At 70.6% G+C, this 108,794-nt stretch carries 114 protein-coding genes (1 of these 114 running past the window's edge); 54 read left to right on the top strand and 60 right to left on the bottom strand.

The features are described from left to right. The 5 genes in view from BLR02_RS09400 to BLR02_RS09380 are tightly spaced (at most 27 nt apart) and all read right to left on the bottom strand, a layout consistent with a single transcriptional unit that may run on beyond the window. A protein-coding gene (locus BLR02_RS09400) for a glycosyltransferase (protein WP_090662594.1) crosses the window boundary here: on the bottom strand, positions 1-1,806 show its 5' portion. It extends 852 nt beyond the left edge of the window; only the first 1,806 of its 2,658 coding nucleotides appear in the window; it begins with the start codon at positions 1,804-1,806; the stop codon falls past the left edge of the window. A 27-nt stretch (positions 1,807-1,833) separates the two neighbouring features. Then, positions 1,834-3,003, bottom strand: coding sequence for a glycosyltransferase family 4 protein (locus BLR02_RS09395; RefSeq protein WP_090662592.1), 1,170 nt, complete (start codon positions 3,001-3,003; stop codon positions 1,834-1,836). Continuing rightward, positions 3,000-3,563 (bottom strand): 16S rRNA (guanine(966)-N(2))-methyltransferase RsmD, encoded by a 564-nt coding sequence (rsmD, locus tag BLR02_RS09390; RefSeq protein ID WP_090564362.1) that lies wholly within the window; start codon positions 3,561-3,563, stop codon positions 3,000-3,002. Before rsmD ends, BLR02_RS09395 begins: the two co-directional genes overlap by 4 nt. Then, entirely contained in the window at positions 3,560-4,336 is a 777-nt protein-coding gene (locus tag BLR02_RS09385) for a pseudouridine synthase (RefSeq protein WP_408735513.1), read from the bottom strand. The genes rsmD and BLR02_RS09385 overlap by 4 nt, the downstream gene beginning before the upstream one ends. Before the next feature lie 17 nt (positions 4,337-4,353). Continuing rightward, positions 4,354-5,070 (bottom strand): gamma-glutamyl-gamma-aminobutyrate hydrolase family protein, encoded by a 717-nt coding sequence (locus BLR02_RS09380; RefSeq protein ID WP_090564366.1) that lies wholly within the window; start codon positions 5,068-5,070, stop codon positions 4,354-4,356. 45 nt (positions 5,071-5,115) lie between these two features. Between BLR02_RS09380 and BLR02_RS09375 the strand changes: the two genes are divergently transcribed. After that, positions 5,116-5,559, top strand: a complete 444-nt coding sequence (locus BLR02_RS09375; RefSeq protein WP_176849464.1) for a nucleoside deaminase — start codon at positions 5,116-5,118, stop codon at positions 5,557-5,559. A 1-nt stretch (position 5,560) separates the two neighbouring features. Here BLR02_RS09375 and BLR02_RS09370 read toward each other — a convergent pair whose 3' ends face one another. Further along, positions 5,561-5,740: a hypothetical protein gene (locus tag BLR02_RS09370; RefSeq protein ID WP_090564368.1), complete on the bottom strand. Its 180-nt coding sequence runs from the start codon at positions 5,738-5,740 to the stop codon at positions 5,561-5,563. A 226-nt stretch (positions 5,741-5,966) separates the two neighbouring features. Here BLR02_RS09370 and BLR02_RS09365 point away from each other — a divergent pair, with 226 nt between their 5' ends. Then, positions 5,967-6,938: a Bug family tripartite tricarboxylate transporter substrate binding protein gene (locus BLR02_RS09365; protein WP_090564370.1), complete on the top strand. Its 972-nt coding sequence runs from the start codon at positions 5,967-5,969 to the stop codon at positions 6,936-6,938. Here the strand turns inward: BLR02_RS09365 and BLR02_RS09360 are convergent. Genes BLR02_RS09360 through BLR02_RS09350 form a run of 3 tightly spaced genes read right to left on the bottom strand, consistent with a single transcriptional unit; the run spans position 6,935 to position 10,307 of the window. After that, positions 6,935-7,384: a DNA polymerase III subunit chi gene (locus tag BLR02_RS09360; protein WP_090564372.1), complete on the bottom strand. Its 450-nt coding sequence runs from the start codon at positions 7,382-7,384 to the stop codon at positions 6,935-6,937. The genes BLR02_RS09365 and BLR02_RS09360 overlap by 4 nt on opposite strands. A gap of 6 nt (positions 7,385-7,390) precedes the next feature. Beyond that, positions 7,391-8,794 (bottom strand): leucyl aminopeptidase family protein, encoded by a 1,404-nt coding sequence (locus tag BLR02_RS09355; protein WP_090662588.1) that lies wholly within the window; start codon positions 8,792-8,794, stop codon positions 7,391-7,393. Positions 8,795-8,804: 10 nt separating this feature from the next. After that, positions 8,805-10,307, bottom strand: a complete 1,503-nt coding sequence (locus BLR02_RS09350; RefSeq protein ID WP_090662586.1) for a leucyl aminopeptidase — start codon at positions 10,305-10,307, stop codon at positions 8,805-8,807. A 90-nt stretch (positions 10,308-10,397) separates the two neighbouring features. Here BLR02_RS09350 and cysQ point away from each other — a divergent pair, with 90 nt between their 5' ends. Next, complete coding sequence (cysQ, locus tag BLR02_RS09345) at positions 10,398-11,156, top strand: 3'(2'),5'-bisphosphate nucleotidase CysQ (RefSeq protein WP_090662584.1); 759 nt, start codon at positions 10,398-10,400, stop codon at positions 11,154-11,156. Next, positions 11,153-12,127 (top strand): L-threonylcarbamoyladenylate synthase, encoded by a 975-nt coding sequence (locus BLR02_RS09340; protein ID WP_090662583.1) that lies wholly within the window; start codon positions 11,153-11,155, stop codon positions 12,125-12,127. Before cysQ ends, BLR02_RS09340 begins: the two co-directional genes overlap by 4 nt. A gap of 16 nt (positions 12,128-12,143) precedes the next feature. Here BLR02_RS09340 and BLR02_RS09335 read toward each other — a convergent pair whose 3' ends face one another. The 3 genes from BLR02_RS09335 to BLR02_RS09325 form a co-directional block, all read right to left on the bottom strand. Continuing rightward, the gene (locus BLR02_RS09335; RefSeq protein ID WP_090662581.1) at positions 12,144-12,740 is read right to left on the bottom strand and encodes a c-type cytochrome; all 597 of its coding nucleotides are present in this window, start codon (positions 12,738-12,740) and stop codon (positions 12,144-12,146) included. Beyond that, a complete protein-coding gene (locus BLR02_RS09330; RefSeq protein WP_245704709.1) occupies positions 12,737-13,960 on the bottom strand; it encodes a PQQ-dependent sugar dehydrogenase in 1,224 nt (407 codons plus the stop codon). Before BLR02_RS09330 ends, BLR02_RS09335 begins: the two co-directional genes overlap by 4 nt. Positions 13,961-14,079: 119 nt before the next feature. After that, complete coding sequence (locus tag BLR02_RS09325; RefSeq protein ID WP_090662577.1) at positions 14,080-14,463, bottom strand: VOC family protein; 384 nt, start codon at positions 14,461-14,463, stop codon at positions 14,080-14,082. 79 nt (positions 14,464-14,542) lie between these two features. Between BLR02_RS09325 and BLR02_RS09320 the strand changes: the two genes are divergently transcribed. Both BLR02_RS09320 and BLR02_RS09315 read left to right on the top strand, forming a co-directional pair. Beyond that, entirely contained in the window at positions 14,543-15,274 is a 732-nt protein-coding gene (locus BLR02_RS09320) for a DUF7168 domain-containing protein (RefSeq protein ID WP_090564385.1), read from the top strand. Then, positions 15,271-15,705 carry a hypothetical protein gene (locus BLR02_RS09315; protein WP_090564387.1) on the top strand — a complete coding sequence of 145 codons (435 nt, stop codon included), beginning with the start codon at positions 15,271-15,273 and terminating at the stop codon, positions 15,703-15,705. Before BLR02_RS09320 ends, BLR02_RS09315 begins: the two co-directional genes overlap by 4 nt. A gap of 4 nt (positions 15,706-15,709) precedes the next feature. Here the strand turns inward: BLR02_RS09315 and BLR02_RS09310 are convergent, their stop codons facing one another. Both BLR02_RS09310 and htpX read right to left on the bottom strand, forming a co-directional pair. Next, positions 15,710-16,084 (bottom strand): c-type cytochrome, encoded by a 375-nt coding sequence (locus BLR02_RS09310; RefSeq protein WP_090564389.1) that lies wholly within the window; start codon positions 16,082-16,084, stop codon positions 15,710-15,712. Positions 16,085-16,190: 106 nt separating this feature from the next. Further along, on the bottom strand, positions 16,191-17,129 hold the full coding sequence (htpX, locus tag BLR02_RS09305; RefSeq protein WP_090564391.1) for a zinc metalloprotease HtpX: 939 nt from the start codon (positions 17,127-17,129) through the stop codon (positions 16,191-16,193). A 110-nt stretch (positions 17,130-17,239) separates the two neighbouring features. Between htpX and BLR02_RS30375 the strand changes: the two genes are divergently transcribed. Further along, positions 17,240-17,509 (top strand): succinate dehydrogenase assembly factor 4, encoded by a 270-nt coding sequence (locus tag BLR02_RS30375; RefSeq protein WP_245704708.1) that lies wholly within the window; start codon positions 17,240-17,242, stop codon positions 17,507-17,509. Between the two features lie 212 nt (positions 17,510-17,721). Here BLR02_RS30375 and acs read toward each other — a convergent pair whose 3' ends face one another. The 5 genes from acs to BLR02_RS09275 form a co-directional block, all read right to left on the bottom strand. Further along, the gene (gene acs / locus BLR02_RS09295; RefSeq protein ID WP_090662575.1) at positions 17,722-19,656 is read right to left on the bottom strand and encodes an acetate--CoA ligase; all 1,935 of its coding nucleotides are present in this window, start codon (positions 19,654-19,656) and stop codon (positions 17,722-17,724) included. Between the two features lie 108 nt (positions 19,657-19,764). Beyond that, a complete protein-coding gene (locus BLR02_RS09290; RefSeq protein WP_342670569.1) occupies positions 19,765-20,118 on the bottom strand; it encodes a Rieske (2Fe-2S) protein in 354 nt (117 codons plus the stop codon). Next, positions 20,115-20,603 carry a GFA family protein gene (locus tag BLR02_RS09285; RefSeq protein WP_090564395.1) on the bottom strand — a complete coding sequence of 163 codons (489 nt, stop codon included), beginning with the start codon at positions 20,601-20,603 and terminating at the stop codon, positions 20,115-20,117. Before BLR02_RS09285 ends, BLR02_RS09290 begins: the two co-directional genes overlap by 4 nt. Next, positions 20,593-21,024 (bottom strand): EVE domain-containing protein, encoded by a 432-nt coding sequence (locus BLR02_RS09280; protein WP_090564397.1) that lies wholly within the window; start codon positions 21,022-21,024, stop codon positions 20,593-20,595. Before BLR02_RS09280 ends, BLR02_RS09285 begins: the two co-directional genes overlap by 11 nt. 11 nt (positions 21,025-21,035) lie before the next feature. Beyond that, complete coding sequence (locus tag BLR02_RS09275) at positions 21,036-21,632, bottom strand: glutathione S-transferase N-terminal domain-containing protein (RefSeq protein ID WP_090564398.1); 597 nt, start codon at positions 21,630-21,632, stop codon at positions 21,036-21,038. Between the two features lie 131 nt (positions 21,633-21,763). On the opposite strand from BLR02_RS09275, the gene BLR02_RS09270 reads away from it, so the two are divergent. The 3 genes from BLR02_RS09270 (at position 21,764) to BLR02_RS09260 (ending at position 24,636) form a co-directional block, all read left to right on the top strand. After that, a complete protein-coding gene (locus BLR02_RS09270) occupies positions 21,764-22,075 on the top strand; it encodes an HU family DNA-binding protein (RefSeq protein ID WP_043336775.1) in 312 nt (103 codons plus the stop codon). Positions 22,076-22,169: 94 nt separating this feature from the next. Next, positions 22,170-22,850 (top strand): glutathione S-transferase family protein, encoded by a 681-nt coding sequence (locus BLR02_RS09265; RefSeq protein ID WP_090564400.1) that lies wholly within the window; start codon positions 22,170-22,172, stop codon positions 22,848-22,850. A gap of 478 nt (positions 22,851-23,328) precedes the next feature. Continuing rightward, complete coding sequence (locus BLR02_RS09260) at positions 23,329-24,636, top strand: PQQ-dependent sugar dehydrogenase (RefSeq protein ID WP_090662573.1); 1,308 nt, start codon at positions 23,329-23,331, stop codon at positions 24,634-24,636. A 22-nt stretch (positions 24,637-24,658) separates the two neighbouring features. Here BLR02_RS09260 and BLR02_RS09255 read toward each other — a convergent pair whose 3' ends face one another. Further along, positions 24,659-26,419, bottom strand: coding sequence for a sensor histidine kinase (locus tag BLR02_RS09255; protein ID WP_176849462.1), 1,761 nt, complete (start codon positions 26,417-26,419; stop codon positions 24,659-24,661). Between BLR02_RS09255 and BLR02_RS09250 the strand changes: the two genes are divergently transcribed. Together BLR02_RS09250 and BLR02_RS29390 are read left to right on the top strand one after the other, a co-directional pair. After that, positions 26,418-27,122 (top strand): DUF2459 domain-containing protein, encoded by a 705-nt coding sequence (locus BLR02_RS09250; protein ID WP_176849461.1) that lies wholly within the window; start codon positions 26,418-26,420, stop codon positions 27,120-27,122. The two genes, BLR02_RS09255 and BLR02_RS09250, sit on opposite strands and share 2 nt — an antisense overlap. Positions 27,123-27,342: 220 nt before the next feature. Next, a complete protein-coding gene (locus tag BLR02_RS29390; RefSeq protein WP_176849460.1) occupies positions 27,343-27,519 on the top strand; it encodes a hypothetical protein in 177 nt (58 codons plus the stop codon). Between the two features lie 3 nt (positions 27,520-27,522). Here the strand turns inward: BLR02_RS29390 and BLR02_RS09245 are convergent, their stop codons facing one another. Genes BLR02_RS09245 through BLR02_RS29385 form a run of 3 tightly spaced genes read right to left on the bottom strand, consistent with a single transcriptional unit; the run spans position 27,523 to position 30,921 of the window. Further along, positions 27,523-28,485, bottom strand: coding sequence for a tripartite tricarboxylate transporter substrate binding protein (locus BLR02_RS09245; RefSeq protein WP_090662569.1), 963 nt, complete (start codon positions 28,483-28,485; stop codon positions 27,523-27,525). Then, complete coding sequence (locus tag BLR02_RS09240) at positions 28,482-29,240, bottom strand: SDR family NAD(P)-dependent oxidoreductase (RefSeq protein ID WP_090564409.1); 759 nt, start codon at positions 29,238-29,240, stop codon at positions 28,482-28,484. Before BLR02_RS09240 ends, BLR02_RS09245 begins: the two co-directional genes overlap by 4 nt. A 25-nt stretch (positions 29,241-29,265) precedes the next feature. Further along, positions 29,266-30,921: a DUF6311 domain-containing protein gene (locus tag BLR02_RS29385; protein ID WP_176849459.1), complete on the bottom strand. Its 1,656-nt coding sequence runs from the start codon at positions 30,919-30,921 to the stop codon at positions 29,266-29,268. Between the two features lie 147 nt (positions 30,922-31,068). Between BLR02_RS29385 and BLR02_RS29380 the strand changes: the two genes are divergently transcribed. The 4 genes from BLR02_RS29380 to coaBC all read left to right on the top strand — a co-directional run bounded on the left by BLR02_RS29380 (position 31,069) and on the right by coaBC (position 34,200). Further along, positions 31,069-31,428, top strand: a complete 360-nt coding sequence (locus BLR02_RS29380) for a response regulator (protein ID WP_176849458.1) — start codon at positions 31,069-31,071, stop codon at positions 31,426-31,428. Positions 31,429-31,484: 56 nt separating this feature from the next. Continuing rightward, a complete protein-coding gene (locus BLR02_RS09230; RefSeq protein ID WP_090662567.1) occupies positions 31,485-32,027 on the top strand; it encodes a TauD/TfdA dioxygenase family protein in 543 nt (180 codons plus the stop codon). Positions 32,028-32,128: 101 nt separating this feature from the next. Beyond that, positions 32,129-33,007 (top strand): TauD/TfdA dioxygenase family protein, encoded by an 879-nt coding sequence (locus BLR02_RS09225; RefSeq protein ID WP_090564417.1) that lies wholly within the window; start codon positions 32,129-32,131, stop codon positions 33,005-33,007. Between the two features lie 2 nt (positions 33,008-33,009). Continuing rightward, positions 33,010-34,200 (top strand): bifunctional phosphopantothenoylcysteine decarboxylase/phosphopantothenate--cysteine ligase CoaBC, encoded by a 1,191-nt coding sequence (gene coaBC / locus BLR02_RS09220; protein ID WP_090662564.1) that lies wholly within the window; start codon positions 33,010-33,012, stop codon positions 34,198-34,200. Positions 34,201-34,452: 252 nt separating this feature from the next. Here coaBC and BLR02_RS09215 read toward each other — a convergent pair whose 3' ends face one another. Genes BLR02_RS09215 through BLR02_RS09205 form a run of 3 tightly spaced genes read right to left on the bottom strand, consistent with a single transcriptional unit; the run spans position 34,453 to position 37,522 of the window. After that, positions 34,453-34,746: a hypothetical protein gene (locus tag BLR02_RS09215; RefSeq protein ID WP_090662561.1), complete on the bottom strand. Its 294-nt coding sequence runs from the start codon at positions 34,744-34,746 to the stop codon at positions 34,453-34,455. A gap of 17 nt (positions 34,747-34,763) precedes the next feature. Continuing rightward, positions 34,764-35,204, bottom strand: a complete 441-nt coding sequence (locus tag BLR02_RS09210; protein WP_090564424.1) for a DUF488 domain-containing protein — start codon at positions 35,202-35,204, stop codon at positions 34,764-34,766. After that, positions 35,201-37,522, bottom strand: coding sequence for an NADP-dependent malic enzyme (locus tag BLR02_RS09205; protein ID WP_176849457.1), 2,322 nt, complete (start codon positions 37,520-37,522; stop codon positions 35,201-35,203). Before BLR02_RS09205 ends, BLR02_RS09210 begins: the two co-directional genes overlap by 4 nt. Positions 37,523-37,662: 140 nt before the next feature. On the opposite strand from BLR02_RS09205, the gene mutS reads away from it, so the two are divergent. The 3 genes from mutS to BLR02_RS09190 are packed head-to-tail and all read left to right on the top strand — an operon-like array spanning position 37,663 to position 43,501. Continuing rightward, positions 37,663-40,326, top strand: coding sequence for a DNA mismatch repair protein MutS (gene mutS / locus BLR02_RS09200; RefSeq protein ID WP_090662559.1), 2,664 nt, complete (start codon positions 37,663-37,665; stop codon positions 40,324-40,326). A 20-nt stretch (positions 40,327-40,346) separates the two neighbouring features. Beyond that, complete coding sequence (locus BLR02_RS09195; protein ID WP_090564430.1) at positions 40,347-43,163, top strand: [protein-PII] uridylyltransferase; 2,817 nt, start codon at positions 40,347-40,349, stop codon at positions 43,161-43,163. A 56-nt stretch (positions 43,164-43,219) separates the two neighbouring features. Next, positions 43,220-43,501 carry a hypothetical protein gene (locus BLR02_RS09190; RefSeq protein ID WP_090564432.1) on the top strand — a complete coding sequence of 94 codons (282 nt, stop codon included), beginning with the start codon at positions 43,220-43,222 and terminating at the stop codon, positions 43,499-43,501. An 88-nt stretch (positions 43,502-43,589) separates the two neighbouring features. On the opposite strand, the gene BLR02_RS09185 is transcribed toward BLR02_RS09190, so the two are convergent. From BLR02_RS09185 to BLR02_RS09175, 3 genes are all read right to left on the bottom strand, one after another. Continuing rightward, positions 43,590-45,371: a chloride channel protein gene (locus BLR02_RS09185; protein WP_245704707.1), complete on the bottom strand. Its 1,782-nt coding sequence runs from the start codon at positions 45,369-45,371 to the stop codon at positions 43,590-43,592. A gap of 209 nt (positions 45,372-45,580) precedes the next feature. Continuing rightward, on the bottom strand, positions 45,581-45,835 hold the full coding sequence (locus BLR02_RS09180; RefSeq protein WP_090662557.1) for a hypothetical protein: 255 nt from the start codon (positions 45,833-45,835) through the stop codon (positions 45,581-45,583). A 14-nt stretch (positions 45,836-45,849) separates the two neighbouring features. Continuing rightward, positions 45,850-46,611 (bottom strand): sulfite exporter TauE/SafE family protein, encoded by a 762-nt coding sequence (locus BLR02_RS09175; protein ID WP_090662556.1) that lies wholly within the window; start codon positions 46,609-46,611, stop codon positions 45,850-45,852. A gap of 82 nt (positions 46,612-46,693) precedes the next feature. On the opposite strand from BLR02_RS09175, the gene BLR02_RS09170 reads away from it, so the two are divergent. Then, positions 46,694-47,575, top strand: coding sequence for a LysR substrate-binding domain-containing protein (locus BLR02_RS09170; RefSeq protein WP_090662554.1), 882 nt, complete (start codon positions 46,694-46,696; stop codon positions 47,573-47,575). Between the two features lie 21 nt (positions 47,576-47,596). After that, complete coding sequence (gene murJ / locus BLR02_RS09165) at positions 47,597-49,144, top strand: murein biosynthesis integral membrane protein MurJ (protein WP_090662552.1); 1,548 nt, start codon at positions 47,597-47,599, stop codon at positions 49,142-49,144. Positions 49,145-49,190: 46 nt separating this feature from the next. Here the strand turns inward: murJ and BLR02_RS09160 are convergent, their stop codons facing one another. From BLR02_RS09160 to BLR02_RS09150, 3 genes are read right to left on the bottom strand one after another with little or no spacing between them, the layout of a single operon-like run. Beyond that, positions 49,191-51,797 (bottom strand): MMPL family transporter, encoded by a 2,607-nt coding sequence (locus tag BLR02_RS09160; protein WP_245704706.1) that lies wholly within the window; start codon positions 51,795-51,797, stop codon positions 49,191-49,193. Between the two features lie 2 nt (positions 51,798-51,799). Continuing rightward, positions 51,800-53,455 (bottom strand): copper resistance D family protein, encoded by a 1,656-nt coding sequence (locus BLR02_RS09155; RefSeq protein ID WP_090662550.1) that lies wholly within the window; start codon positions 53,453-53,455, stop codon positions 51,800-51,802. Then, the gene (locus BLR02_RS09150) at positions 53,456-53,845 is read right to left on the bottom strand and encodes a copper resistance CopC family protein (RefSeq protein WP_218127432.1); all 390 of its coding nucleotides are present in this window, start codon (positions 53,843-53,845) and stop codon (positions 53,456-53,458) included. A gap of 139 nt (positions 53,846-53,984) precedes the next feature. Between BLR02_RS09150 and ispH the strand changes: the two genes are divergently transcribed. From ispH to BLR02_RS09130, 4 genes are all read left to right on the top strand, one after another. Continuing rightward, the gene (ispH, locus tag BLR02_RS09145; protein WP_245704705.1) at positions 53,985-54,962 is read left to right on the top strand and encodes a 4-hydroxy-3-methylbut-2-enyl diphosphate reductase; all 978 of its coding nucleotides are present in this window, start codon (positions 53,985-53,987) and stop codon (positions 54,960-54,962) included. A 242-nt stretch (positions 54,963-55,204) separates the two neighbouring features. Continuing rightward, positions 55,205-56,377 (top strand): adenosyl-hopene transferase HpnH, encoded by a 1,173-nt coding sequence (gene hpnH, locus BLR02_RS09140; RefSeq protein WP_090662548.1) that lies wholly within the window; start codon positions 55,205-55,207, stop codon positions 56,375-56,377. An 85-nt stretch (positions 56,378-56,462) separates the two neighbouring features. Further along, positions 56,463-57,023 (top strand): NifU family protein, encoded by a 561-nt coding sequence (locus tag BLR02_RS09135; protein ID WP_090662546.1) that lies wholly within the window; start codon positions 56,463-56,465, stop codon positions 57,021-57,023. Positions 57,024-57,133: 110 nt separating this feature from the next. Then, entirely contained in the window at positions 57,134-57,727 is a 594-nt protein-coding gene (locus BLR02_RS09130; protein ID WP_090662544.1) for a malonic semialdehyde reductase, read from the top strand. Between the two features lie 119 nt (positions 57,728-57,846). Here BLR02_RS09130 and BLR02_RS09125 read toward each other — a convergent pair whose 3' ends face one another. After that, positions 57,847-58,569 (bottom strand): response regulator transcription factor, encoded by a 723-nt coding sequence (locus BLR02_RS09125; protein WP_090564455.1) that lies wholly within the window; start codon positions 58,567-58,569, stop codon positions 57,847-57,849. A 206-nt stretch (positions 58,570-58,775) separates the two neighbouring features. Between BLR02_RS09125 and BLR02_RS09120 the strand changes: the two genes are divergently transcribed. From BLR02_RS09120 to BLR02_RS09110, 3 genes are all read left to right on the top strand, one after another. Further along, positions 58,776-59,942 carry a GTP cyclohydrolase II gene (locus BLR02_RS09120; RefSeq protein ID WP_090662861.1) on the top strand — a complete coding sequence of 389 codons (1,167 nt, stop codon included), beginning with the start codon at positions 58,776-58,778 and terminating at the stop codon, positions 59,940-59,942. After that, entirely contained in the window at positions 59,939-60,448 is a 510-nt protein-coding gene (locus tag BLR02_RS09115; RefSeq protein WP_090662542.1) for a L,D-transpeptidase family protein, read from the top strand. The genes BLR02_RS09120 and BLR02_RS09115 overlap by 4 nt, the downstream gene beginning before the upstream one ends. Before the next feature lie 89 nt (positions 60,449-60,537). Beyond that, the gene (locus BLR02_RS09110; RefSeq protein ID WP_143018078.1) at positions 60,538-60,744 is read left to right on the top strand and encodes a hypothetical protein; all 207 of its coding nucleotides are present in this window, start codon (positions 60,538-60,540) and stop codon (positions 60,742-60,744) included. Positions 60,745-60,753: 9 nt separating this feature from the next. Here the strand turns inward: BLR02_RS09110 and BLR02_RS09105 are convergent, their stop codons facing one another. Next, complete coding sequence (locus tag BLR02_RS09105) at positions 60,754-61,419, bottom strand: YggS family pyridoxal phosphate-dependent enzyme (RefSeq protein WP_090564462.1); 666 nt, start codon at positions 61,417-61,419, stop codon at positions 60,754-60,756. Between the two features lie 3 nt (positions 61,420-61,422). Between BLR02_RS09105 and BLR02_RS09100 the strand changes: the two genes are divergently transcribed. The 3 genes from BLR02_RS09100 (at position 61,423) to BLR02_RS09090 (ending at position 64,330) form a co-directional block, all read left to right on the top strand. Further along, positions 61,423-62,004 carry a thiamine phosphate synthase gene (locus tag BLR02_RS09100; protein WP_090564464.1) on the top strand — a complete coding sequence of 194 codons (582 nt, stop codon included), beginning with the start codon at positions 61,423-61,425 and terminating at the stop codon, positions 62,002-62,004. 245 nt (positions 62,005-62,249) lie between these two features. After that, the gene (locus BLR02_RS09095; protein ID WP_090564466.1) at positions 62,250-63,680 is read left to right on the top strand and encodes a porin; all 1,431 of its coding nucleotides are present in this window, start codon (positions 62,250-62,252) and stop codon (positions 63,678-63,680) included. Between the two features lie 110 nt (positions 63,681-63,790). Continuing rightward, positions 63,791-64,330 carry a DUF3576 domain-containing protein gene (locus BLR02_RS09090; protein WP_090564468.1) on the top strand — a complete coding sequence of 180 codons (540 nt, stop codon included), beginning with the start codon at positions 63,791-63,793 and terminating at the stop codon, positions 64,328-64,330. Positions 64,331-64,358: 28 nt separating this feature from the next. Here BLR02_RS09090 and BLR02_RS09085 read toward each other — a convergent pair whose 3' ends face one another. Then, the gene (locus tag BLR02_RS09085) at positions 64,359-65,453 is read right to left on the bottom strand and encodes an alpha/beta hydrolase (RefSeq protein ID WP_090662540.1); all 1,095 of its coding nucleotides are present in this window, start codon (positions 65,451-65,453) and stop codon (positions 64,359-64,361) included. Between the two features lie 62 nt (positions 65,454-65,515). Beyond that, positions 65,516-66,148 carry a DJ-1/PfpI family protein gene (locus BLR02_RS09080; RefSeq protein ID WP_090662538.1) on the bottom strand — a complete coding sequence of 211 codons (633 nt, stop codon included), beginning with the start codon at positions 66,146-66,148 and terminating at the stop codon, positions 65,516-65,518. 48 nt (positions 66,149-66,196) lie between these two features. On the opposite strand from BLR02_RS09080, the gene BLR02_RS09075 reads away from it, so the two are divergent. The 8 genes from BLR02_RS09075 (at position 66,197) to holA (ending at position 74,305) form a co-directional block, all read left to right on the top strand. Then, complete coding sequence (locus BLR02_RS09075; RefSeq protein ID WP_090662536.1) at positions 66,197-66,805, top strand: helix-turn-helix domain-containing protein; 609 nt, start codon at positions 66,197-66,199, stop codon at positions 66,803-66,805. Positions 66,806-66,869: 64 nt separating this feature from the next. Next, a complete protein-coding gene (locus BLR02_RS09070) occupies positions 66,870-67,259 on the top strand; it encodes a RidA family protein (RefSeq protein ID WP_090662534.1) in 390 nt (129 codons plus the stop codon). After that, positions 67,256-67,831, top strand: coding sequence for an MOSC domain-containing protein (locus BLR02_RS09065; RefSeq protein WP_218127433.1), 576 nt, complete (start codon positions 67,256-67,258; stop codon positions 67,829-67,831). Before BLR02_RS09070 ends, BLR02_RS09065 begins: the two co-directional genes overlap by 4 nt. Beyond that, positions 67,828-68,775 (top strand): PDR/VanB family oxidoreductase, encoded by a 948-nt coding sequence (locus tag BLR02_RS09060; RefSeq protein WP_090662532.1) that lies wholly within the window; start codon positions 67,828-67,830, stop codon positions 68,773-68,775. Before BLR02_RS09065 ends, BLR02_RS09060 begins: the two co-directional genes overlap by 4 nt. Before the next feature lie 134 nt (positions 68,776-68,909). Next, the gene (locus BLR02_RS09055; protein ID WP_090564480.1) at positions 68,910-70,016 is read left to right on the top strand and encodes a TRAP transporter substrate-binding protein; all 1,107 of its coding nucleotides are present in this window, start codon (positions 68,910-68,912) and stop codon (positions 70,014-70,016) included. A gap of 110 nt (positions 70,017-70,126) precedes the next feature. After that, on the top strand, positions 70,127-72,742 hold the full coding sequence (gene leuS / locus BLR02_RS09050; RefSeq protein WP_090662530.1) for a leucine--tRNA ligase: 2,616 nt from the start codon (positions 70,127-70,129) through the stop codon (positions 72,740-72,742). After that, positions 72,720-73,286: an LPS assembly lipoprotein LptE gene (lptE, locus tag BLR02_RS09045; RefSeq protein WP_176849456.1), complete on the top strand. Its 567-nt coding sequence runs from the start codon at positions 72,720-72,722 to the stop codon at positions 73,284-73,286. Before leuS ends, lptE begins: the two co-directional genes overlap by 23 nt. After that, the gene (holA, locus tag BLR02_RS09040; protein WP_090662528.1) at positions 73,286-74,305 is read left to right on the top strand and encodes a DNA polymerase III subunit delta; all 1,020 of its coding nucleotides are present in this window, start codon (positions 73,286-73,288) and stop codon (positions 74,303-74,305) included. Before lptE ends, holA begins: the two co-directional genes overlap by 1 nt. Here holA and BLR02_RS09035 read toward each other — a convergent pair whose 3' ends face one another. From BLR02_RS09035 to BLR02_RS09005, 7 genes are read right to left on the bottom strand one after another with little or no spacing between them, the layout of a single operon-like run. Then, complete coding sequence (locus tag BLR02_RS09035; protein WP_090564488.1) at positions 74,306-75,151, bottom strand: ParB/RepB/Spo0J family partition protein; 846 nt, start codon at positions 75,149-75,151, stop codon at positions 74,306-74,308. After that, the gene (locus BLR02_RS09030) at positions 75,148-75,966 is read right to left on the bottom strand and encodes a ParA family protein (protein ID WP_245704704.1); all 819 of its coding nucleotides are present in this window, start codon (positions 75,964-75,966) and stop codon (positions 75,148-75,150) included. The genes BLR02_RS09035 and BLR02_RS09030 overlap by 4 nt, the downstream gene beginning before the upstream one ends. Next, positions 75,935-76,552 carry a 16S rRNA (guanine(527)-N(7))-methyltransferase RsmG gene (gene rsmG / locus BLR02_RS09025; protein WP_245704703.1) on the bottom strand — a complete coding sequence of 206 codons (618 nt, stop codon included), beginning with the start codon at positions 76,550-76,552 and terminating at the stop codon, positions 75,935-75,937. Before rsmG ends, BLR02_RS09030 begins: the two co-directional genes overlap by 32 nt. Further along, on the bottom strand, positions 76,549-78,420 hold the full coding sequence (gene mnmG / locus BLR02_RS09020) for a tRNA uridine-5-carboxymethylaminomethyl(34) synthesis enzyme MnmG (RefSeq protein ID WP_090662526.1): 1,872 nt from the start codon (positions 78,418-78,420) through the stop codon (positions 76,549-76,551). The genes rsmG and mnmG overlap by 4 nt, the downstream gene beginning before the upstream one ends. Before the next feature lie 22 nt (positions 78,421-78,442). After that, positions 78,443-79,057, bottom strand: a complete 615-nt coding sequence (locus BLR02_RS09015) for a hypothetical protein (RefSeq protein WP_090564491.1) — start codon at positions 79,055-79,057, stop codon at positions 78,443-78,445. A 1-nt stretch (position 79,058) separates the two neighbouring features. Further along, the gene (mnmE, locus tag BLR02_RS09010; RefSeq protein WP_176849455.1) at positions 79,059-80,366 is read right to left on the bottom strand and encodes a tRNA uridine-5-carboxymethylaminomethyl(34) synthesis GTPase MnmE; all 1,308 of its coding nucleotides are present in this window, start codon (positions 80,364-80,366) and stop codon (positions 79,059-79,061) included. Positions 80,367-80,376: 10 nt separating this feature from the next. Further along, positions 80,377-80,733 (bottom strand): (2Fe-2S) ferredoxin domain-containing protein, encoded by a 357-nt coding sequence (locus tag BLR02_RS09005; RefSeq protein ID WP_090662522.1) that lies wholly within the window; start codon positions 80,731-80,733, stop codon positions 80,377-80,379. A gap of 104 nt (positions 80,734-80,837) precedes the next feature. Here BLR02_RS09005 and BLR02_RS09000 point away from each other — a divergent pair, with 104 nt between their 5' ends. Genes BLR02_RS09000 through BLR02_RS08990 form a run of 3 tightly spaced genes read left to right on the top strand, consistent with a single transcriptional unit; the run spans position 80,838 to position 83,309 of the window. Continuing rightward, a complete protein-coding gene (locus BLR02_RS09000; RefSeq protein ID WP_090564497.1) occupies positions 80,838-81,377 on the top strand; it encodes a methylated-DNA--[protein]-cysteine S-methyltransferase in 540 nt (179 codons plus the stop codon). Next, positions 81,374-82,342: a quinone oxidoreductase family protein gene (locus BLR02_RS08995; protein ID WP_090564499.1), complete on the top strand. Its 969-nt coding sequence runs from the start codon at positions 81,374-81,376 to the stop codon at positions 82,340-82,342. Before BLR02_RS09000 ends, BLR02_RS08995 begins: the two co-directional genes overlap by 4 nt. Positions 82,343-82,400: 58 nt before the next feature. Further along, complete coding sequence (locus BLR02_RS08990) at positions 82,401-83,309, top strand: LysR family transcriptional regulator (RefSeq protein WP_090564501.1); 909 nt, start codon at positions 82,401-82,403, stop codon at positions 83,307-83,309. Here BLR02_RS08990 and BLR02_RS30840 read toward each other — a convergent pair. The 9 genes from BLR02_RS30840 to hemE form a co-directional block, all read right to left on the bottom strand. After that, positions 83,296-84,042 (bottom strand): GNAT family N-acetyltransferase, encoded by a 747-nt coding sequence (locus BLR02_RS30840; RefSeq protein ID WP_090662520.1) that lies wholly within the window; start codon positions 84,040-84,042, stop codon positions 83,296-83,298. The two genes, BLR02_RS08990 and BLR02_RS30840, sit on opposite strands and share 14 nt — an antisense overlap. Further along, the gene (locus BLR02_RS08980) at positions 84,042-85,016 is read right to left on the bottom strand and encodes a Bug family tripartite tricarboxylate transporter substrate binding protein (RefSeq protein WP_090564505.1); all 975 of its coding nucleotides are present in this window, start codon (positions 85,014-85,016) and stop codon (positions 84,042-84,044) included. Before BLR02_RS08980 ends, BLR02_RS30840 begins: the two co-directional genes overlap by 1 nt. A 243-nt stretch (positions 85,017-85,259) precedes the next feature. Next, entirely contained in the window at positions 85,260-85,829 is a 570-nt protein-coding gene (locus tag BLR02_RS08975) for an HD domain-containing protein (protein ID WP_090662518.1), read from the bottom strand. 83 nt (positions 85,830-85,912) lie between these two features. Further along, the gene (gene rho / locus BLR02_RS08970) at positions 85,913-87,187 is read right to left on the bottom strand and encodes a transcription termination factor Rho (RefSeq protein WP_090564617.1); all 1,275 of its coding nucleotides are present in this window, start codon (positions 87,185-87,187) and stop codon (positions 85,913-85,915) included. 280 nt (positions 87,188-87,467) lie between these two features. Continuing rightward, complete coding sequence (gene hemJ / locus BLR02_RS08965) at positions 87,468-87,920, bottom strand: protoporphyrinogen oxidase HemJ (RefSeq protein WP_090564509.1); 453 nt, start codon at positions 87,918-87,920, stop codon at positions 87,468-87,470. A 4-nt stretch (positions 87,921-87,924) separates the two neighbouring features. Next, positions 87,925-88,506, bottom strand: a complete 582-nt coding sequence (locus tag BLR02_RS08960; RefSeq protein ID WP_090662517.1) for an MORN repeat-containing protein — start codon at positions 88,504-88,506, stop codon at positions 87,925-87,927. A gap of 3 nt (positions 88,507-88,509) precedes the next feature. Beyond that, entirely contained in the window at positions 88,510-89,172 is a 663-nt protein-coding gene (locus tag BLR02_RS08955) for an HAD family hydrolase (RefSeq protein WP_090662516.1), read from the bottom strand. After that, positions 89,172-90,248 carry a ferrochelatase gene (hemH, locus tag BLR02_RS08950; protein ID WP_090662514.1) on the bottom strand — a complete coding sequence of 359 codons (1,077 nt, stop codon included), beginning with the start codon at positions 90,246-90,248 and terminating at the stop codon, positions 89,172-89,174. The genes BLR02_RS08955 and hemH overlap by 1 nt, the downstream gene beginning before the upstream one ends. Positions 90,249-90,313: 65 nt before the next feature. Beyond that, positions 90,314-91,372, bottom strand: coding sequence for a uroporphyrinogen decarboxylase (gene hemE / locus BLR02_RS08945; RefSeq protein ID WP_090662857.1), 1,059 nt, complete (start codon positions 91,370-91,372; stop codon positions 90,314-90,316). A 310-nt stretch (positions 91,373-91,682) separates the two neighbouring features. On the opposite strand from hemE, the gene BLR02_RS08940 reads away from it, so the two are divergent. The 3 genes from BLR02_RS08940 (at position 91,683) to BLR02_RS08930 (ending at position 93,819) form a co-directional block, all read left to right on the top strand. Then, the gene (locus BLR02_RS08940; protein ID WP_090564517.1) at positions 91,683-92,576 is read left to right on the top strand and encodes a pyruvate, water dikinase regulatory protein; all 894 of its coding nucleotides are present in this window, start codon (positions 91,683-91,685) and stop codon (positions 92,574-92,576) included. Next, positions 92,573-93,184, top strand: coding sequence for a Maf family protein (locus BLR02_RS08935; protein WP_090662512.1), 612 nt, complete (start codon positions 92,573-92,575; stop codon positions 93,182-93,184). The genes BLR02_RS08940 and BLR02_RS08935 overlap by 4 nt, the downstream gene beginning before the upstream one ends. A 101-nt stretch (positions 93,185-93,285) precedes the next feature. Further along, positions 93,286-93,819, top strand: coding sequence for a hypothetical protein (locus tag BLR02_RS08930; protein WP_090662510.1), 534 nt, complete (start codon positions 93,286-93,288; stop codon positions 93,817-93,819). A 1-nt stretch (position 93,820) separates the two neighbouring features. On the opposite strand, the gene BLR02_RS08925 is transcribed toward BLR02_RS08930, so the two are convergent. From BLR02_RS08925 to BLR02_RS08890, 7 genes are all read right to left on the bottom strand, one after another. After that, positions 93,821-94,246 (bottom strand): helix-turn-helix domain-containing protein, encoded by a 426-nt coding sequence (locus BLR02_RS08925; protein ID WP_090662508.1) that lies wholly within the window; start codon positions 94,244-94,246, stop codon positions 93,821-93,823. Beyond that, the gene (locus BLR02_RS08920; protein WP_245704702.1) at positions 94,243-94,794 is read right to left on the bottom strand and encodes a Smr/MutS family protein; all 552 of its coding nucleotides are present in this window, start codon (positions 94,792-94,794) and stop codon (positions 94,243-94,245) included. Before BLR02_RS08920 ends, BLR02_RS08925 begins: the two co-directional genes overlap by 4 nt. Beyond that, positions 94,791-95,555 carry a LutC/YkgG family protein gene (locus BLR02_RS08915; RefSeq protein ID WP_090662506.1) on the bottom strand — a complete coding sequence of 255 codons (765 nt, stop codon included), beginning with the start codon at positions 95,553-95,555 and terminating at the stop codon, positions 94,791-94,793. The genes BLR02_RS08920 and BLR02_RS08915 overlap by 4 nt, the downstream gene beginning before the upstream one ends. Then, positions 95,552-96,976, bottom strand: a complete 1,425-nt coding sequence (locus tag BLR02_RS08910; RefSeq protein ID WP_090564526.1) for a LutB/LldF family L-lactate oxidation iron-sulfur protein — start codon at positions 96,974-96,976, stop codon at positions 95,552-95,554. The genes BLR02_RS08915 and BLR02_RS08910 overlap by 4 nt, the downstream gene beginning before the upstream one ends. Positions 96,977-97,424: 448 nt before the next feature. Beyond that, the gene (locus BLR02_RS08900; RefSeq protein WP_090564530.1) at positions 97,425-97,724 is read right to left on the bottom strand and encodes a circadian clock KaiB family protein; all 300 of its coding nucleotides are present in this window, start codon (positions 97,722-97,724) and stop codon (positions 97,425-97,427) included. After that, positions 97,721-99,430 (bottom strand): ATPase domain-containing protein, encoded by a 1,710-nt coding sequence (locus BLR02_RS08895; RefSeq protein WP_090662504.1) that lies wholly within the window; start codon positions 99,428-99,430, stop codon positions 97,721-97,723. Before BLR02_RS08895 ends, BLR02_RS08900 begins: the two co-directional genes overlap by 4 nt. After that, positions 99,427-101,172 (bottom strand): putative bifunctional diguanylate cyclase/phosphodiesterase, encoded by a 1,746-nt coding sequence (locus BLR02_RS08890; RefSeq protein WP_090662502.1) that lies wholly within the window; start codon positions 101,170-101,172, stop codon positions 99,427-99,429. The genes BLR02_RS08895 and BLR02_RS08890 overlap by 4 nt, the downstream gene beginning before the upstream one ends. Positions 101,173-101,533: 361 nt before the next feature. On the opposite strand from BLR02_RS08890, the gene hisF reads away from it, so the two are divergent. The 9 genes from hisF (at position 101,534) to BLR02_RS08845 (ending at position 108,139) form a co-directional block, all read left to right on the top strand. Beyond that, entirely contained in the window at positions 101,534-102,310 is a 777-nt protein-coding gene (gene hisF, locus BLR02_RS08885; RefSeq protein WP_090564535.1) for an imidazole glycerol phosphate synthase subunit HisF, read from the top strand. Positions 102,311-102,313: 3 nt separating this feature from the next. Then, positions 102,314-102,832: a phosphoribosyl-ATP diphosphatase gene (locus tag BLR02_RS08880; RefSeq protein ID WP_090564537.1), complete on the top strand. Its 519-nt coding sequence runs from the start codon at positions 102,314-102,316 to the stop codon at positions 102,830-102,832. 22 nt (positions 102,833-102,854) lie between these two features. Then, positions 102,855-103,241, top strand: a complete 387-nt coding sequence (locus BLR02_RS08875; RefSeq protein WP_090564539.1) for a histidine triad nucleotide-binding protein — start codon at positions 102,855-102,857, stop codon at positions 103,239-103,241. A gap of 3 nt (positions 103,242-103,244) precedes the next feature. Next, entirely contained in the window at positions 103,245-104,096 is an 852-nt protein-coding gene (locus tag BLR02_RS08870) for a SirB1 family protein (protein WP_090662500.1), read from the top strand. Positions 104,097-104,460: 364 nt separating this feature from the next. Continuing rightward, complete coding sequence (gshB, locus tag BLR02_RS08865) at positions 104,461-105,399, top strand: glutathione synthase (RefSeq protein WP_090564541.1); 939 nt, start codon at positions 104,461-104,463, stop codon at positions 105,397-105,399. Between the two features lie 55 nt (positions 105,400-105,454). Further along, positions 105,455-106,498: a sensor histidine kinase gene (locus BLR02_RS08860; protein ID WP_090662498.1), complete on the top strand. Its 1,044-nt coding sequence runs from the start codon at positions 105,455-105,457 to the stop codon at positions 106,496-106,498. 134 nt (positions 106,499-106,632) lie between these two features. Next, positions 106,633-107,004 (top strand): response regulator, encoded by a 372-nt coding sequence (locus tag BLR02_RS08855; protein ID WP_176849453.1) that lies wholly within the window; start codon positions 106,633-106,635, stop codon positions 107,002-107,004. Between the two features lie 79 nt (positions 107,005-107,083). Next, positions 107,084-107,356, top strand: coding sequence for a metal ABC transporter solute-binding protein, Zn/Mn family (locus tag BLR02_RS08850; protein ID WP_090564547.1), 273 nt, complete (start codon positions 107,084-107,086; stop codon positions 107,354-107,356). 342 nt (positions 107,357-107,698) lie between these two features. Then, positions 107,699-108,139, top strand: coding sequence for a hypothetical protein (locus tag BLR02_RS08845; protein ID WP_090662494.1), 441 nt, complete (start codon positions 107,699-107,701; stop codon positions 108,137-108,139). A gap of 330 nt (positions 108,140-108,469) precedes the next feature. On the opposite strand, the gene BLR02_RS08840 is transcribed toward BLR02_RS08845, so the two are convergent. Further along, on the bottom strand, positions 108,470-108,794 hold a 325-nt coding region (locus tag BLR02_RS08840; protein ID WP_176849452.1), incomplete at its 5' end, for a transposase.

Below are 108,794 nucleotides of genomic sequence, written 5' to 3'. Positions count from 1 at the left end.
CAGCGCCTGCCCGGCGAGCGAATGAACATTGATCAGCACATCGAGCGTGGCGAGCACCCCGAGCACGTCGCGCGCCGACTGGGAGCCACCGAAATGCGAGATGCCCGCGCCGAAATAGCCGCTCTCCCAGGCGACGGCCGCCTCGCCCAGGCCCTCCATCAGCATGACGGAATCGAAGGCTGCGGGAAAATCGGCACCACGGTCGATGCGCCCGCTGCCGAGAATGATGAGATGGGTCCGCCAGCCCCGCCGGCGCAGCACCGCGGCCTGGTTCAGGATGACCTTCTCCAGCCCGGCGAAGGAAAAGAGCGGCAGCAGGAAGCCGATATCGCGCCGTCCCGGCTGGCGCAGCCGCGGCAGCAGCGGGCCGAGGCCGATGGCTGCCTCGGCATCGGCCACCATGCGGCTGCGCGGCGGGCGGTATTCCCGCTTCCAATTGGCCGGCAGGCCACTGCGCTGGCGGCGAAGGCGGCCGAGGGCTGCGGCCTCGAGCAGCAGCAGGCGAAGCGGGATGGGGCTGGCGGCACTGCTCGGCACCGGCAGGCGGAGGCGCAGAAGCGCGGTGATCGGCTGCGGCTTCGGCGCCTGCAGGCTTTCGATCCAGGCCGGCGAGGGGTCGCCGGCTGCTTCCCACAACACCTGGCTGCGGGCGAGGATCAACGGCGCGGCCGTGACATGCCCATCGGCCGGGCCGGGTCGTTCGAGCGCCAGCATCGGCTCCGTGGTCGGGACGATCTCGAGGGCGACGAACTGCGCCTCCCGCAGCAGGCGCTCGCCCCACCAGAAGACCATGTGCAACACGCCGCTCTTGGTCAGCAGGTCGAGCACCGCGCTTTCGGTGAAGCAGAGGATGTCCGGGTGGTGGACGGCGCTCGGCTGCTCCATCGCGGCCGCCAGGCGCTCGCGCGCCAGGTTGGGGGAGAGGCATTGCCCTTCGGGCGCGGCAGGGTCGGCCACCAGGCGGATGGTGCCCTCATCCGGCATATGCAGGGCGAAGCGGGGGGCTTCCCGCGCCGCTTCGGCCAGCAGGTGCCGCGGCGCCAGCAGCGCCGCATGCTTCCGGTGCAGCAGGCCGAGCAGCAGCGGCCGCAAGCGTTCGGAGGCGGAGAGCATGCTCTCCGGCCGGCGGCGGTAGCGGAACCCGGCCTGTGGCAGGTGCTGGCCACGCCAGCCACGGCCGGCGGCGGAGAGCCAGAAATCCCAGTCCTCGAAGCCGTCGCGCATGGTCTCGTCGAAGCGCAGGCCGGTCTCGACCATCTTCCGGCGCACCACGCTGCCGGCCTCGCAGTAGTTGCAGGTCAGCAATTGCAGCAGGGAAAAGGCGCCGCCCGTGGTCCAGTGCTCCCGCCCACCGAACTCGTCGATATCCGGGTAGACCCAGCCTATCCCGTCCGGCGCTGCGTCCAAGGCCGCCAGGGCCCGGGCCAGGTAGTGCGGATGCAGGCGGTTGTCGGCATCGAGGAAATGCAGCGCGCGACAGGCGGGGAAGGCGCGGAGCGCAAAGTCGATGCCGGTGTTGCGCGCCGCCGAGAGGCCGCCATTCGGCCGCCGCAGCAGGAAGACCTGGCCGGGATGAAGGGCCGCGAGATCCAGCGCTACCTGCGCCGTCTCCGGGAAGGGGCAGCCGTCATCGACGACGATGACCGCGACAGGCGGGACCGATTGCTGGCCGAGCACGGAGAGGATCGCTTCCGGCAGCAGGCCGGGCTGGCGGTAGGCGGGGATGACCACGGCGATCTCGATGGCGCTGGCGGTCCAGGGCGCCGATGGTGTCGTCGCTGTCCACATGTCGGGCATCAGCTGCATCCGGGTCTTGCTTCCCGAGCGTTGAATTCAGCTGTCTCGGACAGGCACATCACCGATCAGGCCGCCCCGCAATTGCACGAAATACCTATCCAGCATCCAATCGACGCCGTACTGTTCGGCATAAGCGTGGGCCGCTTCGACCCGAGAGCCAGCGGCTTCTATGTCCTTGAATATCACAGAAATGTGAAGCGTCAAGTCAAGTATGGATTGCGATTTGCTCATCCAGGCAAAGCACTTCGCTAAACTTCCAAGACATTCCAGAGCCGCTTCGGTCGCCACTACCGGGCAACGGCGGGCCGCTGCCTCCAGGAAGACCAGGGGAAAACCCTCCAGCCGGGAGGGCAGCACCAGCGCATCCGCCGCCAGCAGCCAGTCCGCCACATCCGGCACGGCGCCGCGTAGCCGCAATGGCCCCTCGGACCGCGCGGCCGGATGCCCGGCGAGGCGTGGCATCAGCGGGCCCTCGCCCAGCGCCACCAGCGTGGCTCCCAGCACCGTGCGCAGGTGATCGGCCAGGGCCGGCAGCAGTTCCGCCCCCTTCTTGTCCTCGAGCCGGCCCGCGAAAAGCACCAGCGGCGCATCCGGCCCGAGCCCGAGCGCGGTCCTGCGGGCCCGACGTTCCGCCAGCCGGCGGGCCGGGTCCTCCGGTGGGACGGCGACGCCATTGGGCACGACCGTGACGCGGCCGCGGGCGAGGCCGAAAACGGCTTCCACCCGGCGCGCCACGGGGGCGGAAACCGCCACCCAGGTCAGAGGCGCGGCCAGCGCGGGCTGCACCAGCGCCGACGGCAGGACCTCCGGCTCGATCGGGGCGAGATGGACGATGGCGAGGCCCGGCGTCCGGGCGGCGGCCAGTGCCGCCTGCAGGCCGAGTCCATGGCTCGGCCAGGGCAGCGGCAGCAGCACCGCATCGGGCCGCAGCCGGGCCAGCAGCGCCGTCGCGGCGGCGGATTGGCGCCCGGCATTCGCCGCAAGCCCCTCCGCCTCACGCCAGCCAACCGCTGCGGCCTCGACCGCCACAGGGGCGAAAAGCGGCGCGAGCCCCTCCCGCAGCCCGGCCTCGGCGGCGACGGTGATGTCCACGCCCGCCGCTGCCAGGGCACGGACAAGGGTCGCCGTGTGCATCTCGGCGCCGCCAATTCCGGCCGAGGGCAGCAGCACCAGCAACCGGCGGAGGCGGCGGACCGGCCCGGTCATCCCGCTGCGGCGGGCCGCAGCACCAGCAGATGCGCGGCACCATGGGCGCGCTCGGCAAGCAGGGTGAAACCGGGCGGCGGGGCGGCGGTGCCGGCCGCGTATTCGGCGCAGATCAGCGCCTCCCCGCTGAACCATCCGGCCTGGGCCAGGGCGCCGAGCGCAGCCTCCATCAGCCCCTCGGCATAGGGCGGGTCGAGGAAGACCAGGCCGCAGGGCTCCGGTGCCCGCGGCGGCCGCGTGGCATCCGCGCCGAGCACGCTGCAGCGAGCCTCCTCGCGGCAGGCGGCGATATTGGCGCGCAGCGCGGCGAGGGCAGCGCGGTCGGTCTCGAGGAAACAGGCCCGGGCCGCGCCGCGCGACAGCGCCTCGAGCCCGAGCGCCCCGGTCCCGGCGAAGGCATCGAGCACCGTGGCACCCTCCACCCGCTCCCGCCCGCCCCAGGGGGCGTGCCAGAGCATGTCGAACAGCGCCTGGCGAACGCGGTCGGCGGTCGGCCGTGTCCCGGCGCCCGGCGGGGCCAGGAGGCGCCGCCCGCGATGCCGGCCGGCGATGATCCTCACCCCTCGGCAGGCCCCTGGGCGGCACGGCGCCGCGGCGGTGCTTCCTGCTGCAGGCCAAGCTGCTCGCGCAGCACCTTCGGATTCACCTCCTCCACTGCCCCGGCCGGCAGGGCGCCGAGTTGGAATGGACCGTAGGAGACGCGGATCAGGCGATTCACCGTGAGTCCGAGATACTCCATCACCCGCCGGATCTCGCGGTTGCGGCCCTCCTGCAAGGCGACGGTGAGCCAGGCATTGGCGCCCTTGCGGCTGTCGAGCCCGGCCTCGATCGGGGCGTAGCGCACGCCATCCACGATGATGCCGCGGCCAAGCGAGGCCAGCACCGCCTCGTCCACCATGCCGTTCACCCGCACGCGGTAGCGGCGGATCCAGCCATTGGAGGGCAGTTCCAGCCGGCGGGCGAGGGCGCCGTCATTGGTCAGCAGCAGCAGCCCCTCGGAGGTGAGGTCGAGACGGCCGACCGAGATCAGCCGTGGCAGGCCGGGCGGCATCGCATCGAAAACCGTCTTGCGGCCCTTCTCGTCGCGATGCGTCGTCACCAGCCCGTCGGGCTTGTGGTAGCGGAACAGCCGCGTGCGCTGGGCATTGGCGACGGGGCGGTTGTCCACCATCACCGCCTGGCCGGGCTGGACGAAGGTCGCCGGCTTGCCGATCACCTTGCCATCCAGCTTCACCCGGCCCTCGGCGATCATCCGCTCCGCATCGCGGCGGCTGGCGATGCCGGCGCGGGCCAGCCATTTGGCGATGCGCTCGCCGCGCTCGCCGTCCTCCATGTCCTCCTCGGCCTCGCTCATCCGCGGCAGGCCTGGACGAAGGCGGTGAAGATCAGCGGGTCGGCCGGGTCGACGGCATATTCGGGGTGCCACTGCACGCCGAGGGCGAAGCGATGGCCGGGATGCTCGACGCCCTCCACCACGCCATCGGGCGCCGTTGCGTTGACGAGCGCACCGGGCCCCGGCGTGGCGACCGCCTGGTGATGCGCGCTGTTCACCGCCATGCGCGGCTTGCCGATGATGCGGGCGAGCAGCGTGCCCTCCGCGATGGTGACTTCATGGCCAGGCTCATGGCGCGGATTCGGCTGCTCGTGCTCGATCTCGGTCCGGATGCTGTCCGGAATGTGCTGGATCAGCGTGCCGCCCAGCGCCACGGCCAGCAGCTGCTCGCCGCCGCAGATGCCGAGCACGGGCATGTCACGCTTCAGGGCGCCGCGCGTCACGGCCAGCTCGAAATCGGTGCGGCCCGCCTTCAGCGTGACGGTCGGGTGGGTGTCGCCGCCGCCATAGAGCGAGGGATCCACGTCGAAGGCGCCACCGGTGACCAGCAGCCCATCGATCTGGTCGAGATAGGCCTCGGCCAGCTCCGGGTGGTGCGGCAGGGCCATGGGCAGGGCGCCGGCCTCGGCCAGGGCGGCGAAGTAATTCTTCCGGAGCGCATACCAGGGCAGCTTGGAGTAGCCGCCGGGCTCCTCCGCATCCAGGGTGACGCCGATGATGGGACGGGTGCGCATGGCGCGTTGCTAGAACTTATCGCCGTGCCGGGGCAAGCTCGGCCCATGCCCTCGCCCATTGAAATCGCGCTGGAGGAAGCCCGCGCCGCCGCCGCGCGGGGCGAGGTGCCGGTCGGCGCGGTGGTGACGGATGCCGCCGGGCGCGTGTTGGCCCGGGCGGGCAACGAGGTGGAGGCGCGGCATGACCCCTCGGCCCATGCCGAGCTGCTGGCGCTGCGTGCGGCGGCCACGGCGCGGCGCGACAAGTTCCTCACCGACTGCACGCTGACGGTGACGCTGGAGCCCTGCCCGATGTGCGCCCAGGCGATCGGCTTCTTCCGCATCCGCCGTCTGGTCTTCGGCGCCTATGACCCGAAGGGTGGCGGTGTCGAGCACGGCGCCCGGATCTTCGCCGCCGCCTCCTGCCATCACGCGCCGGAGGTGGTCGGCGGCATACGGGAGGCGGAATGCGGCGTGGTGCTGCGCGAATTCTTCGCGGCGCGGCGGTGAGTTACGCTTTCGCCGCGGTCTTCGGGGCATCCGGTTGCGGTTGCGCCTCGGCCTCGGACACCTCGGCCTGCGGTGCGTCATTGCCCGTCGAGGTCGTGGACACGGCAGCGGCGCTGGCGAGGCCGGCCGAGAGGAGGATGCGCCGCAGGAAGTCACCCCATGGGTCGGTGCGCCGTTCCATGCGCCTCATCTCCCCGTCGGGCCGGTGCAGCGCGCAGCAGGTCTGCGTGGCATCTCTGGTCTCCTGCATCCGGGGGGAGGATGCCTGGTGGTTGTGTCATGATAACGGCAAAGTAGAAACCAAGTGTATCCCGAAGCTTGATCGAATGGATTAACACGGACACGAAGCGGTGATGTTTCGTTTCCGAATATTTCTGGATTTGTGACGTGGTTGGGGGAAACGAATGATGATCCGACGTCGCGCGCTGACTGCCGCGCCATGGCTGCTGCCGGGCCTCGCTGCGGCGCAGGATGCGCCCTGGCCGAACAAGCCGGTGCGCATCCTTCTCGCCTATCCGCCCGGCGGCAGCACGGATGTGCTGGCGCGTGCGCTCGCCGAGGCGCTGGGCCATGCCATCCCCGGCAGCAGCTTCGTCGTCGAGAACCGGCCGGGCGGCGCCGCCGTGGTCGGCACCCAGGCCGCGGCCACGGCGGCGCCGGACGGCTATACGCTGAGCCTCGGCAACAACCAGACCCATGCGGCGAATGCGGCGATGGTACGGGACCTGCCCTATCGCCCGATCGAGGATTTCGCCCCGATCGGGCGGCTGGCCGAGGTGCACCATGCGCTGGTCGTGCCCGCGAATTCACCGGCGCGGAGGCTGGCGGAGCTCGCCGCGCGCGGCAAGGGCGGCGGGCGGCTGACCTATGCTTCCTCCGGCGTCGGCTCGGCGAGCCATGTGATCGCCGAGAGCTTCGTCCGGCGAGAGGGGCTGGAGGCGACGCATGTGCCCTATCGCGGCGGCGCCCAGGCCACGACGGATACGGTCGGCGGCGTGGTGGACTTCTTCGTCTCCACCTGGCCGCAGGTGATGACGCTGGTGAAGGAGGGGCGGCTGCGCGGCTTGGGCATCGGCGCCCCGGCGCGGCTGCCGGAATTCCCCGATGTGCCGAGCTTCGCCGAGGCCGGCGCGCCCTACATGGCCGTCGATGCCTGGTTCGGCCTCTGGGCCCCGGCGCGGACACCGGCGCCGGTCATCCATCGCCTGTCCGAAGCGCTGCCGAAGATCCTGGCGGAGCCGGGCATGGCGGCGCGGCTGGCGACGCTGGGCTTCACCCCGGCGCCATTGCCGGCTGCCGAATTCGCCGCCTTCCAGCGGGCCGAGGTCGAGCGCTGGCAGGCGCTGGTGGCGCTGACGGGAATCCGGCTGGACGGCTAGGCCTTCTTCTCCCAGCCCCGCGCGCCCTGCTGCCAGTAGGACAGCGCATGCCCCGCCGCCTTGGCCGCGCTCCAGCGGCGGCGGGCGGCGGCGACCGCGGCCTCATCGGCGCCGTCGAAGAGGTCAAGCACGCGGTCATACTCGGCAAGGCGCGCGCTGTCGGCACCATCGACCAGCACGAGGAAGCGCGCATCATTCGGCGCCGGAGCATCCTCGGCGGTCAGCCAGATCGGCTGCATCGCCGCATGGCCGCTCCTGGCCGTGCCATGGGGCAGCCAATCGGGATCGGTGGATTTCCAGAGCGCATCATCCAGCGCCGCCACGCGTTCCTCGCTGCCGCACAGCACCACCGCCCGCCCGCCGGTGCCGAGCACGCGGCCGAGCAGCTTGGGCAGCGCCATCTCCAGCGGCAGCCGGGTGAGGTGGTAGAAGGCGATTTCGGCCATTCGCGCTCAATGCTCGAAATACATGGAGACGAGCGCGTCGAGCAGCCGCGCGCCGAAGCCGCTCGGCCCAGGCGGGCCCAGTGGCGCGGCCTCCGCCCGGTCATCGACGCCCGCGATGTCGAGATGCGCCCAGGGCGCGGGCCCGGCGAATTCGCGCAGGAAGGCGGCGGCATGGCAGGCATCGGGCTGCAGCCGTCCGGTCGTGCATTGCTTCAGGTCGGCGATGGCGCTGTTGAGGTCCTCGCGGTGCCGCTCGCCGATCGGCATGGGCCAGAGCGGCTCGCCCACCGCCTCGCCCGCCGCCGCCGCCTGGGCCAGCAGCCCGGCATCGGTGCCGAACAGCCCGGCGCGGTGGCTGCCGAGGGCGGTGACGATCGAGCCGGTGAGCGTCGCCAGGTCGAGCACCGCCTGCGGCCTGAACTGCCGCGCATAATGCAGGGCATCGGCCAGCACCAGCCGGCCCTCGGCATCGGTGTCCACCACCTCGACGGTGCGGCCGGAGCCCATGCGCAGCACGTCTCCGGGCCGGTAGGAGCGCTCCCCGACCGCATTCTCGGCGAGGGCCAGCACGGCGATGGCCGGCGCCGGCGAGCGGCGCAAGGCGAGGGCCAGCATCGCCCCGGCACAGGCCGCGGCGCCGGCCATGTCGGCCTTCATCGCCTCCATCCCCGCCGCGCCCTTGATCGAGATGCCGCCCGTGTCGAAGCAGATGCCCTTGCCAACAAAGACGACGGGCGCCGCCGCCACGCTGCCGCGCCAGCGCAGCACGGCAAGGCGGGGTGGTGTTTCGCTGCCGCCGCCGACCGCCAGCAGCCCGCCCAGACCCTCCCGCGCCAGCCGCTTGCGGCCAAGCACATCGACGGCGATGCCATGCTCGGCCAGCGCCTCCAGCCGCGCGGCGAAGGCGCGCGTGGTCAGCGTATTGGCCGGCTCCATCGCCAGGTCCCGGGCGAGAAGGCAGCCACGCACCCCGGCGGCGGCGCGGCTCCAATGCGGCGCCACCGCCTCCGGATCATCCACCAGCAGATCGAGCCTGCGCGGCCCGGGGGCCGGCTCACTCCGGTAACGGCTGAAGCGCCAAGCCCGCAGGCAGGCACCGGCGGCGAGGGAAGCGGCCGCGCCCGGAGCAAGGCCGCGGGCATCGATGGCGAACCGCCGCGCTTCCCCGATCGCGGCGGCGGCGGTGCCCCCGGCCTCCTCCCAGTCGAGCGACCGGCGGGCGGCGCCGGTGCCGAGGAGCATCAGCCCCCGCTCCGGCAGCATCACCGCCTGGCCGGCCGCCCCGGTGAAGCCCGCCGCCTCCGCCGCCGCCCGCAGCGCAGACGGCACCGCGGCGGCATCCGGCAGCGGCAGGGCGAGCGGCGCCCGCGCATCCTCGCGCGGCGCGCGGCGCAGCTTCACCGTGAGCATGAAGCGCTGCTCAACCTTCGTAATGCTCGGCGACCAGCCGGTCGAGCAGGCGCAGCCCGAAGGCGGTCGCCCCCTTCGGCGATGTCGGCAGGTCCTTGCTGCTCCAGGCGGTGCCGGCGATGTCGAGATGCGCCCAGGGCATCGGCCCTGCCTTGGTGTCGACGAAGCGCTGGATGAACTGCGCCGCGCTGATCGAGCCGCCCGGCCGGCCGCCGACATTCTTCATGTCCGCGATCTCGGACTTGATCTGCTTGTCATAGGCCTCGCCCAGCGGCATGCGCCAGCAAGCCTCGCCCACCGCCTTGCCGGCCGCCATGATGCGCCCGGCCAGCTCGTCGTCATTGCTGAACAGGCCGGCGTGCTCATGGCCGAGGGCGACGATGATGGCGCCGGTCAGCGTCGCCAGATCGACCATGAAGCGCGGGGCGAAGCGCGTCTGGCAGTAATGGATCACATCGGCCAGCACGAGGCGGCCTTCGGCATCGGTGTTGATGACCTCGACGGTCTGGCCGCTGGCCGTCGTCACCACGTCGCCCGGGCGCTGGGCAGCGCTGCCCGGCATGTTCTCGACCAGGCCGACGAGGCCGACGGCATCGACCTTCGCCTTGCGGCCGGCCAGCGCCGCCATCAGCCCGATGACGGTGCCGGCGCCCGCCATGTCCCACTTCATGTCCTCCATCCCCGCGGCAGGCTTGATGGAGATGCCGCCCGTGTCGAAGGTCACGCCCTTGCCGATGAAGGCGACGGGCTTCTGCCCCGCCTTCTTGCCCCGGGAGGCGCCGTTCCACTGCAGCACCACCATGCGCGGCTCCTGCGCGCTGCCCATGGCGACGCCGAGCAGGGCACCCATGCCGAGCTTTTTCATCTCCTTCGGCCCCATGATCTCGACGGTGAGGCCGAGGCTCTCGAGCGCCCGGCAGCGCTCCGCCATCTCCGGCGGGTTCAGCACGTTCGGCGGCTCGCTCACCAGGTCCCGCGTGATGAAGACGCCATCGGCGATGGCGCGCAGCGGGGCCCAGGCCGTCTTGGCGGCGGTTGCGGCATCGGTCGCGACGGACAGGCGCTCGAGCTTCGGCTTGTCCTCCTCCTTCTCCGTCGTGCGGTAGCGGTCGAAGCGGTAGCTGCGCAGCAGCAGGCCCATGGCGAGCGCGGCGGCGACCGGGGCCGGCAATGCCTCGGCCGCCACCACCGCCTCGCGCTCCGCCTGGACCAGCGCGTAGAGGGCGCCGCCGGCGGCCTCCGCGGCTTCCGGGGTTATCTCCTTGCCGAGGCCGATGGCGACGATGCGGCTCGGGCCGGAGGCGCCATCCGTCAGCGCCGGGCCCCAGACCGTGCAGCTCTGCCCCTTGCGGCCCTTGAAGCCCGCAGCGGTGAGCGCCCGCTGCACCGCCCCGCCCGTTGCCGCATCGATCGCCTGCGCGAGCCCGGCCAGGGCCTCCGCACCTTCGCCGATGGGCAGCACCAGCGCGCCATGACGTGGCAGGGCGGGTTTCACGAATGCGATGTCGATCATACGGCTGGGGTTCCGATGCTGAGATTAGCCCTGGAAGATAGCACCCTCCGCCGCTGGCGGGAGACGGGCCAGGCAGGTAAAGCTGGCCCTATGGACGATGCCCCCCTGCTGGAACTCGCCGCCGGCCTCGCCCGCCGCGCCGCTGCCGCGATCGAGGCGGTGCGCCGCGCCGGCTTCGTGGTGGACCGCAAATCCGACGAGAGCCCCGTCACCGAGGCCGATCATGTGGCCGAGGCGCTGATCGTCGAGGGTCTGCGCGCGGCCACGCCGGACATCCCGGTGGTGGCGGAGGAGGAGGTGGCGGGCGGCCTCGTCACCGCGGCCTGCCCGGCCTTCTGGCTGGTCGATCCGCTCGACGGCACGCGGGACTTCGCCAAGGGCCGGACCGAATATGCCGTCTGCATCGGCCTGGTACGGGAGGGCCGCGCGTTGCTCGGTGCCCTCGCGCTGCCGGCGACGGGCGAGGTCTTCGGCGGCCTGCTCGGCGCCGGGGCCTGGAAGGAGGATGCGGCGCCACGCCGGCCGATCCAGGTCCGCCAACCACCGCCCGAGGGGCTGACGGTGCTGGCCAGCCGCCAGTATGCCGATGACCCGCGCATGGGTCCCTTCCTCGCCGGGCGCCCGGTGGCGGAGCGCCGCAGCGCCTCCTCCGCCCTCAAATTCTGCCGGGTGGCGGAAGGCGCGGCTGACCTCTACCCGCGCTTCGGCCCGACCATGGAATGGGACTCCGCCGCCGGCCAGGCGCTGGTGGAGGCGGCCGGCGGGGCGGTGACGCTGGTGGACGGCACGGCCCTTCGCTATGGCAAGCCGGGCTGGCGCAACCCCGACTTCATCTGCCGCGGCGCATGACGGAACGGCTGACCCCGGCGCAGACCGGGCGGGCGGCGGCGCTGCTGCGCGAGGGGGCGCTGGTCGCCTTCCCGACCGAGACGGTCTATGGCCTCGGCGGCGATGCGCGGAATGCGCGTGCGGTCGCCAGCATCTTCGAGGCCAAGGGCCGGCCGCATTTCAACCCGCTGATCTGCCACTATCCGGATGCCGAGGCGGCCTTCGCCGATATCCGCGCCGATGACCGCGCCCGCCGCCTCGCCGCCCGTTTCTGGCCCGGCCCGCTGACCCTGGTGCTGCCGCGCCGGCCGGATTGCCGGATCGACCTGCTGGCCGGTGCCGGGCTGGACACGCTGGCGGTGCGGGTGCCGGCACATCCGGCGGCGCTGGCGCTGCTGCGGGCGGCGGGGGTGCCGGTGGCGGCCCCTTCCGCCAACCGGTCCGGCCAGGTCAGCCCGACCACGGCCGAGCATGTGCTCGCCGGGCTCGATGGACGCATCGCCGCGGTGCTGGATGATGGACCCTGTGAAGTCGGGGTGGAGTCAACCGTGCTCGACCTGACCGGGTCCGGACCGGTCCTGCTGCGGCCCGGCGGAGTGCCGGTGGAGGCAATCGAGGCGGAACTTGGCCCGGTCGGCCGCACCCTGCCGCTCTCGGCCGCGGCAGCGACGGCCTCGCTGCGCTCGCCGGGGATGATGCTCTCCCACTACGCCCCTGCCCTGCCGGTGCGGCTCGGCGCCACCCATGCCGCAGCGGATGAGGCGCTGCTTGCCTTTGGCGCCCCACTCCCCGGCGCGGCGGTGGTCTGGAACCTCTCCGAGGCCGGTGATCTGCGGGAGGCGGCGGCGCGCCTCTTTGCCGGGCTGCGGTGGCTGGACACAGTGGGCACCGCACGCGGCTGCCGCGGCATCGCCGCCATGCCGGTGCCGGAGACGGGGCTCGGCGCCGCGATCAACGACCGGCTGACGCGGGCGGCGGCGCCGCGCGGCTGACGCGCCGCCGCCTTTCCTACCGCTGCGACACGTAATGCGCGATCTGCTCGATCTGCGCGTCGCTCAGCCCCTGGACCACGCCATTCATCTGCGTGTCGGTGCCGTGCCGCCTGCTGTCGCGATAGGCCTTCAGCTCTTCCGCCAGATATTCCTCCCGCTGCCCCGCGATATGCGGCACCTGGTTCTGCCCCGCGAGGCTCGGCAGGTGGCACACGCCGCAGCGCAGCTGATTCGCCAGCGCCTCCCCGCCGGCATAGGCCGCGGCGTCCTGCGGCGCGCGGTCCGGTGGCGGCGCGTGGGGCAGGGCGGCGAAATAGGCGCCGAGATCTTCCACATCCTGATCCGTCAACCCGTCAGCGGGCGCCTGCATGGCCGGCACGTCCCGCAGGCCCTCGCGGAACAGGACGAGTTGCAGGGCGATGAATTCCCGCTGCTGCCCGGCCAGTGACGGGATCGAGGGCATGGCCGAGACGCCCCGCTCGCCATGGCAGGCGCCGCAGTTGCGCTCCGCCACCAAGGCCGCGCCTCGCCCTGCTGCGGCATCCTGCGCGGCGGCGGGAAGGGCCGGCGCCATCAGCGCCAGCCCCAGCATCAGAACCCGCAAGCCCGTCACCGCTGATAGGTAATGCGGTAGATCGCGCCATTCTGCTCGTCGGAGACGAGCAGCGACCCGTCGGGCATCACGAGCACATCGGTCGGCCGCCCCTTGAAGCTGTTGTCGCCGGTCTCCAGCAGCCCGGTCAGGAAGGGCTCCATCCGCCCTTGCGAGCCGTCCTCGTTCAGCGTGACGGTCACGACGTCGAAGCCGATCTTCGCGTCGCGGTTCCAGGAACCATGCCGGGCGATGAAGGCGCGTCCGCGATAGGCCTCGGGGAACATCGTCCCGGTGTAGAAGCGCATGCCCAACGCCGCCGCGTGCGGCCCGAGCATGGCCACCGGCGCCGGGAATTCCGAGCACTGGCGCCCGGTATGCCCGGGATCCTGCCAGGCATTGCCGGAGCAGTAGGGGAAGCCATGATGCTCGCCCGGGCGCGACAGCCGGTGCAGCGTATCCTCGGGCGCGTCATTGCCCGCCCAGTCCCGCCCGTTGTTGCTGGCGTAGAGAACATTCGTCCCCGGCCGCCAGTCGAAGCCGACCGAATTGCGGATGCCGTGACCCATCACCTCGCGCCCGGAACCGTCCGGGTTGTAGCGCAGGATCAGGGCGTGCCGGTTCTCGTCGAAATTGCAGACGTTACAAGGCACGCCGACATTCATGTAGAGCTTGCCATCCGGCCCGAAGGCGGCGAATTTCCACCCGTGATGCGCCTCGGTGGGCAGGGCGAAGGCCTCGGTCAGCTCGACCGGCTCGGCATTCGGGTTCTGCGCGATGTTGTCGAAGCGCAGCACCCGGTTGATCGCGATGACATAGAGGGCACCGTCGCGCACCGCCACGCCGTTCGGCTGGTCGAGCCGCTGCGCCAGGACCCGCGTGCTGCGCGTGCCGCCCTGGTCCTTCACGGCATAGACGCGCCCTATCGTGCGCGTGCCGACATAGACGGTGCCGTCCTCGCCTCGGGCCATCATGCGCGCACCCGGCATGCCGGAGGCCCAGAGCTCGGCCTTGAAACCCTCGGGCAGCCGGATGGAATCCAACGGGATGCGATCGGCCGGCGTCGCCGTCAGCCGTGGCGCATGCGGGGCCAGCGGGCTGCTCGCCTGGTCGGCCGGGCGTCCCTGCGCCCATCCGGGCGTGGCCGCCGGGGCCGCAGCCTGCTGGGCCAATGCCGGAGCCGTCAGGGAGAGGGCAAGCGCGCCGGCAATCGCCATGTGCCGCCGAAGGCTGAACGTCATGAATTCCTCCAGAAAGGCGCGTCATGCGCCCTTTCCGCGAAGGCTAACCATGTCGACGCCGCAAGACAACGCACGGCCCCTCGCGGCACATGACCATTTCAATTCTGGCTCAATTCTGGTCAGGCCGGCGTCCGCTCCAGCAGCTCGATCGAGATGTTTTCCGGCCCGCGGATGAAGCAGATGCGGATGCCGGGACGGGGCGAGGTCGGCTCCATGGTGAACTGCACGCCCTTGGCCTTCAGCCCGGCCACCGCCTCGTCGAGCCCCTGCACGCTTAGCCCGAAATGGTCGATGCCCTGATAGGGGGCGGAGGGCGGCGCCGCGGCGGCGCCATCGGCCTGGATGATGAAGACATCCTGTCCGCCCACCTTCATGTCGATGCGCGGCTTCCCCTGCTGCGTGCTGCGGATGATCTCGGCGCCCAGCATCTCCTCGAACCAGGCGGCGGTCGCCTCGGGGTTCGGGCTGCGCAGATGCACATGGTCGAAGATATAGCTCGGCATCGGGTCCTCCTGTGCCGGCCAGCCTAGCCCTGTGGGCCGGGCCTTGACCACCGGGCGGGCGCCCCCTCATCTCGCCGGGATGGACCAGCAGACCGAACTCGCCAAGGTAAAGGCTCGCATCCGGGCGCTCGCCGCCAAGACCGTCGAGCGCGGCTGCTCCGAGGCGGAGGCCATGGCGGCAGCAGCCAAGGTGGGCGAGCTGCTGGAAGTCTATGGCCTCTCCATGGGCGAGGTGGAGCTGCGCGAGGAGGCCTGCATCCAGGCGCGCCTCACCGTGCGGGGGACGGCACGCCTCGCGCTGCGCTGGCTCTTCCCCTCCGTGCTGCGGCTCTGCGAATGCCGCGGCTGGACCGATGGGCGCGAGGATTTCGTGCTCTATGGCCTAGAGCCGGATGTGCAGATGGCGGAATACCTGCTGCGGGTGATCGAGGGCGCCCTGGCCTGGGAGGAGGCGCGCTACCGCCGCAGCCCGGCCTACCGCAGCAACCCGCTGCCCGGCCAGGCCGTCCTGCGGAGCTTCCGCTACGGCTTCGCCGACCGGGTGGCCAAGCGCCTCGATGCCATGGCCGGTGAGCGCCAGGCGGCGGCCGAGGCACGACACGCCACGACCTCCACCGGCACCGCGCTGGTGCTGGCCAAGGAGCGGAAGGTGGATGAGGGCTTCCGCACCCTCGGCATCCGGCTGCGGACGGTGACCAGCAGCGCGACAGTGCGGGACCGCAGCGCCTGGGGCCATGGTGCGGCGGCGGGCGGGCGCGTCGGGCTCAACCGGCCCGTTGGCGCCGATCCCGGAGCCAGGCGGCTGCGGTGAGCCGCGAGGATGCCGCGGCCCGCCGCCTCTATGCCTGGGAGGACCGGGTGGTGGCGCCGCGCGACACCTCGCTCGTCCCCTTCGCACAGCTGCAGGCGCTGGTCGATCATGTCTGGGCGGCCGAGGGGCTGCGCTTCCCGCCCCGCGTCAGGCCCCTGCCGCGCCAGGCCCGGCGCACGGTGGCGCGGGCGACGCGGCTCGCCATCGAGGCACCGCCCGAATTGCCCAGCTGGGTCCTGCTGCATGAGCTGGCGCATGCCATGACCAGCACGGCGGAGGGCGAGAGCGCCGGGCATGGCCCGGCCTTTGTCGGCCTCTATCTCGGCCTGCTGGTCCGGCATGCACGGATGCCGGAGGCCGAGCTGGTGGCCTCGCTCCGCACCGCCGGCATCGATATCGATCTTGCGGCGCGGCCGGCCTTCCTCGGCTGAATGATCAGCTGTTGGATTTGAGATAGGCGATCAGGTCGTTCAGCTGCTGCTCGTTGCGCAGGCCGGGATAGGACATGGAGCCGGCCGGCACCACCGCCTTCGGGTTGGCGAGATAGGCGCGCAAGGTATCCTCGTCCCAGGTCAGGCCGCCCCCAGCCTTCTCGCGCATGCTGGCGGAATAGCGGAAGCCCTCGATGCTGCCGGCCTTGCGGCCGACCACGCCGTGGAGGTTGGGGCCGACGCCGTTGCGGCCGCCGGCCTCGATCGTGTGGCAGGCGCGGCATTGGTTGAAGACGCGCTGGCCGGCCGCGGCATCCTGCGCCATGGCGGGCAGGGCGGGGGCGAGCATCAACGCGGCGATGAGGGCGGTACGGACCATGCAGGACTCCTCGAGAACTCCGGCTCGGTGACCTTAACCAGGCCGGAGGTACAGGCTTGCTTGAACACTGAGCCGGCGTGGGGCGGGATCCTGCCTCAAGCGCCGGTCATCCCCAAGGGTTGCGGCGGCCCGTCGAACCCCAGGGGCTGGCGGGCGGCGCCACCGGCGTGCCGCCCCAGCCGCCGCGGGTTGGCACCGACGGCGCCATCGCCAACAGGCGGCGGATACGCTCCTCGGTTGGTGGATGGGTGGTGAAGAGGCTGTCCATCCGGAGGCCGGACAGCGGATTGATGATGAACAGATGCGCGCTGGCCGGATGCGCCTCCGCGGTATGGTTCACCAGCCCCTGCTTGTAGTGTTCGAGCTTCTGCAGGCCGGAAGCAAGCCAGCGCGGGTCGCCGCAGATCTCGGCGCCCAGCTTGTCGGCCTCGTATTCCCGGCTGCGGCTGATCGCCATCTGCACCAGCATCGCGGCGATCGGGCCGACGATCACCAGCAGCAGCGCGCCGATCGGACCGAAGGGGTTGCGCCTGCCATCCTCCGTCCGGCCGCCGAAGAGGAACCCGAATTGCGCCAGCATGCCGATGGCGCCGGCGAGCGTTGCCGTCAGCGTCATCAGCAAGGTGTCACGGTGCCTGATATGCGCCAGCTCATGCGCCACCACTCCGGCGACCTCCTGCTCCGACATCAGGTCGAGCAGCCCGGTATTCACCGCGACCGCAGCATTTTCGGGGTTGCGACCGGTGGCGAAGGCGTTCGGCTGGTCCTCATGGATCACGTAGAGGGCCGGCATGGGCAGCCCCGCCCGCTGCGCCAGCCCTTCCACCATCCGGTAGAGACGCGGGGCGCTCTCCGGGGCGATGGGCTCGGCATTGTGCATGGAGAGTACGACACGGTCGCTGTTCCACCAGGACCAGAGATTGGTGGCGCAGGCGATCAGGAAGGCGATGACCATGCCCTGCCGCCCGCCCAGCAGATAGCCGATGGCGAGGAACAGGGCCGTCAGCCCGGCCAGCAGGATTGCGGTGCGCAGATATCCGCCCATCAGATGCCGTTCCCTTGCTTCGTGCACCTCGTGCGTCGCCACGCGTTGGCGAGGCAGCGGCGCCTCCCCAGATGAGGCCCAGCCCTGCCATTCGACAAGAAGGAGCCGTCATGTCCGACCCCACCCCGCTGCCTCCGAGCGACCCGCCGGCCCCGGTGCCGCCGATTCCGACGCCACCGCCCGGCCCCGAGATCCCGCCCCCGCCTGTCACCGACCCGACAGGGCCGGACATGCCCATTCCGGGCGACCCGACCATGCCGCCTGCCGGTGACCCACCGCCCGACCAGCCGCTGCGGATGAAGGAGGTCGGCGGCCCTGCCGGGCCAGAGCCGACCCGTTACGGCGACTGGGAGCGGAAGGGGCGCGTCAGCGACTTCTGATTGCCACCCCTGCTCCGGTCGCAGCAGGACCGGAGCAGGAACGGAGTTGTGGGCGGCCGCACTGGCTGCCCACAAATCCTTGCGATGGAAGGGTTTCCGGCCGGCCCGAGTCGCAGGTCAGCGATTCGTTCGCACGACTCGGGTCATGATCTTGAATTCAAGGCATCTAATTTTCCCGGCCTGGACCTCGCATTCGCTCTCTGTTCCAGCGACTAGCCGACGCGGTTCGCCACCAGCTCCTGCACCACGCCCGGGTCGGCCAGCGTCGAGGTGTCACCCAGCGCTTCCGTCTCGTTCGCCGCGATCTTGCGGAGGATGCGCCGCATGATCTTGCCGGAGCGCGTCTTCGGCAGGCCCGGCGCCCATTGGATGGCATCCGGCGCGGCGATGGGCCCGATCTCCTTCCGCACCCAGGCCACCAGCTCCTTGCGCAGGGCCTCCGTCGGCTCCTCGCCGGTCTTCAGCGTCACGTAGCAGTAGATACCCTGGCCCTTCAGGTCATGCGGCATGCCGACCACCGCGGCCTCGGCGACCTTGGGATGGGCGACGAGCGCGCTCTCGATCTCGGCCGTGCCCATGCGGTGGCCGGAGACGTTGATGACGTCGTCCACCCGGCCGGTGATCCACCAATAGCCATCCGCATCCCGCCGGGCGCCGTCGCCGGTGAAATAGGTGCCGGGGAAGGTGGAGAAATAGGTCTGGATGAAACGCTCATGGTCGCCATAGACCGTGCGCGCCTGGCCAGGCCAGCTGTCGAGGATGACGAGGTTGCCCTCCGTCGCGCCCTCCAGCCGGTTGCCCTCGGCATCCACCAGCGCCGGCATCACGCCGGGCAGCGGCAGCGTCGCGGAACCCGGCTTCTGCGCCACGGCGCCCGGGAGCGGGGAGATGAGGATGCCGCCCGTCTCGGTCTGCCACCAGGTATCGACGATCGGGCAGCGCTCCTCACCCACCACGCGGTAGTACCAGAGCCAGGCTTCCGGGTTGATCGGCTCGCCCACGCTGCCGAGGATGCGCAGCGACTTGCGGCTGGTCTTCGTCACCGGCCCCTCGCCGTCGCGCATCAGGGCGCGGATGGCGGTCGGCGCGGTGTAGAAGATGTTGACCTGGTGCTTGTCCACCACTTCCCAGAAGCGGGAGACGGAGGGGTAGTTGGGCACGCCCTCGAACATCAGCGTGGTCGCGCCATTCGCCAGCGGGCCGTAGACGATGTAGGTGTGGCCGGTCACCCAGCCGATATCGGCGGTGCACCAGTAGATCTCGCCCGGCTTGTAGTCGAAGACCAGCTCATGCGTGTAGCTGGCCCAGACCAGGTAGCCCCCGGTGGTGTGCAGCACGCCCTTCGGCTTGCCGGTGCTGCCGCTGGTATACAGGATGAACAGCGGATCCTCGGCATTCATCGGCTCAGGCGCGCATTGCGCCGGCTGGCCGGTGGTGATCTCGTCATACCAATGGTCGCGACCGGCCTGCATGGGTACCGCTGCGCCGGTATTCTTCACGACGACGACGGCGCGGATGCTGGGGCAGGTGCGCAGCGCCTCGTCGGCATTGGTCTTCAGCGCCACCGTGCGGCCGCCGCGCCGGCCCTCATCGGCGGTGATGAGGACGGAGCACTCACTGTCCTGGATGCGGGAGGCGAGGCTGTCCGGCGAGAAGCCGCCGAAGACGATGGAATGGATGGCGCCGACCCGGGCGCAGGCCAGCATGGCGACCGCCGCCTCGACGATCATCGGCAGGTAGATGCAGACCCGGTCGCCCTTCTTCACGCCGAGTTCGCGCAGCGCATTGGCCAGGCGGCAGACCCGGGCGTGCAGGTCCTTGTAGGTGACCTTGGCATCGCTCGCCGGGTTGTCGCCTTCCCAGATGATCGCCACCTGGTCGCCCCGCGTCGCCAGATGCCGGTCGAGGCAGGAGACGGAGGCATTCAGCTCGCCATCCTCGAACCAGCGGATCGAGACATCGCCGGTGAAGCTGGTGTTCTTGATGCGCGTCGGCGGCTTGATCCAGGCAACGCGCCCGGCCTCCTTGCCCCAGAAGGCCTCCGGATCGGCCGCCGCCGCTTGGGTCATGGCGGCGTGCTGCTCGACGGTTACATGGGCGGTGGCGGCGATTGCCGGCTTCACCGCGATCAGTTGGTCGTCGGACATGTTGGAGTCTCCCCTCGGCCAGCAGCTTATGGCGGGAGTTTGGCCATGCCGCCTTGCGCCCCGTCAATCGGGGCAGATGGGATGCGGCAGGCGGCCCTCCAGCCCCCGCTACTCGCCGGCATCGGCCGGCACCACCAGTAGCCCGTCCTCCATCCGGCAGGGCACCGCCTCCAGCGCCTGGCCGATGCAGGGGCCGCTGATGCAGACGCCATCCTCGATGCGGAAGCGGGCGCCATGGGCGGCGCAGACGATATGCGCCTTGCGGGTATCGAGGAAACGATGCGGCAGGGGCTCCAGCGGCAGGCCGATATGCGGGCAGGAATTCACATAGACCCGGACCTCCCCGCCCTTCCGCACGGCGAAGAGGCCGGTGAACCGGCCGGGCGGCGCCGGGAAGCCGCGGGCCGCACCCTCCTCCACCTCCTCGGCCCGGCAGAGCACCCGCTCATCCGCGCCGATCAAGGGCCGAGACCCAGGCGGTCATGCCATTCGGCGATGCTCTCCTCCGGATACCGCTGGTGCTGGCGGTCGCGCGGGCCAGCCTCCACCGCCACCCAGGGCGCCTTGAATTCGAGCATGATATGGGTGCTCTCCGGCGCCTCGGGCAGCGCCGTGTCGATGGCCGAGGCGAATGGGTGGATCAACTCCGGCCAGCGCGCGTCATAGAGCCAGAGCGCGCTGCCGCAGACCGCGCAGAAATGCCGCTCCGCCGGGCTGCGATGGGCGCGGGCATCCTCCGGCTCCTTCATCCGGGCATGATAGACGGTGATGTTCCGCCGCCCGGTGACCCGGAGTGAGGCGTTCTCCGCCCCGAGATTGATCGCATAGCCACCGCCGCCCTGGGTCTTGCGGCAGATGGAGCAGTAGCAGCGCTGATAGGGGTAGGGGTGCGGGCTCTCCACCTCGAACCGCACCGCGCCACATTGGCAGGAACCTTCAAGCCGCATCGCCTCCCCCCTCCGTCCAACCGCCCATGCGGCAGAGGATGGCCCAATGCGCCGGCTCGATGGGCATCACGGAAAGGCGCGACTGTCGAATCAGCGCCAGCTCCGCCAGTTCCGGCATGGTCTTGATGGTGGCAAGGCTGACCGGCTTTGGCACCGGCCCGACCGCCTTCATGTCCACGCAGGCCCAGCGGCCGGTCTCGTCGGTGGGGTCGGGATAGGCCTCCCGCACCACCTCGACCACGCCGACGATCTCCTTGCCGATATTGGAGTGATAGAAGAAGGCTCGGTCGCCGAGGCGCATGGCCCGCAGGTTCTTGGCGGCGAGCGCATTGCGCACGCCGGTCCAGGGCTCGATGCCGTTTTCCACCTGCTGGTCCCAGGAAAAGGCATCGGGCTCACTCTTCACCAGCCAACGGGCCATGGGCGATGCCGTCAGCCGACCGGCATGGTCTGCGCCAGGGGCGGCAGGGCGACGACCTTGGCGTACCAGGCCTCCAGCTTCGGATGGCCGGGGCGCCAGGGCTCGTGCGGGAATCGGAAATCGAGATAGCCAAGGGCGCAGCCGATGGTGATCTCGCCGATCGTCGTGAGCATGCCGAGGCTCGCAGCCTCCGCCTCCAGCACGTCGAGGGCGCGGGCCACCTTGCTTTGCTGCAGCGCAATATAATCCTGCCGGCCCTGGTCCTGCGGCAGCGCCACCTCGCGCCGGCGCGGCTGGCTGGCATCCATGATGCCATCGCCCAGCGCCTGCTGGCGCAGTGCCGTCCAGCGGGCCGGGCCGGGGTTCGGGAACAGCTTCGGCGCATCGCCGATGCTGTCGAGATACTCGCAGATCACCGGGCTGTCGTAGAGAGACATGCCGTCATCGGTGACGAAGGAGGGCACCTTGGAGAGCGGGTTCACCGGCACCAGGGCGGGGTCGCTGGTTGGCACCGTCCAGCGCTCGATCTGGCCATCCAGGCCGCGGGCGATGGCGCAGGCGGTGACCTTGCGGACGTAAGGGCTGGCGGCCGAATAGGCGAGCTTCATGGCATTCCCCTCGATACGGGGCGAAATCTTCCAGAGCCGGCCGTTTGCCGCAAGCGCCGATGCCAGCAGGTTAGGACTGACAAACCGCGCGGATCGCGCTATTTCGGCGCGAATCGAAAGGAGTGCTGTGCGTGTCGAAGAAGTTTCTGACCGACGTCATCGTCAAGTCGACCGAGATGCCGACCATTGCCGCCAATGCGCTGGCGAGCGACATCATCGCTGCCATCAAGGGTGAGATCGTCGAGACCGGCCGCTTCACCATCCCGGATTTCGGGGCCTTCATCGTGCGGGAAACCGCCAAGCGCACCGCGTTGAACCCCCGTACGGGCGAGAAGGTCGCGGTGAAGGCCGGCGCCACGGTGCGTTTCAAGGCGAGCCCGTCCCTGAAGGACGCTGCGCTCGCCGGCATGAAGAAGGCGAAGCGCAAGGCCGCCAAGGCCTGATTCGGGCGAAGGCTGCGGGCCTGGCCCGCAGCCACCCCTTGCCCCGGCGCGGCAGGGCGCGCCTTATCCTTCCGGAAACAGGGAGGATAAAGCCATGCTCCGCTTCTACTACAATCTCGCCCCGAACCCGACCAAGGTCGCCCTTTGCCTTGAGGAGCTGGGCCTGCCCTACGAGGCAGTGCCGGTCGATACAAGGAAGGGCGAGCAGCACGCGCCGGAATTTCTCCGGATCAACCCGAATGCCAAGGTTCCGGCCATCGTCGATGGCGACCAGGTGGTGTTCGACAGCAATGCCATCCTGCTGTACCTCGCCGAGAAAACCGGGCAATTCCTGCCACCGGCCAACGCACGCGGCCAGATGCTCTCCTGGCTGATGTTCGTTGCCAGCGGCATCGGCCCCTATTCCGGCCAGGCGGTGCACTTTACCCGCGTCGCGCCGGAGCCGAAGGAGTATGCGGTCAACCGCTATGTCTTCGAGGCGCGGCGCCATTGGGGCATCCTCGATGCGCGGCTCGCCACGCGGCGCTTCATGCTGGGCGAGGATTACACTCTGGTCGACATGGCGGTCTGGGGCTGGTCGCGCCTCGTGCCCTTCGTGCTGGGCGATAACGCCCTCAACGGCCTGCCGCATGTGAAGCGCCATCTCGACGAGATCAACGCCCGCCCCGCTGCCGCCCGTGCCCTGGCCCTGAAGGACCGGCATGCCTTCAAGGCCGAGATGGACGAGGCGGCGAAGCTCGCGATGTTCCCGCATCTGGCGCAGAAAACAGCCTGAGCCGGCAGCACGTCGGCTGCGGCGAGGCTGGCCGTGACGATGCCGAGGCCGCCCGGCTCGTCATTCCTCGCCGCCTGCAACTCGCCAAAGCCGGCGAGCCGCAGCAGGGAGCGAGTTGGAACAGATCGGCGCCGGCGGCGCCGAGCAGCCAATTGCCCCCTGCATTGCCGAGATTGATGTCGTTCCACACGCCCTGGGCCAAAGGCATCATGATCTCGGCATGCACCGGCATCATCGCGCCGCCGGCAGCACATCCACACCGGTATTGGCGGGGAGGCAATCGGCGCGCGTCGAGTGCTGGGCCAGCGACGGGAACCCGCATGAAGCCGGGCACGTCCCGCGCATGGGTCGGACCGGGCAGCACGACGAAATAAGCCACGGCCACCATCCAAGGGGATTCCACACGCGGTGGCACGCGGGCCGTATCGCCTTCGCATGGTCACGGGAACCGGTGCGCTCAGGGCCACGTTTCGATCCCATGCGCGCACCCCTTCTCGCCCTGCTGCTGCTCTCCCTTGTTGGCTGCAAGGAGGAGGCGAGCCTGCCGGTCGGCGCCGGCACCGGCCCCAACCCGCAACTGCCGGCGCCGCGTTCGAGCTGGATCCCGACGGTCAACATCGCCCCGGCCCGCGGCTGGCCGGAGGGCGCTGCCCCCAGTCCGGCCGAGGGCCTCCGCGTCCAGGCCTTCGCCGCTGGCCTCGACCATCCGCGTTGGCTCCATGTGCTGCCCAATGGCGACGTGCTGGTCGCCGAGACCAATGCGCCGCCCAAGCCCGAGGATGGCAAGGGCATCCGTGGCTGGGTCATGGGCCTCGTCATGAAACGCGCCGGTGCCGGGGTGCCGAGCGCCAACCGCATCACCCTGCTGCGCGATGCCGATGGCGACGGCGTCGCCGAGACCCGTTCGGTCTTTCTGGAGGGGCTGAACTCGCCCTTCGGCATGGCACTGGTCGGGGAGAGCCTCTTCGTCGCCAATGCCGATGCCGTGGTGCGCTTCCCCTACCGCAGCGGCGAGACGCGTATCACCACGCCGGGCGAGACCCTGGCGCCGCTGCCTGGCGGTCCGATCAACCATCACTGGACCAAGAACATCGTCGCCAGTGCCGATGGCACGAAGCTCTATGCCAGCATCGGCTCGAACAGCAATGTCGCCGAGAACGGCATCGAGGCGGAGACGGACCGTGCCGCCATCCTCGAAATCGATGCCAGCACCGGCCAGCGCCGCGTCTTCGCCTCCGGCCTGCGCAACCCGGTCGGCATGGCCTGGGAGCCACGCACCGGCCTGCTCTGGGCGGCGGTGAACGAACGGGACGAGATCGGCAGCGACCTGGTGCCGGACTACATGACCTCGGTGAAGGACGGCGCCTTCTACGGCTGGCCCTACAGCTATTACGGCCAGCATGTGGATGAGCGGGTGCAGCCGCAGCGGCCGGACCTCGTCGCCCGCGCCATCGCGCCGGACTACGCGCTCGGTCCGCACACCGCCTCGCTCGGCCTCACCTTCGACCAGGGCAGCCGGCTGCCGGCCCCCTTCCAGGGCGGTGCCTTCATCGGCCAGCACGGATCCTGGAACCGCAGGCCGCCAAGCGGCTACAAGGTGATCTTCGTCCCCTTCGCCGATGGCAAGCCGAACGGCGCGCCGGTGGATGTCCTGACCGGCTTCCTCGATGGGGATGGCCATGCGCTGGGCCGCCCGGTCGGCGTCGCCTTCGACCATGCGGGCGCGCTGCTGGTGGCCGATGACGTGGGCAACCGCATCTGGCGGGTGAGCGGCGCCAACCGCTAGAGCAAACTCCGATCAGATGGAGTCATCTGATCGGAGGTATTTGCTCGCTGAAACAACAAGCCAGAGCGGGGTCCGTGAGCCAGTGTGAACGGAAGCCGCTCTGGAGGCTCAGCCGCCGAGCCCTTCGAGGGATAACTCCGGCGGCTCCTCGATCGGTCCCGTCAGCGCCACCACACGGCCGAGTGGCAGCCGGATGGCACAGACGAGGCCACCCGCCTGCCAGTCGAAGCGCACCATGCCGCCCGAGTTGCGCGCCGAGCGTTGCCTCGATCACCCGAGTGCCGAAGCCGCGGCGCTGCGGCGCTGCCATCACTGGCGGCCCGCCCTCCTCGGTCCAGTCGAGCACCAGGCTATCCGCCTCCTCGCGCCAGCGCACGACGACGCGGCCCGTATCGGTCGAGAGCGCGCCGTATTTCATGGCATTCGTCGCCAACTCATGGACCGCCATGGCGATCGGCTGCGCCGCCACCGCAGCCAGGCGGATGGGCGGGCCGTCCAGCACCATCTGGGCCGGTGCGCCGAGGAAGGGCTCCACCTCACCTTGCAGCAGGGTGCGGAGGCCGGCGCCGCTCCAGCCGCCCTTTGCCAGAAGGGTATGCGCCCGTGTCAGGGCGGCGACGCGGCCCTGCACGGCGCGGGCGAAGGCAGCCGGGTCCTCACGTGGAGTCAGGCGCAACGCGGCCTGCACCACGGCCAGCGCGTTCTTCGCCCGATGATCGAGTTCGCGGGTCAGCAGGAGTTGCCGCTCCTCCGCCCGCACCCGGTCGGTGATGTCGAGATTGACGCCGATCACCCGGATCGGCCGCCCCGTTGCATTGTGGAAGACCCGCCCCAGGGCGAGGATGGTGCGGATCCCCCCATCCCCGACATGGCGGATGCGGAACTGGCGGCGGAAGCTGCCATCCTCCTGATAAGCCGCGCGCTCGGCGGCCGGCGCCTCCCTCGATGGCGCTTCAGGCAGGATACAGGCCTGCAACGCCTCCCGGCTTGGCGGACCGGAGGCCGGGTCGAAGCCGGTGAGCCGGTACTGCTCCGCCGACCAGACAGCCGCCCCGGTGCGGAGGTCCCGTTCCCAGACGCCGAGGCCGGCCGCCTCCTGCGCCAGGCGCAGCCGCTCCTCGCTGGCACGGCGCGCGGCCTCGGCCTGCTTCATGTCGGTGACATCGACATGCGCCCCGACCATGCGGAGGGCGCGGCCGGTCGTGTCACGCTCGATCTCGGCCCGGGCAGAGATCCAGCGCACGTCGCCACTCGGCGCGATGATGCGGTATTCCTGCGCGTAATCGGTGATGCCGGAGCCATCGGCCACGGCTTCGAGGAAATACCGCTCGGCGCGCTCGCGGTCCTCCGGGTGCAGCCGGCGGACCCAGTCGGCATGCTGCTCGATGCGCGCTTCGCCCGGCAGGCCCTGCACCGACATGTACGCGCCGGAGCGATGGTTCTCCCCCGACCGGAAATCGATCTCGAAGCCGCCCACCCGGCCGATGCGCTGGGCCCGCTGCAACTGCGCCTTGCTGATGGCCAGCGCGGCGGAGCTGGCGGCGATCTGCTCGCCAAGCCTGGTCATGCGCCGGGCCAGCATGATGGCGATGCCGACCAGCCCAAGGCTTGCCAGCATCAGGACCGCACAGTACCACGCGGTACCGTAAACTATGCCATCCGCCGACCACAGCGGCAGGACCGCCACGGTGAAGAGGGCGATGGCGAGCAGCAGCGGCAGGCACCAGGCAGGGTCGGGCAGCCAGGCCAGCTTGGCTCTTGGCCGGCCAGCGTCAGGGGCCATGGACCGGCGAACCTTGCTGCTGGCTCTTGGCCTCGGTGCCTGCGCGGTGCCACTGGCCCCGGCCCCGGCAACGGACCCCATCGTCACGGAGATCGCCGTGATCGATCGCGGCTGGCATACGGATATCGCGCTGCCGGTGGATGGCCCGCCGCTGCATCCGCTGCTTGCCGGGCTGGCAGCGGGATACCCGGGCGTCCGCGTTCTGCTCTTCGGCTTCGGCGACCGGGCCTGGTTGCTGGGCGCCGACAATTCGCCAATCGGGATGCTGGCGGCGCTGCTGCCCGCGCCGGGGGCGATCCTGATGACCGCCCTTGCCGTCTCGCCCGAGGCGGCTTTCGGCGCGGAGCAGTCGGTGCCGCTCGGCCTGTCCCTGGCGGAGTTCTGCCGGCTGCAGCACTTCCTGGCGGACAGCCTGGACCGCAGCCGGCTGCTGCCCGATGGCCGCCTCGGCCCATTGGCCGAAGGTCCTTATCCCGGCAGCGTCTTCCATGCCTCCCCTATCCACTACTCAGCCACCCGCACCTGCAACACCTGGACCGCGGAGGCTCTGGCAGCAGCCGGCCTGCCCATCACGGCAGGCGGGGTGCTTTTCGCCCATCAGGTGATGGCACGGGCTCGCCGGGCCGCCGCGTTGCGCGCCGGGCTCAGCGGGCCGGCACGATCACGGCATTCGGCGGCGGCGGGTTCGGGTTGCTGCTGCTGAAGCTGACGCAACCGGCAAGGCCCAGGGTGACGAGAATCAGCAGGGCGGCGTGACGCATCGGGTATCCTCCTGTGGCAAGTGGCGCCATTACGCTGCGTCGTGGAACTAGTTCCGCAAGCCGTGCAATCCACGGAGGAAATTGGCCGGTGGCGCGAATCGGGGAGGACAGGCATGGGCTGGTATGTCAGGCTCAGTCCATTGCCCAGATAGGGATGCTGCGATGCGATATCGTGTTCTGGCCCTGCTGATCGCCGCTGCCCTGCCAGGCTGTGCCGCCAACAGTTTCGGCACGCCCCAGTGGCACGACAATGCCGAGGCACCGGCCTGGCGCCGGCAGGGGTCGGAAATGCCGCTGTTGCAGCACCTCCCGGCCCCGGCCTACAGCGCCAGGGCCTGAAAACTACCGCCCTGCTCCGACCGCCAGCGCCCGCTGCACCAGCGGGGCCAGGGCAGCCTCCTGCGCAGCCCAGTAATCGCGGAATTCCGCCGGGCCCATGAAGCGGATGGGCAGGCCGAGTTCCTGCATCCTCTGGCGATGCTCCGGGCTGGTGATGGCGCGTTCCAGCGCGCCGGCCAGCACCGCCTCCACCTCCGACGGCAGCCCGGCCGGGGCGACGAAGCCGCGGGCCGAGCCGGTGACGACCGGCGTCCCGAGCGAGGCCGCGGTCGGCACGCCAGGCAGGAAGGGACTTTCAGCGGTATCGAACAGGGCCAGGGTGCGGGCCGCCCCGGCACGGGTCTGCGCCATCGCCGTGCCGCCGGCCACCAGCGCCACCTCGATCTCGCCCGAGAGCAGCGCCACCAGCGCGGGTGCCGAACCCTGGTAGTGGATCTGGTTCACGCTGATCCCATGCTGCTGCTGCAGGGCGATGGAAGCCAGGTGCTCCCAGCTCAGGATCCCGGGGTCTGACACCCGGAGCGCCCCCGGCCGCGCCCGCGCCGCGGCGATGAGGTCGGCGAGCGAGCGCAGCGGGCTGTCGGCACGGACGATGATACTGCCTGGGTCGATCACATGCATCGCCAGCGGGGCGAAGCTCTCCCGCGTGAAGCCGGCATTGCGGGAGACGTCCAGGTAGAGGGTGATGGTCGAGGGCCAGAGCCCATAGGCCAGGGTATAGCCATCCGGCCGCGACCGCGCCGTCTGCGCCATGCCGATCTGCGAATTGGCACCGGGCCGGTTCACGATCACCACCGTGGTGCCGAGCTCCCGCTCCAGCACCGGCGCCAGGGCGCGGGCGGAGATGTCGCTGCCGCCGCCTGGCGGATAGGGCAGGATGACCTGCACCGGCCGCCCCGGCTCGGGGAAGCCAGCCCAGGCGGGGGCCAGGGCCAGCAGCAGCAGGCCCAGCGCCAGGCGGATCACGAGGGGGTCAGCCGCAGCGCGCCATCGAGGCGAATCGTCTCGCCATTCAGCAGCGGGTTGGCGGCAATGGCCAGCACCAGCGCCGCCACCTCCGCCGGCTGGCCGAGCCGGTTGGGAAAGAGCGGCAGCCGGCCCAGTGCCTCCCTTGCCTCCGGGGCGAGGCCGGCCAGCATCGGTGTCTCGATCAGGCCGGGGGCGATGGTCATCACCCGGATGCCGAAGCGCGCCAGCTCCCGTGCCGCCGGCAGGGTGAGGCCCACTACGCCGGCCTTGCTGGCGGCATAGGCGCATTGCCCGATCTGCCCCTCATAGGCGGCGATCGAGGCGGTGTTGACGATGAGGCCCCGCTCCCCGCCCGGCATCGGCTCCAGCGCCGCCATGCGCGCCGAGGCCAGGCGCAGCAGGTTGAAGGTGCCGGTCAGGTTCACCCGCACCACCTGCTCGAACAGGCCAAGTGGGTGTGGCCCCTGCCGTCCGGCGACGCGGGCGGCGGGGGCGATGCCGGCGCAACTGACCGCGAGGCGCAGGGGGCCGAGCGCCGCGGCGGCATCGAGCGCGGCCTCCACCGCTGCCTCATCCGCCACGTCGCCGGCGGCTGCCACGCCGCCGATGCGGGCGGCGACGGCTTCCGCCGCCTCGCGCTTCAGATCCATCACCGCCACCCGCGCCCCGGCAGCGGCCAGCGCCTCGGCCGTCGCCGCACCGAGGCCGGATCCGCCCCCGGTGACAAGCGCCGCAATCCCCTTGACGTCCATGCCATCCCTCCTGCGGATGGCCGGTTCAGCGCTGCGCGAGCGGCCTCGCCTGCCAGCCGGGTGCCAGCACCCGGTAGCCATCCGCCTCGAGGATCGCATCCCGCGCCGGATCGTGCGAGGCCCGGGCCAGCGCCAGGCTCTCCGCATCGCGCAGGATGTAGAGCGTGCCCGGCTCATAGGCGCCCGAGCGCAGCACCTCCGCCATCTTGGCCCGTAGCGCCGCGGCCCGCCCCTCATCGACCCGCGCCATGTAGACGGAATCCGTCGGCATCCCCGCCTGGGCGGCAAAGCGGGCGATGGATTCCCAGCCCTCGCCCATATTGGCCGCCGGCACGGCGCGGACCTGCGCATAGACCCGCGCCGCTTCGGGCCAGAACGGGTCGAAGAGGCGTTGCGGCACCCCGGCGGGTGCCCCGGCGACGAAGGAGTGCCGCCGCTCGATCCCCGGCTGCAGGTCGATCCATTGCAGCGCCAGCAGGCCGAGCAACAGCCAGCCGGTGCGGCGCCCGCCCCAGGCCCGGGCGGCCAGGGCGATGGCGCCGAGCATCAGCGCATAGGCCAGCGGCCAGACCATGCGCTCGGCATTGCGCAGCATTCCCGCCACCGCCAGGACGCGATCGGGCAGGGTGAACAACTCCCCGCCCCGCCCGCCGACCGTCACATGCGGGGTGATGGCGAAGGCGAGCAGCGCCAGCAGCGCCCCGGCCAGCGGCCAGAGCCGCCGCGGCAAGGGCCGCGGGCGGCGCCACAGGGCCACCAGGCCCGCCGCCAACAGCAGCAGCCCGCCGAGGCCGAGATAGCTGCTGCCCGCCTCCCAATGGCCGGGATCGGGCAGGTCCGGCAGCAGGCCGGACCAGAGGCCGCCATCGAAGAAGGCGAGAAGGTCGAAATTCCAGGTCCCGTAGCGGCCGGCATCATGCCCAGGCCCGGCATCGTAGCCGCCGCGCAGCAGGAAGAAGCCGCCGGTCCAGAGCGCCGCCACCACCGCCAGCGGCACGCCGAAGGCCTCGGCCAGCAGGATGCGGCGCCGCTCCAGCCAGGCACGACGCAGCCAATCCGCCGCCCAGAGCGCCATGGCCATGGCGATCAGGTAGGAATGGATCAGTGCGGTCACTGCCAGCAGCAGGGCCCAGCGCAGCGCCTGCCCGGCCCCATGGCCCCGGCCGAGCGCCAGCAGCAGCGCCGCCAGCAAGGTCCATTGCCCGGCGAGCGGCGTATGCCCGGCCATCCGGTTGATCAGCATGGGCTGCAGGGCGAGCAGCCCGGCGCCGCAGATCCGCGCCAGCGGGTTGCGCGTGGCAAGCCCTGCCAACCGCCAGCCCAGGAAGCCCTGCAGCAGCCCGCAAGCCAGCAGCCAAGGCCCGACATATTGCGGCACCTCCACCAGGCCGCGCAGCGCCTTGAACACCAGGGCGAGCAGGGGGATCGCATCGGCAAAATAAATCGCGGTGCCAAGCTCCATCCCGTAATCCGGGTTGGCACCCGGCGGCAGCAGCCAGGGGTTATGGCGGAAATAACTCCAACCCAGCCAGAGCTGCACGGGGTCCGGCCCCAGCGGCCCGGCCAGCAGCCAGCCCTGGTTCTGCGGGTTGAGCGGGCCAAGGCCGAAAACCGCCAGCACCACCGCCGCCCCAGCCAGCGCAGCGAGGGGCGCCCCAAGCCAAGCCTTATGCGCTATCATACACCCCCTCCTCGGCACCGGCCGCAACGCCGCACCCGCAGCACGGATGCGTCAATGGGCCGCCACGGACCGCCTTGTTATGGTCCGCCCCTGCCTAAGCCATGTTCAGCCGTTGAGAGGATGCCAGCCAGTGACAGGACGGAGGCCATGCGGGTTCTACTGATCGAGGATGACGCGCTGCTGCGCATGGTGCTGTCGGACCGGCTGGCTGAGGAAGGCATCGACGTCCAGGGGCTCGCCAATGCCGAGGATGCGCTGATCCTGCTCGGCGCCGGCCAGGTACCGGATGTGCTGGTGACGGATATCAAGCTGGGAGGTGGGCTGAGCGGCTTCGACTTGGCCGAGGTCGCCCGCGCCCGGCATCCAGAGGTGGGTGTCATCCTGATCAGCGGTGCGAGCATGAGCGAGGTTCAGCACACGCTGCGGCGGCGCGAGCACTTCCTGCAGAAGCCCTTCGAGCCGGAGGCCCTGGCGGCGGCAATTCGCGCCGCGGCGGCGCGGGAATAGGCAAGCAGCAAATCGTCTGCCCTTGATCTAGACCGGACTTGGGTGGACCACCTGGAATGGTGGCAACCGTCACCTCCACCTTCCCCTCCGGCATCTCGGGCAGCGGCAGCGCGGATACGGCCGCCGTCTCCTCCATCCTGCCGCCGGAGATGCGGCGGCGCGGCTACGACATCGACTACTCGGTCGCCGTGGTCGCGGTCGCCGGCGCGCTTGGGCCGATCATCCCGCCCTCCATCATCATGGTCGTGCCGGCCATGGTCTGCGACCTCTCGGTCGGCGCCATGTTCCTCGGCGGCGAACAGTGCCAGGCGGAGGCTGCCCGCTTCCCCGGCGTGATCCACCCGCTTGTCCGCACCCATCCGGAATCCGGCCGGCGCGGCCTCTATATGGGCGGCGAATGGGGCAGCGAGATCATCGGCCTGCCGGAAGCGGAAGGCGCCGCCCTCTTCGCCGAGTTGCTCGCCCACATGACCCGGCCATGTTTCGCCCATGAGCACCACTGGCAGCCGGGCGACGTGCTGATGAGCGACAACCGCTGCAGCCTGCACCGCGCCACGAGTGGGACGAAGGCAAGTACAGCCGCCGGCTGCACCGGCTGATCCTGCCGGAGGACCGACGGCCGGAATAGACGCCGGGGCTTGGCGCCCGTGGTCGGCCGGAGCTAGCCTGCCCGGTCACACGGCCCGCCAAGGAAGCAACAATGTCCCTGAACGCCCTGGACGGTCCCCGCATCAAGCAGCTCAGCAATGCGGGCGCGCCTTACGAGACCATCCGCCTCGACAAGCTGACCCCCGTGATCGGCGCCGAGATCAGCGGCGTCGATCTCGGCCGCCCCATCGCCAGGCCGCAGATGGAGGAGATCCACCGGGCACTGGCCGAGAACCTCGTCATCTTCTTCCGCGACCAGCAGATGACGCAGGAGCAGCATCTCGATTTCGGCCGGCACTTCGGCCCGCTCCACCTCCATCCCGCAGCCCCGCACGAGCCGGGCCATCCGGAGCTGATGATCATCAAGGCCGATGCCAATTCCGTCCGCGCCAATGGCGAGGGCTGGCATTCCGACGTCTCCTGCGACGAGGAGCCGCCGATGGGCTCCATCCTCTACATCAAGGAATGCCCGCCGAACGGTGGCGACACGCTCTTCGCCAGCATGTACGCCGCCTACGAGGCGTTGTCGGACCGGATGAAGGCCTATCTCGAGGGCCTCACCGCCCTGCATGACGGGGAGCCGGTCTATCGCGGCATGTTCGCCAAGGACGGCGTGGCCGACAAGGCGAACTACCCGCGGGCGGAGCACCCGGTCATCCGCACCCATCCGGTGACGGGCCGGAAGGCGCTCTACGTGAATCGCGGCTTCACCGCCCGCATCCTCGGCATCCCGCGCGACGAGAGCGAGGGCATCCTGCGCTATCTCTACGAGCACATGGAGAACCCGCTCTTCCAGTGCCGCTTCCGCTGGCAGCCCAACTCCGTCGCCTTCTGGGACAACCGCTGCGCCCAGCACCGGGCGATGTGGGACTACTGGCCGCACCGGCGCTACGGCAACCGCGTCACCGTCCGGGGCGAGCGGCCGGTTTAGCCGTGACGCTCGCTGACCGCCGCATCCTGCTGATCGTCTCGGGCAGCATCAGCGCCTACAAGGTGCTGGAGCTGACGCGCCTGCTCCGCAGATCCGGCGCCGCCGTCACCGGCGTGCTGACCGCGGGCGGCGCCCGTTTCGTGACGCGGGAGGCGCTGGCCGGCATCAGCGGGCAGCGCGTGCATGACGATCTCTGGGCGGCGGAGGCGGAGATCGGCCATATCCGCCTTGCCCGCCTGCCCGACCTCGTCGTGGTCGCGCCCGCCTCGGCCAATATGCTGGCGAAGATGGCGAATGGGCTGGCGGATGACCTGGCGAGCACCATCCTGCTGGCGACCCGTGCCCCGGTGCTGGTCGCGCCCGCGATGAACACGGCGATGTGGGGCCATCCGGCGACCCGCGCCAACATCGCCGCCCTCACCGCTCGCGGCGTCCGCGTCGTGGGTCCCGGCATCGGCGCCATGGCGGAGCCCGAGAGCGGCCCCGGCCGCCTCGCCGAGCCGGCCGAGATCCATGCCGCCATCGAGGTGCTGCTGGCCCCGGCGGCCGGGCTGCTGGCGGGCCGCCACGCCCTCGTCACCTCCGGCCCGACGCATGAGCCCATCGACCCGGTGCGCTACATCGCCAACCGCAGCAGCGGCAAGCAGGGCCATGCCATCGCCGCGGCGCTTGCCACGCTCGGCGCCCGCGTCACCCTCGTCGCCGGGCCGGTGACGGTGCCGGACCCGCCCGGCGTCACCGCCATCCATGTCGAGACGGCGCGGGAGATGCTGGCAGCCTGCGAGGCCGCGCTGCCCGCCGACATTGCCGTCATGGCCGCCGCCGTCGCCGACTGGCGGGTGGCGCGGGAAGCGACGCAGAAGCTGAAGAAGGAGCCGGGGGCGGATGCCCCGACCCTCTCCATGGCGCTGAACCCCGATATCCTGGCGACCCTCTCCCGCCATGAAAGGCGCCCCGGCCTCGTCATCGGCTTCGCCGCCGAGACCGAGAAGGTGGTCGAGCACGCCATAGCCAAGCGGGCGCGGAAGGGCTGCGACTGGATCCTGGCCAATGACGTCTCGGGCGATGTCATGGGCGGGGATGCCAACCGCGTCCACCTCATCACCGCCGGTGGGGTGGAGGACTGGCCGCAGATGGCGAAGGAGGAGGTCGCCCGGCGGCTCGCAACCCGGATAGCCGACGCGCTTGGGTGATTCTGTTCAGGATCGTCTCAAAAGGTCACGGCGGCTTCCCAGGAAAGGAACCCGCAACACAATATAGTGATACTGTCTTCAGCGACGAACCCGTTCCGTTACGATCGGTTTCCCCATCGCCCCTCGCTGAACGCCATCCCGCTGGATTACCGGCCCATGCTCCAGTTGTTTCTGTCCCGCCTGCGTCATTGGCTCACCTACCGGCCGGAGCGGCGGTACATGCGAGGGCGGGCCTGAGGCACGGCGCCGCCGCTACTCCTCCAGCATTTCCCGCAGCCAGGCCTCGCCCTCGGCTGAAATGTTGTGCCACGCCGTATCGGGTGGGACTCGGGTGATGGTCAGCACCACATCCGGCGCATCCTCCTTCTTCAGCGCCCGCAGCAGGTGGTCGCGAAGATAGGCGGGCGAGACGCCGGTCGCGACCAGCACCGCGCGTGGCGTGATCGGCCAATGCTCCGGTGCAATCTCGTAGATCGCTTCAAAGAAGACCTTCTCGGCCGAGGCGGGCGCCCCACCGAGGTCATGCAGGACGAGGCAAAGCGACATTCGGGCGGGGTCCTTCCTCAGGCCGGATGGAGATGCGTGACCTTGGCCCCGACTGTGGCGGCGATCGCCTCCGCAACCAAGGTCCGGTGGCATTGTGCCGGATCGGCTTCCAAGCATAGCAGGCAGATTGTTTCGCGTGCCACGCGGTTGGCCAGCCCGGCCAGCGCCGCCTGCGCCTCCAGCCCCGCCAGATGCGCCCCGAAAATGCGCCGCATCTCCGCCGGCCGCCCGGCCCGCACCGCCGCCCTGCCCTCGGCCGGCGTGCCGAGTGCCTTCACATGCTCGTAGCCGATGCCGGCCTCCGCCAGGGCCGCCGAGAGCGCCGTCTTGGCGAAGCCCGGCTTCCGGCTATTGGCCAAGGCCCGCACATCGACGAGCGTCGAGACGCCGGCGCCATGCAGCGTCTCGATCAGCCGCCCCGGCACCGTCTCCTCATAGCCTATGGTGAAGAGCGTCACCGGCCGATCGCGGCATGGGCCGCGAGGCAGGCCATGTCGAGCAGCTGGGTCACGCTCGCATCCATCGGCACGATCTGCACCGGGCGGGACATGCCCATCAGCAGCGGCCCGATCGCCGTGCCGCTGGTCAGGCGCGGCACCGCCTTGGTCAGGATGTGCGCGGCATGGAGCCCCGGCATCACCAGCACATTGGCCGGGCCGGTCAGGCGGCAGAAGGGGTAGAGATGCGCCCTGAGCGCCGGGTCCAGCGCCACATCGGCCGCCATCTCGCCGTCATACTCGAAATCCACCTTGCGCTCGTCGAGCAGCTTCACCGCCTCGCGCAGGCTGCCAGGGATATGGCCTTTGGGGTCGCCGAAGGTGGAGAAGGAGAGGAAGGCGACGCGCGGCTCATGCCCGAGGCGCCGCGCGGCCGCGGCCGACTGCACCGCGATCTCGGCCAGGGTCGCGGCATCCGGCCGTTCATGGATGGCGGTGTCGGCGACGAAGACAGTGCCGGAGACGCGGGCCAGCAGCAGCGTCAGGCCGAACAGCACCTCGCCCGGCGCCGGGTCGATAGCCGAGGCGATGCCCTCCAGCGCCACCGCATAGCTCCGCGTCACGCCAGTGACGACGGCATCCGCATCGCCGAGCGCCAGCATGCAGCCGGCGAAGACGTTGCGGTCCTGGTTCACCAGCCGCTGGCAGTCGCGGAACAGGAAGCCCTCGCGCTGCCGGCGGGCATAGAGGTAGTCGGCATAGCGCCGGTTGCTGTCGGAATTGCGGGCATTGCGGATGGTGATGCCGGAAGGCTGCTCCACGCCGAGGGTGCGGAACACCCCCTGGATGCGGTCCTCACGCCCGACCAGCACCGGGTTGCCATAGCCCGAGGCATGGAAGGCGATGGCGGCGCGGACCACCTTCTCCTCCTCGCCCTCGGCGAAGACCACGGTACGCGGGTTGGCGCGCACCCGCTCGGTGATGAGCTCCATCGCATTGGCCGTGGCGTCCAGCCGGCCGGCCAGGGTGCGGGCATAGCGCACCAGGTCGGGGATCGGCTTCCGCGCCACGCCGCTCTCCATCGCCGCATGGGCGACGGCGACCGGCACGCGGGAGATCAGCCGCGGGTCGAAGGCATTGGGGATGATGTATTCGGGCCCGAAGCGCAGCGCGGTGCCGGGCCCGGCACCGGCGGTATTCACCTCCTCCGGCACGTCCTCCCGCGCCAGCATGGCCAGCGACCGCGCGGCGGCCACCTTCATCGCGTCGTTGATGGTGCTGGCCCGCACGTCGAGCGCGCCGCGGAAGATGAAGGGAAAGCCGAGGACGTTGTTGACCTGGTTCGGGTAGTCGCTGCGGCCGGTGGCGATGATGCAGTCCGGCCGCACCGCCTTCGCCTCCTCCGGCGTGATCTCGGGGTCCGGGTTCGCCATGGCGAAGACGATCGGCTTGTCGGCCATGCTGCGCAGCATCTCGGGCGTCACGGCGCCTTTGACCGAGAGGCCGAAGAAGCAGTCCGCCCCCTCCATCGCCTGGGCCAGCGTCCGCGCCTGGGTCTCGACCGCATGGGCCGATTTCCACTGGTTCATGCCCTCGGTGCGGCCGCGATAGACCACACCCTTGGTGTCGCAGAGGATGACGTTGCGCGGCGTGACGCCCATCGCCTTCATCAGCTCGGCGCAGGCGATGGCCGCGGCGCCGGCGCCGTTGATGACGATGGTGATGTCGCGCAGCTCCCGCCCCGTCAGGTGGACGGCGTTCAGCAGGCCGGCCGCGGCGACGATGGCGGTGCCGTGCTGGTCGTCATGGAAGACGGGGATGTCCATCAGCTCGCGCAGCCGCTGCTCGATGACGAAGCATTCCGGCGCCTTGATGTCCTCGAGGTTGATCCCGCCGAAGGACGGGCCGAGATGACGGACGGCGTTGACGAACTCGTCCACATCCTCGGTGCCGACGCAGAGGTCGATGCCATCCACATCGGCGAAGCGCTTGAAGAGGGCGACCTTGCCCTCCATCACCGGCTTCGAGGCCAGCGCGCCAAGGTTGCCGAGGCCCAGCACAGCGGTGCCGTTGGAGACGACGGCGACGAAATTGCCTTTCGAGGTATAGTCGTAGGCGAGCGCGGCATCGCGCGCGATGTGCAGGCAGGGCTCCGCCACGCCCGGGCTGTAGGCGAGGCTGAGGTCCCGCGCGGTGATCAGCGGCTTGGTCAGGCGGATCTCCAGCTTGCCGGGCCGCCCCTCCGCATGCAGCGCCAGCGCCTCCTCCGGCGTCACCCGCGCGGTGCGCACATCCGCCAGCGAAATGGGGGGCAGGGTGCCCTTGTGCGCGTCGTCCATGGCCGTTCTCTTCCCCGAGCCGTTGCGGCGGCGCATCGCCCCGCCGCGCATGAGCAGGCAGTGTCGCAGCCAGGGCGCGCTTCGTGAAGGCCGCGGGTTTGCGGCTGCGAAGATGCCGGGGCCGGTCTAGAGAGAGGGGAATGGACAGCCTGCCGGACCCCAACCCCCGCCCGCTCACCGCCGAGGGCGCCTCGCCCGCAATAGCGCAATGGTTCGCCGCCAAGGCGGGCCACCCCGATGCGCTGCTCTTCTTCCGCATGGGCGATTTCTTCGAGCTCTTCTTCGCGGATGCCGAGGCCGCCGCCGAGGCGCTCGACATCGCGCTGACCTATCGGGGCGAGCATCAGGGCCAGAAGATTCCGATGTGCGGCGTCCCGGCCCATAGCCATGAGAGCTATCTGGCCCGGCTCATCCGCCGTGGCTTCCGTGTCGCCATCTGCGAACAGATGGAGACGCCGGAGGAGGCGAAGCGCCGCAAGGCCCCGGCCGTCCGACGGGAGGTGGTGCGGCTCGTCACCCCTGGCACGGTCACCGAGGAGACGCTGCTGGAGGCGGCCCGGCCGGCCTGGCTGCTCGCCCTCGCACCCGTGGAGGAGGAGCTGGGCGCCGCCTGGCTCGATCTCTCGACCGGCGCCTTCGAGACCGAGGCGCTGGCCCGGGCCGACCTCCACGCCCTGCTCGCCCGGCTGGAGCCCTCGGAGGTGCTGGCCCCGGCGGCGCTCGGCCTCGCCGGGGCGGTGGAAACGGCGGTGCCGCGGGATGCTACCCGCCGCGTTGCCGAGGCCTATGGCGTCTCGACGCTGGAGGGGTTCGGCGAATACCACCCGGCCGAGATCGCGGCTGCCGCCATGGCGCTCGACTACCTGAAGACGACGCAGAAGGGCGCGCAGTCCGGCGCGCTGGCGCATCTCTCCCGCCCGGTGCCGCGCGGCAGCCAGGGCGTGCTGCAGATGGATGCGGCGACGCGGCGCAGCCTCGAGATCCTCCGTGCCGAACGGGGCGGGTCGCGGGATTGCCTGCTGGGGGCCGTCGATCGCTGCGTGACGGCCGCCGGCAGCCGGCTGCTCGCCGCCCGCCTCGCCTGCCCGCTGGCCGATGGTGACCCGATCCGGGCCCGGCACGATGCGGTCGCGGCGCTGCTCGCGGCGCCGGCGCTGCGGGGCGCCATCCGCGCGGTGCTGAAGGGGACGCCGGACATGGCCCGCGCCCTGGCGCGCCTCTCGCTCGACCGCTTCGCCCCGCGCGACCTGGCCGCGATCCGCGACGGCCTGACGCGCGCCACCACCATCGCCGAGGCGCTCGGGCATCCTGTGGGGCTGGCCGCCATCCCGCCCCTGCTGGCCCGCTCCGCCGCCGCGCTGCGGCCGGAGCCCGACCCGGCGCCGGAACTCGCCCGCGCGCTGGCCGAGAGCCTGCCGGCCCGGCTGGACGATGCCGGCATCGTCGCCCCCGGCTATGACGGCCAGCTCGATGCGCTCCGCCGGCTGCGGGACGATGCGCGCGGCGCCATCGCCGCGTTGCAGCTCGACCTGTGCCAGGCCTGGGGCGTCGCCGCGCTGAAGATCCGCCACCACCAGCAATTCGGCTACCTCGCCGAGTTGCCCGCCGCCGCCGGCGAGAAGCTGCTGCGGGATGCGCCACCCAAGGCCACCGGCGATTTCGCGCCGATCCATCGCCAGACCATGGCGAATGGCGTGCGCTTCACCTGCGCGGCGCTGGCCGGGCTCGACCGGCGCCTTTCCGAGGCGGCGGATGAGGCATCGCGGCGGGAGCGGCTCATCACCCGTCATCTCCGCACCCTCTGCCTCGCCGCCGCCGCCGGGATCGCCGGCGCAGCCGAGGCGCTGGCCGAGATCGACATCCAGGCCGCCAGTGCCGAGCTCGCCGCCGATGGCGGCTGGTGCCGGCCGGAGATGACCGAGCGGCCGGACTTCGCCATCACGGGCGGGCGGCACCCCGTCGTCGTCGCGGCGCTGGCCCGCAGCCGGGCGGGCGCCTTCGTCCCCAATGACTGCGACCTCTCGGCCGGCCAGCGCATCTGCCTGCTGACCGGGCCGAACATGGCGGGCAAATCGACCTTCCTGCGGCAGAATGCGCTCTTCGTCGTGCTCGCCCAGGCCGGGCTCTTCGTCCCGGCGGAGCGGGCACGGATCGGCCTTACCGACAGGCTGTTCTCGCGCGTCGGGGCCTCGGACGACCTCGCCGGCGGGCGATCCACCTTCATGGTGGAGATGGCGGAGACGGCGGCCATCCTGAACCTCGCCGGGCCGCGCAGCCTGGTCGTGCTCGATGAGGTCGGGCGCGGCACCGCGACCTGGGACGGGCTCGCCATCGCCTGGGCGGTGCTGGAGGCGCTGCATGACCGCACGCGCTGCCGCACCATCTTCGCCACGCATTTCCATGAGCTGACGGCGCTCGCCGGCAAGCTGCCGGAACTCTCGCTCGCCACCATGCGGGTGCGGGAGTGGAGGGGCGAGGTGGTCTTCCTCCACAGCGTCGCCCCCGGCACGGCGGAGCGGAGCTGGGGCCTGCATGTGGCGAAGCTCGCCGGCGTGCCGCGCGCCGTGCTCGCCCGCGCCGGGCAGGTGCTGGCCTCGCTCGAGGAGCGCGCGCGGGGGCTCGACCCGCTCTCGGATGAGCTGCCGCTCTTCGCCCGCCCCAGCGCCGCGCCGGCCCCGAGCCCGGAGCACCCTGCCCTGGCGGCGCTGGCGGCGCTCGACCCGGACAGGCTTTCGCCGCGGGAGGCGCAGGAGATGATCTATCATCTCCGCACCCTCATGGATGGCGCTGTCAACCGCGCCTGAGTGGCGTTAGGCTTACGGGAATGACCAAAGCGGCGACCTTCCCGGCCCGGGGCGACACCCCCCGGCCGTCAGCCCCGGCCGATGCGCCCGGGGTCCTCCCCGACCTGATCGCCGAGCTGGTGGCGGGCCCCCTACGGCGCGAGCAGGCGCTCGACCTGTTGCGCAGCCATCTCGGCCGCATCCAGGGCCGGGTGCAGGATGCCTTCGAGAACCATGAGATGGGCGGGCTGCCCGCCGGGCGCTGGCTGGCGGCGCTGGCCGATGGGCTGATGAGCGCGATCCATGCCTATGCCCTCGCCATGGTCCCGCCCCGCAACGCCGCCGAGGAGGCGGAGCCGCCCTTCGCCCTGGTGGCGACCGGCGGCTATGGCCGCGGCGTGCTGGCGCCCTTCTCCGATATCGACCTGCTCTTCCTGACGGACCAACAGGCCGGTCCGCGGGCGCAGCGGGTGGTGGAGTTCATCCTCTACCTGCTCTGGGATCTCGGGCTGAAGGTCGGCCACGCCACGCGCAGCATCCGCGACTGCCTGGAGGAGGCGGGACGCGACACCACGGTGCTCACCGCCCTGGTCGATGCCCGCTTCCTGGTGGGCGAGCGCCCGGTCTTCGACCGCTTCAGCACCGCCTTCGACGCCACGCGGCGGGAGCGTGGCCTGGCACCCTTCCTCGCCGCCAAGCGGCAGGAGCGGGCGGGACGTCATGCGCGCTACGGCGACAGCCCCTTCCTGGTGGAGCCGCATGTGAAGGAGGGGCGGGGCGGGCTGCGTGACCTGCAGACCCTCTACTGGCTCGCCCGCTACGCCTTCGGCACCCAGCGCATGCCGGAGCTGGTGGGCGAGGACAGCCCGGGCGGCGGCCTCATCACCGAGCATGAGGCGCGGGCCATCCGCCGCGCCTGGAATTTCCTCTGGACCGTCCGCTTCCATCTCCACTACGTCGCCGGCCGGGCGGAGGAGCGGCTGACCTTCGACTTCCAGCCCGTGGTCGGCGCCCGCATGGGCTATACGCCGCGCGGCCGGCAGGACGGCGTCGAGCGCTTCATGAAGCACCTGTTCCTCACGGTGCGCGACGTGCTGCGGCTGACCCGGGTGCTGGAGCCGGCGCTCGAGCGCGCGGCGCTCGGTCCGCCCGCCGTCCGCCGCCAGGGCGATGCCGCGCTGGCCGAGGCGGGCCTCGCGCTCGCCGACGGCAAGCTGGTGGCAGCGCCGCCGAACCGGGACTTCTCGCGCGAGCCGGTGCTGATGCTGCGGATCGTCAAGGCGGCGCGCGACCGGAAGATGGAGATCCATCCGCTGGCGATCCGCGCGCTGATCCGCAACGCGCACCACGCCGCCTCGCTGCGCGGCCAGGCGGAGGCGAATACCCTCTTCCTCGACATCCTGACCGGCCGCGATGCCGCGCTCTGGCTGCGGCTGATGAACGAGACGGGTTTCCTCTCGCGCTTCATCCCCGACTGGGCGCGCATCGTCGGGCTGATGCAGTTCGACACCTACCATGTCTTCACCGTCGACGAGCACACGATCGAGGCGATCGGCGTGCTGCAGCAGATCGAGCGCGGCGAGCTGGGCGAGGTTGCGCCCGTGGCCTCGGAGCTGATCGGCCAGCTGCAGTCCCGCCGCGCGCTCTATGCCGCCTGCCTGCTGCACGACATCGCCAAGGGCCGCGGCGGCGACCATTCGGAACTCGGTGCCCGCATCGCGACCGAGCTCTGCCCGCGCATCGGCCTGAACCCGGAGGAGACGGAGACCGTCTCCTGGCTGGTGCTGCACCATCTGCTGGTCAGCCAGACCGCCTTCAAGCGCGACATCGAGGACCCGAAGACCATCCTCGACATCGCCGACCTGGTGCAATCGCCGGAACGCCTCCGCCTGCTGCTGGTGCTGACGGTCTGCGACATGCGCGCGGTCGGCCCCAAGGTCTGGAACGGCTGGAAGGCGACCCTGCTGCGCGAGGTCTACTGGCGCGTGGCCGAGGTGCTGGCCGGCGGTCTCTCCGTGCCGGAGCGCGACGTGCGCGTGGCCCGCGCGCGGGATGCGGCGGGCGCCATGCTGGAAGCCTGGCCGGCGGTGGAGCGGGAGAAATTCCTCTCTCTCGGCTATCCCGGCTATTGGCTGTCCTTCGATGCGGAAACCCATGCCCGCCATGCCGCGCTGATCCGCGAGGCGGAGGCGGTGCAGGCGCCGCTCACCGTCCGCACCCGGGTGATGGAGGCGCGGGCGGTGACGGAGGTGACGATCTATGCCGCCGACCATCCGGGCCTGTTCAGCCGCATCGCCGGCGCGCTCGCCGTTGCCGGGGCCAGCATCGTCGATGCGCGGATCCATACGCTGACCAATGGCATGGCGCTCGACACCTTCTGGGTGCAGGACGCGGCGGGTGGGGCCTTCGATGCGCCGCACCGGCTCGCGCGCCTCTCGGTGCTGATCGAGCAGGCGCTCTCCGGCCGGCTCAGGTTGCGGGACGAGATCAGGAAGGTCCGGCGGGAGCCGGCGCGGCTGCGCGCCGTGACGGTGCCGCCACGCGTGGTCTTCGACAACCATGCCTCGAACACCCATACGGTGATCGAGGTGAACGGGCGCGACCGGCCGGGCCTGCTGCATGACGTGACGGCGGCGATCAGCGACCAGGGGCTGCAGATCGCCTCCGCGCATATCACCACCTATGGTGTCCGCGCAGTTGATGTCTTCTACGTGAAGGACGTCTTCGGCCTGAAGGTCGAGAACGAGCGCAAGCTGGCGCCGCTGCGCCGGGCGGTGGAGGCGGCGCTGACGCCGCCGGGCGGCGAGGGCGGCGGCCTGGTGGTGGCGGCCCCGCGGGCGGCGGCCGATCCGGCATGATCCGATAGGCGGCTGACGCGTTGCCTCTCCCTGAGCCTACAGGGAGACATCATCGCATGCCGCCGGAACCCGATCGCCGCAGCAATATCGAGCCGCAGGAAAACCTCACCAGCAGCCATGGCCCGCACGCCCCGCAGCGGGACAAGACGAATCAGTACAAGCCCTCGCCGGGCGAGAACAACAACCGCACCGATTCGGCTGCACCGGGCGGGCCGGTGAATATCGGCGTCAAGGGCGGCGTGCCGGACGACAACGGCCCGGAAGGCGCCGGGCAGGCCGAGGACAAGGCGACCGGCCTCGGCAAGAAGGACAGCACGGCCGGCCTCGCCCAGGAATAGGGCATGACCGCCGCGGGCTGGAACGGCCGGGGGCGTCAATCATGCGACAAGGCAGCAGGCCAGGCCATGATCCGTGATCATGGCCTGGTCAGCCCGAGGCGATGCCGCTTTCCTCGCGCCGCCGCTTCTCCACCTCCTCGCCGTAGCGGCGGAGGAGGTGGGCTTCGGTCAGCAGGCCGATGACGCGGCGGCCGGGGCCGTCCACCACCGCCATGGCCTCGGCCTCGGCTGCCTCGAAGGCGGACATGGCGATGCGGGCATTCATGCTCGGCAGCAGCACCCGGTCGGTCATCTGCAGCAGCCCCTCGAGCCCGCCCTCGGGCGGTGCCGCATGCGCCTCGGCCACCGAGACGATGCCGGCATAGCGCCCGCCCTCGCCCGTCACCACCACCCGGCTGACCGCGCCGAGCGGGAAGCGCAGGCGGAAGGCGGCGAGATCTAGCGTCGCGGGGGCCATGGGCACCTCCCGCCTCATCAGGCTGCCGACGGTCAGGTCGTTCACCCAGCCGATGTCGTGCGCGCTGCGGATCGCCTCGCCGCGCAGGTGGAAGCGCCAGGTGGCGAAGGAATAGCCGAAGAGCCGCCGGACGATGAGGCCGGACACCGCGACCGCCGCCAGCACCGGGCCGGCGACGGCGAGGCTGCCGGTGGTCTCCAGCGCCAGGAAGGTCATCGACAGCGGCGCGCCGATCACCGCGGCGCCGAAGGCGCTCATCCCGACGATGGTGAGGATCAGCGGGTCGGGCCCGGGCGGCGAGATCATGGCCAGCACGCCGGCGAAGAGCTTGCCGCCGAGCGCGCCGATCAGCAGCGAGGCGAAGAACAGCCCACCGCGGAAGCCGCTGCCGAGCGAGATGATGGAGGCCATCGCCTTCACCAGCAGCAGGGCCAGCACCGGCCAAGCCGGCGCCTCGGTCATGAAGGCGGTGTGCAGCGCGCCATGCCCGGCCGAGAGGGCGACGGGCGAGATCAGCGCCAGCCCGCCGACCGCCAGCCCGCCGAGGCCGAGGCGCAGCGTCGGCGAGGGGATGGCGCGGGTCAGCAGGCTCTCGGTGGTGCCGACCCCGCGCATCAGGGCAATGCCGGCCAGGCCCGACAGCGCGCCGACCAGCAGGGCGAGCGGGTAGTAGACCGGGTCCACGACACCCGGCGCCGTCGTCTCCACCACATAGGTGCCGGCCTGCAGCAGGCGGGCGACGAGGACGGCGCTGACCGCGCTCGCCACCACGGGGAAGAGGGCGGCGATGCTGTAGGTGCCGATGACGAGCTCGAAGGCGTAGAAGGCGCCGGTGAGCGGGGCGTTGAAGGCGGCGCCGATCGCCCCCGCCGTGCCCGCGCCGACCAGGATGCGGAGGTCGCCCCGCCGCAGCGAGAAGGCCCGGCCGAGGCGGGAGGCGAGGCCGCCGCCCATCTGGGCATAGCCTGCCTCCAGCCCGACCGAGGCGCCGACGCCGTTCGAGACCACGGTCTGCGCGCCGACCACCACGCCATCGGTCAGCGAGAGCCGGCCGCCGCGCAGCGCATTCGCCTCGATCGGATCAACCGGCGAGCGCGGCCGCCAGCGGGCGATGATGCGGTTCAGCCCGGCGAGCGCCAGCCCGCCCAGCGTCGGGACCAGCAGGAGCTGCCAGGTCGGCAGCCGCGTCGCGGCGGAAAGGCGGAGATGCGGCTCCAGCCCGTAGAGCAGGCGCTGCAACCCGTGCGCGGCGGCCCCCATGCCCCAGGCCAGGACCCCGACGGCGATGCCGATCAGCACCGCGAGGCCGACCACCGCCACCTCGCTGCCGCGTACCCAGCCGCGCAGGCGCGCCGCCAGATGGGTCAGGCGGCGCATCAGCAGCACCCGGCGGTGAGGGGCGAGCATCGTCATCCCGGCGGTCATTGCCGCAACGGGAGCGGGCTGGCGAGACACCTTCTGTGGCGCGCCGGCTTCGCGCCGCTTCAATTCGCCTCAAGACGCTTGAGGTGGCGGCGCGTAAGGGATTGAAAAGACTTCGAGACTTGCCGGAATTTGAGGAATTGTGGGTTTGAGCCGCCAGCTGCCCACGCCCCGGTCGAAATGGCGTTGTGACCAAATTCCTATAGTATCGGGGGCTGCTTCGCGTCCAGCGGTTTCTCGTCCAGCAGCGCCCGGCCGCGTGGGGTGGCGACCACCTGCAACCCGCCCCTGGCGTCGCGGGTGAGGGCGACGAAGCCGCCATCCAGCGCATCCTCCCAGACCGTCAGCCGGGGGCAGGAGGTGCGCCAGGCCTCGATGACCTGCTGGTAGGGCCGCGGCGCCGGGGCGAGCGAGGCGACGAGGTCGCGGATCAGGGGCGTGATGACATCCGTCATGGCCGTTCCTTCCGTCAGGGCGCCACCGCCAGCAGGTAGCCGCCGTACAGGATGTAGGTGCCGGAGACGGCGCCGATCAGCCGGTCCGTCCAGCTTCGGTACTGGGTGTCGGTCATCGCCTCGAGCACGCGACGGGCGAGGGTGGTGCCGAGCATGGAGCAGGCCACGCCCATCAGCGCGAGGCGCCAGTCGAGATCGCCGGTCTGGCCGGCGAGGCCGCTGAAATAGGCGAGTTTCAGCGCATGGCCGAGCACCTGCCCGGCCGCCTTGGTGGCGACGATCTGCCGCCGGTCGAGCCCGCCGCCCCCCTCCTTTCTCCCGAGGAAGAAGCGGTCGATCAGCGGGCCGGAGACGCCGGTCAGCAGCATCAGCGACATGGCGACGCCGCCATAGGCGAGGCCCTGGGCGGGGTTGTGCGGGTCCGGCGCCAGCCGGGCCGGCATCACCTTGACCAGGAAGGGGGTGATGCCGAGGGCGAGCAGCGCCAGCGGCTTGTCCGGCACCCAGCCGACCAGGCTCCAGAGCAGCAGCGCGAGGCCGAAGCCGGCGCCGATGGCCAGCAGCGGCCGCCAGAGGATGTGCCGCCGCCAGAGGACGCCGCGCCAGCCATTGGAGGCCATCTGCGTCACCGCATGCAGCGCCATCGCCTCGGGGAGCGGCATCAGGGCGAGCAGCACGCCGATCAGCACCAGCCCGCCCGCCATGCCGAAGATGCCGGAGAGGAAGGAGGTGCCGAGCATCACGAGGCAGAGCAGCAGGATGGTGAGGGGTGCCATGCTGTCTTCTCTGCACCCGTTGAGGCGCCGTCACAAACCGGGATATCCTGGGCTGAGCCTCAGGAAAGTTGAGCCTGCCCGCATGCGAAGGCTGCCCTTCCTCAACGGGATCCGTGCCTTCGAGGCGGCGGGGCGTACCGGCAGCTTCGCCGCCGCGGCGGCGGAGCTGCATGTCAGCCCGGCCGCCATCAGCCGCATGGTGAAGCTGCTGGAGGCACGGCTCGGCCTGCCCCTGTTCGAGCGCCGGGCCAACCGGCTGACACTGACCGCGGCGGGCTTACGATATCGCACCGGCCTCACCGGCCTGCTCGACAGCCTGGCCGGGCTGACGGAGGAGGTCGCCGGCATGGGCGGGCGGCAGGTGCTGACGCTCGGCGTCGGCCCGACCTTCGCCATCCGCTGGCTGATCCCCCGCCTTGCCGAGTGGCAGCGGCGGGAGCCGGGGATCGAGGTGCGGATCACCACCGGTGGCGCCGGCGTGCCCTTCGCCGAGGACTGGACCTGCGGCATCCGGCTCGGCGACGGGCACTGGCCCGGGCTGGTGGCGCAGCCGCTCTTCGCCGCCGACCTGACGCCGGTCTGCGCCCCCGCCCTCGCCCGGCGGTTGCGGCGGCCGGAGGATCTGGCGGGGGAGAGCCTGCTGCGCGTCGCCCATGCGCCGGAGGACTGGCCGCGCTGGCTGGCGGCGGCGGGGCTACCGGGCCTCGTCGCAGGGGGGCCGCGCTTCGATTTCTATGGCCATGCGCTGCAGGCGGCGGCGGATGGCGTCGGCGTCGCCATGGGCATCCGGCCCTATATCGATGACGACCTGGCGGCGGGGCGGCTGGTGGCGCCGTTTCCGCGCTTCGTCTCGAAGGGGGGCGGGTGGTTCCTCGTGCATCAACCCTTCCGCGCGGGGGAGCCAGCCTTTGACGCTTTCGCGCGATGGATCATGGACACCGCACAAGCCTCGCCCCCGGCATGAATCCAGGCTAGAGGGCGCGCCATGCTCAAAGGCGTCCTCACCGTTGGCGGCTGGACCATGGCCAGCCGCGTCCTCGGCTTCGCGCGGGATATGTTCATCGCCGCCCGGCTCGGTGCCGGGCCGATGGCGGATTGCTTCTTCGTCGCGCTGAAGCTGCCCAACCTGTTCCGCCGGCTGTTCGGGGAGGGTGCCTTCAACGCGGCCTTCGTGCCGGCCTTCGCAGGGACGCTCGCGGTGCAGGGGCCACGCGTGGCGCAGCAGCTGGCCGAGCGGATGGCAGCGCTGATGACCCTCTGGCTCTCGCTGCTGGTCGGCATCGGCCTGCTCACCATGCCGCAGCTCATGCAGGTGCTGGCGCCGGGCTTCTCGGACGACCCGGCGAAATTCCAGCTCGCCATCGAGCTGACGCGGATCACCTTCCCCTATCTGCTGCTGATCTGCCTGACCGCGCTGGTCTCGGGCGTGCTGAACGGGCTCGACCGCTTCGCCGCCGCCGCCGCCGCGCCGATCTTCTTCAACCTGCTGTCGATGGCATCGCTGCTGGTGCTCACGCCCTATGTGGCGACGCCGGCCCATGCGCTGGCCTGGGGCGTCACTGTCTCCGGCGCGGTGCAGCTTGGCCTCGTGCTCTGGGCCTGCGCACGGGCGGGGATGGCGCTGCACTTCCTGCGGCTGCCGAGCCTGGCGCCCGAGGTGCGGCAGGTGCTGCGGCGGATGATCCCCGGCATCATCGGGGCCGGCGTCACCCAGCTCAATCTCGCGGTCGACGTCATCATCGCCAGCTTCCTGCCGGCCGGCGCCGTCTCCTACCTGTACTACGCCGACCGGGTGGGGCAGCTGCCGCTCGGCGTCATCGGCGCGGCGGTGGGCACGGCGATGCTGCCGCTGCTCTCGCGCCAGGTGCGCTCGGGCGAGAGCCTGTCGGCCCATCGCACCATGAACCGGGCGGCGGAGCTGTCGCTGCTGCTCTGCCTGCCGGCCGCGGTCGGGCAGGCGGTGGCGGCCGGGCCGATCGTCATCGTGCTGTTCCAGCGCGGCGTCTTCGGCCTCGCCGAGGCGGAGGCGACGGCGGCGGCGCTGGCCGCCTATGCCATCGGCCTGCCGGCCTATGTGCTGGTGAAGATCTTCGCCCCCGGCTTCTTCGCCCGGGGGGACACGGCGACGCCGGTGAAGGTGGGCTTCGCCGCCGTCGCGCTGAACCTGGCGCTCAACCTGGTGCTGACCCAATGGCTGAGCCATGTCGGCGTGGCGCTGGCGACGGCGCTCTCGGCCTGGTTCAACGCCGTGGCGCTGGGGGCGCTGCTCTGGCGGCAGGGACATTTCCTGCCGGACCGCCGGCTGCGCCAGCGCGTGCCACGGCTGCTGCTGGCCTCCGCGGCGATGGGGCTGGTGCTCTGGGGGATGGAATCGCTGCTCTTCCCCGCCGGGCCCGGCTTCCGCTTCGCGGCGCTGGCGGCGCTGATCCTCTCGGGTTGCCTGACCTATTTCGCGGCGGCGCATCTCCTCAAGGCGGTGAACCTCCTCGAGGTGAAGGGGATGCTGCTGCGGAGGCGGCGGAAGAAAGCATAAGGCCGGGGGGCGCTACCTCCCCACAGGCCCCGGACCCCGCCGGCCGTCACGCAACCTCACGCTCCTGCGGTTGATCCTCGGCGAGGGCGTGGAGGAGGGCGGGCAGCGCCAGGAGCACGGCGGCCAGGACGGCCACCAGCGACATCGCCAGCAGCACCCCCATGCTCGCCGTGCCGGGATGGGCGGAGAGGGCGAGGGTGCCGAAGGCGCTGCCCGTGGTCAGCGCGCTGAACAGCACCGCCCGTGCCATCGCCGTGGGCAGCAGCACCCGCACCCCGGCCCGCCAGGCGACGATGAAGTAGATGTCGAAGGCCACGCCGATGCCGAAGAGCAGCGGCAGGGCGATGATGTTGGCGAGGTTCAGCGAGGGGCCGAGCACGGCGCAGATCGCCAGCGTCACCAGCCCGGCCAGCACCAGCGGGGCCATGGCCAGCAGCGCCAGCCGCACGCTGTGCAGCGCGAGCAGCAGCAGCAGGCAGGTCCAGCCAAGGCCGATCGCGCCGGCGAGGAGGAAGGCGCCACGGATGGTGGCGGAGGAGGCCTGGATGGAGATCGCCATGCCGCTCGCCTCCGGCGCCACGGCCTGGACCGCGGCGGCGAAGCGGCGGAGCACCGGGTTGCTGTCCGAGAGGTCGCGTGGCCAGACCTCGATGCGGGCCTGGCCGTCCGGCGCCACCCAGTCCCGCGCCAGCTCGGGCGGCAGGCTCTCGAGTGTCACCGGCCCGGCCTGCAGCACCTCGGCGAGCTGGGCCAGCGTCGCGGTCAGGCCGGGCAGCAGGGCGGCGCCGAGGCGGGCGCGGCCCTCGGGCGGGCCGGCGGCCAGGGTGGCGAGGGCGGCGGCGAGGCGCCGCGCATCGGCTGCCTCGCGCCCGTCGCCCCCCGCCCCCCGCGCGAGGCCCGTCGAAAGCTCGCGCAGCGCGGCGGCGATGGCGGCATCGCCGGGTGGCGGCTGGACCTCGGGCGGGGCGAGGGTGAGGCTCAGCAGGTCGGCGGCATCCTGGATGAGGGCGAGCTTCGGCGCCTGGTCCTCCGGCACGAAGCTCGCCAGCGTCATCACCCGCGCCACCTCGGGCAGCGCCTCCAGCCGGGCGGCGAGCGGCCGGGCGGCGGCGAGGGAGGGGGCCAGGACGTTCAGCGTATTGGGCGTGGTGTCGATCGAGCCCATCAGGTCGCGGAAGGTCGAGACCGCCTCGGAGTGCGGGTCGCGCAGGTTGAGCGGATTGAAGTCGAAGCGGAGCACCGGCAGCGTCGCCGCCGCCGCGATCGCCAGGACCGCGAGCCCGGCGACGACCGGGCGGGCATGGCGGGCAAGCGCCCGCTCCACGGGGGCGAGGGCGGGCCAGCCAACCTCCTCCGCCTCGCCCGGCGGGGAGAGCAGCCACACCAGGGCGGGCAGCAGGGTGAGCGAGAGGAAGGCCGCCATCAGCATGCCGAAGCCGGCGATGGCGCCGAGCTCCGAGACGCCGCGGTAGTCGGTCGGCAGGAAGGCGAGGAAGCCGCCGGCGATCGCCAGGGCCGCCAGCAGGATGCCGGGCCCCGCCGTGGCCCCGGCCAGGGTGATGGCCTCCTGCAAGTCCTCCACCACCCGCCGCTGCTCGCGGAAGCGGACGGCGAACTGGATGCCGAAATCGACGCCGAGGCCGATGAACAGCACGGCGAAGGCGATGGAGAGCGGGTTGAAGGGACCGATCGCCAGCGCCCCGAAGGCGGCCGTCGCCAGGAGGCCGAGCAGCAGCGTCACCAGCACCGGCAGGATCAGCCGCCAGGACCGCAGCGCCATCCAGAGCAGCAAGGCGACCAGCGCGAGGGAGAGCAGGGTGTTCCGCACCGCCCCATCGGCGACCGAGGCGAATTCCTCGTCGGCCATCGGGATCTCGCCGGTCATGCGGAAGCGTATGCCGGGCATCTGGAGGCGCCTTGCCGCCTCATGGATGGCCTCGCCGGCGGTGGCGCCGGGGCTGAGGGCGGAGAAGTCGAGGCGCGGGCGGACGAGGACGAAGCGGCGCAGCGCCTGCGGGTCGGGCGGGCGGCCGGTGAAGAGGCTGGCCCAGTCGGGTTGCTCGATCCGCCCGGCGGCGGCGGCCTCGGCGGCGGGGGCGAGGGCGGCGAGCGGGGCGGCGATGTCGGTGAGCTTCGCCTCGCCGCGCTCGACCCCCTGCAGCACGAGGCCGAGGGCGGTGGCGAGGCCGCGCAGGCTGGGGTCGGCGGCCAGGGTGCCGAGCAGGGGCTGGGCGGCGATGATCCGCTCCGTCGTCTGCCGCACCTCGGCCGTCTCGAGGAAGAGCAGGCCGTTGCGGCGGAAGAAGGGCAGGGCGTCCGGACGCTCGATGGAGAGGAAGAGGTCGTCGCGCCGGGCCAGCGCCTCGGCGAGGCCGGCCGCGGCGCGGTCGGCGGCATCGCCCGTCACCCCATCCACCACCACCGCGATCACCCGGTCCCGCTGCGGGAAGGCTTCGGAGATGCGGTTCTCGGTCAGCCGCCAGGGCAGGTCGGCGGGGAAGAGCGCATCGGTGTCGGTGTTCATGGCGAAGCGCTGGGCGACCACCAGCCCGGCGCCCAGGGTGAGCAGCAGGGCGAGGGCCACCACCGGCCAGGGGCGGTGCGCCGCCACGCGGGCCAGCGCCGCGCAGCCCCGCGCCAACAATCCGCGCACGATCAGGCCTCCCGGTAGAGCAGCAGCAGGAGGCCGATGCCGATCAGGCAGGCGGGCCAGAGCCAGCGGCCGATGCGCGCCAGCTCCGGCGGGCCGCGCAGCTCGGTCCAGCGGGCGCAGCCGGCGACGACCGCGAGCAGGGCGAGCGGCAGGTGCGACAGCTCGATGAGCTGCGCCTCCTTGATGTTGGAGATGGCATGGGTATGCGCGAGCAGCAGCACGCCGCCCGCCAGCATCGCCAGCGGGAAGACGAAGCGCACCCGCCCGCGCAGCAGGCCGAGCCGCACCGACCATTCCGAGACGGCGAAGCCCACCACCAGCAGCGAGGCGATCTTGTGCTGCACCACCTCCGGGTCGCGCAGGCTGTCGAGCAGGCCGATATCGCCGAGCGGCCAGGCCTCCGGGTCCGAACGGATGAGGAGGAAGGCGGCGAGGCCGAGGAAGACCAGCGGCCAGTGCCGTGCCAGGGGAACGCGGCCGGTGGCGTCCAGCAGCGCGGCGAGGCCGACCAGCAGCACCATGATGCCGGCCCAATGGTGGTTGTACTCGCTCCAGGCGATGTCGGTGGCGTTCCGCGGCGGCAGGAGGCCCTCGCCGGGGGTGAAGGCCTGCGGCCGCTGCGCCGCCTGGCGCTGCTGCCATTCGGCGTCGAGCTGGGCCTGCAGGGCGGGGATAGCGAGGTCGGCATGGTCCGGGCTGGTCAGGCGCGGCCATTCCGGCGTGAACCGCTCGGTGATCTCCTGCCAGGTGACGCGGTCATCCGGCAGGTCGGCCGCCGGCGGGACCGAGGTGAGGGAGGCGGCGACGGCGAGCACGGCTATGCCGATCGACATCTCCGCCTCGATGAAGCGGCGCAGGCGGAGGGTGCCGCCCGGCGTCGGCGCGATGCGGTGGAGCAGGCGGTAGTTCATCGCCCCCAGCACCAGCAGCAGGACGAGCATGATGAGCTTGGAGGCCGCCATGGAGCCGTAGGCGGTGCCGTAGACCGCCCCGGCCGAGCCGATGAAGCCGAACCAGAAGCCCGCGCTGCCCAGCAGGATCAGCCCGACGCCGATGGCCGCCAGCAGCGAGTAGCGCTGGCCGATGATCCGGGCGGAGGGGGGCGTCAGCCGCAGGGCGGCGAGCAGGCAGGGCAGGCCGCCGAGCCAGAAGGCGGCGCCGGCCTGGTGCAGGGCGGTCGAGGCCAGCAGCATGGCGCGGCCCTCGGTGCGGGCGATGGCATGGCTGCCGAAGGTCACCGCCAGCAGCACCAGCGCCGCCAGGCCGAGCAGGCCCCAGCGCCGGTTCGGCGCCGGCCGGCCCCTCGGCAGGGCAAGGGCCAGCAGCACCAGCATGGCCAGCAGGTCGAGCCCGGTCAGCAGGATGAAATCCGCCCCGAGCAGCGCCCGGGCGCCGATATCGAGCGTCGCCTCCAGCGCCACGAAGCTCAGCAGGCCGAGCAGGAAGGTCGCGGCGAGGGAGGCGATGCCGGAGGCCAGCACCGTCCGCCGGGCGATGGCGTGCAGCCGGTCGGCATCGCCGGGCGGCATCAGTCGGGCGAGGGGCACCGCCAGCAGCACCCAGAACACGACGGAGCCGAGCAGCACGGTCCGCGCCACCAGCTCCGCCGCATGCAGGACGACGCTGGCGAAGCCGTAGAGGTCGAGGAGCTGCTCCACTTACGGGGCCTGTATGCTGAACGGGATGTCGCCGCGGGTGATATGGCCATCCACCGCCAGGACCTGCCAGCGCAGCCGCCAGGCGCCGGGGCCGGGCGGGGCGGACAGGGGTGCCGCCAGCACCACCGGGTCGCTGTCCCCCGCGATGGCGAGCGGGGTCTGCGCGCCGTCCGGGCCGATCAGCAGCAACCGGCTGCGCTCATGGTCGAGCCGGCTGTTGAAGCGGATGGTCACCCGCGCCGGCGGGGTGGCCAGGGCCGCGCCGGCGACCGGCTCGGAGCTGACCACGACGGCATGGGCTGCGGCCGGAACCGGCCGCAGCAGGGCGAGCCCGAGCAGCACCGCCGCCAGGGCAAGGGACCGGCGGGCGGTTTCGAAGCAAAGAGACAAGGCAACCTCCGATCGGGGATGGATCATCTCGGTGGCGGGGTAGAGCCACTCCCCGGTTGCAACCCGGCGGCAAAGTGCAGCAAAACATGCGCGGCGCAAGATGCCGCGAGGCGGAACGGATCGCCGCCGACTGAAGGGAATGGCTGGCAGCGATCAGGCAGGGGGCGTGCTGATGCGGATTGTTCTGGCGCAGCCGAGGGGCTTCTGCGCCGGTGTCGTGCGGGCGGTGGATATCGTCGAGCGGGCGCTGGAGAAGTACGGGGCGCCCGTCTATGTGCGGCATGAGATCGTCCACAACCGCAGGGTGGTCGAGACGCTGCAGGCCAAGGGCGCCCGCTTCATCGAGGCCCTCGAGGAGGTCCCGGCCGGCGCCGTCACCATCTTCAGTGCCCATGGCGTCTCCCGCGCCGTCGAGGCCGAAGCCGAGGCGCGTGGCCTGCCCGTGCTGGACGCCACCTGCCCGCTGGTGTCCAAGGTCCATACCGAGGGGCGGCGCTATGTCGCCCAGGGGCGGGCCCTGATCCTCATCGGCCATGCCGGGCATCCCGAGGTCGAGGGCACGCTGGGGCAGATCCCCGGCCGGGTTCATCTCGTCGGGAGTGCCGCGGAGGTGGCGGCGCTGCCGATCCGGACCGACCAGCCGGCTGCTTTCGTCACGCAGACCACGCTTTCCGTCGATGACGCGCGCGGCATCATCGAGGCGCTGAAAGCCCGCTTCACGGACCTCGTCGGCCCTGATACGCGAGACATCTGCTACGCCACCCAGAACCGCCAGACGGCGGTGCGGGAGCTGGCGCGGCGGGTGGACGTGTTGCTGGTTGTAGGAGCCGCCAACAGTTCCAACTCTAACCGCCTCCGGGAGATCGGGTCGGAGCAGGGGGTGCCCTGCTACCTGATCCCGGATGCCGAGGCGCTCCGGCCCGAATGGCTCCGGGGTGCGGAGGTGGTGGGGATCACGGCCGGGGCCTCCGCCCCGGAGAGCCTGGTGGAGGAGGTGATCGCGGCGCTGGGCCGGCTTGGCCCCGTCGAGGTTTCCGCCTTGCCCGGCATCGTCGAGGATGTGTCGTTCAAGCTGCCCGCGGCCCTGGTGGAACCCGAGGCCAGCGCGGCTTCTTGAGGCAGACCCCTGGAGCATGGCCGCCGCGCGTGGAAGCGGCGATCATGCTCTGGCTTGTTGCTGGCTTGCGTGCTTCACGCCACCGGCTGGTCCGGCGCGCGGCAATCACGCTTTGGACGCCGGCGGGGCGCATCCGCGCCCCCTTGCCTTGCCGCGCTCGCGGCGGGCCGTGTTCGTGGCCTCGGCCCGGGGCGCTGCCGCCAAGGCGGCGCATCGGGACCGCTGGTTAGGAGAGAGATGGTATGGGTATCCCGCTGCGGCAGCAGATGAAGGTCGGCGCCTATGTGCTCAAGCAGCACATGCTGGGGCGGAAGCGATACCCGCTCGTGCTGATGCTGGAGCCGCTGTTCAAGTGCAACCTGGCCTGCGCCGGCTGCGGCAAGATCGACTATCCGGACCCGATCCTGAACAAGCGCCTCTCGGTCGAGGAGTGCCTGCAGGCGGTGGACGAGACGGGCGTGCCGGTCGTCGCCATCGCGGGTGGGGAGCCGCTGCTGCACAAGGAGATGCCGCAGATCGTCGAGGGCATCCTGGCGCGTGGCAAGGTCGTCATCCTCTGCACCAATGCGCTGCTGCTCGAGAAGCGGATCGAGCAGTACAAGCCGCACCCGAATTTCACCTGGGACATCCACCTGGACGGCGACAAGGACCAGCATGACTGGGCGGTGAGCCAGAAGGGCGTCTACGACCGCGCCGTCGCCGCGCTGAAGGACGCCAAGGCGCGCGGCTTCCGCGTCGCCATCAACGCCACGCTGTTCAACAATGCCGAGCCGGAGCGGATGGCGCGGTTCTTCGACGACGTCACCGCCATGGGCATCGACGCCATCATGGTCTCGCCCGGCTATGCCTATGAGCGGGCGCCCAGCCAGCAGCACTTCCTCAACCGCCGGAAGACGAAGGAGCTGTTCCGCGGCATTTTCGCCCGCGGCAAGGGCAAGGGGTGGAAGATGGGCAACAGCCCGCTCTTCCTCGACTTCCTGGCGGGCAACCAGACCTACCACTGCACGCCCTGGGGCAACCCGACCCGCAACATCTTCGGCTGGCAGCGGCCCTGCTACCTGCTCGGCGAGGGCTATGCGAAGTCCTTCAAGGAGCTGATGGAGACCACCGACTGGGACAAGTACGGGGTCGGCAACTACGAGAAATGCGCCGACTGCATGGTGCATTCCGGCTTCGAGGCCTCGGCGGTGATCGATTCCATCAAGCACCCCCTGAAGGCGATGGCGCGGCAGGTGCGGGGACCGAAGACCGAGGGCGAGATGGCGCCCGAGATCGACCTCTCCGGGCAGCGGCCGGCGGATTTCGTCTTCTCCCGCCATGTCGAGCAGACCATGGCCGAGATCGCGCATGAGCCGAAGCAGAAGCCGGTGCGCGGCGCCAAGCATGGCGGCACGCCCGCCGTCGCGGCCGAATAAGGGCGGCGGTGGGTTGCATCCGGGGGTAAAGCCGACCAGCTTAGTCCGGAAATAACCCACCAGCTGCTTTGGCAGGACCAGACCCATGTTCATCGAGACCGAAGGCACCCCGAACCCCGCCACGCTGAAATTCCTCCCCGGGCGGGAGGTGATGGGCACGAGCGGCACCGCCGACTTCGCCTCGGCCGAGGCTGCCACCCGCAGCCCGCTGGCGACCCGCATCTTCGCCCTCGGCGGCGTGGCGCGCGTCTTCCTCGGTGGCGATTTCGTCACCGTGACCCAGACCGAGGCAGCCGACTGGGCGCAGCTCCGCCCGCAGGTGCTGGGCGCGATCATGGACCATTTCATGGCCGGCCTGCCCGTGCTCGACAGCGACGGCGATGCCGAGGCGGAGGAGTTCGACGACGCCGATGCCGAGATCGTCGACCAGATCAAGGAGCTGCTCGACACCCGCGTGCGCCCGGCCGTGGCCGGGGATGGCGGCGACATCGTCTTCCGCGGCTACCGCGACGGGGTGGTGAAGCTGCATCTGCAGGGTGCCTGCTCCGGCTGCCCCTCCTCGCGCGCCACGCTGAAGCATGGCGTCGAGAACATGCTGCGGCACTACGTGCCCGAGGTGGTGGCGGTGGAGCAGGTGGACGCCTGATCCCTGGCCGCCATCACCATCGGTGATGGCGGAGATCAGCCCGGCACCATTGGCGGCGCCGGGCCGTGGGCCGATACCGGTCGGGATAGCGAATCCGAACGGAGCCTCCTATGCCCGACCAGATCCTCGATGCTGCCGCGCTCGACCAGCTCTTCCGCACCGCCCGCACCCACTACAAGTGGCAGGACCGGCCGGTGCCGGACACCAAGCTGGCCGAGCTCTATGACCTGCTGAAATTCGGGCCGACCAGCGCGAACAGCTCGCCCGCCCGCCTGGTCTTCATCCGCACCGCGGAGGGCAAGGAGAAGCTGAGGCCGGCGCTCTCCAAGGGCAACATGGAGAAGACGATGACCGCGCCGGTCATCGCCATCGTCGCCCATGACACCCGCTTCTATGACGAACTGCCGAAGCTCTTCCCGCATGCGGATGCGCGGTCTTGGTTCGCCGGCAATGATGCGTTGGCGGAGGTGACAGCCTTCCGCAACGGCAGCCTGCAGGGCGCCTACCTGATCCTCGCCGCCCGGGCGCTCGGCCTCGATGCCGGGCCGATGAGCGGCTTCGACAATGCCAAGGTGGACGAGGCCTTCTTCGCCGGCACCAGCTGGCGGTCGAATTTCCTCGTCAACCTGGGATATGGGGATGAAAGCGGCCTCTTCCCCCGCAGCCCGCGCCTGACCTTCGATGAGGCGGTGCGGTTCGAGTAGGCTGCCGGCCTGGGCAAGCTCCGGTCAGGTGGGGTCACCCGGTCGGAGATACGCCCGGCCAGACGACCGGCAACGCTGCGGGGCACGGTCCCCCACCCGTTGAGGCAGGATATTTGGCCCTAGCCGTTGGCGGCGGCGGTGCCGGCGGCCGGATCCAGCCGGTAGCCGCCACCTTCGGTCAGCAGCAGCCGGGCATTGGTCGGGTCCGGCTCGATTTTCTGGCGGAGGCGATAGATATGCGTCTCCAGCGTGTGGGTGGTGACCGCGCTGTTGTAGCCCCAGACCTCGTTCAGCAGGATCTGCCGCCCCACCGGCTTGCCGCCGGCGCGGTAGAGGTATTTGAGGATCGCGCTTTCCTTCTCGGTCAGCCGGATCTTCCGGTTGCGCGCCTGCTCCATCAGCAGCTTGGCGGAGGGGCGGAAGGTGTAGGGGCCGACCAGGAAGACCGCATCCTCGGAATTGTCGAAGACGCGGAGCTGGGCGCGCAGCCGCGCCAGCAGCTCGTTCAGCCGGAAGGGCTTGGCGATGTAGTCGTTGGCCCCGGCATCGAGGCCGCGGACCACATCCTGCTCGCCATCCGCCCCGGTCAGCATGATGACGGGGATCTTGAGCCCCTGGCGGCGCAGGCGGGTGCACAACTCCCGGCCGTCGCCATCGGGCAGGCCGATATCGAGCAGGACGGCGTCGAAGCGGGCGGTGGGCGAGGAGAGCATCCGCTCGGCTTCCTCGGCCGTCGCGGCCTCGGCGGGGTCGAATTCGCCGTCGAGCGAAAGCTGCTCCGCCAGCGTCGCCCGAAGGGCGACGTCATCATCCACGATCAGCAGTGGGCGGGGACCAGCCATGCAATCTCCCAGGGCAGGATTTCTTGTCAGTCGAGATTTACGTGATGTCGATGGCGAAGCTGTGGCGAGGTTGTCAAGCCATAGCGCTGCCTCAGATGGTCCGAGCTCGGTCCGTAATCAATATTTCGCTCCCTCTCCTGCCGGTGCCGTTTCGACGCCACATTCCGGGTGCGCGATGCAGCCTGGATGGACCTAGATTGACGATCATGCCCCTCTCCGTTGCGACCGACCCGCTTGCCACTGCCGCCTCCGCCGCGCCGGATGCTGCCCTGTCCCTGCGCGCCGTGCATCGCGCCGCCGCCGAGCTCCGGCGGGGGACGCCGGTGCTGCTGCGGGGCGGGGAGCATCCCCTGGTGATCGCCGCGGCCGAGACGGTGGGCGCCGCCGGCCTCGCCGAGCTGGCGGCGCTGGCCCGCGGCCCGGGCGTGCTGCTGCTGGCGCCGAGCCGGGCGGCGGATGTGGCGCCGGTGCCGGTGCTGCGCCCGGTCCAGGGGGTGGAGGAGGCGGCCGTCGCGCTCCGCCTGCCGCCGAGCCTGCTGGACCCCGCGATGCTGCGCAGCCTGGCCGACCCGACCGCCGACCGCTTGCCCGAGGGCAACCGCACCGAACGCGTCCCGGCCCCGGCCCTGGCCGGGGCGGCGCTCGCCCTGGCCAAGCTCGGCCGGCTGCTGCCGGCGGTGATCGCGGCGCCGGCCCGGGATGGCCTGGGCCGGGGCGACCTGCTCACGGTCGAGACCGCCGATGTGCTGGCCTATCCGGCCGAGGCGGCGACCACGCTGCGGCGGGTGGCCGAAGCCGCGGTGCCGCTCGAGGGTGCGCCGGATGCGCGCATCGTCGCCTTCCGCGCGGCGGATGGCGGGATCGAGCACCTCGCCATCCTGGTCGGCCGGCCGGAGGACGTCGTCGCGCGCGGCGATGCGCCGCTGGTGCGGCTGCATTCGGAATGCTTCACCGGCGACCTGCTCGGTTCCCTGCGCTGCGATTGCGGGCCGCAGCTGCGCGGCGCCATCCATCGCATGGGCGAGGCGGGGGCCGGGGTGCTGGTCTATCTCGCGCAGGAGGGGCGGGGCATCGGCCTCGTCAACAAGCTCCGCGCCTACCGGCTGCAGGATGGCGGGCTCGACACGCTGGATGCCAACCGGGCGCTCGGCTACGGGGCGGATGAGCGCAATTTCATGGTGGCGGCGACCATCCTCCGCCAGCTCGGCATCGAGCGGGTGCGGCTGCTGACCAACAACCCGGAGAAGCTCGAGTCGCTGGCCGCCTGCGGCATCCTGGTCGAGGGGCGGGAAGCGCATGCCTTTGCCCCGAATGGGGTGAATGACGGGTATCTGGAGACCAAGGCCCGCCGCTTCGGCCATCTGCTCGCATGAGCGCGGCCCCCTCCACCGCGCTGGTGCGGCCCGACGGGCTGCTGCGGCTGCAGGGCGAGACCTGGCGCTGCGCCCTGGGCCGGGGTGGCATCCGCCGCGACAAGCGGGAGGGCGATGGCGCGACCCCGGTGGGCCTGCTGCCGTTGCGCCGGGTGCTCTACCGGGCGGACCGGGTGGCGCCGCCGCGCTGCCGGGTGGCGGTCGAGCCGATCGCGCCGCAGGACGGGTGGTGCGACGACCCGTCCCATGCCGACTACAACCGCCCGGTGACGCTGCCGCATCCGGCCCGGCATGAGGTGCTGTGGCGGGCGGACTCGCTCTACGACATCATCGGCATCCTTGGCTGGAACGACGCGCCGGTGCAGCGCGGCCGGGGCAGCGCCATCTTCCTGCACCTGGCCCGCCCCGACCTGGCACCGACCGAGGGCTGCATCGCCCTGCCGGAGCCTGCCCTGCGCGCGGTGCTGGCGGCCGGGCTGGCCGCCATCGAGGTCATGGACGAATGATGTCCTTCTGGACATCTTTTGCCTGAGCTTGGCACTCTTCCCCGACGCGCATCCGGAGCAACCGGGGCGCCAGGGAGAGGTCCAGGACCATGGCAGACTTGTTAAGGCAGATGCTGGCGCGCCCTTGGCCGCCGGTGGCGGTGCTGATGCTGATCGGCGCGGTGCTGGGCTACCTTGGGCTGGGCACCGCCGCGGCCGTGTTGTTCATGACGGCCGGCATGCTGATCATGGTGGCCTCGGCACGGCGGGGCCCGGCACGGCAGGGCCCGGTGCAGCAGGGCACGGTGCAGCACTGAGGCCACGCGTCAGCCCCGGGCGCCGAAGATGGCGCTGCCCACCCGCACATGGGTAGCACCGCAGGCGATGGCGGCCTCGAAATCCGCGCTCATGCCCATGCTGAGCACGGGCAGGGCGTGGCGGCCGGCCAGCTCCGCCAGGTAGTGGAAATGCGGGCGGGGGTCCTCCTCGGCCGGGGGGATGCACATCAGCCCCCGCACCGGCAGGCCCCACTCCTCGCGGCAGGCGCGGAGGAAGCCCTCGGCCTCCGCCCGTGGGACACCGGCCTTCTGCGGCTCCTCCCCGGTATTCACCTGCACCAGCATCTCGGGCGCGCGGCCCTCCTTCGCCATGGCCTCGGCGAGGGCTGTGGCGAGCTTCGGGCGGTCCAGGCTCTCGATCACATCGGCGATCCGCACCGCATCCCGCGCCTTGTTGGTCTGCAGACCGCCGATGATGTGCAGGCGGAGCGCGGGCCAGGCGGGCCGGAGGGGCGGGAATTTCCCGGCGGCCTCCTGTACCCGGTTCTCGCCGAAGACCATCTGGCCGGCGGCCAGCGCCGCGGCGACGGCCTCGGCCGGGTTGGTCTTCGAGACGGCGACCAAGGTGACGGAGCCCGCTGGCCGGTTGGCGCGGGCGGTGGCCTCGGCGATCCTCGCCTGGATGCGGGCGAGGTTGGCGGCGATGTCGGTCATGCGATGGGCAAGCTAGAGGCGGCGGCGCGGCGGCTCAAGCCATGGGGCGGGCCGCGGCTGGTGCTGGTCGGCGACCCGGTGCGGCTGCCCGACCCGCGAGGGGCGGCGGCGCGGCTGCCGGCCGGGGCGGCGGTGCTGGCGCGTGGCCTGTCGCCCGCGGTGCTGAGGGGGCTGGCGGCGCTGGCCCGGCAGAGGCGGCTGGTGCTGCTGGTGGGCGGCGACGGGCGGCTGGCGCTGCGGCATGGCGCGGGGCTGCATGTCCCTGACCGCAGGGCGGTGGCGGGGCTGCTGCCCTTCCTGCAGGGCCGCCGCCGCCGTGGGCTGCTGCTGACCGCGGCGGCGCATGGCCGGGCCGGGCTGGCCCGGGCGCGCAGGCTGCGGGCGGATGCGGTGCTGCTCTCCCCGGTCTTCCCGACGCGCAGCCACCCCGGCGCGCCGGCGCTCGGCCCGCTGCGCTGGGCCGCGCTGGCGCGGCGGGCCGGACGGCCGGTGCTGGGGCTGGGCGGCATCGGCGGGCCGACGGCCGGCCGGCTGCCGCGCTGGGCCGCCGGGCTGGCCGCGATCGAAGGTTTCCTGCCCCTGTAACTCCCCGCGTACAAAACCCTGTGTCTCATGCGCCACAGTGTTTCAGCGAAGTCGCGGTAACGCTGAGTCGGCCGTTGCCGCCCTTTATTGCGCTGGCCCATAGTCCGGTGCGGACCCGGTCATGTCCGGCCGCCGGCATGGGTCGGGTTTGGGTATGACACCTGCCAAAACGGCGCAAGCCGTGGGGGGGCGGGTGGGTCAGACAGGGAACAGCCGGGCATGCCCGGCGAGTGAGGAGGTTTAGGATGCGCAAGATACTGCTGGGCACGACCGCGGTGGTCGGCGCGGCGCTTCTGGCCCCGGCGGTTGCCGTGGCGCAGGAAGCCCCGACCGTCCGGATTGGCGGCTTCTTCCGGGCTTACTACGGCAACACGCAGCAGAGCGGCCGCAACAGCACCACGCCGTCCGGCCTGGCCAACAACACGTCCCCGGCGACCGGGAACCTGCAGCAAACAGTCGTTGGCGGGATTCCGACGACGGAGACGAATGTCGGCACCAACCCCGGTCATGTCGGCCGCCTGTCGAACAACGACTTCAGCACCGACGCCGAGGTCCATGTCTTCGTCAACGGCAAGACGGCCAATGGCCTGTCCTACGGTGCGGTGGTCGAGATCGCCTTCAACCAGCAGGAAGGCCGCAACATCGTCCAGCAGCGCGCCAGCACGGGCAAGACGACGGCGAGCATCGACGAGATGTACGCCTTCGTCGCCTCGCCGCTCTGGGGCCAGATCCGCTTCGGTGACGAGGACGGCCCGGTCGGCGGCCTGATGAACTCGGGTGTCATCACCAACTTCGGCACCGGCGGCATCTACGGCGACCGCGAGTCCTTCGTGTCCCGCCAGGCCAATGTCCGCACGACGACCTCCCCGGGCTCGCTCGGCGACAACACCAAGATCATCTACCTGTCGCCGCAGTTCTTCGGCTTCGACTTCGGCGGCTCCTTCGCCTTCAACTACAACGAAGGCGAGGACACGGGCTGCGCGACCAACCAGTCCAGCGGCTGGTGCGACGCCTCCTATGCCTTCACCGGCGCCGCCAACTTCGGCGTGGCCGCGGCCGGCCCGAACATGTCGGTCCGCCGCAACGAGTACCAGGGTGCGGTGCGCTGGCGCGGCAGCCTGGCCGGCGTCGGCCTGTCCGTCACCGGCGGCTATGTCGGCTCGGGCGCGGCGCGGGAGCTCAGCCCGCTCAACGTGCAGCGCGCGGTGTTCCAGCCGCTCGGCGTCTGGCAGGTGGGTGCGCAGGCTTCGGCCTACGGCCTGACGGTCGGTGCGCAGTATGAGCATGGCGCCTCGAACTTCTTCTGGGGCAACCTGATCAAGGGCGACCGGCCCATGGATCAGTTCTTCGCTGGCGCCAGCTACACGGTCGGGCCGTTCACCATCGGCGGCAACTACCTGATCCAGACCGTGGAAGGCGCGAGCCGCACCAACTTCGGCTACAACGCTGCCGGCGTGCTGCAGGCGACCAACAACGCAGCCGGTGCGGCCATGATGCGCCGCCTCGGCTACGGCATCGGCGCCAACTACCGCCTCGCTCCGGGCCTCGACATCGTGGCCGAGTACAGCAGCTACACGGTTGCGGAGCGTGGCCGCGACCTCGACCCGTCCAACCCGGGCGTGCAGGACCGCAACACCGCGAAGGTGTTCATCCTGGGCACCCGCCTGGCCTTCTGATCCTTCGGGATCAGCGAAACGGGGGTGGCAGGGCAACCTGCCACCCCTTTTTGTTTCTTTGCACGATTGATGCTTGATTGCCTAACCAGCACGCCTACTGTGCGGCCGCCATGAAACCTGCCCTCCTCGCCCTCGGCGTGATCCTCCCCCTGCTCGCCGCCTGCGGCGGCGACAACCAGCGCCTGGTCGGGAATGACGAGTATGGCGATTGGCGTAACGGGCGCGCCCGCAACCGGCCGCAGGGCGCCAGCGCCGGCCTCGTCGTCTTCGGCGTCGACAAGGACCGCGAGGCGCGCGAGGCCGCAGCCACTGGCGGCGGCGGCGGCGGCCTCAGCGTGAACGCCTATCTCTGGCGCGCGACGCTCGACACGCTGTCCTTCATGCCGCTGGCCTCGGCCGACCCCTTCGGCGGCACCATCATCACCGAGTGGTACACGCCGCCCTCCGCCAATAACGAACGGTTCCGGGCCCAGGCCTATGTGCTGGGCCGCCAGCTGCGCTCGGATGGCGTGCGGGTGCAGGTCTTCCGCCAGATGCTCGACCGGGGCCAGTGGGTCGATAGCCCGGTCTCGCCTTCCACCAATTCCGACCTCGAGGACAAGGTCCTCGCCCGCGCCCGCGAGCTGCGGAGCCAGTCCGCCTCGCGCTGAGCGAGGTTCGGCCGGAGCAGATGCCGGGCTAACCCCCGCCGCAGGGCGTGCGGCGCAGGCCGCGCGGGGCGGCAGCATCCGGCGCGTCCACCAGGGTCAGCAGGCAGGCGCCGTAGAGGGTGGTGAAGCGCCAGTCGCCGGCGCCGCCATGGCCGCGGATGGGCAGGGGCTGCGGCCCCTGGGGCCACAGGGCCAGGATCGGCACGCGGCGGTTCCGCGAGGCCTCCTCCAACAGGCCCGCGCGGGCCTCGGGGCTCGGGTCGAAATCATCGCCCTCGAAGACGGCGACGGCGAGGCGCGGGCCGCCTGCCGGCAGGCCGGCCAGCAGGCGACGGAAATCCTCGAGGCCGGACACCAGGTTATTGGCCCGGTTCGCCTCGCCATGGGCCGCCGGGGCGGTGGCGATCACCGCATCGACGAGTTCGGGCCGGGCGCTGGCGGCCATGATCGCCTGCCAGCCGCCGCGCGACTGGCCGCCCAGCACGATGTGCCGGTAGCCTGCCGCCTTCACCGCCCGGAGCCCCTCCACCAGCCGCGGCAGGCTGGTGTAGAGCGCGTCCTCGGCGGGGTTGCGGTCGAAGCGCAGCACGTCCCATCCGGCATCGTTGAGGATGGAGACGAAGCCCGGCGCCGCGGCGGCGCGCAGGTCCCGCTCCGGCCCGCCATAACCATGCGCCCAGATGACCACGCCGCGCGCCGCCTGCGGCCCGCGGCGGAGCTGCAATGGCGCCCAGCGGAAGGGGCCGAGCGTGCCCTGGACCAGCGGCACCGCCGGGCCGCCGACCAGCCCGGCATCGCGCGCCAGGATGCGGCATTCCGCCTGCACCGGCCCGATCGAGCGGCGGCAGCGTTCCAACGCCGCGGCCTCCGCCGCCTCCGCCGTGGGCGCCCCGCCGACATAGGCCCAGGCGGAGCGGCCGGAGGGCTCGCGTGCCAGGGCGAAGGCGGCATGGGGCATGGTGCCGCGGTAGAGCAGGGTGAAGGCGCTGGCGAGGCCGCTGGAGGGTCCTGGCGTGCCGAGCGCGGCGACGGAGAAGACGCCCCGGTAGGAATCCTCGGTGGGTTGGGCGAGCAGCGGGCGCGCCGCGCCCAGCACCAGGACCAGCAGCAGAAGCAGGCGCATCAGGTCTCCACGGGCGGGATGCGGCATGGTGCGCCCGCCGCATCGGGCCTGCAACGGCCTCCCTATTGGCCCAGTGCCGCCCGGTTGGCGGCAAAGGCGCGGTCGTATTCGATGGTACGGGCCACCGCATCGCGTGCCGCCTCGCCATAGAGCCGGCCGATGAGGTGCAGCGTGCCGTCGATGGCGAGGCTGACGCCGCCGGAGCTGGCCGGGCCCTCGCCCTCATCCACCACCTGGGCGGGCCGGGCCAGCGCGCCCATCCCGGCCAGCAGGGCGAGGGGGCTTTCCGCCTCCGTGCCGACGGCATGGCGGCGGGTGGTGGCGGGGCGCCCCGCCAGCAGGCCGGCGGCGCCGAGGATCAGCGCGCCGGTGCAGACGCTCATCAGCCGCGCCGGGGCCTGGGCACGGAGGAAGGCCAGCATGGCCGGGTTCCCGACCTCGCGGCGCCAGCCGGGGCCGCCGGTGACGATCACCGCATCGGCCGCGGGCGCATCGGCGAAGCCGTGCTCGGCCAGCACGGTGAGGCCGCCGGCACAGCGCACGGGCCCGGCCCGCTCCGCCACCGTCGTGGCGCGGATGGCGGGGAGCACGCGGCTCGCCATGCTGACGACGCCGATGGTGCCGCCGATATCGATCGGCTCCACGCCCTCATAGATCACCACCGCCACCAGGGCGGGATCGCCAGCCTGCCTCATACCCTCTCGCTTTCCCCTGGACCGAGCCCCGGTGTAGGGAGGGGGCCCATGCCGGACACACAGGATATCGAGACGCGCGAGGAGCCGCGCACCGCCCAGATCGAGGCGCTGGCCGCCGAGCTCCGCGAGCGCCGCCGGCGGCAGGGCCTGTCGCTGGAGGCGCTGAGTGCGCGTTCGGGCGTCAGCCGCTCGATGATCTCGAAGGTGGAGCGCGGCGAGGCGGTGCCCTCGACCGTGGTGCTGTCGCGCCTGGCCGAGGCGCTCGGCACCACCTTCGCCGCGCTGATGATGCCGGCGAGCACCGAGCATGAGGTGCTGGTGATCCCCCGCGCCCGCCAGCCCGTGCTGCGCGACGAGGCCACCGGATTCAGCCGCCGGGTGCTCTCCCCGGTTCTGCCGGGGCGCGGGCTCGACGTGGTGCTGAACACCCTGCCGGCCGGGGCGGAGACGGGCGTCTTCACCCCGCACCGCAGCGGCGTCGAGGAGTATGTCTGGGTGCAGCGGGGCCGGTTGCGCGCGCAGCTCGGCGAGGCGGAGGTGCTGCTGGAGGCCGGGGACAGCCTGTTCTTCGATGCCACCGTCCCACATGCCTTCAGCAACCCGGGCGAGGAGCCCTGCGAGTACCTGCTGGTCATCGACAGTTCCGTGCGGCGCTGATCGGGACTTCCCTTGTAGTGGACAGAGCCTCCACTATAAAAGAGGAAATCTTCGGAGGCCCTGGATGTCGCAACGCACCGCCCTCAGCACCACGGAGGCCGCCGCCGCGGTCGGTCCCTATTCGCAGGGAGTCCGGCTGGGCAATCTGGTCTTCGCCTCCGGCCAGTTGCCGATCGACCCGGCGACGGGCGGCTTCCCCGAAGGGATCGAGGCGCAGACCCATGCCAGCCTCCGCAACCTGAAGGCCGTGCTGGAAGCCGGCGGGGCGAGCCTCGCCAGCGTGGTGAAGACCACGGTTTTCCTCGCCGACATGAACGAATTCGGCGCCATGAACGCCGTCTATGCGGGTTATTTTGCCGAACCCTTCCCGGCGCGCTCCACTGTCGAGGTGGCGCGCCTGCCGCGCGATGCGCGGGTCGAGGTGGAGGCGATCGCGGAGGTGACCGGGACATGAGCAACACCATGGCAGGGCCAACCCACTGGGACGGCTTCGAGCATCCGGCCGGCCGCGTTGCGGTGGGCGTCGCGGGTGGCGCGGGCGGCTGGCGCGGGTCGCTGCTGCACATCCACATCGCCGAGGCGGCGAGCTTCGAGATGGAGGAGCTGGCCGAGGCGCGCTGCGTCGCCGGGCGGGGCATCGAGGGTGACCGCTACTTCCTCGGCACCGGCACCTATTCGCCCAAGCCCGATGTGCGCGAGGTGACGCTGATCGAGCAGGAGGCGCTCGATGCGCTGGCGCGGAACGACCCACCGTTGCAGGGCGGCCCGATCCAGCTGACGCCGGAGCTGCACCGGCGCAACCTGACGGTGCGCGGCGTGCCGCTGAACCATCTCGTGGGCCGGCGCTTCCAGGTGGGCGAGGTGATCCTGCGCGGCGGCCGGCTGAATTTCCCCTGCAAATACCTCGAGGAGCTGCTGGGCTTGCCGGTCTACCTGCCGCTCTACAACCGCTCGGGGCTCAATTGCTCGATCGAGCGTGGCGGCATCATCCGGCCGGGTGACGCGGTGCTTCCGCTCGACGCATGACCGCGCGGATCATCCAGAAGCTTCGGGTCGCGGCGGTGGCGGAGTCCACGCCGGAGGTGCGGGTCTATACGCTCGAGCACCCGCGCAAGCCGCTGCTGCCGGACTGGTCGGCCGGCGCGCATGTCGACCTGCGGCTGCCGGATGGGCGGATGCGGCAATACTCGCTCTGCGGCGAGCCGGGGCCGCAGCCGCGCTGGCAGATCGCGGTGAAGCGCGAGACGGTGGGCCGCGGCGGCAGCGCCTGGGTGCATGACAGCTTGGCGCCCGGGACCGAGGTGCAGGTCTCGGCGCCGCGCAACAACTTCCCCCTGGCCGCGGGGGCGGTGCGGCACGTGCTGGTCGGGGGCGGCATCGGGGTGACGCCGCTGCTGGCCATGGCGCGCAGCCTGGCGGCGCAGGGGGCGGATTTCACCTTCCATCTCTGCGCCCGCTCCGCCGCGCTGGCGCCGTTGCTCGCCGAGTTGCGCGTGGTCTGCGGGGAGCGGCTGGCCACCTGGTTCGGCGATGAGGGGCGGCGCTTCGACGCGGCGCTGATCGGCGCGCCGGAGGCGGGGGTGCATCTCTATGCCTGTGGGCCGCACCGGCTGATCGAGGCGGTGCGCGCCGCGGCGGCGGAACGGGGCTGGGCGGAGGCGCAGCAGCATTACGAGGTCTTCCAGCCGACGCTCGACGAGAATTTCAAGCCGGAGCCCTTCGAGCTCCGCATCGCCTCGACCGGCGAGGTGCTGCTGGTTCCGGCCGACCGCTCGGCGCTCGATGTGCTGCGGGAACGCGGCTTCGCCCTGCCCTCCTCCTGTGAGCTGGGCGTCTGCGGCAGCTGCGTCTGCGGCTATCGCGATGGCATCGTCATCCATCGCGACAGCGTCCTGCCGGTGAGTGCGCGGCAGGACCGGATGACGCTCTGCGTCTCCCGCGCGCGGGTCTCGGTGACGGTGGAGTTGTAGGCGGAAGCCCTGCCTCCTGCCCAAGAGGCAGGCTGGCCGGCCCGTTTCGCCAGGGTTTGGCGCGGCACGGTTCCTGCATCCTCTTTAGTGGAGTTTCCTCCAATTCGGTGGAAGACAACGAAGAGGATCACCCCATGCGTCGCCGCCATGCCTTCATCGCCGGGGCGGGTTCCGCTCTGGCCAGCGCTGCCCTCGCCGCACCCGCCCTCGCCGCACCTGCCCTGGCCCAGACCGCACCCGCCATCCGCTGGCGCATGACCTCGTCCTTCACGCGGACGCTGGATATCACCTATGGCGCCGGCGAGTACTTCTGCCGGCAGGTGGCGGCGCTGACGGATGGGCAGTTCCAGATCAGCCAGTTCCCGGCCGGCGAGATCGTCGGCGGCTTCCAGGCACTGGATGCCGTGCAGGGGGGTTCGGTCGAGGCGGCCTATAGCGGGCTGCTCTTCAATGTCGGCAAGGACCCGACCTTCGCCCTGGCCGCCGCCACGCCCTTCATGATGAATCCGCGGCAGCAGCATGCCTGGATGTACCATGCCGGCGGCAATGCCATGCTCAACGACTTCCTCAAGACCTATGGCATGGTGGCCTTCCCCTGCGGCCAGACGGGCAACCAGTGGGGCGGCTGGTTCCGCAACGAGATCCGCAGCGTCGATCAGCTGAGCGGCCTCAAGATGCGGGTTGCCGGGCTCGCGGGCACGGTGATGCAGAAGGTCGGCGTGGTGCCGCAGCAGATCCCGCCGGGCGATATCTACCCGGCGCTGGAGCGCGGGGTGATCGATGCCGTCGAGTATATCGGGCCCTATGACGACGAGAAGCTCGGCCTGAACCGGGTGGCGAAGAACTACTGCTACCCGGGCTGGGGCGAGGGCGGCACGGTATTCCACGCCGTCTTCAACGGGGCGAAATGGGCCGAGCTGCCGGCACGCTACAAGGCCGCAGTGGAGACGGCGGCGCAGGCCACCACGCTCAACATGATGGCCGAATACGATGCCAAGAACCCCGAGGCGCTGCGCCGGCTGGTGGCGAGCGGCATCACCCTGCGCGCCTTCCCGAATGAGGTGGTGGAGGCGCTCTACCGGGCCTCGGTCGAGCTGTATGGCGAGATCTCGGCGCGCAACCCGGCCTTCAAGGCGATCTATGAGAGCCAGGTCGCCTTCCGCGACCTGAACTACCAGTACCATCAGGTCGCCGACTTCCAGTTCGACGCCATGATGCTGCGGCTTCGCCGCCGGAGCTGAGGGGATTGCCCCGGCGTCGCAGCGAGTGCGGCGCCAGGGTGGCCCGGCTGCCCTTCCCTAATGGCCATTGCCAGCCTATTCCCTAGGTCCAGTCAGGCATTTGGTCCCCCATGAGCGACGCCAGCACCACACCGTCATCCGATACCCGCTACGAATTCGCCGCTGCCGAACCACGCTGGCAGGAAGAGTGGAACCGCCGCCAGTGCTTCGCGGTGCCGGACGTGCCGGATGGCAGCCGGCCGAAATACTACGTCCTTGAGATGTTCCCCTACCCCAGCGGCAAGATCCACATGGGGCATGTGCGGAACTACACGCTGGGCGATGTGGTGGCGCGCTACAAGCGGGCCCGCGGGCATCAGGTGATGCACCCGATGGGCTGGGATGCCTTCGGCCTGCCCGCCGAGAATGCGGCGCGGGAGCGCGGCATCCACCCAGGCAAGTGGACCTACGACAACATCGCCAATATGCGCGCCGAGCTGAAGCGCATGGGCCTCTCGCTCGACTGGTCGCGGGAATTCGCCACCTGCGATGTCGAGTATTACGGCAAGCAGCAGGCGCTGTTCCTCGACTTCTGGAAGGCCGGGCTGGTCGAGCGGAAGGAGAGCTGGGTCAATTGGGACCCGGTGGACGGCACCGTGCTGGCCAATGAGCAGGTGATCGACGGGCGCGGCTGGCGCAGCGGCGCGCTGGTCGAGAAGAAGCAGCTCAGCCAGTGGTTCTTCAGCATCACGAAATATGCGCCGGAGCTGCTGGAGGCGCTGCAGACGCTCGAGCGCTGGCCGGACCGCGTGAAGACGATGCAGGCCAACTGGATCGGGCGCAGCGAGGGCGCGCGGGTGCGCTTCCGCCTGCCCGAGGCGCCGGCGGGGCTTGGCGAGGTGGAGGTCTTCACCACCCGGCCGGACACGCTGTTCGGCATGAGCTTCCTGGCGGTGGCGGCGGAGCATCCGCTGGCGGCCGCGGCGGCCGCGGCCAACCCCGCTGCGGCGGAGTTCGTCGCCGAGTGCCGGCGCATGGGCACCAGCGAGGCGGCGATCGAGCAGGCGGAGAAGCGCGGCTACGACACCGGCTTCCGGGTGGCGCATCCCTTCCTCGAGGGCGTGACCTTCCCGGTCTGGATCGCCAATTTCGTGCTGATGGAATACGGCACGGGCGCCATCTTCGGCTGCCCCGGCCATGACGAGCGGGATTTCGAATTCGCCCGGAAATACGGGCTGGGAATCACGCCGGTGGTGCTGCCGCCCGGGCAGGATCCGGCGGGCTTCGCGCTCGGCGACGCGCCCTATACCGGCGACGGTACCATCATCCATTCGGACTTCCTCGATGGGCTCGATGTGCCGACCGCGAAGCGCCGGGCGATCGAGGCGCTGGAGGGGCAGGGCCAGGGCACGGGCGTGGTGAACTGGCGGCTGCGCGACTGGGGCGTCTCGCGCCAGCGCTATTGGGGCTGCCCGATCCCGGTCATCCATTGCGAGGCCTGCGGCGTGGTGCCGGTGCCGCAATCGCAGCTGCCGGTGAAGCTGCCGGACGACGTCGATTTCTCGAAGCCGGGCAACCCGCTGGACCACCATCCGAGCTGGAAGCATGTCGATTGCCCGCAATGCGGCAAGGCGGCGCGGCGCGAGACCGACACCTTCGACACTTTCGTCGATAGCAGCTGGTACTTCGCCCGCTTCTGCTCGCCGCGGGCGGAGCAGCCGGTGGTGCGTGGCGCGGTCGATGCCTGGCTTCCGGTCGACCAGTATATCGGCGGCATCGAGCACGCGATCCTGCACCTGCTCTACAGCCGCTTCTTCACCCGTGCCATGCGGGAGACCGGGCATCTGGCGGTGGCGGAGCCTTTCGCCGGCCTCTTCACCCAGGGCATGGTCACGCATGAGAGCTACAAATCCGCCGATGGCCGCTGGCTCTATCCGGAGGAGGTGGAGTTCAACCTGGATGCCGCAGGCGGCCGCACCGCGCGGCTGAAGGATGGCAACACCCCGGTGACGATCGGCCGGGTCGAGGCCATGTCGAAGTCAAAGCGCAACACGGTCGATCCGGGTGCCATCATCGGCCGCTACGGGGCGGATACCGCGCGCTGGTTCATCCTGAGCGACAACCCGCCCGAGCGGGACATGGAGTGGACCGAGAGCGGCGTTGCCGGTGCCTATCGCTTCACCCAGCGTGTCTACCGGCTGGTGACGGGTGCCTTGCCGGGCCTGCCGCCGGCCGGGTCCTCGCTGGAGGGTGCGGAAGGCGCGGCACGCAAGCTGCGGCAGGCGACGCATCGCACGATCGCGGCCGTCACCGAGGCGCTGGAGAGCTTCGCCTTCAACGTGGCCGTGGCGCGCATCCATGAATTCGCCAATGCGATCGGCGATGCCGGCGAGGTGCCGGGGGCGGTGCGGCGGGAGGCGCTGGAGGCGCTGGTGCGGCTCTCGGCGCCGATGATGCCGCATCTCGCAGAGGAGCTCTGGTCCCAGTTGCGGCCTGGTGAGGCCGAGATGGTGGCCACCCTGCCCTGGCTGGAGGCTGACCCCGCTCTGCTGAAGGCGGAGACGCTGACGCTGGCGGTGCAGGTCCTCGGCAAGTTGCGGGGCACCATCGAGGTGCCTGCCGCTGCCGATGAGGCTATGATCTTCTCCCTGGCCGAGGCGGATGAGAATGTGCAGCGTTCCATTGCCGGCCGCCCCATCCGGAAGCGCATCCATGTCCCGGGACGTGTCGTCAATTTCGTGGTCTAGGCGCGGCCTGCTGGGCGGGCTGCTGGGGCTTTCGGCCTGCGGCTTCCGCCCCCTCTACGGACCGATCGTGGCGGAGGATGGCAGCGAGGAGGATCTGCGGAGCGAGCTGGCCGCGGTGCGGATCGGCCCGCTTTATGAGCGGACCGGCCAGTTGCTGCGCCGAAGCCTGCAACGGCGGATGGAGGACTCCGCACCGGGCACGCCGGCGCGGTACCTGCTGAATGTCAGCGTCGATATGGGCACGGATATTCTCGGCTATCGCCGGGACGGCACGCCGACCCGCATCCGCTTCACGCTGAACGGCAGCTGGAACCTCAACACCATCGCCCTCTCGCCGCAGCGGATCGCGGCCTCCGGCATTCCCTATCGGGCCATCGATTCCTTCAACATCCCGGATCTGCAGTTCTTCTCGGCCGATGTCTCGCGCGATGCGGCGCTGGAGCGGTTGATGGAAGACCTCTCCCAGGAGATCACGCGGCAGGTGGCCATGGCGCTGCGCCAGAGGAAGGAAGACCAGGGCAGGGGCGATCAGGCAACGGGCTGATGGCGAAGCTCGATGCTCGTCGGCTTGGCCCCTTCCTCGCGGATCCAGGGGCCTGCCGCCTGGTGCTGCTGCATGGGGATGACCCTGGCCTGATCCGCGAACGGGCCGAAGCCCTGGTGCGCAGCGTGACGCAGGGGGACGCGCTGCGCCTGGTGGAGTTGCCGCGTGAGGCGCTCCGCAGCCCCAATCTGCTGGCTACCGAGGCCGCCAGCCCGCCACTGACAGGGGGACGGTGCCTGGTGCGGGTCCGGGATACCGGAGACGGCGCGGCGCCGGTGGCAGCCGCCCGGGCGGCCCTGGCCGGGCCAGGGCCGGGGCTGGTGGTGATGGAGGCGCCCGAGTTGCGGACCAGCGCCGCCCTCTACAAGGCTGTGGAAGGCTCTGCCCAAGGGGCGGTGATCGCCTGCTACCGGGAGCGTGGGAGCGAGCTGGCAGGCTCGATCGGACAGATCCTGCGGGAGCTGGGCGTCGGCGCCGAGCCTGCCGCGGTGGAATGGCTGGCGCAGCGGCTGGGCGAGGACCGCATGCTGCTGCGGCGGGAGCTGGAAAAGCTCGCCCTTTATGTCGGAGCCGGTGGCCGGGTGACACCGGAGGATGCGCTGGCTTGCGTGGCGGAGGGATCGGCGCTCGACCTGGAGGAAGCACTGATGGCGGCCATGGCGGGGGAGACGGCCGTCGCCGACAAGGCGCTCGCCACCGCCTTCGCCGAGGGTGCCAATGCCGTGCAGGTGGTGCGGGCAGCGCTGCGGCATGTGCAGAGGCTGCAGCTGGCCTCGCTCGCCGTGGCAGGTGGAGCGGCGGCCTCGGCGGCGATCGATGGGCTGCGCCCGCCTGTCTTCTTCCGGCACAAGCCGGCTTTTGAGCGTGCCTTGCGGCTCTGGCGACCGGAGGCGCTGGAAGCGGCCGGGATGGCGCTGCTCGAGGCCGAGCGACGCACCAAGACCACTGGCATCCCGAGCGAGACCGTCGCCAGGAATGCCGTTACCGGCCTCGCCCGGCAGGCCGCAGCGAGGCGCTGATCAGCTGCCCTGCAGCAGGCGGATGACGCCGTCGAGTTGATCCAGGTCCCGGTAGGCGATGGTGACCTGGCCACCGCGCCCGGCGGTGCGGATGGAGATGCGGAGGCCTAGTCGCTCCGACAACTCACGCTCCAGCGCCATGACTTCGGGCTCAGCCCGGGCCGGACGCTGCGCTGGGTCGCGCGGCTTCGCGGCGGCCAGGGCTTCGGCCTGGCGCACATTGAGGCCGCGATCGACGATCTGCAGGGCCAGGCCAATGGGGTCCGGCGCCGTCAGCAAGGCGCGGGCATGGCCGGCGGTCAGTGCACCGTCGCGCAGCAGCTCCCGCACCCGGTCAGGAAGGGCCAGAAGGCGGAGCGTGTTGGCGACATGGCTGCGGCTCTTGCCAACGGCTTGGCCGAGCTTGTCCTGGGTGAGCCCGAACTCATCCAGAAGGCGGCGGTAGCCCTCCGCCTCCTCCAGCGCATTCAGGTCCTGCCGTTGCAGGTTCTCGACGAGACCGGCCGCCATGGCTTCGCGGTCGCCAAGGTCACGGATGACGACTGGGACTTCGTGCAGAGGCACGAGTTGTGCGGCACGCCAGCGCCGCTCGCCACCGATGATCTGGAAGGTGCCGGACTGGCCGGGCTTCTCTCGCACCAGGATGGGCTGCAGAACGCCGTGTTCGCGGATGCTGTCAGCCAGTTCCTGCAAGGGCGCAGAGTCGATCGGACCACGCGGCTGGAAGGGTCCGGGTTCCAGCATCTCGATCGGCAGGGTGCGCAGCGCCTCACCCACGGCGGCTGGCTGGCTGGGCGCCTCACCCAGCAATGCGGAGAGGCCACGGCCCAGGCGCGGCGGCTTCATGGTGCCCGTCCTTCTCGCCGGCGGAACTCGGTGGCGAGGGCGGCATAGGCCTGGGCACCGGGCGACCTGGGATCGTACAGGCTGACCGGCAGGCCATGCGACGGTGCCTCGCTGACCCGGATATTCCGTGGGATCACCGTCTCGAACACCTTGTCCTTGAAAAAGCCGCGTACATCCTGGGCCACCAGTTCGGACAGGTTGTTGCGCCGGTCATACATCGTCAGCACGATGCCCTCCAGCGTGAGGGCGGAGTTCATCGCACGCCGCACCCTGTCGATGGTTTTGGTGATCTGGCTGACGCCTTCCAGGGCGAAGAATTCGGTCTGCAGCGGCACCAGGACGCCATGGGAGGCGACCAGGGCATTCAGCGTGAGCAGGCCAAGCGAAGGAGGGCAGTCGAAGAAGACGTAGTCGAAGCCACCGACCAGTTCGGAGGCTCCGGCCAGGATGTGACGCAGGCGCTTCTCCCTGTCGTCGAAGCCGACCAACTCGACCTCGGCGCCGGCAAGGTCGTTATCGGCTGGGATCAGCGAGAGGTTGGGGACGGGCGTTGGACGGAGGACATCGGCCAAGGGGCGGTCCTCGATCATCAGCGCATAGGTGCCTAGGCCCCGCGCCGTACGGTCGATACCAAGACCGGTCGATGCATTGCCTTGAGGGTCAAGGTCGACCAGGAGCACCTTGCTCTCGCCAGCAAGGGCAGTTGCGAGGTTGATGGCAGTGGTGGTCTTGCCCACGCCACCCTTCTGGTTGGCGAAGGCGATGACACGCGGCTTGACGCGGTCAGGCTTGGGCGCTGACAGGGCTGATCTCACTAAGCCGGAGGATGGTGGAATCGGGGTCGGTGCGGCTGGCAAACCGCTCAATACGCATAGTCCAGCCCGCAGCGGCAGCCGTCAATTCCTCCGTGACGTTGCGGCCTTTCGGAAAGAGCGCAACGCCGCCCGGCAACAACAGTCGATGGGTATAACGGAGCAACTGGGATAGCGGTGCGAGGGCACGGGCGCTGACCACCGCCGCCAGCGGGAGTGTGGCCGCCGCCTCGATACGGGTGGGATGAATGATCACCTGCGAGAGCCCCAGCAGGCGGGCAGCTTCCTGCAAGAAAGCGCATTTGCGGCGGTCGGATTCGACGAGATGGGTTTCTCGTCCAGTCAGGGCAGCAAGGACCAAGCCGGGAAAGCCAGCACCGGAGCCAAGGTCGATCAGTGGGCCAGGCCCAGGCGGCACGAAAGGCGCCAGCTGTGCGGAGTCCACGACATGCCGAACCCAAAGGGTGTCCGGTGCAGCTTGGGCAACAAGGTTGATGCGGGCGTTCCAACGGATCAACAGCGCCAGATAGTCACGCAGGCGTTCCTCTGTTTCACGTGGAACGCCATCCAGGGACGGTGCCTGTTTCACGTGAAACGCGCTTCCGATCGCCGCAGATGTACGGCAAGCGCAGCCAGGGCTGCTGGCGTAATGCCGGGCACACGACCAGCCCCGCCCAATGTCGCAGGGCGCGAGGTCGAGAGGCGCTGACGCATCTCAGCGGACAGGCCGGGCACCTCCGCAAAATTCAGAATGGGCGGGATCGCCAGCTTCTCTTCTCTCTCCAACACCCGCAGCTCGGCCGACTGCCGTTCCAGATAGGGGGCGTAGAGTGCCTGGGCTTCCAGTTCAGACCGTACTTTCTGGGGAAGATCAGCAAGCCAGGGAAAGATCACCTCGATCGCATCCAATGGCACCCGAGGCAGTGCCATAATCTCCAGCACCGAACGCCAGCGTCCGTCCTGGTTTACCGGGATGCCCGCTATCGCATATTGGGCAGGCGTCCAGCCATCCTGGCGGGCACGGTCGATGGCGTCGGAGACAGCGGTACGAAATGCCACATGCCGCTGCGCCCGTTCAGCTCCGACACAGCCCCAGTCGATACCCCGATCGGTTAAGCGAAGCCCGGCATTGTCGGCCCTCAGGGCCAATCGGTATTCCGAGCGCGCGGTCAGCATGCGGTAGGGTTCAGTCACGCCCTGTAGAACAAGGTCATCGATCAGGACGCCTGTATAGGCTTCTGCCCGGGTCAATACCCGGTCGGGCTGCAATCCTCCGGCACGGCAGGCGGCGTTGAGTCCGGCCATGAGGCCCTGCGCTGCCGCCTCTTCATAACCGGTGGTTCCGTTGATCTGGCCGGCCAGGAAAAGTCCCGGGGCCGCACGCACCTCGAGCGTTGGCCAGAGGGAGCGCGGATCGACGAAATCATACTCGATGGCGTAACCGGGCCGCAGGATGCGTGCCCGTTCCAGCCCGGGCATGGAGGCGATCATCGCTGCCTGCACATCCTCCGGCAGGCTGGTGGAGATACCGTTCGGGTAGACGGTATCGTCCTCCAGTCCTTCGGGCTCGAGGAAGACTTGGTGACGCTCCCGCTCCGCGAAGCGGACGACCTTGTCCTCGATCGAGGGGCAGTAGCGGGGGCCGGTGCCGGCGATCCGGCCGCCATAGACGGCGCTGCGGTGCAGGTTGGCACGGATCAATGCATGGGTCGCAGGTGTGGTTGCCGTGATGGCACAGGCGACCTGGCGGTTGGTGATCCGCTCCGTCATCCAGGACAGGGGCTCGGGAGGATCGTCGCCTGGCTGGGCCTCCAGTGCTGCCCAGTCGATGGTGCGGCCATCGAGACGCGGCGGCGTGCCGGTTTTCAGCCGGGCCAGGGGCAGCCCCAGGCGCTCGAGTGCCTTGGCCAAGCCGATCGCCGGCGCCTCGCCAACTCGTCCCGCGGGTATACGCCGTTCGCCGATATGGATCTCGCCACGGAGAAAGGTACCCGTGGTAATCACCACCGCAGCGGCTCCGATACGCCGACCGCTGCCGCTGGCTACGCCGCTGATGCGGCCCGAAGCGTCGAACAGCAACTCCTCCGCGGCCTCCGCGAGGAGCGTGAGGTTTGAGGTTTCACGCAGCAGGAGCTGAATGGCCTGCCGGTACAGCTGGCGATCGGCCTGGGCCCGGGGCCCACGGACGGCGGGCCCCTTGCTGCGGTTCAGCAGCTTGAAATGGATGCCGGCGGCGTCGGCCGCCTTCGCCATCAGTCCATCCAGCGCATCGATCTCGCGGACGAGGTGACCCTTCCCGATGCCACCGATGGCCGGGTTGCAGGACATCTCGCCGAGGGTGTCGAGCCTGTGGGTCAGGAGCAAGGTGCGGGCGCCGCATCGCGCGGCGGCGGCGGCCGCCTCGCACCCGGCATGGCCGCCGCCTACCACCACCACATCGCATGTCATGTCGAACATGCGGGCCCTATAGCACCAAAAGCTAGGCGGGTCCGAAGCCCAATGCCCGCCGCCAGAGGCTCTCAGCGAAGCGGGGCTCGTTCAGCAAATCATCCGGGCGAAGGCCGCCCTGCCGCAGGGCGTCGCGCAGGCCGGCAAGGGTCATCTCGTCCAACACCGCCTGCACCCCTGTGGTGATGGCGTAGCCGAGCACGCGGCCGAGACGAACGGCAACGATGGAGCCTGGTTCGGCGGCCTCGGCCAATCCTTCATCCACAACCCAGACCTGGCCACCCAGCAGCGCATCCTCCAGCAGCAATCCGGCGTCTGGATGGATGCTCGTCACTTCGAAGACCGACAGCCAGGACCGGCTCAGGGCATTCAGCACCAAGGCAGCCTCGCCGGGCAGGCGCGCATGCTGCCGGGCGATGCGGTCGATGGCCCGGCTTCTGCCGGGAGGAGCGGTGTAGATCGCCAGGTCGACCGCATAGGCCATTTCCGCCTCGCTGACCTGGCCCAGGTCCCGATCCACCTCCAGCCCCAGCCTGCGGGCTTGCTCCGCCAGCTTGGGCAGGGGCACGCTGCGGGCGGCCAGTTCCTGGAAGCGCTGCCGTGCCGCCGCATGCCGCATCCAGGCGGATCTCAGTTCGTCCCCCATGCTATTTCCCAATACAGAATTCGCCGAAGACGACGTCCAGCACTGCCTCCACCCCGACCCGACCGGTGATCCGACCAAGCGCCCGCAAGGCCGCACGGAGGGCTTCGGCCCGCAACTCGGGCAGCGGGGCTGATTGTAGAGTCGAAAGCCAGGAGATTGCTTCCTGCAGCGCAGCCCGATGGCGCGGCCGGGTCAGCAGCGTCTCCGCCGTGCTACCTGCCCGCGCCACCGCCTCATACTCCAGCCGGGCCCGCAGGGTCTCCAGGCCGGCACCGCTGCGAGCGGAGACCATCAAGCCGTCAAACCCGGCCGGGGGGCCACCGAGGTCAGACTTGTTCATCACCACCAGGGCGTCCGGACGCCGCCAGGCCAGGGTGTCAACATCGAGCGGCTGATCGGCGGCAAAGACGAGCAGCAGCAGATCCGCCTCCTCCGCTCGCTGCCGCGCGCGCCGGATGCCCTCCACCTCGATGTCATCCAGCGTGTCGCGCAGCCCCGCGGTATCGGCCAGGGTCACGGGAATCCCACCTAGATCGAGACGTACCTCCACCACATCTCGGGTCGTCCCGGCCCGGGCGGAGACGATCGCAGCTTCCCGACCGACCAGCGCGTTCAAAAGGGAGGATTTCCCGGCGTTGGGCGCGCCGAGGATCGCCACGGTCAGGCCCTCGCGGAGCCTTTCGCCGCGTCCGCCGTCGGCCAGATGCGTTGCGATCTCGCTTCGCAGCGCTGCCGCGGCCTCGACCACCGCGGCGTCGAGATCGGCCGGCAGGTCTTCATCCTCGAATTCGATGAAGGCCTCCTGCCGTGCCAGCAGGGCCGTCATTCGGCCGGCCCAGCCGCCATACAGCGTTGCCAAGGCCCCGCCTGCCTGGCGCAGCGCCTGGCGTCGCTGGCCGGCCGTCTCGGCGGCGATGAGGTCTGCTATGCCTTCAGCCGCGGTCAGGTCCAGCTTGCCGTTGAGGAAGGCGCGGCGGGTGAACTCCCCCGCTTCCGCCGGCCGGGCGCCAGTGGCGACCAGCGCCTCCGCCACGCCCGCCACTACGGCGGGGCCGCCATGGAGATGGAATTCGGCACTGTCCTCGCCCGTGTAGCTGGCGGGCCCTGGGAACCAGAGCACCAGCGCCTGGTCCAGCACCTCGCAGCTGTCGGGGTGGCGTAGCTGACGGAGGGAGGCCATGCGCGGCCGGGGCAACCCGCCTGCCAGCTTGCCGAGGATGGCGCCGCTCCCCTGGCCAGACAGCCGCAGCACGGCCACGGCCGCGCGGCCGGCACCGGTCGCCAGGGCAAAGATGGGATCCTCGTTCATGTCGTGGTTGTCACCGCTTGGGTGGCGGCACATCCTTCTCGGTCAGCATCAGCCGTGGCACTCGTCCACCCTCTTGCAGATGCGCCGCCAGGATCTCATCCACATCCGCCGGGGACTCCGGGCGGTACCAGATACCTTCGGGGTAGATGACCAGGGCCGGGCCGAATTCGCAGCGGTCGAGGCAGCCGGCCTGGTTGATGCGAACACCCTTCAGGCCGAGCTCCTTCGCCCTGGCCTTCATGTAGTCCCGTAGTTTTTCGCTGCCCCGGGCAGCGCAGGAACCGCGGGCATGACCCTCCTGCCGGCGATTGCAGCAGACGAAGACATGGGCCTGGAAATAAGGCGGAGGATCGGTGGCATCGGCCAAGGCGAGGGCTCCCAAAGGCTGGCTCCCATGTAGCGGTGCGCCCCCCGTGGAACCAGGGCCAGCGCTTGACGACAGGCCGCCTCGGGTGTGCCATCGTTCCTCTGATGCCTCACCTCACCCTTCATACGCCCCTCGGAGAACTGACGGTCTTCGAGGAAGACGGCGCCATCATCGCCCTGGAATGGGGCCGCGCCTATGGCTCAGAGAATGCTCCGCCCACCGCCTCGCTGCGGGAGGCGGCCGAGCAGCTGCACGACTATTTCGACGGCAGGCGCAGCCATTTCGACCTTCCGGTCGCGCCGCAGGGCAGCGCCTTCCGCCAGAGCGTCTGGGCTGCGCTCTGCCGCATCCCGCCCGGCGAGACCCGGAGCTACAGTGAGATCGCCGCCGAGATCGGGTGCAGGTCGCCCCGGGCCATCGGCCAGGCCAACGGCGCAAACCCCATCCCTATCATCATCCCCTGCCACCGTGTCGTCGCGGCAAAGGGCGCTATCGGCGGCTATTCGGGCGAAGGCGGGATCGCGACTAAGCGCTTCCTGCTGGCCCTTGAAGCCCGTGGAGTTTCGCGCGAGGAAGCCGGCACGCTTCCTCTCTCCCGCTTCTCCCTCCGCCCACCTGCGGCGCCGCAAGGAACCCCCCGATGAACCACGCCATCCGCGTCCATGAACATGGCGGCCCCGAGAAGCTGGTTTGGGAGGAGGTGCCCCGCCCCGACCCGAAGCCAGGTGAGGTCCTGGTGCGGCATCACGCAGTCGGGCTGAACTATATCGACGTTTATTTCCGCACTGGCCTCTACAAGGCCCCAAGCATGCCGGTGACGCCCGGCATGGAAGGTGCCGGCGTGGTTGAGGCGGTGGGCGATGGCGTGACCGACCTCAAGGTCGGCGACCGGGTGGCTTATGCCGGTGCGCTCGGGGCCTATGCCGAGCTCCGCTGTGCCCCGGCCGACCGTCTTGTGAAAATCCCAGAAGGCATCGACTTCACCCAGGCGGCTGCGATGATGCTGCAGGGCATGACGGCGCAGTTCCTGGTGAAGCGCACCTATGCGGTGAAGCCGGGCGATACCATCCTAGTGCATGCGGCGGCCGGCGGCGTCGGCAGCATTCTGGTGCAGTGGGCGAAGCATCTGGGCGCCACCGTCATCGGCGTCGTCTCCACCCCCGAGAAGGCGGCGCTCGTCACCTCGCTGGGTGTGGACCATGCCTTGCTGACCAGCGAGAACATCCCCGCCCGGGTGCGGGAGATCACCAATGGTGCGATGCTGCCGGTGGTCTATGACAGTGTCGGCAAGGATACCTTCACCACCTCGCTCGACTGCCTCCGGCCCCTCGGCCTGATGATCAGCTACGGCAATGCCTCAGGGCCCGTCACGACCGATCTCGGTGTCCTGGCCGCCAAGGGCTCGCTCTACGTCACCCGCCCGACCCTCAACACCTATACCGCGAAGCGGGATGACCTCGTGGCGACGGCCAACGACCTGTTCGAGGTGGTGAAGTCCGGCGCGGTGAAAATCGCGGTGAACCAGACCTACCCGCTAAAGGACGCCGCCGAGGCGCATCGTGCGCTGGAGAGCCGGAAAACGACCGGCAGCACGGTCTTTACCGTCTAGACCTTCTGGTTCGAATGCAGATCAGACGGATTCCTTACGGCAGGAAAAATTCCGGCTGATGGATAAGCTGCAGCAGCTCTCGGTCTTCCGGCGCGTCGTGGAGACCGGCAACATCACCCGCGCCGCGCGTGACCTGGCGATGAGCCAGCCGAGCGTCTCCCGGATCATCGGCGAATTGGAGCAGCGGCTCGGCGTACCGCTGCTGCTGCGCTCGCCACGCGGCCTGGCCGCGACTGAGGCGGGGCAGCTTTTCCATGCGGAAGCGGTTCGCATCCTCGACCGGTTGGAAGAAGCGGAAGCGAATGTGCGTGGCGCCCAGGCCTCCCTCGCCGGCCCGGTCCGCATCGCCTGCGTCGCCAGCTTCTTCAATCAGGCCGTCCTGCCCTGGCTGCAGGATTTCCTGCTGGCCAATCCGGAGGTGGTGCTGGAGGGCCGGTTGGACCCGAAGCCGATCGACCTTGTCGGCGAGGGCATCGACCTCGCCATCCGCTTCGGGCCGATCCGCGAACAGTCCTTGATCGCGCGGAAGCTCGGGCGGATCGACTTCGCCCTCTTCGCCTCGCCGAGCTATCTGGCGCGTGCCGGCCTGCCCACGACGCCCGAGGAACTGGCCGAGCATGATTTCTGCCGCCTCAATGTTTCCAGCCTGACCAACCTGCTGACGCTCGATGGGCCGGACGGAAGGACGGTCTCGGTCGAGGTCCATGGAAGGTTCAGCGCCGATAGCGTGGACACCATCAATGCGGCGGCCAGGGCCGGCCTCGGCATCGCCTTGCTGGCACCCTGGAGCGTGACGGAGGAGGTGGCGTCGGGCCGCCTCGTCCCCGTGCTGCCCGGCTGGCGGGCGGAGCCGCGGGATGTGCATGCCGCCTGGCCCGGCAACCACAGCCTGCCGCGCCGGGTCCGGGCGATCCTCGACATCCTGATCGAGAAGACCTCGGCGGAGCCGCGGCTCAAGGCGCGCTGAGCGGCCTGATGCGATAGCGGTAGCGATAGACCTCCCGCAACCCGACGCGGTGCTGGAGGGCGAGCGAGGCCGCATTGGTCGAGGCGACCTGGGCCCAGAACTGCTCCGCCCCAAGCCCGGCCGCCCAATGCGCTGCGGCACGGATCAGCCGCTCGCCGAGGCCGCGGCGACGGAATTCCGGCCGGGTCGCCAGGTCGAAGATGCCGCACCATGGCCCATCCGCCGCGGCGAAGAGGCAGGCGGCATCCACCCCCTCCTCCCGCAGCAGGAGCCAGGCACCGGGCACGGCCAGCAGCTCGGGCATCTGCAGCTTCTCCGCGCGGCGGGCCGGCGTCTGGTACTCCGCTGTCGCAACCACGGCCATCCACGCCGGCAGGGGTCCGTCGAGCACCTGCACGGCCGGGTCAGCCAGGGGCCGCACCGCGCCGGCATGGACGACGGTCTCCTCGCCTTCCGCATAGCCGCGCGTCTGCAGCAGGGGCTCGAGGCCCGGCGGGTCGAGCGGCGTCAGGCGCATGCGGCAGGGCAGGCCGTGCCGGGCGTAGAGCGCCTCGATGCGGGTGATCCGGGCGGCGAGGCCGGAATCCGGCGCCGGGTCGAGCGCGCTCGCGGCATTGGCCCGCCCGGTGCCGCCGAGGAAGACCTTCACCACGAAGGGACCGTCGAAAGCCTGGCGTGGCGCTGGCAGCGCGGTCAGGCAGGCACGCTCCAGCGCCGCGACATCGGCCTGCATCAGGTGGCGGTCAGCTTCAGGCGGCGGATCAGCGCCTCCTCCCGCGCGACCGTCGCGCGCAGCTCGGCGGCATAGCCGGCACTGTCATGGTACTCGCTGGGCATGTCGTAGCGAGCCAGGATAGCGCGGAATTCGGCCGACCGTTGCGCTGCCGCGAAGGCATCGTGCAGGGTGCGGGTCACCGCCGGGTCGAGGCCGGCCGGCGCCACGAGGCCGAATGGCGTCGTCACCACCATGTCGTAGCCGAGCTCGCGCAGGGTCGGCGCCTGCGGCCAGCGGGCCACGCGCTCCGCCGTCCAGACATTCAGGATGCTGGCCTGCCCGCCCTCGGTCAGCGAGCCGAGGCCGGACCCGCCGGCCATGACATCGATATGCCCGCCGAGCAGCGCCTGGGAGCCATCCGCATCACCGCGGAAGGGGGCGTGGATGACGTCGATGCCCTCCTTCGCGGCCAGTTCCGCCATCGTCACATGCGGCGTGCCATTGGCGCCGGTGGACCCGAAGGCGAGCTGGCCCGGCCGGCGCTTCGCCTCGGCGATGAAATCCGCCCATCCATTCGGGAAACGGCCGGCCTTGGCGACCGCCATGAAGGTGTAGCCGGTGATGCTGATGACCGGTGTGAAGTCCCGCAGCGTGTCATAGGGCAGCTTCTGCAGCAGCTGCACGCGGATGGCGGAGGCCGGCAGCTGCGTCAGCAGGTAGCCATCCGGCCGGGCCCGCGCGACCGTGGCGGCGCCGAGCGTATTCGCCGCGCCTGGCTTGTTGTCGATGACCACCTGCTGGGAAAGGTGGCGCGAGGCGCCCTCGGCCAGGGCGCGCAGCACCACATCGGTCGTGCCGCCGGGCGGGAAAGGAATGATGAGCGAGATCGGCCGGTTGGGGAAACCGGACTGGGCGCGGGCGACCATCGGCGCCGCCAGCATTCCCCCCAGCAGCAGGCGGCGGCGCAAGGCGGACTGAGCCTCGAAGGACATTCATCTCTCCCGGACAGGAGCGGCCCGTATGCCGGGACAGGGCCGATAGCGCCAGGGCCGGACTTTGTGATCATGCTTCCGAAACGGGGCAGCTATCGCACCTGTCATTGGCTGGGTGCTGCCATGGCGCATGAGGATGTGCCATTATCTCCTTACGGGACGCCGGCTGCGCAGTCCCAGGCCGCTCCCCCCCCTCCTTGCGGTCTGGGATTTGACCCCCCCAACGCCGGCCGGCGTCCCGGATCACGCCTCTTCAGCCAGCCTGGCCACCGCCGCGCGGTAGGCTTCGTCGAAGAGCATGTCGAGGCCGGGATTGACGCCCTTGGCGCCGGCCGCCACCCGCCCTGCCCATCCGACATATTCCAGACGCCGGGCATGGTCCCAGCCGGCTGGCGGGCTGGCCAGGATGGTCCGCAGATTGGCGATCTTGTCGGCGAGCTTCACCTGCCGCGCCGCGGCCGAGGCACGGGCGGCATGGCGGATCTGCAGGCCCTTGCGGACCTCCTTCGGCAGCGACTTGTCGTCCGAGACCTCGGCGACGATGCCGGCGATCTCGGCACCGAAGGCCGCTTCGAGATCGGCGAGGGTGGTGGGCACCGGGTCGGCATCGCTGTCCTCGACCGTGTCATGCAGCAGGCCGGCGATGATGGCGGCGGGCGGCGCGCCCTGGGCGGCGAGGATCTCCGCCACCTCCAGCACATGGTTCACATAGGGCTCGGCCGCGTCGCCCTTACGGCGATGGGTGGCATGGACGCGGGCGGCGAAGCTGGCTGCACGCAGGATGGTGGCAAGCGGTTCGACCTCGCGGGTCATTCGGCCCTCGACTGCGGAAACGGAAAGGGGGGCTTTCGCCCCCCTACCGTCAGGTGTTCATCGTGTCGTGCGCATGACCACAGTCAGGTGTTCATGGCATCGAAGAAGTCCTGGTTGGTCTTGCTGTACTTCAGCTTGTCCAGCAGGAACTCCATCGAGTCCTGGGTGCCCATCGGGTTCAGGATCCGGCGCAGCACCCACATCTTGGCGAGCGTGGCGCGGTCCACCAGCAGCTCCTCCTTGCGGGTGCCGGACTTGGTGATGTCGATCGCCGGGAAGGTGCGCTTGTCGGAGAGCTTGCGGTCGAGCACGAGCTCCGAGTTGCCGGTGCCCTTGAACTCCTCGAAGATCACCTCGTCCATGCGGCTGCCGGTATCGATCAGCGCGGTGGCGATGATGGTGAGCGAGCCACCTTCCTCGATGTTGCGCGCCGCGCCGAAGAAGCGCTTCGGGCGTTGCAGCGCGTTGGCATCCACACCGCCGGTCAGCACCTTGCCCGAGGAGGGGACGACGGAGTTGTAGGCGCGGCCGAGGCGGGTGATGGAATCGAGCAGGATCACCACGTCCCGCTTGTGCTCCACCAGGCGCTTGGCCTTCTCGAGCACCATCTCCGTCACCTGGACGTGGCGCGTGGCCGGCTCGTCGAAGGTGGAGGCGACGACCTCGCCGCGCACGGTGCGCGCCATGTCGGTGACTTCCTCCGGCCGCTCGTCGATCAGCAGCACCATCAGGAAGACTTCGGGGTGGTTCGCAGTGATGCTCTTGGCGATGTTCTGCAGCATCACCGTCTTGCCGGTGCGGGGCGGCGCGACGACGAGCGCGCGCTGGCCCATGCCGATCGGCGCGATCAGGTCGATGACGCGATGGGTGTAGTCCTTGGTCGGACCCTTGCCCTGCGCCTCGGCCTCCGCATTCTCCATCCTGAGGCGGCGGTTGGGGTAGAGCGGCGTCAGGTTGTCGAAATTGATCCGGTGGCGCAGCGCCTCCGGCGGCTCGAAATTGATGGCGTTGACCTTGAGCAGGGCGAAGTAGCGTTCCCCATCCTTCGGGGCGCGGATCTGGCCCTCCACCGTATCGCCCGTGCGGAGGCCGAAGCGGCGCACCTGGGCGGGGGAGATGTAGATGTCGTCCGGCCCGGGGAGGAAGTTGGCCTGTGGGCTGCGGAGGAAGCCGAAGCCGTCGGGCAGGATCTCGAGCGTGCCTTCCCCGAAGATCGCCTGGTCGTTCTCGGCGAGCTGCTTGAGGATGGCGAACATCATGTCCTGCTTGCGCAGGGAGGAGGCGTTCTCGACCTGCAGCTCCTCGGCGAAGGAGAGAAGCTCGGCGGGGCTTTTGGCCTTGAGTTCGGAAAGATGCATGGCGCGGTGCGTCCGGATGCGAGGGGACAGGACGGTCCCTGTGAGGCCGGGATCGCGCAGCGCGTGCCGCGCCATGAGTCCGGCCCTTCCGCCTGTGCCACGAACACGGACCCATGGAGGGGCCGGGGCCAATGGCCGGCGATGTCCCAAGGAAGGAGGAGGGAGTGAAGCAGCAGGCGCGTTGCACGCCCTATGCCCCGAGGAAGCGTCCGGACCCTAAGGACCGGATCGCTGGCCGTCAACTGTCTAGGTGGCTGCCTCCATCATCAAGGTCAAGCGTCTAGAACGGCTTCACGATCACCATCACGACAATGACGATCATCAGCACCGTCGGGACCTCGTTCATGGCCCGCCAGTAGCGCTCGGAATGCGGCCGGGCCTCGGCGGCGAAGGCGCGGCGGGCGCCGGCGAGGTGCATGTGGAAGCCGGTCATCAGCAGCACGGAGAGCAGCTTCAGGTGCCACCAGCCACCACGCCAGTCGACCGCGCCCGGCGTCAGCACCAAGGTGAGGCCGAGGATCCAGGCGGCGATCATGGCGGGGTTCATGATGGCCCGCAGCAGGCGCCGCTCCATGGTCTGGAACAGGGTGCTCTCCGCCCCGCCGGGCGGAACGGTGGTGTGATAGACGAAGAGGCGCGGCAGGTAGAACAGCCCGGCCATCCAGGCGATGACCGCGATCAGGTGCAGCGCCTTGGTCCAGGGGTAGAAGGGCGCCAGGGCCTCGATCACCATCGCCTCAGGTATCCTGCCCGGCGCAGCTCTCGACGGGGCGGGTGAAGGCGACCCAGTTGTTGCCCTGCTGCAGGCAGCCATTCACCCAGTCGCCCTGGAAGACGCGGCCCTGCACGCTGAGCCGGCCCGGCCCCTGCGGGTGGCCGCCGCGAAGCCTGCCCTCGAATTCCAGGCCGAGCCGCGGCAGGGCAAGGCGCCCCTCCACCAGCCGGTCATCGCGGAATACGCCTTCCTCCTCGCTCACCACCCGGCTGCCCTCGGTAATGGTGAGCTTGCCCCGGCCCTCGTTCTTGCCGTGGACGATGTCGCCCTGGTAGTCCATCCGGCGGGTCTCGCCGCGGCTCTGCCAGGTGACGATGGCCCGGCCCGGCCCCTCGGCCGGGCCTTCCGGGCAGGCACCGTTCCAGTCGGCGATCACGTCGGATGCGCCCGGCTCGATCCCGCCGGCCCAGAGCCAGCATCCGTTCTTCGGGTCGGTCACCCAGCCGGCCCGGCCGCCCGGCACCATCCGCTCCGCCTCGGGCGGCTCGCCCGCGGCCATCAGCAGCAGCGCCGCCAGGGCGGCGATCCATTGGCGTCCGTTCATGGCTTATTCCTCGATCCCGAGCAGCCCGGGCAGCTCCGCCATGGTGGCGAAGGGCCGGGCCCCTACCGCGGCCAGCACGGCCGCATCCGTCTCCCGCGTGAAGCCCAACACCCGGCAGCCGGCTGCGATCCCGGCCTTGGCGCCGAGCAGGCTGTCCTCGACCACCACGCAATCCCCGGGCGCGGCACCGCAGGCGGCGGCGGCGGCCAGGTACATGTCCGGCGCCGGCTTCGGCCGGGCGACATCCTCGAAGCTGAAGAGGCGGCCGCCGAAATGATGGGCGAGGCCGAGCCGGTCCAGCTTGGCGCGCAGCTCGCCCCGGGTGGAGTTGGAGGCGACGGCGAGCGGCAGGCCGGCGGCGGCGGCCGCCGCCAGGGCCGCCGGGGCACCGGGGATGGCCTCCACCTCCTCCATCAGCGCCGCGGTGATGCGGCGGGAGAGCATCGCGCCCCAGTCGGCCGGCAAGGGGCCGCAGCGGGCGAGGATGACCGGCATCATCTCCGGCAGGGCCATGCCGAGGAAGGTCTCCCGCGCCTGCCCGGCCGAGAGGGGCCAGCCGCGGGCGGTGAGCTCCTCGGCGACCAGGCGGTTCACCAGCCCCTCGCTGTCCGCCAGCACCCCGTCGCAATCGAAGAGCACCGCCGCCGGCCGCGAGGGCGGCCGCATCAGGCGAGTTCCCGGGCGCGGGCCTTGAGCCTGGCATGCGGGCAGTCGCCGAAGCGCTTCGGGCATTGCCGCCCGCCGGCGAAGCTGCAGAGCGGCCGGGCATCCGCCTCGGTGCGGAGAACCAGATCGCGGAGGGCCCGAATGAAGGCCGGGTCGCTGTTCTGCGCGGGCACGCGGAAATAGCCGGGCACGCCGAGCCGCTCCGCCTCCTCGCGGTACTCGACATCGAGCTCGACCAGCGTCTCGGAATGCTCGGAGACGAAGGCGATGGGGCAGACCAGCACGGCCGCCTTGTCATGCGCCGCCCGTTCGAGCTCCGCCTCGGTGCTCGGGCCGATCCATTTCTGCGGGGTGACGCGGGACTGGTAGCAGATGGCGTGGTCGAGCCCCTCGATGCCGAGCTGGCCGACCACCGCGGCGACGGTCTGCTCCACCTGCCACTGATAGGGGTCGCCGCGCTTGACGATGCTCTCCGGCAGGCCATGGGCCGAGAACAGGATGCGAAGCGGCACCTCGGGGGCTAGGCCGGCCCGCGCCGCGTCATGCGCCTTGCGGACCGCGGCAGCGGTCCCCGCGGCGAAGGACGGGTCCGAGTGGTAGCAGCAGAGGATCCTGGTCGGGACGGCAAGGCCGGCCCGTGCCGCGGCCTCCTCCCAGGCAATGATGCTGCTGCCGGTCGTGGTGGTGGAAAATTGCGGGTAGAGCGGCAGCAGCAGCACCCGGTCCGGCCCCCACTCGCGCACCGCCCGGGCGGTGGCGTCGCTCATCGGGTGCCAGTAGCGCATGGCGATGAAGGAGCGGTATTCCGCCTCGCCGCCCTCGTTCAGCCGGGCCTGGAGGTTCTGCGCCTGCTCCTCGGTGAGTTCCAGCAGGGGGGAGCGGCCGCCGAGGATGGCGTAGTTCTCGGACGCCGCCTTGGTCCGCCGCTTGGCGATGAAACGCCCGAGCCACGGCCGGACGAAGCCTGGCACCCGCAGGATGGCGGGGTCGGTGAAGAGGTTCTCGAGGAAAGGACGCACGCTGTCCGGCGCGTCCGGTCCTCCGAGATTGAACAGCACCACCGCCACCCGCTGCATCGAAACTCCCCGAGCCTTGTCGAGGCTCGCAGATTTGGCCGCTTCGCCAGCGGGTCAAGCCGGGGTTAGCCGGTTCGGACCAAACGCACCAGGGCCGAGACATGGTCGGGGGGCGTCACCTTCTCGATTCCATGCCCGAGATTGAAGATGAAGGGCCGGCCACGCATGGCGCCGAGGATGGAGCGTGCCTCCGCCTCCAGCGCCATCCCGCCCGCAACCAGGGACAGCGGGTCGAGATTGCCCTGCAGCGCCATGCGCGGCGGCACGGCGGAGGCCGCCCAGCGCAGGTCCATGGAGGTGTCGATGCCGAGGCACTGCACCCCGGTGCGCTGGCTGTACTCGATCAGCATCGGCCCGGCGAGGCGGGGGAAGCCGATGATCGGGATCAGCGGATGGCGCTTGCGGATGGCCCGCACCAGGCTTGCCGTCGGCTCGATCACCCAGCGGCGGAACTGGGAGGGGGCGAGCAGCCCGGCCCAGCTGTCGAAGAGCATCAGCGCCTCCGCCCCGGCATCGGCCTGGGCGCAGAGATACTCCGTGCTGGCCTCGATGAGGATGCGGATCAACCGGCCGAAGAGCGCCGGGTCGCCATAGGCCATGCCGCGGGCGGCGGCGAAGTCCCGGCTGCCATGGCCCTCGACCATGTAGCAGGCCACGGTGAAGGGGCTGCCGGCAAAGCCGATCAGCGTGGTGCGCGGCGCCTCCGCCTCCAGCCCGGCGCGGACCAGCCGGACGGTCTCGAGGATGGGCGCGGCATTGGCGGCGCAGACCGAGGGGTCCAGCCGGCCGATCGCCGTGGCGTCGCGCACCGGCTCCAGCACCGGCCCCTCGCCCTCGGCGAAGCGGAGCGGCTGGCCCATGGCCCAGGGCACCATGAGGATGTCGGAGAAGAGGATCGCCCCGTCCATGCCGTAGCGGCGGATCGGCTGGAGCGTGACCTCGGACGCCAGGGTGGGCGCGGTGCAGAGGGCGATGAAGTCGCCGGCCTGGGCGCGGAGCTCCCGGTACTCCGGCAGGTAGCGGCCGGCCTGGCGCATCAGCCACATCGGCGGGGGCCAGACGGCGTCGCCCGCCAGGGTGCGCAGCAGGGGTTTCGGACTCGGGGTCTCGTTCGGGCCGGACATGCTTCCCTCCATGCACTCTCCCTTCGCAAGAAAACAGGAGTCTTGAAAGATTGGTGTGGTGATAGGGCCTGTGGATGCTGTGGACGCAATCGCTCCGGATTCCATCCACAGCCCTGTCCACCATCGCCTGAGTCGGCGACTCGCTGACTCCGCTGGGTGAATCCCCTCCCGTCCCGGAGTCGGCCGACTCAGTCGGGACTCCTCTCCCGCCCGCCTGGGATGTGCCGGGTTGCCCACCCGACTCACCGCGGACGGAGTCAGTCGCCGAGTTTTCCCGTCCATCCCCAGCGCCCTGCGCTATTCTCCCGGAATGCCCCACCGAACCATCAACCTGCATCTGGTCTCCGACAGCACGGGCGAAACGCTCAATTCCATTGCCCGTGCCACCCTCGCCCGGTTCGAGGACCACCATGTGGTGCATCATCGCTGGAGCCTCATCCGCTCCCGCCTGCAACTCGACCGGGTGCTGGAGGGGCTCAACCATGAGCCGGGGCCGGTGCTCTTCACCCTGGTGGACCGGAGCCTTCGCCTGGCGCTGGAAGAGAATTGCATGCGGCTCGGCGTGCCCTGCCTCTCGGTGCTCGACCAAGTGGTGGACCTGCTGCAGGGCCAGCTCGGCGCCCGGGCGCGGGAGAAGCGGGCGGCCCAGCATGTGATGGATGCCGACTACTTCCGCCGGATCGACGCCATGCATTACGTGCTGGCGCATGACGACGGCCAGGGGACGGCGGGCATCCATGAGGCGGATGTCTGCCTCGTCGGCGTCTCCCGCAGCAGCAAGACGCCGACCTGCTTCTACCTGGCGAACCGGGGCATCAAGGCGGCTAACGTGCCGATCGTGCCGAACTCCGCCCTGCCGCCGGAACTGGCCGAGGCGCCCTGCCCCGTGGTCGGCCTGACCATCGAGACCAATGCGCTGATCGAGATCCGCCGCCACCGGCTGCGGCTGATCGGCGCCGATGGCGTGCGGCAGGACACCAACGACTATATCGACCATGACAGCGTGAAGGCCGAGATCCTGGCCGCCCGCCGGCTCTGCAACCAGCATGGCTGGCCGGTGATCGACGTCACCCGCCGCAGCATCGAGGAGACGGCGGCGACGGTGCTGCAGCTGATGGAAGCCTGGCATGCCCGGCGCGGCAGCGCGGCGGCACCCGCCCCGGTGGACCCGGCGGCCGTGGTGCTCGGGGGTGGTGCGGCATGATCCAGCGGCCGGACCCGCCCGTCATCCTCGCCACCGCCTCCCCGGCCCGGCGAGCGGTCCTAGCAGCGGCCGGCCTCCGCTTCGAGGCGGAGGCGGCGGCGGTGGATGAGGCCGCCATCAAGGAGGGCGCGCAGGCCGAGGGCATTCCCGCCGGCGAGGCCGCCATGCTGCTGGCCGAGGCCAAGGCGGCCCGCATCGCCCGCCGCCATCCCGGCGCGCTGGTGATCGGCGCCGATCAGATGCTGGTCAGCGAGGGGCGCTGGTTCGACAAGCCGCCGGACATGGCCACGGCACGGGCCCAGCTCCTGGCTCTGCGCGGGCGGCCGCATGAGTTGATGACCGCCATGGTGTGCTGGCGGGGGGGCCAGCGCATCTGGCAACACCTGGCCCGGCCGCGACTGGTCATGCGGGAATTCTCCGAGGCCTTCCTCGATGCCTATCTGGCCGCCGAGGGCGAGGCGGTACTCGGCTCGGTCGGCGCCTATCGGCTGGAAGGACCTGGCATTCAGCTCTTCGCCAGCGTCGAGGGCGAGCACAGCGCCATCCTTGGCCTGCCGCTGCTGCCGCTGCTGGGCTTCCTCCGCCAGCACGGGTTGCTGATCGGATAAGGAAGGGTTCCCGCAAATCGTATATTGACGGCAAAGTGAGATCACACGATCCTGTGATCTCTGGGGTGCGCTTCCGCACGCTGCTGCCACGGGATCACGCGATGCCGCATCGTCAGGATGGGCGCCTTACCGTTGCGGAACTGCCGGCCGGCCGCATCTTGGAGGACTGCCCCGCGGGGCTGCGCAGCCATGAGGATCTGCAGGCGGAGAATGGCGGGCTCATCCCCTGGTGCGGGCCGGCGACACTCGCCCTGGCCAGCGGCCTGCCCTACTTCGCCGCCGGCACCATGCTGCGTGGCATCGCCCCCAGCTGGTACCCAGGCACCGGCCCGGTGGTGACGGCCTATTGGCGGGACATCCTGGGGGCGCTGGAGCAGCTGGGCGTCGCCCATGCCCCCGTCCCGGTGCCGGAGCGGCGGCCGAGCCTGCTGGGCCTGGTGCGCGATGGGCTGCCGGCCGGCTGGTATCTGCTGCGCATCACCGACCATTTCCTGCTGCTGAACAACCAGGGTTTCGGCCTCGCCACGCTGCATGACAACCGCCACACCGCCGCGGTGCTGACGGCGCGGACGCATGGCCGGCGGCGGGTGACCCATATCGCCCACCTGCCGCAGGGCCCGCGCTTCCGCTTCTGACCTATTTATGGCGGGGCGCGGGGCCGGGCCTTGGCCCCTGAGCGGCGGTGAAGGTGCTGCCGTCGACGGGCACCGCGCCCCCGTCCAGCACGCGGGTCAGCATCTGGATGACCTCGGGCGATAGCTTGCGGATCTCCCGCGCCAGGCGGTTGGCGAGCGCCGTCGCCTCCGGGCTCAGCCCTGCCGTGTCGAGCACGACACGCGGGTGGGAGAGCCGCGCCAGCCGCGCCATCTCCTCCGCATCGTCCCAGATCAGGCCGAAGAACTCGTTCACCTGGTGGATGAGGCCGGCGGAGGGCCTGCCGCGATGCCCATGCTCCAGCGCGGAGAGATAGGCAGGGGAGACGTGCAGCGCCTCGGCCAGCGCAGCCTGGCTGACGCCATGCGCCTCGCGCAGCGCCCGCAGCCGCTGGCCGAAGGGTGTCATCTGCGGCGCCGCAGCAGGAGATGGACGGCGCCGGGGTTGCTGGCATGCGGATGGGCGGCGCCGAGCAGCAGCGGCCGCATCTCCGCCGTGTTCAGCCAGAAGGGCAGCTCGCGGCGCAATACGCCGCCCTCCTGGCTCGAACCCTTGCCGGTGACGATGGCCACGCAGCGCAGCCCATCCGCCTGCGCCTCCAGCAGGAAGCGGCGGACGGCGGCATGGGCGTCCTGTGCCCGCCTGCCATGCAGGTCGAGCGTGCGTTCCGGGCGGGTGCGGCCGCGTCGAAGCTCCCGCCAGCGCTTGGCGTCGATGCCGGGCGGGGCGGCCCCGACCTGCAATTCGGGTGGCGGGCGCAACCGGGCTGGCGCCGGCGCCGGGAGGGCGGCGTTCGCGGCGGGAGCCGGCGGGGCGGGCGGCACCGGATCGGGCGGTGGAGGCGGCAGGGCCTTGCCGGGCATGGGCGCCACCAGGGCCCGTGCCGTCCAGGCCTGCCAGAGACGCCGGTCGAGCTCGCTCAGCCCGCGCTTCGCCCGAGGGGCGGGCGGGATCAATCCCCCGGCGCGGCAGGGCCGCCTGGCACGGCGACCGGCGGCGGTACCGCCGCCTCCCCCATTGGAAGGGCGGCGGGGTCGTCATCGATCAGGATGACATGCAGTCGCCGCGGCCCATGCGCGCCGAGCTCGAGCGTCTGCTCGATATCGGCGCTGCGGGAGGGGCCGGTGACGAACATGATGTTGCGGGGCATGAAGCCGCCGCTGCGCGCATCCCTGTTCTCGGCTCGCAGCCGGTCCCAGGCCTCCTCATAGGCGCCGACCACGCGGCTGGCGCGGAGCACGACGATCTCGGTCTCGACCAGGAGGTTGAGGGTGGTCGGACGCTCCGGCGCGGAGGGGAGCATGAGCGTGCCCGTCTCCGCCACGGCGGCATAGCCGTGCTGGAGGCTGACCTGGTCGCTCGCCTGGGCGCGGCGCTGCTCCATCTCCAGCAACGGCCGCTCCGCCCAGGGGATGGCGATGAGCTCGGGGTGCGGTGCCATGGCGAAGCGGGGGGCCAGGTTCTGCGCCGCCAGGTAGTCCGCGACGGCAGCGGGCACGGCTGCCGCATTCGGCACGCGCTCCACCGTGCCGAACTCCTTCTCCACATTGTGGACGAAGAGGGCGATCTGGTCTGGCCGCGGGCGGCGCGAGCGGGCGGGGATGAGATGGCGCGGATGCGTCATCAGCCGGCCTTCCAGCATCGCCTGCTGGTCGGCCGGCAGGGGCCCGCGCTTCAGGCCGCGGCGGATTGCGCCGAGGATGGCGTCCTTGCTCATCGCCGGCGCTGCTCCTTCGCGTAGCGGGCCATGAAGGTGCCGCCCTCGGGCACGGGCAGGTCCCGCCCTGCGGTCCATCCACCGGCGAGGGGCAGGGTGTGGAAGGCACCCTTGCCACGTCCAAGCAGGCCGAGCACCCCGTTGGCGGCACGGGTCATCAGCCGGTAGAGGCTGGGACGGCGGGCGAACCAGGCCCAGAGGGCGAGGTTGCCGCGCTGGGTGGCCGGCGTCAGGTGGCGCTCGAATTCCCGCTCGCGCCAGTGGCGCATCATCTTCGGCAGCGGGATCTTCACCGGGCAGACGCTCTCGCAGCGGCCGCAGAAGGTGGAGGCGTTGGGCAGCAGGCCGGTCTTCTCGATGCCGACCAGGGAGGGCGTCAGCACCGAGCCCATGGGGCCGGGATAGACCCAGCCATAGGCATGGCCGCCGACCGCGCCATAAACCGGGCAGTGGTTCATGCAGGCGGCGCAGCGGATGCAGCGCAGCATCTCCTGGAACTCGGTGCCGATCATGTTGGAGCGGCCGCTGTCGATCAGCACCACATGGTACTCCTCCGGCCCGTCGAGGTCGCCGGGGCGACGGGCGCCGGTGGAGAAGGTGGTGTAGACCGAGAAGTCCTGCCCCGTGGCGGAGCGCGCCAGCAGGCGGAGCAGGCTGGTCGCATCCTCCAGCGTGGGGACGACCTTCTCGATGCTGGCGAGCGCGATATGCACCCGCGGCAGCGTCTGCGTCAGGTCGCCATTGCCTTCATTGGTGACAATGACGCTGCTGCCGGTCTCGGCGATCAGGAAATTGGCGCCGGTGATGCCGACATCGGCCTCCAGGAACCGCTCCCGCAGCTTGGTGCGTGCCTCGGCCAGGATGTCGCGCCGCTCGGCGAAGACGCGGTCGGCGGGCAGGTCGGTATGCAGGCGGCGGAAATCGGCCTCCCAGTCCTCCCGGTTCAGGTGGAAGGCGGGGGCGATGATATGGGAGGGGTGCTCCTGGCGGAGCTGCAGGATGTACTCGCCGAGGTCGGTCTCGACCGGGCGGATGCCGTGCGCTTCCAGGTGCGCGTTAATCCCGATCTCCTCGGAGATCATCGACTTGCCCTTGGTGACGGTCCTTGCCCCGGCCTTGCGGCAGATCTCGAGCACGACGGCGCGGGCGTCATCGGCCGTGGAGCACCAATGCACCTGGCCGCCGGCCGCCTTCACCTTCGCCTCATAGGCCTCAAGGTAGAAATCGAGGTTGGCGAGGGTGTGGTTCTTGATGTCGCGGCCGATGTTCCTGAGCTGCTCGAATTCCGGCAGGTTCGCAACGGCGGCGGCACGGCGCTGGAGGAAGGCGCCCTTCGCGGTACCCAGAGCCTTCTGCAACCCCGGATCGGCGAGGGCGCGGCTGGCATTCTCCTTGAAGGCAGGCGAGGTGATGGCGACCACGGGCAAGCTCCTGACAGGCGACCCATATAGCGTCGACAGGGCCGCTGGTCAGGGGGGCTCGGCGCGGCGTATCGTCATGCGGTCCGGCTGGGGGCTCAATCGGGTGGCGTTTCCGCCGGTGCGGCCATGGCTGCGAGGGCCGCGCCGTAGCTCCCGAATTCGCCCAGCCAAGGCCTGGTAGTCCAGCAGCCAGGCCATCATCGCCTCCCAACCCTCGGCCGCATGGTACCAGGACTGTCGGGTGTCCCACAGGAAGACTACGTGTTCGTCCCGGGTGTCCTGGCACAACATCGGCGCCGCTCGAGGGGAACGGAGCCGCCGGGCAGGATCAGCGTTTCGCCGCGGCCAGGATGGGCCAGCAGGTCCTAGGCACCGAAATGCTCCACGATCGGCGCCTCCGTTTCCTCAGCCGGCATGCAAGGCTCTTCGTCCTGTTGCGCCGCCGCATTCAGCCCAGGGCGTCCGCCAGCCAGCCGGCCAGCAACTCCGGCCGCTCGAAATCGCCCACGAACCAGCGCCGCGTGCCGCCAGGCGGGATCAGGGCGAGGCTCGGCGTCGCCAGCAGGCCGGCCTCCAGCGCCCTGGCGGGATCCCGCAGGACATCGACGACCTCGATCCGGAACGTGCTTTCGGGCCGTCCGCTGGCCGCGATCGCCGCCATGAGGATGCGCAGGGCGGCGGCGGAGCGGGGGGCGCCGCCAGCGACGAACAGAACCACGGCCGCCTGCGGGGCGGGGACGTCGCTCATGCCCCCCCTCCTCCCTCCGGCGTGTCGGCGAGGCGGCTGATCGCCAGCTGCGCCCGCGCGCCCTCCTGCATGGCCCGGCGCTCCGCCTCGGCCGTCTCGAGCAGCGACAGCTCGGTCCGCGTGGCCTCGAGCTGCAGGGCAGCCTGGGCCTGCCGCACCTCGGCCTCGGCGAGCTGCGCCTGCAATTCGCGCTGCCGGCGCTGGTGCTGCAGCGCGGTGGCGATGTCCTGCCGCCGCAGCTCGGCTTCCCGCTCCATCCGGGCGGTGCCGAGGAGCACGGCGCCGCCCGCCGTATAGACATCGGTCAGGGTACAGCCCTCGCCGGTCATGATGAACTCGCGGGTCTGGTTGGAATGGGCGCTGCCGCGGGCCTTGACGATGGACAGCGTCCGGTTGCGCTCGCCGCCGCGCTCGGCATAGCCGAGGGCGATCCAGGCATCCGCGATGGTGGAGACGGCGCTGAGGGTCGAGAGCGAGGGGTCGTGCCCGACATCCACCAGCGAGGTCAGCAGCGCGGTCATGCTCCGTGCCCGAGCCTCCTCCACCAGCCGGCGGACGGCGGACTGGCCGAGATCGGCGACACCGCCACGCATGAGGGAGGAGATGGGGTCGACCACCAGCGCGGTCGCCGAATGCGCCTCGATCGCCGCCAGGATCTCGGACAGGAGCTGCTCCGGCCCGTCCCGGCCCGGCTGCAGGCCGATCAGCCGGAGGGCGCCCGAGGCACGGTGCGCCGCCAGGTCGATCCCGACCGAGCGCATGTTGCGGATGGTCTGCTCCGGCCCCTCATCGAAGGCGACATGCACGGCGCGGCCGCCGCTGGCGCAGACATGGGAGGCGAACAGCGCCGCCAGGGTGGATTTGCCGGTGCCCGGCGGGCCGGAGAGCAGGGCGGTGCTGCCGCGCAGATAGCCCCCGCCGAGCAGGACATCGAGCCGTGCCATGCCGGAGCCCACACGGTCCTGGGGGGCCGGCTGGGCATCGCCACCGGGCCACATCAGCGGCTCCAGACCATGGCGGGAGAAGAACAGGGGATGCGCGCTGCTGCTATGCGGACTGCCGCGGTACTTGGTGATGCGGAGCGCGCGCAGCGTGCCGCCGGCTTCCTCCCGCCGCTCCAGCGCCACCACCAGCGACACGGCGAATTCCAGCGGGCCCAGCGCATCGACCGGGGCGCCGACGCGGTCGGCCTTGGCGGTCACGATGCCGGTGAGGCCCTCCTCTTCCAGCCAGCGGCCGAGCCGGGCGAGCTCCGCCCGCCGTCGCGCCGGGTTGGCGAGCCAGCCGAGCACCGTATCCAGCCCGTCCAGCACCACCAGCTCGGCCCCGGTCTGGCGTGCCTTGGCCGAGAGGGTGGCGAGCATGCCGCGCAGGTCGAAATCGCCGGCGAAGACCATGTCCGGATCCGGCCGGAGGTCGATCGGGTGGAAGCTCTGCCCAGCCAGGGATTGCAGGTCCCAGCTGAAGCCGGCGGCGTTACGGAGGATATCGGCTGGCGGCTCCTCCAGGGCGGCGAAGACCGTGACGGCACCGCTGAGATGCGCCCGGGACGCGGCGATCTGGCAGGAGAGCAGCGTCTTGCCGGCACCGGCCTGGCCGAGCAGCACGGTCAGCCGGCGCGAGGGAATGCCGCCATGGGTCAGGCGGTCGAACCAGGCGACGCCCGTTTTCAGCCGGTCCGGCACTTCGGCGGGCGTGGCGCTCATGCCGTGACCGGCAGGCTTGCATGCTTGTCCAGCAGCCAGAACAGGTCCTCCTGGGCCAGCGGCAGGCTGAAGAGATAGCCCTGCGCCACCGGGCAGCCCAGCATCATGAGGTGGCGGCGCTCCGCCTCCGTCTCGACACCCTCGCAGATGGCGGTGATACCGAGGGCGTGCGCAACGCCGAGGACGCCGGTGACGATGGCCGACTGCACCGGGTCGCGGTCCAGGTTGCGGACGAAGCTCCGGTCGAGCTTGACCTCGGTGAAGGGCAGGCTGCGGAGCTGGTCGAGCGAGGCGAAGCCGGTGCCGAAGTCATCCATGGCGAGGCCGATGCCCATCTCGCGCAGCGCGTTGAAGCAGGCGAGGGTGCGTGCCGTGCGGTCCGCCAGCACCGTCTCGGTCAGCTCGACCGAGACCCAGCCCGGCTCCGCCCCGGTCTCGGTGAGGATGCGGCGCATCAGGCCCGGGATGTCGTCGCGGTGAAATTGCACGGGGGAGACGTTGACGGCGATCTGCACCGCATGGCCGCGCCGGTTCAGCTCCGCCGCGGTGCGTGCGGCCTCCGCCAGGGCCCAGGCGCCGATCTCGACGATGAGGCCGCTCTGCTCCGCAACCGGCAGGAAGCGATCGGGCGGCTGCAGGCCGAAGACGGGGTGCTGCCAGCGCAGCAGCGCCTCGAGGCCGATGACGCGGCCGGAGGTGAGCTCGACCTTCGGCTGGTAGTGAAGGGCGAATTCCTTCTGGGCCAGGGCATTCCGCAATTCGGCGGTCAGGCGCAGGCGCCGGCGGGACTCCCGTTCGATGGCAGGGTCGAAGACGCGGCGCTCGCCACGGCCGGCGGCCTTGGCGGCGTATAGCGCGGCCTCGGCCTTGATCAGCAGCGGCTCCGCCTCGGCTGCCACCCAGCTCTGGCTCCCCGCACAGCTGGCCCAGCCGAGGGTGACGGTCAGGGAGACCAGCGCACCTGGCAGGGTGAAAGGCAGGCGCAGCTCGGCATGCAGGCTGGCGACCGTGGCCTCTGCCTCGCTGGGGCAGGGCGGCCGCTGGAGGGCGGCGGCGAATTGGCCGGCGCCGAGCCGGCCGGCGGCGACCACCCCCGTGCAGCGCTCCAGCCGCTGGCTCATCTCCCGCAGGAGGACGTCACCGGCGGCGCGGCCATAGGTGGCGTTGACGTCGCGCAGCTGGTCGATGTCGCAGCACAGCATCAGCAGTCCATGGGGCGCCTCGATCGTCGCCAGCCGGTCAAGCAGGCCGCGCCGGTTCAGCAGGTCGGTGACCTCGTCATGGATGGCGGCGCGGGCGAGCTGCTCGTTCAGGTCCCGGATGCTGGTCACGTCCCGCATGTTGCCGAGGTAGTGCGTGACCTTGCCATCGGCGTTGCGCAGCGGACACAGCCGGAGCTCGTTCCAGAAGGGCGTGCCGTCGCGCCGGTAGTTGCGCAGCACGACGGTCGCGTCGCGCCTTTCGGCGATGGCCTGGGCCATGGCCTCGATGGCGGGCTGCTGGCGCTCGTCGCCCTGGAGGAAGCGGCAGTTGCGGCCGAGCAATTCCCCCCGCTGGTACCCGCTGATCCGCTCGAAGGCGGAGTTCACATAGACCAGCGGGTAGTCGGGCATCGACAGGTCGGCGACGGCGATGCCGTCGGAGAAGCCCTCGAGCGTCTGCTCGTTCAGCGCCAGCTCCAGGCTCAGGGTTGCGCCGCCTTCGGTGGCGAGACGCGCTGCCCTCGGGAAGGGGCCATTCATGGCCTCGGCCTCCAACCCAGGCAGGGCTCTCTACCAGGAGGGGAGTAAGGGCCCGTCCAAACGCTGCTCATGCCGTTGGACGGCCACAGGAGGCGCGGACCTGGCCTTGTCCAAATAGCTCTTCGCTAATCAAGAGGAAGTCACTCGCGCAAAAAGTGTCCGCATCGTCCAGTTAGCAACTTCCCGGTTTTGGGGTCAACAAGAAAGCAGGTTGGTGCACAGATGCCTGGCGGCCGGCGCCGTCCTGTGCGGCGACGCTTCGCCGCTTGACCCATGGCCGCTTCTTCGCCATGCGGAGCGCCTGCGGCGCCGGACCACCCGTGCCGGGCCAGCCGCTTCCTCGAACCGGACAGGTGCCACCGTGCTCGCGCTCCGCGTCATCCCCTGCCTCGACGTGAAGGACGGCCGTGTCGTCAAAGGCGTGAATTTCCTCGCGCTCCGTGATGCCGGCGACCCGGTGGAGCAGGCCCGCACCTATGACCGCGAGGGCGCCGACGAGGTTACTTTCCTCGACATCGCCGCCAGCCATGAGAACCGCGACACCATCCTCGACGTCGTCTCCCGCACGGCGGCGCAGGTCTTCATCCCGCTGACCGTCGGTGGCGGGGTGCGCTCGGTCGAGGATGTGCGGCGGCTGCTGCTGGCCGGCGCCGACAAGGCCAGCATCAACAGCGCCGCCGTCGCCGAGCCGGAACTCGTCTCCCGCGCGGCGGAAGCCTTCGGCAGCCAGGCGATCGTCGTCGCGGTGGATGCGCGGAAGGTGGCGGAGGGCCGCTGGGAGGTCTTCACCCATGGCGGCCGCCGGCCGACGGGGATCGATGCGGTTGGCTGGGCGCAGCGCATGGCGGCCTCCGGCGCCGGCGAGATCCTGCTGACCAGCATGGACCGCGACGGCACGAAATCCGGCTTCGACCTCGACCTGCTGCGGGCGGTGCGGGCCGCGGTGCCGGTGCCGATCATCGCCTCGGGCGGGGTCGGCACCATGCAGCATTTCGTCGAGGGCGCGCGGGTCGGCGCCACCGGGCTGCTGGCCGCCAGCGTTTTCCATTACGGCGAGTTCCGCATTGCCGATGCCAAGGCCGCGCTGGCCGAGGCCGGCCTGCCGGTCCGCCCCCTGCCCGAGACGGAGGCCGCCTGACGCATGGCGAAGGAGACGAAGAAGAAGCCGGCCGCGAAGGCGAGCAAGAAGCGCACCGGCATGCCGGTGCCGGAGGGCCTGCCCGCCGCGCCGCTCAAGCTGCCGAAGGCGGTGAGCCGTGCCGAGAGCCGTCACCTGGTGCCGCTCGCGGTGCCGGAGAAAGGCGATGCCTCCGTGCTCGACCGGCTCTGGGACACGGTCGAGAGCCGGCGGCTGGCGGGCGATGCCGTGCACTCCCACTCCGCACGGCTGATGGCGCGCGGCACCGCCAAGGTCGCCCAGAAGCTGGGCGAGGAGGCGGTGGAATGCGTCATCGAGGCGACGCTCGGCCATCGCGCCGAAACCATCCTGGAATCCGCCGACCTGCTGTATCACCTCATGGTCGTCTGGGTGGATGCCGGCATCCGGCCGGACGAGGTCTGGGCGGAGCTGCGCCGGCGCGAGGGCATCAGCGGCATCGCCGAGAAGGCCGCCCGGCCGAAGGGCATCGTCCGCGCCGCGCGCACCACGAAGCTGGCCTGACAGAGAGCAGGAAGGACCCGCCATGGCCGTCTCCGGCAAGCCGCCTTATGATCCGGCGAACATCTTTGCCCGCATCCTGCGCGGCGAGATCCCCTGCAAGCGGGTGGCGGAGGACGAGCATGCGCTTGCCTTCCATGACATCGCCCCGCAGGCGCCGGTGCATGTGCTGGTGATCCCGAAGGGCGCCTATGTCAGCGCAGCCGATTTCCATGCCGAGGCGCCGGCCGAGGCCATTGCGGGCTTCTGGCGCATGGTTGGCCGCGTGGCGCGGGAACTCGGCCTCGAGGAGCATGGTTATCGCCTCCTGTCCAACATGGGCGAGGATGCCGGGCAGGAAGTCGGGCATTTCCACGTCCATCTCTTCGGTGGCCGCCGCCTCGGCCGGATGGTGCCGCAGCCACGGGAGTGATGCATGGCCTCGAGCCCTGAGGAGGAGGCACGCGCTGCCCTGGCCGCCGCCGGGCAGCTGCCCGATGCGGAGATCGAACTCGCCGCCGTCGCGGTGCAGTTCGGCCGGATCGACGCGCCGGATGCGGATTGGCGGGGGGCCTCCGCCCTGCTCTCGGAACTCGCCCAGGCTGCCGTCGCCGCTGCGGCCGCCGATGAGGTGGCCGATGCCGGCGATGCCGAGCGGCGCCGCGCCGTCCTGGCCGAGGTCATCCATGGCCGGTTCGGCTTCCGCGGCGACACGGAGGATTACGAGAACGCGGCCAATGCCAACCTCATCCGCGTCATCGAGCGGCGGCGGGGCCTGCCGGTCGCGCTCGGCATCCTCTGGCTGCATGCGGCGGAGGCCGCGGGCTGGGCGGCGCATGGGGTCGATTTCCCCGGCCATTTCCTGCTGGCGGTCGAAGGCGGCCGGGGCCAGGCGCTGGTCGATGTCTTCGCCGGCGGCACCGGGCTGCAGGCGCCGGACCTGCGTGCCCTGATCAAGCGGATCGAGGGCGACCGGGCCGAGCTGCGCCCCGGCCTGGTGCGGCTGATGGACCGGCGGGCGGTGCTGCTGCGGCTGCAGAACAACATCAAGCTCCGCCGGCTGCGGGCGCAGGATCTGGGCGGCGCGCTGGCCTGTGCCGAGGACATGCTGCGCCTCGCCCCGGATCAGGCGCTGCTCTGGAGGGAGGCGGGCTTGTTCAACCAGCGGCTGGACCGCATCGGCGCGGCGCTGGCCTGCCTCGAGCGCTCGCTGGAGCTGGAGCCGGAGGGGCCGGTGGCCAGCCGCACCCGGCTTGTGGTGGAGGAGCTGCGCCACCGGCTGAATTGAATGTTTGGCCGTTGATGGGCACTGTCGCGGCTGCCGCGACGCATTCCCCGACCGGATCGAACGCCGATGATCCTGCCCTCGCCCCTGGCGCTGCCCCTGGTCACTGCCGCAAGCCGGCAGCGGATCGCCGACGCTACGCTCTGGCACGACACGCGGCCGGAATGTGCAGGATGCCCCGGTCAGTATTCAGATCCGCGGGTCCGACCTGCTGGCGCAGGCCGGAGACCGGGTGCTTTTCCGCGGCCTTGACCGGGTGGTGGTGTTGCGCGGCGACCGTCGTGGCCCCGCCCTGGTGACGCCGCTGCCCATCCGGCCCTTCCGTCAGCACAGATCATACGCACCTTAATCCAAGCGAGAGAGCACCATGGCCCTGCGTGTCGCCGTTCAGATGGACCCCATCGCCAGCATCAACATCGATGCCGACAGCACCTTCGCGCTGATGCTGGAGGCACAGGCCCGCGGCCATCGGCTCTGGCACTACCATGTGCGGGACCTGGCGCTGGCCGGCGGCCGGCTGCTGGCCCAGGCGGAGCCCGTCACCGTGGAGCGCAAGCACGGCGCCCATTATGCCTTCGGCCCCCGGGAGGAACTCGACCTCTCGACCATGGACGTGGTCCTGATGCGGCAGGATCCGCCCTTCGACATGGCCTATATCACCGCGACGCACCTGCTGGAGCACATCCACCCGAAGACGCTGGTGGTGAACGACCCGGCCAGTGTGCGGAATGCGCCGGAAAAGCTGTTCGTCCTGCAATTCACCGACCTGATGCCCGAGACGCTGGTGACGGCGAGCCGGGCGCAGATCCTTGCCTTTCGCGAGAAGCACGAGGACATCATCGTCAAGCCGCTCTTCGGCAATGGCGGCGCCGGCGTGTTCCATATCAAGCCGGGCGATTCCAACCTGAACAGCCTGATCGAGATGTTCACCGAGCGCTCGCGCGAGCCGCTGATGGTGCAGCGCTACGTCCCCGAGGTGCGCAAGGGCGACAAGCGCATCATCCTGGTGGACGGCGTGGCGATGGGCGCCATCAACCGCGTGCCGGCCGCGGGCGAGGCGCGCAGCAACATGCATGTCGGCGGCCGGCCGGAGAGGACCACGCTGACCGAGCGGGAACGCCATATCTGCGAGCGCATCGGCCCCGAGTTGAAGAAGCGGGGGATGATCTTCGTCGGCATCGACGTCATCGGCGACTACCTGACCGAGATCAACGTCACGTCCCCGACCGGGCTGCAGGAGATCGCCCGCTTCGACGGCGTTCATCTCGAGAGGGCCATCTGGGACGCGATCGAGGCGAAACGCTGACATCGGCGGGACGTTGGGGCGGCGGCGTGATCTCCCGCCCTGGCCTCCGGTGACGATGGAACGTCTCTTCCTGCTTTCGGCCCGCTCGCGGGGCCTGCCTGTCTGGGTGCGGTACGTGGCCACGACGCTGATCGTGGTGGTGTGCCTGCTGCTGCGGCTCTGGATCTTCGGGCACCAGCCGGGCCTGCCCTTCCTGATGTTCTTCCCCGCCGTCATCCTGGTCGGGCTGGCCTTCGACCGCGGCACCGGCGTCTATGCCGCGTTGCTGAGCGGCCTGCTCTCCGTCTGGTTCCTGGTCGAGCCGACGGGCTCGCTCGGCATCGACAAGGCGTCGGACCTGCTGGCGCTGATCCTCTTCCTGGCCATCGCCCTGTTCACTGCCTTCGTCATGGAGGCGCTGCATGTCGCGCTGCGCCGCCTGGCGCAGGAAAGGCAGGGCCTCGCCATCGCCAATGCGGAATTGGCCGATATGGCCAAGGCGCGGGGGACGCTGCTGAGCGAGGCGGTCCACCGGGCCCGGAACGACCTGCAGCGCCTCGCGGCCACGCTGCACCTGCAGGCCGGTGCGGTGCAGGAGGCGTCGGCGCGGCGAGCCCTGCAGGATGCCTCCAGCCGGATCATGGCGCTCGCCCGCATCAATGCCAGGCTGGACGAGCACCGCAATGACGGCCATGCGGTGGTGCAGAGCCGCGGCTTCCTCGAGGGGCTGGCGCAGGATCTGCGCGAGGCGGCGGTGGCCCTTCGCCCGATCGCGCTGGCGGTCCAGGCGGAGGACCATGCGGTGCCGATGGCGCGCGCGGTGCCTATCGGGCTCATCGTGAACGAGTTGGTGGGCAACGCCCTGAAATACGCCTTCCCGGACGAGATGGATGGGCGCGTGAGCGTCCAGTTCCGGCGCGACGGCGAGGATTTCGTCCTGGCGGTCGAGGATAACGGCATCGGCCTCGATCCCGCGAAGCCGCCGCAGGGCAGCGGCCTTGGCACGCGGATCAGCCGTGCCCTGGCCGGACAACTGGGCGGCGGCATCGAAGCCATTGCGGCGACGCCCGGCGGCAACCGGCCGGGATTGCGCTGGACCATGCGCTTTCCAGCCACATGAGTCCTTATGCTGCCGTTCCATGAAAATTCTTTGGACCTGCGGCCCAGGCTATGGCCTTCTCTGCCGGACTGTTTCGGCGAATTTCCTGCATGGTAGATCATGAATGGACGAGGGACTCCGCTCAGCCCCGCCAGTTGCGGGTCCTGGTCGCGGAGGACGAGGCCCTCATCGGCATGGCCGTGGCGTATGAGCTGGAGCAGCGTGGCCATGTCGTGACCATGGCCGGCGACGGGCAGAAGGCTCTTGAGCTGGTGGCGCAGTTCGGCGCCTTCGATGCGCTGGTGACGGACATGCAGATGCCGCGCCTGCGTGGCGACGAATTGGCGCGGCAGATGCGCGCCCGCTTTCCTGACATGCCCATCGTTGTGATGTCCGCCAACCATGTGCCGGAGGCCACCATGGCGCTCGAGGCGTTGGGCGGCCCGATCACCATCCTCACCAAGCCGACGCCCTTCGGCCATCTCGCCGACGAGTTGGAACGGTTGGAGCGGGAGCGGCTGCGTTAGGGTTGCGCCTCAGTCAGGTCCACCAGGTGATGGCGGCGACGAGTGCGACGGCTGATGCGAAGTTGCGGGCGAGGCGGCGATAGTCCTTCTGAACGAGGCGGAGCCATCCGCCGCGGCCGTGGCGCAGCTGATCCGCAAGATCCGCGCCGAAGGCATCACCGCAGTGTTTGTCGAGAACCTGTCCAATCCTGTCGTTCTGCAGCGGCTCGCGGCCGATGCGGGTGTGCGCGTGCGGGGACAGCTCTACTCCGACGCGCTCTCCGCACCAGACGGACCGGCGTCAACCTACGAAACCATGTTCCGACACAATGTCGAGCTTCTAGTCCGCGCGATGCACAGTGAGTCCGCTTGACAGCCCGGCTGAAAAGTCATGAAGCGGGTAACCGTCTTCGGGCCACCTGAAGGGGTCAAGATCAACCCGCCAAGCCAGTCCCATCACCCCTGAGCGAGAAAGGCGTAAGCCTTCATTGCATTTTATGAATCTCCACCCGCAGCCGTAACCTCGCCTCGAATGCCTGCAAGGAGATGGGCAATGTCGCGCAAGGCACAGGTGGGTAGCGCGGGCAAGCCAACATAAGCCGGGACCGGGGGAGGACCGCCCGAGAAGTCGATTTCCGGCACCACTGCCGAGGCGTACGGCTCGGCCGTCGCCGTTGGCGAGCACACGCTGGCGACCTCCGATGTCTCTTTGACCATGACGGTCCACGGGCCGGTCACGAAGGTGGACGCGTCCGTGACCTCCACAGCCTCGGCGTCGTCTCCCGACGGTGGGTCAGTCTATGCGAGCGCCTACACAGGTATGAATGTCGCCAACGCGGACATCTACATCTCAAAGACCACCATCACGACCAGCGACGATCTCTCGTTCGAGTCTAGCACCACGACGGTCAAGGCGCTGAACCTACCGGTCAACCTGACAAATCCCGTCAGGGTGGAGAAGACGACGAGCATCCAGGTCAGCGACGCTCCTGGCACGCCTGAGGGCAACCTCGCCACCCTTGACTTTGATGTCGATGTCTATGGTGAGAACACACTGGCCGACGTGTCGGCGGACGTTCTGTCGCTGGAGGACCAGCTATCGACCAGCACGCTGAACGTATACGGCACGACCAGCGGCGGTGATTGGTGGGGATGAGCCGGCCCCGGCCAGGCAGGGGCGTCCTATCGAGGCCACTTCGATCCCTCCCATAACTTCACGAATGGGCTCTGAGCCGACGCTGCTTGTCCCGTCATGGTAGGAGGATCAGCGCTGCGATGTGCTGAAGCCCGCTCGCCGCTTCGGTCGGACGCCGGCAAGTTGCATGGTCTTTTTATACGGACCGGGACTCGCAGCGGACCCCTGGCGCCGATCATCTTCGCCAGAGGCGCTGAAAACAGTGTGACGTCATTGGCCGCAATCTGAATCGCCCTGCGTTGCGGAGGGGCTTCGAGGCATGCTCGGCCGGCTAATACCAAATCCCATTGATCAGAACCGATGCGCCCAATCGCGCAGTCCGATGGACATGATAGTCCAGGGCTGCTCGACGAGGCGGTTCCAGGCCCGACAGCAATGGTCGACGATGTCGTCGTAGCAGTGGAAGACGCGGTTCGAGAGCCAGTTGTCCCGCAGGAACTGCCAGGTGTTCTCCACCGGGTTCAATTCGGGACACTTGGGCGGCAGCGGGACGAGGGTGATGTTCGGCGGCACCTCGAGCCTGTCCGATAGGTGCCATCCGGCTTGGTCGAGCAGCAGCACGGCATGCGCGTTCGGCGCCACAGCGGCAGCGATCTCGGCGAGATGCAGGCTCATG

This window comes from Belnapia rosea, assembly GCF_900101615.1.
In the GTDB taxonomy this organism is placed as follows: Bacteria; Pseudomonadota; Alphaproteobacteria; order Acetobacterales; family Acetobacteraceae; genus Belnapia; species Belnapia rosea.
This window is presented reverse-complemented; position numbering and strand designations above follow the sequence as displayed.

What these genes read in the sequence shown, in the direction of transcription:
- BLR02_RS09395 (WP_090662592.1), bottom strand. Translation starts at nt 3,003, where the DNA reads ATGACCGGGCCGGTCCGCCGCCTCCGCCGGTTGCTGGTGCTGCTGCCC.
- BLR02_RS09385 (WP_408735513.1), bottom strand. Translation starts at nt 4,336, where the DNA reads ATGGAGGACGGCGAGCGCGGCGAGCGCATCGCCAAATGGCTGGCCCGC.
- BLR02_RS09380 (WP_090564366.1), bottom strand. Translation starts at nt 5,070, where the DNA reads ATGCGCACCCGTCCCATCATCGGCGTCACCCTGGATGCGGAGGAGCCC.
- BLR02_RS09375 (WP_176849464.1), top strand. Translation starts at nt 5,116, where the DNA reads ATGCCCTCGCCCATTGAAATCGCGCTGGAGGAAGCCCGCGCCGCCGCC.
- BLR02_RS09370 (WP_090564368.1), bottom strand. Translation starts at nt 5,740, where the DNA reads ATGGAACGGCGCACCGACCCATGGGGTGACTTCCTGCGGCGCATCCTC.
- BLR02_RS09365 (WP_090564370.1), top strand. Translation starts at nt 5,967, where the DNA reads ATGATCCGACGTCGCGCGCTGACTGCCGCGCCATGGCTGCTGCCGGGC.
- BLR02_RS09360 (WP_090564372.1), bottom strand. Translation starts at nt 7,384, where the DNA reads ATGGCCGAAATCGCCTTCTACCACCTCACCCGGCTGCCGCTGGAGATG.
- BLR02_RS09355 (WP_090662588.1), bottom strand. Translation starts at nt 8,794, where the DNA reads ATGCTCACGGTGAAGCTGCGCCGCGCGCCGCGCGAGGATGCGCGGGCG.
- BLR02_RS09350 (WP_090662586.1), bottom strand. Translation starts at nt 10,307, where the DNA reads ATGATCGACATCGCATTCGTGAAACCCGCCCTGCCACGTCATGGCGCG.
- cysQ (WP_090662584.1), top strand. Translation starts at nt 10,398, where the DNA reads ATGGACGATGCCCCCCTGCTGGAACTCGCCGCCGGCCTCGCCCGCCGC.
- BLR02_RS09340 (WP_090662583.1), top strand. Translation starts at nt 11,153, where the DNA reads ATGACGGAACGGCTGACCCCGGCGCAGACCGGGCGGGCGGCGGCGCTG.
- BLR02_RS09330 (WP_245704709.1), bottom strand. Translation starts at nt 13,960, where the DNA reads ATGACGTTCAGCCTTCGGCGGCACATGGCGATTGCCGGCGCGCTTGCC.
- BLR02_RS09325 (WP_090662577.1), bottom strand. Translation starts at nt 14,463, where the DNA reads ATGCCGAGCTATATCTTCGACCATGTGCATCTGCGCAGCCCGAACCCC.
- BLR02_RS09320 (WP_090564385.1), top strand. Translation starts at nt 14,543, where the DNA reads ATGGACCAGCAGACCGAACTCGCCAAGGTAAAGGCTCGCATCCGGGCG.
- BLR02_RS09310 (WP_090564389.1), bottom strand. Translation starts at nt 16,084, where the DNA reads ATGGTCCGTACCGCCCTCATCGCCGCGTTGATGCTCGCCCCCGCCCTG.
- htpX (WP_090564391.1), bottom strand. Translation starts at nt 17,129, where the DNA reads ATGGGCGGATATCTGCGCACCGCAATCCTGCTGGCCGGGCTGACGGCC.
- BLR02_RS30375 (WP_245704708.1), top strand. Translation starts at nt 17,240, where the DNA reads ATGTCCGACCCCACCCCGCTGCCTCCGAGCGACCCGCCGGCCCCGGTG.
- acs (WP_090662575.1), bottom strand. Translation starts at nt 19,656, where the DNA reads ATGTCCGACGACCAACTGATCGCGGTGAAGCCGGCAATCGCCGCCACC.
- BLR02_RS09285 (WP_090564395.1), bottom strand. Translation starts at nt 20,603, where the DNA reads ATGCGGCTTGAAGGTTCCTGCCAATGTGGCGCGGTGCGGTTCGAGGTG.
- BLR02_RS09280 (WP_090564397.1), bottom strand. Translation starts at nt 21,024, where the DNA reads ATGGCCCGTTGGCTGGTGAAGAGTGAGCCCGATGCCTTTTCCTGGGAC.
- BLR02_RS09275 (WP_090564398.1), bottom strand. Translation starts at nt 21,632, where the DNA reads ATGAAGCTCGCCTATTCGGCCGCCAGCCCTTACGTCCGCAAGGTCACC.
- BLR02_RS09265 (WP_090564400.1), top strand. Translation starts at nt 22,170, where the DNA reads ATGCTCCGCTTCTACTACAATCTCGCCCCGAACCCGACCAAGGTCGCC.
- BLR02_RS09260 (WP_090662573.1), top strand. Translation starts at nt 23,329, where the DNA reads ATGCGCGCACCCCTTCTCGCCCTGCTGCTGCTCTCCCTTGTTGGCTGC.
- BLR02_RS09250 (WP_176849461.1), top strand. Translation starts at nt 26,418, where the DNA reads ATGGACCGGCGAACCTTGCTGCTGGCTCTTGGCCTCGGTGCCTGCGCG.
- BLR02_RS09255 (WP_176849462.1), bottom strand. Translation starts at nt 26,419, where the DNA reads ATGGCCCCTGACGCTGGCCGGCCAAGAGCCAAGCTGGCCTGGCTGCCC.
- BLR02_RS29390 (WP_176849460.1), top strand. Translation starts at nt 27,343, where the DNA reads ATGCGATATCGTGTTCTGGCCCTGCTGATCGCCGCTGCCCTGCCAGGC.
- BLR02_RS09240 (WP_090564409.1), bottom strand. Translation starts at nt 29,240, where the DNA reads ATGGACGTCAAGGGGATTGCGGCGCTTGTCACCGGGGGCGGATCCGGC.
- BLR02_RS29385 (WP_176849459.1), bottom strand. Translation starts at nt 30,921, where the DNA reads ATGATAGCGCATAAGGCTTGGCTTGGGGCGCCCCTCGCTGCGCTGGCT.
- BLR02_RS29380 (WP_176849458.1), top strand. Translation starts at nt 31,069, where the DNA reads ATGCGGGTTCTACTGATCGAGGATGACGCGCTGCTGCGCATGGTGCTG.
- BLR02_RS09230 (WP_090662567.1), top strand. Translation starts at nt 31,485, where the DNA reads ATGGTGGCAACCGTCACCTCCACCTTCCCCTCCGGCATCTCGGGCAGC.
- BLR02_RS09225 (WP_090564417.1), top strand. Translation starts at nt 32,129, where the DNA reads ATGTCCCTGAACGCCCTGGACGGTCCCCGCATCAAGCAGCTCAGCAAT.
- BLR02_RS09215 (WP_090662561.1), bottom strand. Translation starts at nt 34,746, where the DNA reads ATGTCGCTTTGCCTCGTCCTGCATGACCTCGGTGGGGCGCCCGCCTCG.
- BLR02_RS09205 (WP_176849457.1), bottom strand. Translation starts at nt 37,522, where the DNA reads ATGGACGACGCGCACAAGGGCACCCTGCCCCCCATTTCGCTGGCGGAT.
- mutS (WP_090662559.1), top strand. Translation starts at nt 37,663, where the DNA reads ATGGACAGCCTGCCGGACCCCAACCCCCGCCCGCTCACCGCCGAGGGC.
- BLR02_RS09195 (WP_090564430.1), top strand. Translation starts at nt 40,347, where the DNA reads ATGACCAAAGCGGCGACCTTCCCGGCCCGGGGCGACACCCCCCGGCCG.
- BLR02_RS09190 (WP_090564432.1), top strand. Translation starts at nt 43,220, where the DNA reads ATGCCGCCGGAACCCGATCGCCGCAGCAATATCGAGCCGCAGGAAAAC.
- BLR02_RS09185 (WP_245704707.1), bottom strand. Translation starts at nt 45,371, where the DNA reads ATGACGATGCTCGCCCCTCACCGCCGGGTGCTGCTGATGCGCCGCCTG.
- BLR02_RS09180 (WP_090662557.1), bottom strand. Translation starts at nt 45,835, where the DNA reads ATGACGGATGTCATCACGCCCCTGATCCGCGACCTCGTCGCCTCGCTC.
- BLR02_RS09175 (WP_090662556.1), bottom strand. Translation starts at nt 46,611, where the DNA reads ATGGCACCCCTCACCATCCTGCTGCTCTGCCTCGTGATGCTCGGCACC.
- BLR02_RS09170 (WP_090662554.1), top strand. Translation starts at nt 46,694, where the DNA reads ATGCGAAGGCTGCCCTTCCTCAACGGGATCCGTGCCTTCGAGGCGGCG.
- murJ (WP_090662552.1), top strand. Translation starts at nt 47,597, where the DNA reads ATGCTCAAAGGCGTCCTCACCGTTGGCGGCTGGACCATGGCCAGCCGC.
- ispH (WP_245704705.1), top strand. Translation starts at nt 53,985, where the DNA reads ATGGCTGGCAGCGATCAGGCAGGGGGCGTGCTGATGCGGATTGTTCTG.
- hpnH (WP_090662548.1), top strand. Translation starts at nt 55,205, where the DNA reads ATGGGTATCCCGCTGCGGCAGCAGATGAAGGTCGGCGCCTATGTGCTC.
- BLR02_RS09135 (WP_090662546.1), top strand. Translation starts at nt 56,463, where the DNA reads ATGTTCATCGAGACCGAAGGCACCCCGAACCCCGCCACGCTGAAATTC.
- BLR02_RS09130 (WP_090662544.1), top strand. Translation starts at nt 57,134, where the DNA reads ATGCCCGACCAGATCCTCGATGCTGCCGCGCTCGACCAGCTCTTCCGC.
- BLR02_RS09125 (WP_090564455.1), bottom strand. Translation starts at nt 58,569, where the DNA reads ATGGCTGGTCCCCGCCCACTGCTGATCGTGGATGATGACGTCGCCCTT.
- BLR02_RS09120 (WP_090662861.1), top strand. Translation starts at nt 58,776, where the DNA reads ATGCCCCTCTCCGTTGCGACCGACCCGCTTGCCACTGCCGCCTCCGCC.
- BLR02_RS09115 (WP_090662542.1), top strand. Translation starts at nt 59,939, where the DNA reads ATGAGCGCGGCCCCCTCCACCGCGCTGGTGCGGCCCGACGGGCTGCTG.
- BLR02_RS09110 (WP_143018078.1), top strand. Translation starts at nt 60,538, where the DNA reads ATGGCAGACTTGTTAAGGCAGATGCTGGCGCGCCCTTGGCCGCCGGTG.
- BLR02_RS09105 (WP_090564462.1), bottom strand. Translation starts at nt 61,419, where the DNA reads ATGACCGACATCGCCGCCAACCTCGCCCGCATCCAGGCGAGGATCGCC.
- BLR02_RS09100 (WP_090564464.1), top strand. Translation starts at nt 61,423, where the DNA reads ATGGGCAAGCTAGAGGCGGCGGCGCGGCGGCTCAAGCCATGGGGCGGG.
- BLR02_RS09095 (WP_090564466.1), top strand. Translation starts at nt 62,250, where the DNA reads ATGCGCAAGATACTGCTGGGCACGACCGCGGTGGTCGGCGCGGCGCTT.
- BLR02_RS09090 (WP_090564468.1), top strand. Translation starts at nt 63,791, where the DNA reads ATGAAACCTGCCCTCCTCGCCCTCGGCGTGATCCTCCCCCTGCTCGCC.
- BLR02_RS09085 (WP_090662540.1), bottom strand. Translation starts at nt 65,453, where the DNA reads ATGCGCCTGCTTCTGCTGCTGGTCCTGGTGCTGGGCGCGGCGCGCCCG.
- BLR02_RS09080 (WP_090662538.1), bottom strand. Translation starts at nt 66,148, where the DNA reads ATGAGGCAGGCTGGCGATCCCGCCCTGGTGGCGGTGGTGATCTATGAG.
- BLR02_RS09075 (WP_090662536.1), top strand. Translation starts at nt 66,197, where the DNA reads ATGCCGGACACACAGGATATCGAGACGCGCGAGGAGCCGCGCACCGCC.
- BLR02_RS09070 (WP_090662534.1), top strand. Translation starts at nt 66,870, where the DNA reads ATGTCGCAACGCACCGCCCTCAGCACCACGGAGGCCGCCGCCGCGGTC.
- BLR02_RS09065 (WP_218127433.1), top strand. Translation starts at nt 67,256, where the DNA reads ATGAGCAACACCATGGCAGGGCCAACCCACTGGGACGGCTTCGAGCAT.
- BLR02_RS09060 (WP_090662532.1), top strand. Translation starts at nt 67,828, where the DNA reads ATGACCGCGCGGATCATCCAGAAGCTTCGGGTCGCGGCGGTGGCGGAG.
- BLR02_RS09055 (WP_090564480.1), top strand. Translation starts at nt 68,910, where the DNA reads ATGCGTCGCCGCCATGCCTTCATCGCCGGGGCGGGTTCCGCTCTGGCC.
- leuS (WP_090662530.1), top strand. Translation starts at nt 70,127, where the DNA reads ATGAGCGACGCCAGCACCACACCGTCATCCGATACCCGCTACGAATTC.
- holA (WP_090662528.1), top strand. Translation starts at nt 73,286, where the DNA reads ATGGCGAAGCTCGATGCTCGTCGGCTTGGCCCCTTCCTCGCGGATCCA.
- BLR02_RS09035 (WP_090564488.1), bottom strand. Translation starts at nt 75,151, where the DNA reads ATGAAGCCGCCGCGCCTGGGCCGTGGCCTCTCCGCATTGCTGGGTGAG.
- mnmG (WP_090662526.1), bottom strand. Translation starts at nt 78,420, where the DNA reads ATGTTCGACATGACATGCGATGTGGTGGTGGTAGGCGGCGGCCATGCC.
- BLR02_RS09015 (WP_090564491.1), bottom strand. Translation starts at nt 79,057, where the DNA reads ATGGGGGACGAACTGAGATCCGCCTGGATGCGGCATGCGGCGGCACGG.
- mnmE (WP_176849455.1), bottom strand. Translation starts at nt 80,366, where the DNA reads ATGAACGAGGATCCCATCTTTGCCCTGGCGACCGGTGCCGGCCGCGCG.
- BLR02_RS09000 (WP_090564497.1), top strand. Translation starts at nt 80,838, where the DNA reads ATGCCTCACCTCACCCTTCATACGCCCCTCGGAGAACTGACGGTCTTC.
- BLR02_RS08995 (WP_090564499.1), top strand. Translation starts at nt 81,374, where the DNA reads ATGAACCACGCCATCCGCGTCCATGAACATGGCGGCCCCGAGAAGCTG.
- BLR02_RS08990 (WP_090564501.1), top strand. Translation starts at nt 82,401, where the DNA reads ATGGATAAGCTGCAGCAGCTCTCGGTCTTCCGGCGCGTCGTGGAGACC.
- BLR02_RS30840 (WP_090662520.1), bottom strand. Translation starts at nt 84,042, where the DNA reads ATGCAGGCCGATGTCGCGGCGCTGGAGCGTGCCTGCCTGACCGCGCTG.
- BLR02_RS08980 (WP_090564505.1), bottom strand. Translation starts at nt 85,016, where the DNA reads ATGTCCTTCGAGGCTCAGTCCGCCTTGCGCCGCCGCCTGCTGCTGGGG.
- BLR02_RS08975 (WP_090662518.1), bottom strand. Translation starts at nt 85,829, where the DNA reads ATGACCCGCGAGGTCGAACCGCTTGCCACCATCCTGCGTGCAGCCAGC.
- rho (WP_090564617.1), bottom strand. Translation starts at nt 87,187, where the DNA reads ATGCATCTTTCCGAACTCAAGGCCAAAAGCCCCGCCGAGCTTCTCTCC.
- hemJ (WP_090564509.1), bottom strand. Translation starts at nt 87,920, where the DNA reads ATGGTGATCGAGGCCCTGGCGCCCTTCTACCCCTGGACCAAGGCGCTG.
- BLR02_RS08960 (WP_090662517.1), bottom strand. Translation starts at nt 88,506, where the DNA reads ATGAACGGACGCCAATGGATCGCCGCCCTGGCGGCGCTGCTGCTGATG.
- BLR02_RS08955 (WP_090662516.1), bottom strand. Translation starts at nt 89,172, where the DNA reads ATGCGGCCGCCCTCGCGGCCGGCGGCGGTGCTCTTCGATTGCGACGGG.
- hemH (WP_090662514.1), bottom strand. Translation starts at nt 90,248, where the DNA reads ATGCAGCGGGTGGCGGTGGTGCTGTTCAATCTCGGAGGACCGGACGCG.
- hemE (WP_090662857.1), bottom strand. Translation starts at nt 91,372, where the DNA reads ATGTCCGGCCCGAACGAGACCCCGAGTCCGAAACCCCTGCTGCGCACC.
- BLR02_RS08940 (WP_090564517.1), top strand. Translation starts at nt 91,683, where the DNA reads ATGCCCCACCGAACCATCAACCTGCATCTGGTCTCCGACAGCACGGGC.
- BLR02_RS08935 (WP_090662512.1), top strand. Translation starts at nt 92,573, where the DNA reads ATGATCCAGCGGCCGGACCCGCCCGTCATCCTCGCCACCGCCTCCCCG.
- BLR02_RS08930 (WP_090662510.1), top strand. Translation starts at nt 93,286, where the DNA reads ATGCCGCATCGTCAGGATGGGCGCCTTACCGTTGCGGAACTGCCGGCC.
- BLR02_RS08925 (WP_090662508.1), bottom strand. Translation starts at nt 94,246, where the DNA reads ATGACACCCTTCGGCCAGCGGCTGCGGGCGCTGCGCGAGGCGCATGGC.
- BLR02_RS08915 (WP_090662506.1), bottom strand. Translation starts at nt 95,555, where the DNA reads ATGAGCAAGGACGCCATCCTCGGCGCAATCCGCCGCGGCCTGAAGCGC.
- BLR02_RS08900 (WP_090564530.1), bottom strand. Translation starts at nt 97,724, where the DNA reads ATGAGCGACGTCCCCGCCCCGCAGGCGGCCGTGGTTCTGTTCGTCGCT.
- BLR02_RS08895 (WP_090662504.1), bottom strand. Translation starts at nt 99,430, where the DNA reads ATGAGCGCCACGCCCGCCGAAGTGCCGGACCGGCTGAAAACGGGCGTC.
- BLR02_RS08890 (WP_090662502.1), bottom strand. Translation starts at nt 101,172, where the DNA reads ATGAATGGCCCCTTCCCGAGGGCAGCGCGTCTCGCCACCGAAGGCGGC.
- BLR02_RS08880 (WP_090564537.1), top strand. Translation starts at nt 102,314, where the DNA reads ATGGCGAAGGAGACGAAGAAGAAGCCGGCCGCGAAGGCGAGCAAGAAG.
- BLR02_RS08875 (WP_090564539.1), top strand. Translation starts at nt 102,855, where the DNA reads ATGGCCGTCTCCGGCAAGCCGCCTTATGATCCGGCGAACATCTTTGCC.
- BLR02_RS08870 (WP_090662500.1), top strand. Translation starts at nt 103,245, where the DNA reads ATGGCCTCGAGCCCTGAGGAGGAGGCACGCGCTGCCCTGGCCGCCGCC.
- gshB (WP_090564541.1), top strand. Translation starts at nt 104,461, where the DNA reads ATGGCCCTGCGTGTCGCCGTTCAGATGGACCCCATCGCCAGCATCAAC.
- BLR02_RS08860 (WP_090662498.1), top strand. Translation starts at nt 105,455, where the DNA reads ATGGAACGTCTCTTCCTGCTTTCGGCCCGCTCGCGGGGCCTGCCTGTC.
- BLR02_RS08845 (WP_090662494.1), top strand. Translation starts at nt 107,699, where the DNA reads ATGACGGTCCACGGGCCGGTCACGAAGGTGGACGCGTCCGTGACCTCC.